Source organism: Pseudomonas sp. GM25, from assembly GCF_000282255.1.
In the GTDB taxonomy this organism is placed as follows: Bacteria; Pseudomonadota; Gammaproteobacteria; order Pseudomonadales; family Pseudomonadaceae; genus Aquipseudomonas; species Aquipseudomonas aphyarum.
In genome coordinates, this window is the sequence record NZ_AKJQ01000047.1 from 1 (window position 1) to 115,343 (window position 115,343).

Consider the following 115,343-nt stretch of genomic DNA (forward strand, 5'->3'; position numbering starts at 1 on the left):
TATTTCGGCTGCCGCACCAGCGACGGCCGTTTCGACCCGGAACGCTTCGCCGCCCAGGCGCAGACTCCGCAAGTGCGGATGATCGAAATCAAGATGAGCCAGGGCGCCAAACCCGGCCACGGCGGGATTCTGCCCAAGCACAAGGTCACCCAGGAAATCGCCGACACCCGCGGCATCCTGATGGGCGAAGACTGCATCTCGCCGTCGCGCCACAGCGCGTTTTCCACGCCGATCGAGATGATGCATTTCATCCAGCAACTGCGTGAACTGTCCGGCGGCAAACCGGTGGGCTTCAAGTTCTGCCTCGGCCATCCGTGGGAGTTCATGGGCATCGCCAAGGCCATGCTGGAAACCGGCATCCTGCCGGACTTCATCGTGGTCGACGGCAAGGAAGGCGGGACCGGCGCCGCGCCGGTGGAGTTCACCGACCACATCGGCGTGCCGATGCGCGAAGGCCTGCTGTTCGTGCACAACACGCTGGTGGGTCTGAATCTGCGGGACAAGATCAAGCTCGGCGCCAGCGGCAAGATCGTCAGCGCCTTCGATATCGCCAGCGTGCTGGCCATCGGCGCCGACTGGGCCAACTCGGCGCGCGGCTTCATGTTCGCCATCGGCTGCATCCAGTCGCAAAGCTGCCACACCAACAAATGCCCGACCGGCGTCGCCACCCAGGACACCCTGCGCCAGCGCGCACTGGTGGTGCCGGACAAGGCTCAGCGGGTCTACAACTTCCACCGCAATACGCTCAAGGCGCTGGCGGAAATGCTCGCCGCCGCCGGCCTCGATCATCCGTCGCAACTGTCGGCCAAGCATCTGGTGCGGCGCATGTCAGCGACCGAGATCAAACTGTTCTCGCAGTTGCACGTGTTCCTGAAGCCAGGGGAATTGCTCACCGGGGAAGTGAACGGCGAGTTCTATTCGCGGATGTGGCAGATGGCGAGGGCGGACAGTTTCGAGCCGCAGGAAATCGCGGCGGCCTAGACTCTGAACGGTCACCATTGCAATAACCGCCCGTGGGGCGGCTCTTTCATGACGATGAAGCCGTAGTCACCGATCAGATAGAGGCGGTAATAGAGGCTGTCCACCAAGGGTGGATAGCCCATCAGACCGACATGGGTCGCGTTGCGCCGTTCGCGCTCGGCGACCACGTTGGTGATGCCGGCCGAGGGCAGGTTTTCGGCGAGCATGAAGTAGTCGATGTTCAGCAGATAGTGCAGCACTGGCAACTGTTTGAACGTACCCACCGCCCCCGCCAGCCAGCGGTCGGAGTACGTCACCGAGATATAAATCCGTTTGGCTTCGCGCAGCTCGCGATGGGATGAGATGTCGTGGCTCAGGCTGTAGAGCGCACTGCTGGCGAAGGTTTTTTCCATCGTCAACACCCGGCCATAAGCGAAGGACAACGACAGTGTGGCCAGAAGCGGAATCGCCAACACCAGAGGCAACCATTGATGCAGCGGCATCAACCCCAGCCAGGCCAGATAGAACAGCAACATCAACAGCACGCCGAACCCCATCAGGGTGCGCGCGCCTTCGTTGAAATCGCGAAACAGCAACGTCATGCCCGGCACCAGCAGCACAATCAGCGGCAATGCCAGCAGGCAGCTGAAGCTCAGGAGCAAGCCCCTGGCGCGCGACATGTTGCGCTCGCCAATCTGCCGTCCCAACTGCACGGCGCCGAACACGGCGCACAGCACCAACACAATAAAAACCACCGTGTAGCCGCCGTGAAACAGCAGCGCAACCTTCTCCATCACCCGACCGATATTGATGTCGATCTGCAGCAACGGATCAGCGCTTGCCTTCAGCAATTGCGTGCGCCCGTGGTCAGTGAACGGATAGGCCGTGACGCTGTAAATCAACACCGCCAGCAGCAGTTGCGCCAGCCGCCAGCCCGACCGGCGCCAGAGTTCTACCCACGGTACTCGCCGATGAACATTACGCAGCAATTCCAGACAGCACAGCCCGAGAAACACATTGAGGCTGATCTGATACAGCCCGATCGCCAGCGCCAGCAACACCGACGGCACCAGCCATCGCTGAATGCGTGAAGCGCCGCAAAAAGTGATCGCGTAAATCACCGCGACCAGACTCAACGCCATACCGGCCCCGTCGTATTGATAGGACAGATTCTGCAACAAAAACGGGTTGTACCAGAGCGGCAACGCCACCAGACAACAGGCCAGCGTCGGTTCGGGAAAATAGTGGAAGGTCAGCCGGGTCAGAGCGAACGACATCGCTACAGTGGCGAGCAACAGCGGCAGAGGAAAAATATTCGGCGCAGCGCCGGTGAACGTCAGCGCCTGATACAACCAGTCCATGAACAACCGCCCCTGCCCGGCCCAGGCGTTGCCGGCGGCCAGCGTGCGCCAGTTGTCGTCGATGTAGGGGAAGTCGGCGAGGATCAGCGGCAGGATGTACAGCAGCGTGGCGAGCAGGAAGAACAGCACGACCTGACGGCGGCCGAGTTCTCTTACGAGAAAATCGCTCATCCTCATACCTGCGCCTCTGTTCACGGCTGCGCTGGAAACAACGTAGATAAACCTTCGAACATGACTCTGAATCAGAAGTCGTTTTTTGCGGCGCTTTCAGACCAGCGGCATCAACCTCGCACCCACGAAAAAGCCCCGGACTTTCGACCGGGGCTTTCGAGTTTCAGCAACAACGAATTACGAAGCCGAACGCACCGCGCCCTGGGACGCATCGTTCGGTTGCAGCTTGAACACGTAGAACAACACGGTCAGCAGCACCAGGAACGCCGGGCCTACATAAAGAGCCACGCGAGTGTCCGGGAAGTACGCCATCAGGCCGACCACCAGCACCAGGAACGCCAACGCCAGATACGAGCTGACCGGGAACAGCCACATCTTGTACTTCAGGCCGGCCCGTTCGCTGGCGCTCAGGCCTTTGCGGAATTTCAGCTGGGCCAGCAGGATCATCACCCAGGTCCAGATCGCGCCGAAGGTGGCAATCGAGGTCACCCAGACGAAGACTTTTTCCGGCACCAGATAGTTGAGCAGCACGCCCAGCAGCAGCGCGAAGATCGACAGCAGCAATGCGCGACGCGGTACGCCGTTGCTCGACGTGCGAGCGAAACCGGCCGGCGCCTGGCCGTTCTGCGCCAGGCTGTAAAGCATGCGCCCGGTGCTGAAGATGCCACCGTTGCACGACGACAGCGCCGCGGTGATCACCACGAAGTTGATGATGCCGGCGGCGGTCTTGATGCCCAGACGTTCAAAGGTCATCACGAACGGGCTGCCCTGGGTGCCGATTTCATTCCACGGGTAGATCGACAGGATCACGAACAGCGCGCCGACGTAGAACAGCAGGATCCGCCAGAACACCGAGCCGATCGCATTCGGGATGGTCTTCTGCGGGTTCTTCGCTTCACCGGCGGTCAGGCCGATCATTTCCACGCCGAGGTAGGCGAACATCACCATTTGCAGGGACATCAGCACGCCCGTCACGCCGTTGGGCATGAAGCCGCCGTGGGCCCACAGATTGGAAATCCCCAGCGCCACACCGTCGTTGCCGAAACCGAAGGCGATGATGCCGATGCCGCCGAGCACCATGGCGATGATGGTGACGATCTTGATCAGGGCGAACCAGAACTCGAATTCACCGAAGGCCTTCACCGCGATCAGGTTGATCGAGCCCATGCTGACCAGCGCCGCCAGCGCCCAGATCCAGCGCGGGACATCGGGGAACCAGATGCCCATGTACACCGCCACCGCGGTGATTTCGGCGACGCAGGTCACCAGCCACAGGAACCAGTAGTTCCAGCCGGTCAGAAAGCCCGCCAGCGGGCCGAGGTAATCCTGTGCGTAACGGCTGAAGGAGCCGGCAACCGGGTTGTGTACGGCCATTTCGCCGAGGGCGCGCATGATCACCAGGATCGCCAGACCGCCGATGATGTAAGACAGCATGATCGCCGGGCCGGCCATTTCGATGGCCTTGGCCGAACCGAGAAACAGACCGACACCGATGCAGGCGCCGAGCGCCATCAGGCGAATATGCCGTTCACCAAGTTCGCGTTTGAGCGGGCCGCCTTGAGCGGTTTCGCCATGGGGCGGGTGATTGCCGACTGGCATGGGGGACTTCCTCGTCTTGTTATTGGATGTGGCCACCGAGTGTTCAAGCGTCGGCCGATAAGCCTGCGCCTGGGTAAAACCGGCCCTGCTTCGTGGGCAGGATCGTCCCGCAGAAGTAACCTGCGGGATCAGCGGGGCATGCAGTATAAAAAGCTTGCGACAGGTTTTTTCACTCTATAAGACATCTGATTCAGACGTAAACCTCGCCAAATACAAGGTTTACGAGACAAACCATCCTGCATTTCGAGGATTATTCACCGCGCAAATGGGCGGCGAGTATTGCACAGCAATGGTGCAACGTCATGCCGCGACCAAAGTCACAGCAGCCTCATGACCTCTCTGTTCCGGCCCTTTCAGGCTTGCGATCACTAGTCGGAGGGTTACAGCCGGATTTGCAGATTTGTTCAGGGTCCCTCCTTCACAATTTTTTCACCCGCGCCAACCACCGACTAAGCTTCAGACAAGTCCGATCAATCTGCGTGAATGGATCAATCGACTATGGGCGCTTTGTGGCAAACCGATTCGAGTGAAAAAGTGGTTCCGACTGAACGTGTGGATGAAGCGCCTGTACCTGAAAAACCCCGTCGTAACCGGCATGGGTGGAAGGCTTTCTGGCTCCTGTTGGTGATCATTGCGATTGTCGTGGGCCTGGCTGCGATGAAGGAAATGCGCACCTCGCGTTTTCAGTCCCGCGAGGTCAGCCAGTACGCCGCCAAGCTCAAGTACGATTTGCAACCGGGGCCCAGCGAAGCGATCCGCTATCCGGGCAATGGGCCATTCGATCTGCGTCTGGGCTACAGCTCGCTGGACGAGTTCCTGCCACGGCTGATCAAGCGCAACTACGTGATCACCGAGCAGACGCGCTTCTCCCCGGCCCTGCTCAACTACACCGACAAGGGCCTGTTCGTGCCCTACTCCGAAAAGATCCAGGCCGGGCTGTCGATCACCGATTGCCGCGCCGCGCCGCTGTATCAGTACAACTATCCGCAGCAGCTGTACGCGAGTTTCGACTCGATCCCGCCGGTGGTGGTCAACAGCCTGCTGTTCATCGAAAACCGCTTTTTGCTCGACCCCAAGCAACCGATGGCCAACCCGGCGGTGGACTGGCCCCGCTTCGGCATGGCCGCGTGGTCGCAGGTCGCCAAGCTGCTGCACTTGCCGGGGCAGTCAGCCGGCGGCAGTACCCTGGCCACCCAGCTTGAGAAATACCGCCACTCGCCCGACGGGCTGACGGTGTCCGGCGCGGAGAAGATCCGCCAGATGATTTCCGCCAGCGTGCGCGCCTATCAGGGTGGCCCGGACACCTTGCCGGCGCGGCAGAACATCATTCGTGATTACCTCAACAGCGTGCCGCTGTCGGCCGTGCCGGGGCATGGCGAAGTGCACGGCATGGCCGAGGGTTTGCGGGTCTGGTATGGCGCCGACTTCAACGAAGCCAACCGTAAACTCGCGAGTACCGAAACCGATCCGAAGACCATGGCGGACAAGGGCCTGGCCCTGCGCGAAATGCTCTCGCTGATGATCGCCCAGCGCCGTCCTTCGCATTACCTGACCAAGGGCCGCGAAGAACTGGTCGAACTGACCAACAGTCACTTGCGCCTGCTCAAGCAGAACGGTGTGATCGACGCCGCCCTGGCCGATGCCGCGCTGGCCAGCACCATCAGCTATCGCGACTGGCAGACCCAGCCGACCATCCAGCCGATCGAAACCAACAAGGGCATCAGTGTCGCCCGCAGCCGGCTGGCATCGATGCTCAACCGTCCGCTGTATGACCTCGACCGCCTCGACCTGTCCGCCACCAGTACCCTGCAAGGCGAGCTGCAAACCCAGGCCACCGCCTACCTGAAAAAACTGGCCGACCCGGCCTATGCGACCGAAGTCGGCCTGATGGGCGAACGCCTGCTGACGCCCACCAGCACCACTCAGGTGCGCTACAGCTTCACCCTGTTCGAGCTGACCCCGGACGGTTCGCGCGTACGGGTGCAGACCGACAGCACCGACCAGCCATTCGACATCAACGAAGGCAGCAAGCTGGAACTGGGCTCCACGGCGAAGATGCGGGTGCTGACCACCTACCTGCAAATCATCGCGGAGCTGCATGACAAGTACGGCGCCATGACCGTGCCGGAACTTAAGAAAGTCGACGTGCCGGATCAGGATCGCCTGAGCCAGTGGGTGATCGATTACCTGATCCAGAACAAGGATCACGACCTGTCGAAAATGCTCTCCGCCGCTCTCGACCGCAAATACTCGGCCAGTCCTGGCGAGGCGTTTTTCACTGGTGGCGGCCTGCATGTGTTCCATAACTTCCGCAAGGAAGACAATGGCCGCCTGCCGACCCTGCGCGATGCCCTGCGTGAGTCGATCAACCTGCCGTTCATTCGCCTGATGCGCGATCTGGTGCGCTACACCACCTACTCAGGTCCCAACAACAGCGCCGAGTTGCTCAAGGACGATCGCGACCCGCGACGTCAGGAATACCTCGCCTCGTTCGCCGACCGCGAAGGTACTTCGTTCCTGCTCAAGTTCTGGAAAAAGTACCGGAACAAGGACACCCAGGCCCGGCTCGACACCTTCCTCGACAGCATGCGCCCGACCCCGATCCGTATGGCCGCCGTGCACCGTTACCTGCTGCCCAACGCCAGCCAGGAAGACTTCAACACCTTTGTGCGCTCACACCTCAAGGGCGTCAAAATCACCGAAAAACTCACCGACGAACGCCTGGAACGGCTCTACCTGGCCTACGGCCCCGGCACCTACGACCTGCCGGATCAGGGTTTCATCGCCAAGGTTCACCCGCTGGACCTGTGGATGATCGGCTACCTGCTCAACCACCCCGACGCGACCTTCAAGGACATCGTCAAGGCCAGCCAGTTCGAGCGTCAGGAAGTCTACAGCTGGCTGTTCAAGAGCAAGCACAAAGGCGCCCGCGACAGCCGGATCCGCACGATGCTGGAGATCGAGGCATTCCTCGAGATCCATCAGCGCTGGCAGAAAGTCGGCTATCCGTTCGATCACCTGGTGCCATCGCTGGCCACCGCCATCGGCAGTTCCGGCGACCGCCCTGCCGCGCTGGCCGAGTTGATCGGTACCATCCTCAACGACGGTGTGCGCATGCCGACCCTGCGTATCGACAGCCTGCACTTCGCCGCCGGCACGCCTTACGAAACCAAACTGGTCAATGACCCTCACGTCGGCAAACGGGTGATGCCGTCCGAAGTCGCCACGGCGATGCGCGAAGCGCTGTCGCAAGTGGTGGACTCGGGGACGGCCAAACGTGTTTCCGGCAGTTTCAAACTCAACGATGGAACACCGCTGACCATGGGCGGCAAGACCGGTACCGGCGACAACCGGATCGAGGCGATCGGCTCCGGCGGACGGATTCTCAGCTCGAAATCGATCAACCGTACGGCCACCTTCGTGTTCTATATCGGCGATCACCATTTCGGCACGCTCACCGCGTTCGTGCCGGGGCGCTCGGCGGAGAACTTCAAGTTCACTTCCGCCCTGCCGGTGCAGGTGCTCAAAGGCATGGCGCCGATTCTGATGCCGTACCTGCAACCGGGCAGTGATTCGCAGTGTCTGGCGCCACAAGTGGCGACGGTGGCATCCGCAGCGGACTGAATTGATCCGGGGTAGTAGTTATGTGTTTTATGCATTCCAATATTCAATAAATCAGGTATTAACCCGACACTTCGACAGCAGGCTTTTAAACTAATTAATCCGCTCATTGAACGTTAGGCTGAGAATTCTTTACTTATTCAAGGCCTGCACCATGACTGCAACATCCATATATAAAGGGCAACATTACGACTTAATTAAATCGCGTATCGATCCGGTGTTCAGCGATATGCAGTTACATCGGGCCCAGGCGCTGAGCAACACACCTCTGCAGCTTGAATCATGGATGACCGAGGCTTCGGCCAACGAGCTGGAACGAATGTCCGCCGATAACCGAAAGGCATGGGGCGCACAGAACCGTATCGATCGCCTGCTCCGACGACTTCAGGATGTGTACGCATTCGCCGAACCCTTGCTCAAGGCAAAGCTGCTCGAACAGTTCCAGATCGATATCGACGTCAAGAACACCTACCTGAGACTGTATGCCTCGGCTCAAACGCCCTGGTACGTCCACAACTTCAGCAAAGGCTCCAAGGCCAGAACCGTTTCGATGCTTGATGCGGCATTGCATAACTTCGCACGCGACGAACGCTATCAACACTATTCGACCTTCATTATCAAAACCGATGTCGCACGCGACTTGTTCGACCCCTCGCCGATCAACCAGAAAATAAGCGTGAGCCAGTTTCAGGCGTTGTGCCGGGAGCTGGACATTGGCGCGCTCTACAAGCGCCATCTCGAGACCATTCTGCTGGACAAGGAACCGGTGGCCGAAACATACCTGCGCACACGAGTCGAGCAAAGCCTGCAAGCGACGCTCAAGGCTGCCGCGCAAATGGCCCGGCTCAAAAGGGACATTGGTCACAGCGCCCATGGGCTGATCCGTGAAGTGCTGCTTGGCCGTCAGAATCTGCTGCTGGACGGCCAGGCGATGCGCGTCTGCGACCTGGGCATGATGGACCTGACTTTCACCGGCATCCTGATCATTCGGCCGGATCCGGAACAGCCGCAACACTCGCAAAAAATGATTGCCTATGTCCCCCATGACCCGGAGCACCCGCTCAAGGAATACGCCTCGACCCTGGACTTCATGCAAGAGCTGACCCGCCAGCTGCGGACCAACCAGACATCACCTTCCTCCGGACTCAGCTACCGGCAATTCTTCAGTCAGTTTGTCGATCATGAACAGCGCGGGCATTTTTTCGCCGGGCTCGAACAACGCCTGAGCTACGTGAAATGGTATCCGCGGGAACGGGGAGATTCGCGTCCCTCCTGGCGGGAAACACCGGTGGAGAAACCGCAACTGCAATTCAGCGCACCGCCGATCAGCTCGCCGCTATGGACGTACCTTTTTCAGCAACGACTCAACAAGATCCTCAATGACGCCCGCCAGATTGCGGTGCCGACCGCCGACGCCGACGACAATGCGCGCTGGGCGTGGTGGGAAAACGTTCTGAAGATTGCCGGCGACATTTTCAACGCCGCGTTGTTCGTCGTGATGCCGTTCGTACCGTATGTCGGTGTTGTGATGCTGGTCTACACGGCTTTTCAGTTGACCAATGAAGTCGTCGAAGGCGCAGTGGAGCTTGGTTATAAACACTGGACCGAGGCTGCGCAGCATGTCGTCGGTGTCGTCAACGATGTGGTGCAACTGGCGGCATTTGTCGTCGGTGGCCTGGCCGCCCAAAAAATCCTCAAACTGTCGCCACGGGTCGAAAGCATGAAACCGGTGACGGGACACGACGGAAAAATCCGCTTGTGGCACACCGACCTCACGCCCTACGCACAAACAGACATTGCCCCACCGCCCGCATCGAAACCGTCCGCATCCGGGCTGTACCGTCACGCGGGCAAAGTGCTGCTGCCCCTCGACGGTCGTTACTACGCGGTGAAATATGACCGCAGCAACGGTCGCCATCGTGTCCAGCATCCGACCCGCCCGCAAGCCTACTCGCCACAACTGCGCCACAACGAACAGGGTGCGTGGGTGCACGAGGGGGAAACACCGCAGGACTGGGAAGGCGCGATCCTGATGCGCCGGTTGGGCCCCGGCGTTGACGGCTACAACGATAGCGAACTGGAACACCTGCGCAGCATCAGCGGCACCGCGCCAGAATCACTGCGCCGGATGTACGTGGAAAACACGCCACCCCCGGCGCTCCTGTCCGATACCCTGACGCGTTTCCGGATCTGGGACGAAACCCGCAACGTCGGCCAGTTGATTCGTTCCGGACAACCGCTGGCCCCGACTGCCTACTGGTTCAGCCGGATGGTGCCGGACATGCCCGGCTGGCCTGCCGACAAGGCGCTGAAAGTATTTGAAACCGCTGATTCGAGCGACAACTTTCACCTGTACGGCAATCCACAAGCGACAGCCGAACAGACGATGAGCATCGGCATTCCTGACCTGTTGGCCGGCGAGCTGCCGGAACGGCTGGTGGACTTTCTCGACGATGCAGACATGCAGTCCCTGCTCGGCAATCAATACCCCAAAAGCCAGCGGGCACAGGTGCTGCGCAACCAGCTGGGGGATATCGTGGAAACCCGTACGCCCGACATTTTCGATTACCAGTATCGGGCCGCAGATCATAGTGGCGATGCCCAGGTGCAATTGCTGCAACAGCAATTTCCATCACTACCCTCGCGGGTCGCCGAGGCGCTGCTGAAAAAAGCGACGCCGGCCGAACAGACCATCATCCGCGAAGAACAGCGCATCCCCCTGCGCCTGAAAGATCAGGCCCGGGAAAGCGCCTTTGAAATCAGTGCGGCGCGAGCCATTGAAGGTTTGTATGAACCGGCATTGCGACTGCCCGATACCGAGCGCTTGATTCTCAACGTCCTGAGACAACGCACCGATACCTTCGCCGATCTGCGCATTGAAGTACGCGAGCACTTCTATGACGGCGCGCTTCGCTGCAGTGTGGGCGACGAGCAGGCCAGTATCGTGCGCGTACTGGTCCGGGATCAGCGTGGCCGCTATGAAGTGCGCGATGAACGCAACGACAGTCTGCATCCTGCCGCAGACTTGTATGAAGCCATCCTGCTGGCCATGCCCGCCGACAAGCGTACCGCGCTGGGTTACCGCGCCGGCCAGGGACAATTGTTCAGACAATGGGTGCTGGTCATGACCGAGCGCCCCGCCGAGCGCAGGACGCTGCTTGCGCGTCCACCGATTCGCGCGCAGGTTCCGTTGCAAACCGAACTGCTGCTGCGCGGGCCGGGGCAATCGAAAAAAGCGTTGAGCGTGGAAGAGAAAGTCCAGAACCTCTACCCGCATTTCGACCAGGCCGAGGCGTTGGCTTTCAGTCGATCCCTGCAAGCGAACGGTGCCCCTCACTCACAGATCAAGATGCTTGAGCAGGAGATTCAACAGCTCAAGCAGACCCTGGAAACCTGGCGTCAGCGCTACCTGACTGATTGGGATCCTGAAAACCCGGACAGCAACGTGCCACGTGCCTATTGGGACTACCAGCAAAAGGGCGGGCAGTTTCTCGCCGAACGTTTGCTGGCCTGTTTCGAACGCAAGTCCGAGGTGTTCGGCGAGCGCAGTCTCAGCGTGCAGGAAGGCTATCGGCTGGACCTGTCCAGCGAGTGGTTGCCCAAGGACATCGAGCGTTGGTGGCGGCAGTTGCCGGAAGAGCTGAAGCCCTGGATCGATCAGGTCACAACCCTGAACCTGGACGGATCGGTATTTTCTCAATCGCCGAACGGCCTGTTGAAAGACCTTCCCCACCTGCGCCATTTCAGCGCCCGCAATTGCGGGCTGACAGTTCTGCCGGAGCCTGTCGGCAAGATGCATTTGCTGGAAACCCTGCGCCTGAACGAGAACCAGATCCGCCTGACGCCGACCACTGTCGAGCAACTGCGCAACATGACGCGCATGGAAACTCTCAGGCTCGATCACAACCCGCTGAGCCTTGCGCCGAATGTCGAACGCATGCCACGGCTCAAGGTGCTGAGCCTGATCGGCACCGGCCTCGAGAGCTGGCCACCGGGATTGTTCGAAAAATCCCGGCCACGCGGCTTCTTTCTTGATCTGGGCGCGAATGCGCTCAAGCGCATCCCGGATGTGCCGCCGGGCTCCGATAACGCGCGGCTGATCGCCCGTACCCGGGTCTACGCCAACAGGCTCTCGGACCCGGTTCGGGTCAAGTACGAACATTACCGGACTTCGGTGGGGATCCATCCACGCCTGACGTACAACAGCGCGGCGGAAGATCTGCTCGAGCGCTGGCCCGCGTTCGTCGACACCTCGCTGCACAACGAAACGGCCGGGCTCGGCACCTATCGCCCCGAGGCCTGGCACGACCTTGCCGGGGAGCCAAACGCCGACGGTTTCTTCTCGGTGATCGAAGACTTGACCCATTCGGCCGATTACATCGCTGGCGGCAAAGCCAATGATCAACTGACCGACCGGGTCTGGCGGATGATTGGCGCCATGGACATCGACACGCCGCTGCGCCAAGAGCTGTTTTTGATGTCGACCGATCCTGAAGGTTGCGAGGATGCCGGCGCGCAACTGTTCAACAACATGGGGGTCAAGGTGCTGGCTTCCGAAGCCTACTCGTACTCGACCAACCAGGCCGAGCTTGAGCGCAAGCTGGTGACACTGGCCAAAGGATCGGCGCGTCTCGGTCAGGTCACTGAAATCGCCCGGGCCGATATCAGAAACCGCACGGGCAATCCCGATGAAGTCGAAGTGCACCTGGCCTACGAAACAGGCATGGCGGCCAGACTGGAGCTGCCATGGCAGTCCGAAGGCATGAGGTATCGCCGGGTTGCCGGCGTCGATGATCAGACCATTGCCAAGGCTGTCGAGACGTTGCTCAAGGCAGAAGAAGGCGATGGCCTGGTCAATCAGATGATCGAGCTACCGTTCTGGGAAAGCTATTTGCGCAACAACTGGCCAGGAGAAATGGAAACCAACAAACAGCTGCACATGGAAAAGCTCGACGTGCTGGAAGCGCTGAAAACTGCGCAACAGGCCTGGGCGCAATCCACCGACGCGCTACCCGCCGAGCGCGCATTGCGCAGGCGCACCCTCAGCGACCTGGCAAAGCGCTTGCCGATTGCCGAAGAGGAGGTTTTCACCGGCATGGAAATGAGCACCGAAACCTATGACCGCCTGCTTCGGGACATCGGTTATCAGGAGAAGGAACTACGCCGCCAGCTCACCCGTGAGGCCATGAGCAGGGCCGGAATCTGAATGTCGCCCGCATGACAATCACGCCCTGAAGCCTCGCTGCAAAAGTCTTCAGGGCCCAAGCGCTAAACCTCCGAATCCCAGATCACCGTGACGTTGCCGACATAGCGTTTGCCTTTTCCCGGCTGGAGCATCTGTTCGACATACACGCCCGGAATCTCGAAGTGCAGCGTCGCGGGTGCTCGCTGCATGAAACTGGAAGGTTGAAACGCAACGCCATCAGGATTGTTGCTCAAGGGGCGGCGCTTCACCGGTTGGCCTGCGATATCGGAAATGCTGTCGGGCAGGCTCACACTCAGAAAAACCTGCGCGTCGGTGGCGCCGCTGAGCGTATCGCGCAATGCGCAGGCGCCGACGGCGGCGTACTCGCATTCGAAGTGCATCTTGAAACGCGAGGACGCCGAAATATTGAAAGTCTGATCGCGAAACAGCCGGGTCGGTTTGCTGCCCTGCTGCAACCAGGCCTGCCAGCCGCCTTGCGGCACCAGCGCAATCTTGTTGCCGCCGGGCGGGATGTCGACCTTGAGCACATGCTGCACGTCGAGAAGAACCCTGAACGTCAGGCTGGAGGTGTCAGGCAACAGGTTGTTGCCCGTGTCGATGTCCTGACCGGAACCCACGCCATAGGTCAGTTCACCCGCATAGATTCCCGCCGACATGCCCAGCGGGTTGGGTGTACGCAGCTCATAGGCCACGTCCAGATAGTCGTAGGACATCCACGGAATGACGAATGCAGACTGTTTGCTGCACAGGTTTTCGGCGGGGGTAAACCAGAAAAAACGAAAGAAGTCCGGACCATAAGACGACATTGCACCGGGTTCGCACGGCCTGGGCGGTACGTGCCATCCCGACCTTGCCCAAAGCGCGTTATGCGCTTCGTATTCTCCGGAAACGCCAGTCAGATTGCTTGCCGTATCACTGAGCACATAACGTGTACCGAAACCACCGATACGCATTTCCACGGTTTGCGTCTCACCGGTAACGATATTGCGCACCGTCAGGCTGCGCCATTGCGCCGGCATCTTGAATGTCGCACCGTCGCGCTCAGCGCTTTCTGGCCGTATTGCCTGTACCGACGAGAAACGCATTGGCAACGAAACCCCCATAAGGTTGTAGCGTCGACAATCATTCGGGTACTGGCCGCAGTAACCGCTCTGCGGCGTCTGGTTGATGAACCCATTGTTCTGCGGGTTGGCGGGATCGGGGACGTAGGTCGCGCGAAGTTCCTGAGTGATGCCAGCCGCCGACGTTGAAAGCAGGCCACCGCAGAAGCAAAACACGCTGTTCTTCAAGCACTTGCGCACAGCTGAAACCATTGGCTATTTCCTTGCCTGTCAGGTCGTTTGTCCTTGTTCGGCATGCGCTGCTCATCCTGCCGGCGCCGCCACGTTGAACACGATATTGACCGTGCCGTTGTACTCGCCCGGCTTGTAGCCACCGGCCTGCTCGCGAGGCACGATCTCCAGTTGCACACGACGGCCGGCCGTCGCCTCCTCTGCGGACACCACTTGCCGGGGCGTCGGATCCTGGGCCAGTTCCTTGCCGTTGAAGCTGACGCGCAACACGATGTTGTCACGCGAATCGCCGCCGGCGGTCAGGTAAGGGAAACTCTCGAGACGCGCTTCAATGGCACTGCCGTCGGTTTTCACATCAAAGCTCTTGCGCAGCCCGAGCAACGTCGAGGTGTGGATATCCCACGGCAGGGTCTGCTCACGATGGATCCAGTCGGCTTCGCTGGGGAGCACGTAAAAACCCAGTGTCGGAATGTCCACCGAGACTTCGAAGGTGTGCTTTTCCTGGGCGGCAAACACCGCCGGATGGATCGATGTCGGGACGCTCAGACAGAGTACGATGGCGACTCGCTTGATCATGGCTGGGATCTCTGCGTGGGTGATGGTGACAATCAACTTCCCGGTGCCTTTGCGTTGAACAACAGCATGACCGTGCCGTCGTAATCCCCTGGCTTGAAACCGCCGAGCGGCTTGATCGGATCGATTTCCAGCAGCACACGCTTCCCGACGGCCGCTTCGGCCTGCGACAGGACTTCGCGCGGACGAACGTCTGCGCTCAGCACCACGCCGTTGAATTTCACATGCAGCAGGATCTCTTCACCGAGCTTGCCGTTGGAAAGGCGCGCGATGCTTTCCAGCCGCGCTTCGATTGCACTGCTGTCATGGCGCAGGTCAAACGACTTGCGCAAGCCGCGCAGGGTCGAGGTGTTGTAATCCCAGAGCAGGCGCTGCGGGCGGTGAATCCAGTCCGACTCTGCGGGGATGACGTAGAACGCCCGACCGGGAATGGTCAGGAACACTTCGAAGTTGAGCTCTTCGCGAACCGCCCAAGCGGGGATACTCATCAGGGCGGTGAAAGCCATCAGTGCCGCAGCGGCGCATTGCTTGTTCATGATCGATACCTGGCGCGTCGTGGATAGAGGCCTTAGCGGCGCGCGACCCTGAGGTCTTTCCTGTTGTCGCCTTCCACCAGTTTGAAGCGGTATTCGCGGCCGGCTTCCTTTTCAAAGGCGAAGCTTTTGCCAGCCATCACGTGGTGTTTGGTGGTCGCGCCACAATCGGCTTCATTGCTCACCGAACAGCTTTTGAATTCGTCGACCACCATCACCGTGTTGCCGTTGTTGCGGATCTCGTAGCGTTCGGGCGTGTCGCTGATCACTGTGTCGAAACGCGCATCTTTGGGGCGCACGAAAAACACGATGCCAAATCCGGTCATCACGTTGACCCCGGCCGACAGCGACTTTTTGTAGTCTTCGCGCTCCTCGTGGGAGACCACGAATTCGTCTTCCTTTTCCGGCACGACCGGCACGAAACGCACGCGGAAGTAGCGTTCGCGATCCCGCTCGCCCATGTACAGCAAGCGCGTGCCCTGCATGCCCTGCGCCGGCACGATCAGGCGCGCGGGGCTGGCCATGATGCCGTTGCGCGAAGCGCCGTCGGCCGCGTTGACCACGGGAATCTCCTGCGGTTTGCCGTCGGCGTCATAGACGATTTCCAGCACATTGATCTTGACGAACGCGGTGCTGTCACCGCTGTTGAAAACACGCTTCAGGTACGTACTTTTGTCGCCGTCGAGATAGTCGTACACGGTGCCGACATTGATCTGCGGCCCGGCATGGGCAGTCAGGCAACACAGGCCGGACAGCATCAGCAAAAACATTCGAGTCATGGAATTCAACCTCGTGAAAATGAAAATTGGCCAGCCCCGGAGGTTCATACTTCCGAGTCGAAAATGATGGTGACGTTGCCTCACAGCGTTCCGTTCATGCCGGGTTTGAGCAGCGATTCGATCCATCGTCGAGGGATCTGGAAACGCAAGGTGCCGGGTTTTCGATCAACGTAACGAGTAGGCTCGAACGGCCCCAGCCAGGTGTTGTGCGACAACGTGCCGGACCAGCCATCGCTGTTGCCGGGGCCTGTGATACCTCGGGGCAGGGTCAGCTTGACCTCGAACTTGGAAAAGCCCACTTCGTTGTTGCCGATGCCGCACTCAGTGCCGCCCAGCGAGTTGCAGATCATCATCACCTTGAAGGGTGACGAGGCCGACAGGTAAAACTGCTGGTCGCGATAGATCTCGGTCGGCATGCGCCCCGTGTCGATCCAGCGTTGCCATCCGCCAACCGGTTCCATCGTCACCTTGTCGCCGCCGGGTGGCAGATCGACTTTCAGGGCGTGATGAACGTCGAGCACGAAGTCCAGGGTCAGGCTGGAGTCATCCGCACGAAAAAAGGGCCCCATGTTGAAGTCCGCGCCACCCGCTCCGACGCTATAGGTCAATGCGCCGGTGTACGTACCGGTCGGCATGGTCAACGGATCGGGAGTGCGCAACTCGTAGGCGATATCGAGATACTCGAAATCCATATGCCCGACATCCATCGCGGCAGTCTTGATACAGCTGCCTTGCACGGGCGTCTTCCAGAAAAACTGATAAGTCGTCGGTGAAGGAAGACCCACTCCGCTATAGAGGCAGGGGGGCGCGGCGTAGACCCAGGAACTGCCCTCCCAGAGTTTGCGATGCGCCTCCCCCACATCAGACTCGCCTGTCAACTCGGTGACGGGCTTGCTCAAGCGAAAGCGCGAGCCGATTCCGCTGATTCGGACCTCCACCGCACGCGTCTGCTGGGTCTGCTGATTGGTTACGTTCAGGACTTGCCAGGCAGCGGGCACTTTCACCCAGACACCATTGGCCGAAAACAGCGGGGTAAACGTACTGAAGCGAATCGGCACCCGGATGCTGAACATGCCGTGGCTGGCGCACTCGCTCGGGAAATCCACGCAATAACCACTGTTTGGCGTCTTGTTGACGAACACATTCTTGTTCGGCTGCGAGGAGTCGGGTTGGAACAATGCCCTGATTTCCTGATTCGCCGCCTCGACCGAAGGCAGGCTCAGTGCCGCGATCAAGGCCATGAATACGGTTAGCTTTTTCACGCTCAACCCGCCTTCTGATCGGTAGAGGTCGCATCGGCCAGGGTGTCCGGCGTGCAACGCAGATCCCCGATCATCAACACATTGTTTTCGCTGCGGTGCTGATCCGCCTCGAGGCGGAACTGGCACAGCAGGCGGTTATCCTGGCGCACCTCGAGGGTCGGCGAGCCGGCGTTCATTTCCATCGAGAAGAACCCGTCGACCTCGGTCACCCCGCGACTGGCGTGGTTGATCACGTGATGCCCCTTGAGCGGCTGGCCCTGTTCGTTGACCAGTCGACCGAGCACGGTCAGGGTTTTCATCACACGGATCTTGCGGTAGTCGACCCCGCCCTTGTTCAGGTGATAACGGGTGCGCGCCGGTTCGATCGTCGCCGCCGGCACGTTGTTGCCTTCGAAGTCGAAGCTCACCGAGCTGTTCTGATACGCCGTGATAGGAATGAAATTGCGCCCCGGTTTCAGCGCTGCGCTGCCGCCGCTGAAGTCGTCGGCGCGCAAGGCAATGCCCTCGATGTCCGACTCGACGTCGACAATCATCCCGGCCCCGCGCATTTCGTATTCGCTGGTCATGAGCATCTGCTGGCCGCCGACCACCAGCGTGCTGTCGAGGTTGAGACCGCCGGTGAAATTGCCGTTGTAGGACGAGCGCTGGATGAAGCCGTCGCCATTGATCGTGTCGGTGCGAAAGTTGGCCAGGCCGGAAGCGCCGACGCCATAGGTGTCGGTCAACGCCGTCACCGAAACGTTCTGCAGGAGGTGCCCCTTGAGGTCCTTGCGCCAGCCGATCGAAGCGTTGTTGTCGCGCCCGCCGTCGCGATCGGTACGCGAACCGATGCTGCCGGTGATCTGCTCGCCGGGCGCGCCCAGCGCCATGTTCAGGCTCAAGTCGACCCCGCGATTACGCGCATCGCCACTGCTGTAGCTGCCCGGTCGATCGAACAGCGACAAGCGCCAATTGGCGTCATTGCCGAACAGTTCGCTGCGCCGGGTCCAGCCCAGATCCACGCCGACGCCTTCGACATTGCCTTCGCTGTGGGAGACCCGTGCGTTGAGCGAATTGCGGCTGTTGAGCCGGTGGTTGAGCGCCAGCGACGAGTTGCTGGTTTCGCCGATGAACACATTGCGCTGACGCACCCGGGTGCCGTCCGGCAGGGTTTCGTACTGGTCGCTGGTGTCGAGCCAGCTGCGGTTGTGGCTGATCACCAGACTGCCGGAACCGTAGTTATACAGGCTCTGCAAATCGAGGCCGGTGCCGTGATCCTCGGTCTTGTAGACGTTGGCATACAGGCTGATGTGATTGGCCAGGGTCCAGTCGATGGACGTGCCATATTGCAGCTTTTCGCGAATCTGCCGCGCCGACAGGCCGAGGATGACTCGCGGGTGCAGCAGGTAGTTGAGCGAGGCGCCCGCCGTAGGACTGCCGCTGGACTGTTGATCCCAGTTGCTCAGCAGTTTCTGTTCTTCGCCGGCAAACAGGTTGTAACGCCAGCGCTCGTCGAGGTTGCGCCAGTTGCTGGGCTTGTAAACCAGCTCCTGGGTACTGGAGGTGATCTGGCCGTCTTCGATCAGCCGCACTTCCACCTCGTAAATGCCACCGGGCAGTGGTCGGGTGTCGAGGGTCTGCAAACCGGCGGGTATCGATTGAGTGTTGATCAGCAGACCGTCGCGCCAGATCTCCACCGAGCCCTGACGATTGGCGGTGACGTAAATCGGGTAGACGCTGGGCGCTGCGTTGTTGATTGCCAGGCTGTCGGAGCTGCCGTACATCACGCCGACCGCCGTGTCAGGGCTGGTGCCGAACGTGCGCGGCTGGCGGGTCAGCCCTTCGGAGTTGGGGGTGAAATAGCCCAGGCGAAAGAAATTGCCTTGCAGTTCACGCTGGGTGTAGAGCTCGTGGACGGCGTGATAGAGCTTGTCGTCCGGGCCGCCGAGGCGAGCCATTTGCATGTTGAAGGTCTGGCTCCAGTTACCCAGGCTGCCGCTGGCTTCGAGGCCAAAACGTCCGCCCAGATCCTGATCCTGGCCACCATTGAGGTTGAGCTGGTTGCGCACCATCAGGCCGCTGCTGCCGTCTTCGGGTTGGTCATAGAAACGCTTGGTTTCCAGGTCGCGCTCGGCGTTCTCGGTGAGAACCGAGAGCAACGAATTTTCCAGGTTGTAATTCACCGCCAGCACCTGATCGGGGCAGGAGCCGGTGCACGCGCCCAGCGGCACGCCGGGTTTGAGATAGGCCGCCCACTTTTCGCGTTCAGCGGGGGTGTAGCGGTTTTCACTGGTGTCGGTGAATTCCAGCAACGTGACGCGATCATCGCGGGATAACACCACCATGGCCTCCCCCAGCGGTTGCTGGTCGAGTTCGACCCGCACCGCCAGCGGCACATCGAAAAAGTGCTCTTCGAAATCTGCCGGCAAACCTTTGGCCTGCGCCAACAGACTGCGCGGAGTCGTGCCGGCGGGTTCGGAGGCGGCCGCTGCGTTGGCACAAAACAACAGCGCAAGCGCAGCCGCGACGGGTGTCATCGGGAACATGAACTCGTACTCTGATTTACAAAAGTTGAAGTCCGGCGGAACAGACACTGCTGTTTATCCCGCCGGGGAACGCGACTCTGGCAAGCTGCGTTGAGTGCAGATCAACCGATTACTTGCCACCACCGATCGGCGGCACGGCATCGAAAGTCATGGCGACGACACCGGTGTAATCACCCGGCTGGAAATTGGTGCCTTTGGCACTGATCTTCAGCGGCGCGCGATAGTTGACGTCGGACTCGGACTCACCCACGACCATTTGCGGAGTCAGGGTAAGTTCCTTGTTGTTGAACAGCACTTGCAGATCGATGGCGGTGTTGCCGGCGATCAGTTTTGGCTGGCTTTCCAGGCTGGCATGCACAGAACCGTTGTTATTGCGCACATCGAAAAAGCCATTGACTTCACGCATCTTGCCGGTGCTTGGCTGGAAGCTCATGTCCTGGTCCTTGTTGACCAGGTCGGAGTCGGTCGGCACCACGTAGAAACCGTTGGTCGGTACGTGGGCGATCAGGCTGATGGAGTGACGGGCTTCACCGGCAGCGAAGGTCACGGACGAGCTCAGGGCCAGGGCAGCGAGAGAAGCGGTGATAGCGATTTTCTTGAACATCGGTCAGTACCTGTTTTCTTTTTAAGGAATCGGAACATTGAAGTTCATGTCACACCGGTCGATAAGTACCGAAACATGGAAGTTCAACGCCGGGGCATGATCGACGCTTGTCTCAAGAATGTAAGCAGGCAACTTCCCACGAGCTTGTAGTTCAACAACCTCGCGACACGAAAGAAAAAACATCAAAAAATCAAAATATATAAAAGTAGCTGTAAGGCATTGCCTACCTACAGTTATTCATAAAAAGCGTTACAGCAGTTTCGACAATACCAGTCAGCACTTTCTAATCTTTTTAGAATATAAGCTCAAGCATTAATAGAGTGATAGCTTTAACTTTTCGGTTATTCCTGTCTCGATCAACAAGGCATGGCGGTCGCTCCGTCAGCGCGCCTTTCTCGCCGTTGACCACTCGTCAGCTCTGCGGCAAAAAGCCCTTGCCCAGTCGTAAAGATATATCTTAAGTTGTATCTAAACACGACGAGAGAAGACTGAAATGAGAGACCATCATTCCCCCCACCGCGACCACGGCGACAGCCGTGACGGCTTCGAAAAACGCCACGGCCGCGAGCGCGGCGGTCGCGGCCCGCGGGTATTCGCCCCCGGCGATCTGAAATTGCTGCTGCTGGCGCTGATCGCCGAACAGCCATGCCACGGCTACGACCTGATCCGCCAGATCGAAACCATGTTCGACGGCGCGTACAGCCCCAGCCCCGGCGTGATCTACCCGACCCTGACGTTCCTCGAAGAGAGCGAAATGATCACCGGCGACGCCGAGGGCGGCAAAAAGCGCTACGCGGTAACCGATGTCGGCCGCCAATCCCTCAGCGAACAAGCGGTGGCACTGGACGGCGTGCGCATGCGCATCGACGTCAGCAAGCGCTCGCTGCGCGGCCACGACCGGCCGCCGGAAATCCATGAGGCGGTGCACAACCTGCGTCATGCCCTGCAGATGCACCACGGGCGCTGGAGCCCGGAAGAAATCCTGCGGGTGCGCGACCTGCTCAACGACACCGCCAAAGCCATCGTCGACGGCCCCGCCGTTCAATCTGCCCCGGAGAAAGCCGAATGACTGAAGTACAGACCCAAGGCATCCATCGTGTGATGCACGAAATCAAACGTCGCCGCCTGGAAGTGTTGCGGGTGGTCGACCTGACTCCGCGCATGCGCCGCATCACCCTCGGCGGACCGGAACTGGCCGGGTTCATCAGCCTCGGTACCGACGACCACGTCAAACTGCTGTTTCCGCAGAACGCCGAACAGGCCGCCGCACTGGAAACCCTGGTGCTCGGCGGCGGCAAGAGCGATGTACCAATGCCCGAGATGCGCGACTACACCCCGCGTCGTTATGACCTCGACAAGCTTGAACTGGACATCGATTTCGTCCTGCACGGCGACGGCCCTGCCTCGACCTGGGCCGAACAGGCCAAGCCCGGACAGTTCCTGCACATCGGCGGCCCGCGCGGCTCGATGATCGTGCCGGACATCTTCGACAGCTACCTGCTGATTGGCGACGAAACCGCCCTGCCTGCCATCGCCCGCCGACTTGAGGGCCTGGCGGCCAACCGCAAGGCGCTGGTGGTGATCGAAGTGGAAAACGGCAAGGAGCAGCAAACCCTCGAAAGTGCGGCACAGGTCAACGTGATCTGGGTATTGCGCGAAGGTGGCAAGGACAATCTGCTGACCACCGTCAAACAGTTGCAGGTGCCCAAGGGCAATCTGTATGCGTGGGTGGCGACGGAAACGAAAGTCTCGCGGCAGATCCGCCGGGTGCTGCTCGATGAGCACGGGCTGGATGAGCAGTTCGTCAAAGCCGTCGGCTACTGGCGCGCCGAGGGCTCCGAAGAAGAGTAATTACGGGCGGCGGCGCTGTTAACGGCGCCGCCCCTGCCAGCGATCAACCCCGATCACCAGCAACGCAATCAGCACAAACCCCAGCAAAATCCCCCCGGCATTGACGAACACCTGTGGATAACCCAGCAGTGCCACGTCAATGAACGGATACGCGTAAGCCCCCAGCAAATGCCCGCGCAACAGCGCATAGGCGAAGTACACCAGCGGATAGATCAGCCACAGCGGCAGGTGCTTCAGGCGCAAAGTGCCCTTCGGCACACACAGCCACCAATACGCCAGAAACAGCAGCGGCATCACGTCGTGGAGCAATTCGTCAGCGATAAATTGCCAGCCCTGCGGATGCCACAGATGTCTCAGCAGAATGCTGTAGGCCAGGCCGACCACGGCAATGCTGACGGCAATCCCGCTACTGACCCACGGCTGCAAAAACCAGCGCCGTGCCGCGGATTCGCGATCGGTCACCGCGCAGGTCAACACCACCGCCACCAACGTATTGGTGAGCACCGTGAAGTAACTGAAGAAGCTCACCAGCCCGCCCAGCAGACTGGCGCCTACGCTCAGGCGCGCAAAGAAAATCAGGTACAGCTGAATCCCCAGCCCGGCCCAGCCCAGCACCGCAGCCGAAGTGATCAGGCGTCGCCGCAGCTCGGCGTTCATCTCAGAGCGGACGCTTGGTGCGCATCAGTTTCACGTACAGACGCTCGACCTTTTCCCGCGCCCATGGGGTTTTGCGCAAAAAGGTCAGGCTCGACTTGATGGTCGGATCGCTCTTGAAGCAACGGATGTCGATGCGCTCGGCCAGGCCCGACCATTCGTAGTGGGTCACCAGTGCATTGAGGATCTGTTCGAGGGTCACGCCGTGCAGCGGATCGGGATTGTGGTCGTTCATGCCGGGCCTTTGGGCGAAGTGAAAATGCAGAAGCCGCGCACCTTAGCCGAGGGCATGGGCGGGTGGAAGGCCTTGGGTTAAATGTAGGCCAACCGGAGAAGATCGCAGCCTGCGCCAACGCCCGCAATGCGCTGTATTGCCGCACTGTTACCGAATCCGAAAGGGTTCATGTCTGCAAAAGCACTTTGTGTTTTTGTAACAGGACATTATCCTGCCGCCCTTCTGCTGAATCGCTTCACTGCCTGCGTCAAATCGTAGCGGCCAGCTTATCCCCCAAAAAGATCAAGAAAGACCCTATTCATGCCCGATTTTCCGTTCTTCCGAGACAGCGCTATCTCAACCCTGCGCCTGATCGGCGGCTGCACCGCCCTTGGCCTCGCCACCTGCACCCAGGCCGCCCCGGCCTTCGACAGTGAATCACCGTGGATGCTCGGTGACTGGAACGGCACTCGTAGCGAACTGGCGGCAAAAGGTATCGACTTCAAGCTCGACTACACCGGCGAAATGGGCAGCAACCTGCACGGCGGCTACGACCACGACCGCACTGCGCGCTACAGCGATCAATGGGGCCTCGGCACTCATCTGGACCTGCAAAAACTGCTGGGCTGGAACGACGCTGAATTCCAGCTGACCGTGACCAAGCGCAGCGGCAACAACATCAGCAACGACCGCATCAACGACCCGCGCGTCGGTGGCTTCACTTCCGCCCAGGAAGTCTGGGGCCGTGGCCAGACCACCCGCCTGACGCAGATGTGGTACCAGCAGAAATTCTTCGACCAGAAGCTCGACATCAAGGTCGGCCGTTTTGGCGAAGGCGAAGACTTCAACACATTCCCGTGCGACTTCCAGAACCTGGCGTTCTGCGGCTCGCAGGTCGGCAACTGGGTCGGCGGCATCTGGTACAACTGGCCGGTCAGCCAATGGGCGCTGCGCGTCAAATATCACCTGACGCCGGAGCTGTACGCGCAAATCGGCGCCTATGAGCAGAACCCGTCGAACCTCGATCGCGGCAACGGCTTCAAGCTCAGCGGCAGCGGCACCCAGGGCGCGATCCTGCCGATCGAACTGGTGTGGAAGCCGAAGCTCAACGGCCTGCCGGGCGAATACCGCGCCGGTTACTACTACAGCAACGCCAAGGCCACCGACGCCTATAAAGACAGCAACGGCCAGCCGGCTGCCCTGAGCGGCGAAGCCTATCGCAGCGCTTCGAGCAAACACGGCGTGTGGCTCGGCGTGCAGCAGCAGATCACCAGCGTCGCCAGCGACAACTCTCGTGGCTTGAGCGTGTTCGCCAACGGCACGATGCACGACAAGAAGACCAACGCCATCGACAACTACGTCCAGGCCGGCGTCGTCTACAAAGGCTTGTTCGACGCCCGCGCCAAGGACGACATCGGTTTCGCCCTGGCTCGCGTCCACGTCAACCCGGCCTACCGCAAGAACGCCGAGGCGACCAACCAGGCCCGCGCCGTCTACGACTACGACGACCCGTCGTTCCTGCCACCACAGGACACCGAATACAGCGCCGAGCTTTATTACGGCGTGCACGTCACCAACTGGCTGACCGTGCGCCCGAACCTGCAATACATCCGCCATCCGGGTGGTGTGGACAAGGTCGACGACGCGCTGATTGGCGGGATCAAGATCCAGTCGTCGTTCTAACCCGATGCAGGCCGCTCAGGCCTGCAGATGAAATTCGATAGCTAGACAAGTTTTTATCTGAACCATGCCCGCGCCCGATCGTCATCTACAGTGACTACAGCGCGGGACTACTTGAAACGTCACGGAGAACCACACTATGAGCACTGAAGGTGCTTCGAGTCGAAGCCGTCTTCTGCCGAACCTGCTCGGCATTCTGCTTCTGCTGATGGGCCTGGCCATGCTGGCCGGGGGAATCAAGCTGAGTACGCTCGGCGGCTCGCTGTATTACCTGCTGGCCGGTATCGGCATCACGCTGACCGGCATTCTGATGCTGATGCGCCGTCGCGCGGCATTGGGCCTGTACGCCATCGTGCTGTTCGCCAGCACCGTCTGGGCGCTGTGGGAAGTCGGCCTGGACTGGTGGCAACTGGTGCCGCGTCTGGCGCTGTGGTTTGTACTCGGTTTCGTGATGCTGCTGCCGTGGTTCCGTCGTCCGCTGCTGCTCGCAGGCCCTGCGCCGATGGGCACCGGCGGTCTGACCGTGGCCGTGATTCTGGCCGGTGTCACCGCCCTGGCCAGCCTGTTCACCCACCCGGGCGAAACCTTCGGCGAACTGGGTCGCGACACCGCCGACACCACCAGTACCGCCCCGCAAATGCCGGACGGCGACTGGCAGGCCTACGGCCGCACCGAATTCGGTGACCGTTACTCGCCTCTGAAGCAGATCACCCCGGCCAACGTCGGCAAACTGCAAGAAGCCTGGCGCATCCAGACCGGCGACCTGCCGACTGCCGATGACCCGGTCGAGCTGACCAACGAAAACACCCCGCTGAAAGCCAACGGCATGCTCTACGCCTGCACCGCGCACAGCAAAGTGCTGGCGCTGGACCCGGACACCGGCAAGGAACTGTGGCGCTTCGACCCACAGATCAAGAGCCCGGTCGGCTTCAAGGGCTTCGCCCACATGACCTGCCGTGGCGTGTCGTACTACGACGAAGCCGCTTACGCCAAGTCTGAAAACGCTGCGTCCGCCGTCATCTCCGAGGCCGGCAAAGCCGTCGCCCAGGCCTGCCCGCGTCGCCTGTACCTGCCGACCGCCGACGCTCGCCTGATCGCACTGAACGCCGACACCGGCAAGATCTGCGAAGGCTTCGGTACCAACGGTGTGGTTGACCTGACCCAAGGCATCGGCCCGTTCACCGCCGGTGGCTACTACTCCACTTCGCCAGCCGCGATCACTCGCGATCTGGTGATCATGGGCGGTCACGTCACCGACAACGAGTCGACCAACGAGCCGTCCGGCGTGATCCGCGCTTACGACGTGCGCGACGGTCATCTGGTATGGAACTGGGACAGCAACAACCCGGACGCCACCGAACCCTTGGCCCCGGGCCAGACCTACAGCCGCAACTCGGCGAACATGTGGTCGCTGGCCAGCGTCGATGAAAAACTGGGCATGGTCTACCTGCCACTGGGCAACCAGACTCCAGACCAATGGGGCGCCGATCGCACCCCGGGCGCCGAGAAATTCAGCGCCGGCGTCGTCGCCCTCGACCTGGGCACCGGTAAAGTGCGCTGGAACTACCAGTTCACCCACCACGACCTGTGGGACATGGACGTCGGCAGCCAGCCAACCCTGCTGGACATGAAAACCGCCGATGGCGTGAAACCTGCGCTGATCGCTCCGACCAAACAGGGCAGCCTGTACGTCCTCGACCGTCGTGACGGCACGCCGATCATCCCGATCCAGGAAATCCCGGTGCCGCAAGGCGCCGTGAAAGGCGACCACACCGCCCCGACCCAGGCCCGTTCGGACCTGAACCTGCTGGCCCCGGAACTGACCGAAAAAGCCATGTGGGGCGCCAGCCCGTTCGACCAGATGCTGTGCCGCATCCAGTTCAAGGAACTGCGCTACGAAGGCCAATACACGCCTCCGTCGGAACAGGGCAGCCTGATCTACCCGGGTAACGTCGGCGTGTTCAACTGGGGCGGCGTTTCTGTCGACCCGGTTCGCCAGATGCTATTCACCAGCCCGAACTACATGGCTTTCGTCTCGAAAATGGTGCCACGCGAAAAAGTCGCCGCCGGCAGCAAACGCGAGAGCGAAACCGCCGGCGTGCAACCGAACACCGGCGCGCCATACGCGGTGATCATGCACCCGTTCATGTCGCCACTGGGCGTACCGTGCCAGGCCCCGGCCTGGGGCTACGTCGCCGGTATCGACCTGACCACCGGCAAAGTCGTCTGGAAACGCAAAAACGGCACCAGCCGCGATAGCTCGCCAATCCCGATCGGCTTCACCCTGGGCGTACCAAGCATGGGCGGCTCGATCGTCACTGCCGGCGGCGTCGGCTTCCTCAGCGGCACGCTGGACCAGTACCTGCGCGCCTACGACGTGAACACTGGTAAAGAACTGTGGAAATCGCGCCTGCCTGCCGGCGGCCAAGCGACCCCGATGACCTACACCGGCAAGGACGGCAAGCAATACGTCCTGCTCGTGGTGGGTGGTCACGGTTCGCTGGGCACCAAGATGGGTGACTATGTGATTGCTTACAAACTGCCGGAATAAGCTGTAACGGCGGCAAAGAGAAAGGCGACGCCCTGTGAGGGGTGTCGCCTTTTTTGTGGGCTGCGGTTTTTAAACGGGGTGTTTATGTCCTACAGACGGGGTGTTTGCGGGGGATGTTTCTGACATGTCGCGTCGGTTGTGGCTCGGAAATGGGGTGGATAGGCTTTGGGGGTCGCTGCAAATTCAGCGAACGGGCGTCGCGGCCCGATAACTGATGCATAATCGCCAACCTCACGGCACCTCGGTGCCTGTTGTTTGTTTCATGGCGGCTGTGCGCGGGATACCTTCCTTGGAGGTATGCCGATTCCTCAGTTATCGGTCCGCGAACCCGCGTACAGCTGCCACCTCAGATTGCGTCGCGGCAATCGAAGGCAGCTCCAATTTCACCAACTGAGTATTCACCATGAAAAAACCGACACCCAATCCCCCCGAATCAAACGACACCTCGCCATACGAATCCCCTGATTCAAAGAAACTCCACGACGCCGCCGAACGCGCCCTCGACCATCACTTCAATCCCATTCCAAAAAAATGCCCTGGCCGCCGACCGAGCCAGATGTTTCAGATCTCCCCGGACATGGACGACGAAACCCTGCTGGCCCATGCCTGTGAGTCTTTGGCCACAGCAAGTGTCATGGCCAGTGATGTAGCGGCTTTTGTCGATACGCCGCAGTGGCACCGGATCCTGGGGATTCAGCAGGTGATCATGCTGGCGGAACTGGCGGTGAATCGAGTACTGGATAACGTCGAAGTACAGCGTTACCCGACACCCAGCTAAGCCGCCCTGACGAAATCGACTGCCAGCCACAGACCGCATTCGCTGGCAGATCGATTGGGACGCAGAGCGTCCCGGGCTGCATTCCCACGCGGAGCGTGGGAACGATCAAAGCCACCCTGACGAAATCGACTGCCAGCCACAAACCGCATTCGCTGGCAGTTCGATTGGGACGCAGAGCGTCCCGGGCTGCATTCCCACGCAGAGCGTGGGAACGATCAAGTTACAGCCATGCGCGGGAGGGCCTACGCCCTGCCAGGTTCCATTCCCCGGTCGACCAACCCGCGCATGGCTCCCCAAAAAACAGGATGAGCGTTAGCTCGACAAAGCTCTTGATCTTGATCCACCCGTCCCTTCGGAAGGCTGAGTGGAGGTGTTCATCCGGGGATTGGCGCGCAGCGCCGTTTGGCGAAGCCGAACTCATCGACGAAGTCGATGCCCCCGGAGGGACGCCGGAGCGAAGGAACCCGAGCCTGCGAGGGCCGAACGCCGGGACGAGCCTTTTTGGGTACTTTTTTGGCGTTTGAAAAAAGTGCCTCGCCGTAAGGGCGAAACCGCCAGCGGGAGCCCCCGAAGAAACGGATATTCACCCAAAACCCCAGAGCATGGCCGGCCCAAAGGCCGCCAAGCCCACCCCCAAAACCCTGTCAAAACCCTGAACACACAAGCAGAAACATCCCGCCCCATTGAAACCACCAAAAGCCTGCCCCATCTAACACCCATACCCAATTGCGCAGGTGCCCCATGAGCGACCAGCAAGAATTCCCCGAGAACCCCGACGACATCACCGAAACCGACGCCGAACACATCGAACACCATGTCCCAGGCAAAGGCCTCGCCCTGCCCGGCCAGAACCTGCCGGACAAGGTCTACATCATCCCGATCCACAACCGCCCGTTCTTCCCGGCCCAGGTCCTGCCGGTCATCGTCAACGAAGAACCCTGGGCCGAAACCCTCGAACTGGTCAGCAAATCCGACCACCACTCCCTGGCCCTGTTCTTCATGGACACACCCCAGGAAGACCCGCGCCACTTCGACACCAAGGCGTTGCCGCAATACGGCACCCTGGTCAAGGTGCACCACGCCAGCCGCGAAAACGGCAAACTGCAATTCGTCGCCCAGGGCCTCAGCCGCGTCCGCATCAAGACCTGGCTCAAACACCATCGCCCGCCCTATCTCGTTGAAGTCGAATACCCGCACCAGCCCACCGAGCCGACCGACGAGGTCAAGGCCTACGGCATGGCGCTGATCAACGCGATCAAGGAACTGCTGCCGCTCAACCCGCTGTACAGCGAAGAACTGAAGAACTACCTCAACCGCTTCAGCCCCAACGATCCGTCGCCGCTGACCGACTTCGCCGCCGCCCTGACCTCCGCCACCGGCCCCGAGCTGCAAGAAGTACTCGACTGCGTGCCGATGCTCAAGCGCATGGAAAAAGTCCTGCCGATGCTGCGCAAGGAAGTCGAAGTCGCGCGCCTGCAAAAAGAAATCTCCGCCGAAGTGAACCGCAAGATCGGCGAGCACCAACGCGAATTTTTCCTCAAAGAACAACTCAAGGTCATCCAGCAGGAACTCGGCCTGACCAAGGACGACCGCAGCGCCGACCTCGAACAGTTCGAGCAGCGTCTGGAAGGCAAAGTCCTGCCGACGCAGGTACAGAAGCGCCTCGAAGAAGAAATGAACAAGCTGTCGATCCTCGAAACCGGATCCCCGGAGTACGCGGTCACCCGCAACTACCTCGACTGGGCGACCTCGGTGCCGTGGGGCGTGTACGGCGAGGACAAGCTCGACCTCAAGCACGCGCGCAAAGTGCTCGATAAACACCACGCCGGCCTCGACGACATCAAGGACCGGATCCTCGAATTCCTCGCGGTCGGTGCCTACAAAGGCGAGATCAGCGGTTCCATCGTGCTGCTGGTCGGTCCGCCGGGCGTGGGTAAAACCAGCGTCGGCAAATCCATCGCCGAATCCCTCGGCCGGCCGTTCTACCGCTTCAGCCTCGGCGGCATGCGCGACGAAGCCGAGATCAAGGGCCATCGCCGCACCTACATCGGCGCGCAGCCGGGCAAACTCGTGCAGGCGTTGAAAGACGTCGAAGTGATGAACCCGGTGATCATGCTCGACGAAATCGACAAGATGGGTCAGAGCTACCAAGGCGACCCGGCCTCGGCGCTGCTGGAAACGCTGGATCCAGAACAGAACGTCGAATTCCTCGACCACTATCTGGACCTGCGGATGGACCTGTCGAAAGTCCTGTTCGTCTGCACCGCCAACACCCTGGATTCGATCCCCGGCCCGTTGCTGGACCGGATGGAAGTGATTCGCCTGTCGGGCTACATCACCGAAGAAAAAGTCGCCATCGCCAAGCGTCACCTGTGGCCGAAACTGCTGGAAAAGGCCGGTGTGTCCAAGGGCAGCCTGAGCATCAGCGACACCGCGCTCAAAGCCTTGATCGACGGTTACGCCCGTGAAGCCGGCGTGCGCCAGCTGGAAAAACAGATGGGCAAACTAGTGCGCAAAGCGGTGATGAAGCTGATCGACGATCCGAAAGCGGTGATCAAGATCGGCCCGAAAGACCTCGAAGCGTCCCTCGGCCATCCGGTGTTCCGCAACGAGCAAGTGTTGTCTGGAACCGGTGTGATTACTGGTCTGGCGTGGACCAGCATGGGTGGCGCGACTCTCCCGATCGAAGCCACGCGGATTCACACGTTCAATCGTGGTTTCAAACTCACCGGGCAACTGGGCGATGTGATGAAGGAGTCGGCGGAGATCGCCTACAGCTACGTCAGCTCGCACCTCAAATCCTTCGGTGGCGATCCGAAGTTCTTCGACGAAGCTTTCGTCCACCTGCACGTGCCGGAAGGCGCAACGCCGAAGGACGGCCCGAGCGCCGGCGTGACCATGGCCAGCGCCCTGCTCTCGCTCGCCCGTAATCAGGCGCCGAAAAAAGGCGTGGCGATGACCGGTGAATTGACGCTGACCGGCCATGTGCTGCCGATTGGCGGAGTGCGCGAGAAGGTGATCGCGGCGCGGCGGCAGAAGATTTTCGAGTTGATTCTGCCGGAGGCGAATCGCGGCAACTTCGAAGAACTGCCGGATTACCTGAAAGAAGGCATCAACGTGCATTTCGCCAAGAAGTTTGCGGATGTGGCGAAGGTGCTTTTCTAACGCTCCCCTGCTGATCGTTCCCACGCTCTGCGTGGGAATGCCGCCCGGGACGCTCTGCGTCCCTTCACAAGCGTGACGCGGAGCGTCACAGGATGCATTCCCACGCGGACGGTTCGACGCCTCGACGTGGGAACGATCACGCCAAGCCTGGCGTTGTCACACTTTGTCTCATCTTCAGTTATGCTCGCCGTTCGTCGCCAACGCCGGAGCCACTGAATCCATGTCCCCCCTTCGCCTGTTTGTACCCCTGTCCCTCGCCCTGCTGGCCGCCTGCGCCACGCAACCGAAAACCAACGTGACCGTGGAAAAACAGAGCGAATGCCCGGTGCGGATGACCAACGGGCAAAACCTGATCGTCATGCTCCCGAGCAACCCCACCACCGGCTACCGCTGGGCCATCCAGGATTCTGCCGGCGGCGTATTGCGCGCCCTCAGCCCCGAGGTCTACAGCAACCCGGAAGATGCCGGCGTGGTCGGCGCGGCCGGTCTCTCGACTTGGCGCTTCCAGGCTTTCTCCACCGGCACCGGTCGTCTGCGCCTGACTTCGCAACAACCGTGGGCGCCGGAAGTGTTGCCGGTGGAAACCTTTGACTGCGCCATTTCGGTGAACTGACCGTGGGCTGGCTGATCCTCGCGCTGATGGGCGCCGTGACCTTTCTCTATGGCGTCAGCACCCACGCGGCGCTGCTTTGCCTGCTGGTCAAACCGCTGCCGGTGCTGGCCCTGCTTGGCTGGTTGCACGATGCGCCGCCGAGCGACTATCGCCGCTGGATCAGCCTCGGTCTGATTTTCTCGTTGATCGGCGATGTGCTGCTGGCGTGGCCGGGGGATTTGTTCGTCTTCGGTCTAGGCGCGTTTCTGGTCGCGCATCTGGCGTATCTCAAGGCTTACCTCAGCGACTGCCGGCGCTTGGCCCTGCTGCCGCTGATCCTGGCCCTCAGCGTGGGCGCCGTGCTGTTGGGCATATTGATCAGCAGCGGACTCGGCCCGTTGACTGTGCCAGTGATCGTCTACGGCACAGCCATCAGCGCCATGCTCTGGCGCGCCCTCGCCCGACTCGGCAGCGGCGTACCACAACGTTCGGCGCTGCTGGCGGCGGGCGGCGCAGTGGCGTTCGTGTTCTCCGACAGCGTGATCGGCATCAACCGGTTTGTCTCACCGTTCAATGCGGCGCCCTACATCATCATTCTCAGCTACTGGCTGGGCCAGTGGGGGATCGCCGCCTCGGCGTTTCACGTAGAAAAAGCCGAAAAAACGCTATAACTGTTTCGAAATCGATTACCAAATCGAATCAACGACTGTCATTTCTGACAGTTAGATTGCTCCTCAGAAAAACATACAGTTGCTCGAAGCGGCAGACCATAACGGCTTGCCGCACTATCGAGAGACTTGACATGACTACTGAAAAATCTACACCTGCCGGCACTTTTACACTTGAAACCAATAACAATCCGTCCTTCTCCTTTGACACTGTCACTGCGTTCGATACCGCCGGCGAAATCAGCATTTCGGGTGAACGGGATGCCTGGGGCGAAGAAATTAAAAGTATGGAATGGGTGCTGGCAAACACGATTACCAGCGGCGCTTATAACGAGAGCTCGCCGGAAGTGAAACGCGTGTACGTCGTCTCAGACTTGGCTGGTCTGAAGTATAAAGTTGAAACGCTGAAATTGAACATCAATGCCGACCACAGCAGCCGCCACATTCTCGGGCTATACGAATTCGTCGCAAAGCAAACAGATTCCTCAGGACCGGATAAGGACCTGTTGGGTAAAGGACGATTCGAAATCAACTACACCTAAGCTCAGAGCGGGCGGTCTATCAGCAATACAAGCATCTGCGCGCCAGTTTGGCTAAAATGCCGGCCTTTTCATCGACACCGCCGGAACCGCCGTGAGCAAAGAACCCGATCGCATTTTCGCCCAGCCGATGGCCCAGGTGCCCGACTTCGCCTTCAACGAAGACGTGGTGCGGGTGTTCCCGGACATGATCAAGCGTTCGGTGCCGGGTTACCCGACCATCGTCGAGAACCTCGGCGTGCTTGCGGCGCAGTTCGCCCAGCCGAACAGCGTGCTCTACGACCTCGGAGCTTCGCTCGGTGCGGTGACACAGGCCCTGCGCCGTCACGTGCGTACCGACGGTTGCCGGGTGATCGCGGTGGATAATTCGGCGGCGATGGTCGAGCGCTGCCGCGAGTACCTCAACGGTCAGGATTCGATGTTCCAGGAGTTGCTGCCAGTCGAGGTGATCGAAGGCGATATCCTCGCCCTCGATTTCAAACCGGCTTCGGTGGTGGCGCTGAACTTCACCCTGCAATTCATCGCCCCGGACCAGCGCACGGCGTTGCTGTCGCGTATTCGCCAATCGTTGCTGCCGGGCGGCGCGCTGATTCTGTCGGAGAAGCTGCGTTTCAACGATGCCGAAGAACACGCGCTGCTGACCGATCTGCACGTCGCGTTCAAACGCGCCAACGGCTACAGCGAACTGGAAATCGCCCAGAAGCGCAGCGCCATCGAAAACGTCATGAAGCCCGACAGCCTCGAAGAACACCGCGAGCGCCTGCTGGCCGCCGGGTTCTCGAAAGTCGTGCCGTGGTTCCAGTGTCTTAACTTTGCCTCGTTGATTGCCTTGCCATGATTGATCTGTCCCCCCTCGCCCGCCGTCTGGCCGGCACGCCGCTGGCCGAATGGGCCAACACCCTGCAAGTGCAGCTCGACAAGAAAATGGAGAAAGGCCACGGCGATCTGGAGCGCTGGCAAAGTGCGCTGGACGCCCTGCCGAAGATCCAGCCGACCGAAGTCGACCTGCTCGACGGCCTGAAACTCGATACCGATTGCGACGACGAAACCCGCGCACAAATGCGTACTGCCCTGATGGGCCTGTCGCCGTGGCGCAAGGGGCCGTTCGATCTGTTCGGGGTGCACGTCGACACCGAATGGCGCTCGGACTGGAAGTGGTCGCGGGTCGCCCCGCATCTGGATCTGAAGGGCAAACGCATCCTCGATGTCGGTTGCGGCAACGGCTACTACATGTGGCGCATGCTCGGCGCCGGTGCCGACAGTGTGATCGGCGTCGATCCGAACTGGCTGTTCTTCTGCCAGTTCCAGGCGGTGCAGCGTTATCTGTCAGAGCCGAATGCCTGGCACCTGCCGTTCCCGTTCGAAGACCTGCCGCCGAATCTGGAAGGCTTCGACACCGTGTTTTCCATGGGTGTGTTCTATCACCGTCGCTCGCCGATCGAGCATTTGCTGGCGCTGAAGGATTGCCTGGTGAAGGGGGGCGAACTGGTGCTGGAGACGCTGGTGGTCGAAGGTGACAAGCATCAGGTGCTGGTGCCGGAAGACCGTTATGCGCAGATGCGTAATGTGTGGTTCTTGCCGTCGGTGCCGGCGCTGGAGTTGTGGCTGCGTCGTGCGGGTTTCACGGATGTGAAGTGCGTGGACGTGAGCACTACCACTGTTGAAGAGCAGCGCGGGACTGAGTGGATGAAGTATCAGTCGTTGAGCGATTTCCTTGATCCTGAAGATCACAGCAAGACGATCGAAGGGTTGCCGGCGCCGATGCGGGCGGTGATTGTCGCGAAGAAGTAAATCTTCCAAACACCAAAAAACCTGTGGGAGCGAGCCTGCTCGCGATTGGATCTGCCAGCCAACGAAGTATTGAATGTCAGACCGCTATCGCTAGCAGGCTCGCTCCCACATTGGTTTTGTGTTCAGTCTGCGGGTTTCGCGCGCCGCGCCCTGAAGAACTCAGTCAACACCGCCCCGCACTCCTCCGCCAACACCCCACCTTCATACAACACTCGATGGTTGAGAAAGCCCTGAGTGAAGAACTGCCCCTGACTCTGCACAATCCCGGCCTTGGGCTCCAGCGCACCGTACACCACACGGGTGATCCGCGAGTGCACGATCAGCCCGGCGCACATGCTGCACGGTTCCAGCGTCACGTAGAGCGTGCTGCCCGGCAGTCGATAGTTGCTCACAGCCTGAGCGGCGGCGCGGATCGCGACCATTTCCGCATGAGCACTCGGGTCACTGGCGCTGATCGGGCAGTTGAAGCCACGACCGATAATCTCGCCATCCTGCACCAGCACCGCGCCTACCGGCACTTCACCGAGTGCTGCACCTTGCGCCGCCAGCTCCAGCGCCTCGCGCATGAAGTCGCGATCACGGCTGCGGTCGATGATCGCCGCGGGGCGAATCTGGCGCATCACTTCACCTCGATGGCGGCCATCAGGCCGGTTTCCATGTGGTCGATCACGTGGCAGTGGAACATCCACACCCCCGGGTTATCCGCCACCAGCGCCACTTGCGCGCGCTCGTTCTTGCCCAGCAGGTAGGTGTCGGTGAAGTACGGCACGATCTTGTGCCGGTTCGACGCAATCACCTTGAAGCTCATGCCGTGCAGGTGGATCGGGTGCTGATACTGGGTCATGTTCTTCAGTTCGAAGATATAACTCTGGCCCAGTTTCAGGCTGGCGATCGGCCGATCAGCGCAGGTCTTGTCGGTAATGTCCCAGGCCTTGCCGTTGATCTGCCACAGACTCGGCGGCTTGCCGTTGTCGACATTCACCGACACCGAACCGACCCATTCGAAATTGAAGTTGAGTTTCTCGGCATTGGCCAGGTCCGGCTCGGCCACCGGGTTGGCCGGCAGTGCTTTCGGCCAGTCGGTCGGCACGTCATTGTTGGCCACTGAGCGCAGGGTGCCGAGGCGAACCGGGCCGTTGCGCAGCGACAGTTCCTCACCGGCCGGCGGCGCCTTGATCGCCAGGCAGATGCGCATGCCCGGGCCGAGCCAGTATTCCTTGCCCAAGGGGCGCGGCTCGACCGGGTTGCCGTCCAGCGCATAGATCTGCGCTTCGACGCCGGGAATGTTGATGCGATAGGTCAGGGTGTTGTCGAGGTTGAGCAGGCGTACGCGGGTGATCTGCCCCGCCGGCAACTCGATCACCGGCGCAGGTACGCCGTTGATGGTCGACAGCCGCCCCGCCGTACCGCCACGGGCCGCTTCGCGCGGAATGCTGAACTCGACGAAGTTGCCCTCGTCGTCGATGTGCCAGTTCTTCAGGCTCAGGGTCTTCTCGTACTTGAACCCGGTCGGCTCGCGCTCCTCGACAATCAATGGCCCGACCAGCCCGCGACCAAGTTCTTCGCTGCTGCTGACGTGCGGGTGATACCAGTAGCTGCCCGCGTCCGGCACACGGAATTTGTAATCGAAATATTCACCCGGCAGCACCGGCAATTGCGACACGTACGGCACGCCGTCCATCTCCAGCGGCAGGCGAATGCCGTGCCAGTGAATGGTCGTCGCGACCGGCAGATGGTTGATGAACCGCACCCGCAGCCATTCGCCCTGACGCACGCGCAATTCAGTGCCCGGCGCCGACGGGCCAAATGCCCAGGCCTCAGTTTTGTGCCCTGGCACCAACTCGACGTCCAGTGGCGCAGCGATCAGCTCGTAGTCATGCCCCGCATCGGCATCCGCCATCTTGCCCAGCCAGTAACGCGACGCGCCCCCCGCTCCTACGCCAACGACAACAAGACCGGCCAGGCCACCGAGGATTTGGCGACGGGTAAAGGACATGAACTCAACTACCTCACGTATCTGCGGCGGGCCCGCAGGCCCGTAAAGGGCGAATACGATACACCTGCAAATGAGAAAGAAACAGTAAAGCGGCCGTGACCACAGGCCGCAGGGGCATAAACCCGAGGAACGACATAAAAGCAAAAAGCCGTGTGAACTCACGTTCACACGGCTTTTTTATCCAGCATTCAAGCCATCACGGCTTGCGCGGGATCACTCCCACTCAATGGTCGCCGGCGGCTTGCTCGACACGTCGTAAGTGACGCGGGAGATGCCTTCGATTTCATTGATGATGCGGCCGGAGACGGTTTCCAGCAGTTCGTAAGGCAGGTGTGCCCAACGTGCGGTCATGAAGTCGATGGTTTCCACGGCACGCAGGGCCACGACCCAGGCGTAACGACGGCCATCGCCGACCACGCCAACCGATTTCACTGGCTGGAACACTACGAAGGCCTGGCTGACCTTGTGGTACCAGTCGGCCTTGCGCAGTTCTTCGATGAAGATGTGGTCGGCGCGACGCAGCAGGTCGGCGTATTCCTTCTTCACTTCGCCGAGGATCCGCACGCCCAGGCCCGGGCCCGGGAACGGGTGACGGTAGACCATGTCGTACGGCAGGCCCAGTTCCAGGCCCAGACGACGGACTTCGTCCTTGAACAGTTCGCGCAGTGGCTCGACCAGTTTCAGGTTCATCTCTTCCGGCAGGCCGCCCACGTTGTGGTGCGACTTGATCACGTGGGCCTTGCCGCTTTTCGCGCCAGCCGACTCGATCACGTCCGGGTAGATGGTGCCCTGAGCCAGGTACTTGATGTTTTCCAGTTTGTTCGACTGGGCATCGAATACGTCGATGAAGGTGCGACCGATGATCTTGCGCTTCTTCTCTGGGTCGGCTTCGCCGGCCAGGTTGTTCAGGAACTGGTCTTCAGCGTTGGCGCGGATCACCTTGACGCCCATGTTCTCGGCGAACATGGCCATAACCTGCTCGCCTTCGTGCAGACGCAGCAGGCCGTTGTCGACGAAGACGCAGGTCAGCTGATCACCGATGGCCTTGTGCAGCAGTGCCGCAACCACCGAGGAGTCCACACCGCCGGACAGACCCAGCAGCACGTTGTCGGTACCGACCTGTGCGCGGATGTTGGCGATGGCGTCTTCGGCGATCTTGGACGGAGTCCACAGGGCTTCACAGCCGCAGATGTCGAGAACGAAACGCGACAGGATGCGACCGCCCTGCTTGGTGTGGGTCACTTCCGGGTGGAACTGCACGCCGTAGTAAGCGCGCTCGTCGTTGAACATGCCGGCGATCGGGCAGCTCGGGGTGCTGGCCAGGATGTGGAAGTCTTCCGGCATTTTGGTGACCTTGTCACCGTGGCTCATCCACACGTCGAGGCCGAACAGGCCGTCGGCGTCGATGTGGTCTTCGATGCCGTCGAGCAGACGGCTCTTGCCGACCACGTCAACGCGGGCATAACCGAACTCACGCAGTTCGGAGCCTTCAACCTTGCCGCCCAGTTGCTCGGCCATGGTCTGCATGCCGTAGCAGATACCGAAGACCGGTACGCCCAGGTCGAACACCGCTTGCGGGCAGCGCGGGCTGTTGGCTTCGTGCACGGACTCGGGACCGCCGGCGAGGATCACGCCTTTTGGCGCAAATTCGCGGATCGCATCCTCGTCCATGTCGAACGGGTGCAGTTCGCAGTACACACCGATCTCGCGCACGCGGCGGGCGATCAGTTGGGTGTATTGCGAACCGAAGTCGAGGATCAGGATGCGGTGAGCGTGAATGTCGAGGGCCATGATTCAGTCTCGTCTAAGTAATTCAGAAACAGTCTTGATTCAGAAACGACTCGGGGCTGAATAAAACAGCCCCGGTCATTTAACGTTTTGCTTGAAGCCTCAACCTACGCGGTAGTTTGGCGCTTCCTTGGTGATCTGCACGTCGTGAACGTGGGATTCGGCCATGCCGGCACCGGTGATCCGCACGAACTCAGGCTTGGTGCGCATTTCTTCGATGTTGGCGCTGCCTGTATAACCCATCGAGGAACGCAGACCGCCCATCAACTGGTGAATGATCGCGCTCAGGGTGCCCTTGTAAGGAACACGGCCTTCGATGCCTTCCGGAACCAGTTTCTCGGCGCCTGCCGAGGAGTCCTGGAAGTAACGGTCGGAGGAACCTTGAGCCTGGGACATGGCGCCCAGCGAACCCATGCCGCGATAAGCCTTGTACGAACGGCCCTGGAACAGTTCGATCTCGCCCGGCGCTTCTTCGGTACCGGCGAACATCGAGCCCATCATCACGCAGGAAGCACCGGCCACGATGGCCTTGGACAGGTCACCGGAGAAACGGATGCCGCCGTCGGCGATCAACGGAACGCCAGTGCCTTCGAGGGCAGCGGCAACGTTGGCGATGGCACTGATTTGCGGAACGCCGACACCGGCGACGATACGGGTGGTGCAGATCGAGCCAGGGCCGATACCGACCTTGACCGCGTCGGCGCCAGCTTCGGCCAGGGCCTTGGCGGCTGCGCCGGTGGCGATGTTGCCGCCGATCACCTGCACTTCAGGGAAGTTCTCTTTGACCCAGCGAACGCGGTCGATCACGCCTTTGGAGTGACCGTGAGCGGTGTCGACCACCACCACGTCCACACCGGCATTGACCAGGGCTGCAACGCGGTCACCGGTGTCTTTACCGGTACCGACCGCAGCGCCGACGCGCAGACGACCTTGGTCGTCCTTGCTGGCCAGCGGGTAGGCCTTGGCTTTTTCGATGTCTTTGACGGTCATCATGCCTTTGAGGGCAAACTTGTCGTCGACGATCAGGACTTTTTCCAGGCGGTGCTTGTGCAGCAGCTCGCGGACTTCGTTCTTGTTGGCGCCTTCGCGAACCGTGACCAGACGCTCTTTCGGCGTCATCACTTCACGAACGGTGGCGTCCAGACGGGTTTCGAAACGCACGTCACGGGAAGTGACAATGCCGACCAGGTCGCCATCGTGCAGGACCGGAACGCCGGAAATATTGTGCATGCGGGTCAGTTCGAACAGATCACGAACCGTGGCGTCAGCCTCGATGGTGATTGGGTCCTTGACCACACCGGCTTCGAACTTCTTGACCTTGCGAACTTCGGCAGCTTGCTGCTCGATGGTCATGTTCTTGTGGATAATGCCGATGCCACCTTCCTGAGCCATGGCAATTGCCAGACGGGCTTCGGTGACGGTGTCCATGGCGGCAGAAACCAGAGGAATGTTCAGCTCGATGCCACGGGTAAGGCGGGTCTTCAGACTGACTTCGTTAGGAAGCACCTCGGAATAACCAGGCACTAAAAGAATGTCGTCGAAGGTCAGAGCTTCTTGGCTGATACGCAGCATCGCGGGGGCTCCCGAGCGGGAAAATGGAAGCGCGCCATTATACTCAGACACCCTACCGGGCTCAATGTAAAACTTGTCTTATATCAATGTTGCTGATGTACGGGAAAAACGCCCCTTACAACTCGACCTTGACCCAGCTCACCGGCTGATCCAGCCAGTCGGCGAATTCGTCGATGAAACTCTGTTTGAAGCCCGCCTCCAGCCAGTTGTTGAAGATGAAACCGAGGTTGGAAAAACCGCATTCCTGCAAATACAGAAAACCGTTGATGTCGTCTTCGTGTCCGCATTCAGGACAGGTGAAGTTGTCGGTGCGGCCCGGCATCCAGTCTTCCAGGCTTTCGAACAGCGCTTCGCCGATCTCCTGGCGGCACTCGGCGCACCCGGCTTCTTCGAGAAAACCTTTGGCCGGGGTGTAGATGCAGCGCTTGGTGATGACTTCCAGCCCATTGATCGGCTCACCGAACGGCAGCGCCTCGGGGTGCAACACCACGGTGCGAGCACCATCGGCGATGGCGTAGGCCATGCGATTGCCGGTACGTCCGCAGGTGCTCAGCTCTTCCTTGACGATGTTCTTGCGCACCAGCCAGCGCAGGATCGCCCGGGCCCGGGGCTCGTGCACCGGCAGGTTGGAGATTTTCGGGACGATGATGCTTTGGGAATTCATGGTGCAAGCCTGCTGCGTCAAAGGATGTTCTGCGACGAACGCGGCCGGCAGCTTAATCCCTGACAAAATCCGGTCAAGTGCTTAAATAGCGGCCGATCAGCGCAATCCCGCTCGCCAGCACCAGCCAGGTCACCAGCCGCACGAAGGCCTCGCGGGACAGGCGCATGGTCAAGCGCCGTCCGACCCACAAGCCCAGCGCCATCGCCGGCAACAGGCACAGTGCAAGCATCAACAAGGGTAGCTCGGCATACACCCCGGCGATGGCGAACAGGCTCAAACGCACCACCGTGCTGCAACTGATCAGCGCACTTTGCGTGGCCCGGGCTGCGTCTTTGGGCAATCGGCTGTTGAGGTAGATCGCATAAAGGAAGCCGCCACTGCCGAACAGCGCGCCGAACAGCCCGCCCACCGTGCCCATCGGCAAAGCCCACCCGGCAGACAACTGCGCCGGCCGCGCCTTGATCCACAAGCTGTAGATCGCATAGGCACTGATGAACAACCCCATCAACAACAGCAAAAGATCGGACTTGAGATTAAGCAGGAAAATCACCCCCAGCGTGCAGCCCACCGCCATGCACGGCAGCAGCCGCAGCAACTCCGGTTTCGCCACGTCGCGCCGCGACGGCAGAAAGTTGCCGAACGCCGCGACGAAATCCAGCAGCACCAGCAACGGCACGATCTTCGACAGCGGCATGAACAGAATCAGAATCGGCCCGGCCACCAGCGCCGTACCGAAACCGGCAATCCCGAACACGATGTAGGCCAGCGCGATGGCCAGTCCGATCACCACCCAGCCCTGCGCGCCCCACGACCATTCGCTCAACAACCCCGCCACGCTCATTCGCTCGCTTCCTTTATAAGTCTGCGATGACTTTAGCCAGCGTCGAGGGTTGCGACTAATATCTTCGAAACCGCCAAGTCATCTCGAAAAGGCATACCTCGTGCTTTCAACCCGTCAATTGCGCTACTTTGTGGAAATCGCCGAGAGCGGCAGCTTCAGTGCCGCGGCTGAACGGCTGTTCATTGCCCAGTCGGCGCTGAGCCGGCAGATCAAGGACATGGAAACCCGCCTGCAAACGCCGCTGTTCGAACGCACCGCGCGCCAGCCCCGGCTCACCGCCGCTGGCGAAGCGTTCCTGCCCCGGGCGAGAAACCTGCTCAACGAATTGAACAAGGCCAGCACCCTGGCCACGGAAATCGGCCAGGGCCAGCGCGGCACCTTGCGCCTGTGTCACTCCAGCACCGTGCCGATCAGCGGCCGACTGTTGCGCGACATAAGCGCATATCTGGAGCAACAACCCGGCGTTTCGCTGGACATCGGCACGCTCTCCTCGGAGGCGCAACTTGAAGAACTGGCCGAGGGCCGGCTCGACATCGGTTTGCTGCGTCTGCCGGTGCTGCGCCAGCGCGAAGGTGTTCAAGTTGTACCGCTGTACACCGAACGCTTGCTGCTTGCCGTGCCGGCGGATCATCGACTGGCGTCGGCGGAGGCCGTCGATCTGGCGCAATTGAAGGACGAAGCCTTCATCTCCATCCCGCACCCACAGCGCGGCGGGCTGAGTTATTTGTGCGCGGACCTGTGCATGCGGCACGGTTTCTTCCCCCGGGCTGCACGAGTGATGTCGCGCAAGACCACGCAATTGCAGTTGATCCAGGCCGGATTCGGCATCGCTCTGCTGCCGGAATCAATGCAGGACATCGCGCCCGCCGGTGTGAGATTTCTGCCGCTGACCGGCGATTGCCAGAGCACTGTCGCCCTCGCATCTCGGCAAAATCCCACACCTCTGGTGCAACACTTCCTCCAGACATTCACCGGCGAATGCCTTTAAACTGCGCCCCATGATTAAAGATCCCTTTGCAAGACTCGGCCTCGACCGCGAAGTCCTGACCGTCAGCCAGCTCAACGGCCGCGCGCGGGTGTTGCTCGAAGACGTGTTCAGCAACATCTGGGTCGAAGGCGAAATCTCCAACCTCGCCCGCCCGGCGTCCGGCCACGTGTATTTCACGCTCAAGGACAGCGGCGCGCAGGTGCGTTGCGCACTGTTTCGCCAGAACGCCGCGCGGGTGCGTCAGGCGCTGAAGGATGGTCTGGCGGTCAAAGTGCGCGGCAAGGTCTCGCTGTTCGAAGGGCGTGGCGACTATCAGCTGATCCTCGACACCGTGGAGCCGGCCGGTGACGGTGCGCTGCGTCTGGCCTTCGATGCGTTAAAGGAAAAGCTCAGCGCCGAAGGCCTGTTCAGTGCCGAGCGCAAGGTGCCGCTGCCGGCACACCCGCAGCGCATCGGCATCATCAGTTCGCCGACCGGCGCGGTGATCCGCGACATCATCAGCGTGTTCCGCCGCCGCGCGCCGCAGGTGCAACTGACGTTGATCCCGACCGCCGTTCAGGGCCGCGAAGCCACCGCACAGATCGTCCGCGCCCTGAAACTGGCGGATGCCCGCGGTTTCGACGCGCTGATCCTGGCTCGCGGCGGCGGCTCGCTGGAAGACCTCTGGTGCTTCAACGAAGAGGCAGTGGCCCGGGCGGTGGATGCCTGCGTCACGCCGATCGTCAGCGCAGTCGGCCATGAAACCGATGTGTCGATCAGCGACTTCGTGGCGGACGTGCGCGCACCGACGCCGTCCGCTGCTGCCGAACTGCTTGCCCCGGATTCCAGCCACCTGATCCGGCAAGTCGAAAGCCTGCATCGCCGACTGGTGATGCGCATGCGTGACCGCCTGATGCGCGATCGCCTGCGCCTTGAAGGCATGACCCGCCGGTTGCGCCACCCCGGCGAACGTCTGCGCCAGCAGGCACAGCGTCTGGATGATCTGGACATGCGCATGCGCCGCGCCTTCGAGCGCCAGCTCAATACCCGTCGCGAACGCCTGATTCGTCTGGAAACCCGCCTCGCCGGGCAACATCCGGGACGCCAGCTGGCCTTGTTGCGCCAGCGCCTCGACAGTCTCGCTGAACGCCTGCCACGCGCCATGAACGAAGGCCTGAAACGACGCCGTTTACAGCTGCAAAGCCAGATGCAGACCCTGCACGTGGTCAGCCCGCTGGCGACTCTCGGTCGTGGCTACAGCATTCTGCTGGATGAGCGCGGCAACGCGATCCGCAACGCCGCGCAGACCCACACCGGCCAGCGCCTCAAGGCCAGACTCGGCGAAGGCGAACTGCAAGTGCGCGTCGAGGACAATCACCTGACGCCCGTCACCCTTTCTTTACTGGACTGATCCATGCCGCGTTTTCTTGCTCCGCTGCTGTTGCTGTGCCTGACCTTCAACGCCCACGCCGAAAGTTACATCACCCGCCTGCTGAACAAACCGGTGCCGGGCGGCGTGGCTGTCGTCGATCTTGGGACCGCTGCGCAAGCGCCGAAAGCCACGTATCAGGGCAAACCGGTGCTGGTGGTCAAGGAACAGAACAACTGGCTGGCGATTGTCGGCGTTCCGTTGACCGTCAAACCCGGCGTTCAGCAGATCAGCAGTGGCGGCCGTAACCTCAACTTCAATATCGGCAACAAGAAATACCCGGAACAGCACATCACCCTGAAGAACACCCAGCAGGTCAATCCGAACCCGGCGAATCTGAAGCGCATCGAGGGCGAACTGGCCGAGCAGATCAAGGCCTACCGCAGTTTCAGCCCGAATACCCCGAGCAACCTGCTGCTGGACAAACCGGTCAACGGGCCGCTGTCGAGCAAGTTCGGCGTGCGCCGCTTCTTCAACGGTGAAGAGCGCAATCCGCACGCAGGTCTGGACTTCGCGGTGCCGGCCGGCACGCCGATCAAGATCCCGGCGGCGGGCAAGGTGATCCTGATCGGCAACTACTTCTTCAATGGCAACACGGTGTTCGTCGACCACGGCCAGGGCTTCATCAGCATGTTCTGCCATATGTCGAAGATTGATGTGCAGAACGGCCAGCAACTGGCGCGCGGTGCGGTGGTGGGCAAGGTGGGCGCTACAGGTCGGGCGACCGGGCCGCACATGCACTGGAACGTCAGCCTGAACGATGCGCGGGTCGATCCGGCGATTTTCATCGGGGCTTTCCAGCCTTGATTTGCGGGTGAGGCGACTGGCCTCATCGCGAGCAGGCTCGCTCCCACAGGGATTGCGCACGACGAACGGACTGCGCAATCTCTGCAAACATTCACTTTGATTCAGAGAATAAAATCTCGGAAAAAACCGCTTTCCGGGTATTCCTCTCAATTTTTTTCGACTGCTTGCCATCCTCTCCCCCCGCGGTTAGGGTTGAAGGCATGAAAACCTCTCACACCCTCATTCAGCTTCGCCAGCACCGCAGCCTGTGCCTCGTCAGCGCACGACTGCCGGGCTGAATCGCTGCGCCTCGTCCCACGCTTTTCCAAGAACGTTCGTTCCACCGGCAGGCCGCCTCTTTTCGGCCCAGACAATAAGGAATTTCCCGATGAGCATGCTCAAAGACCCGTCTTCGAAATACCGCGCGTTTCCTGTGATCAACCTGCCGGATCGCACCTGGCCGTCGAAAACCATCGATGCCGCGCCGATCTGGTGCAGCTCCGACCTGCGTGACGGCAACCAGTCGTTGATCGAGCCAATGGACGCGGTGAAAAAGCTGCGCTTCTGGAAGACCCTGGTGCAAGTGGGCGTGAAGGAAATCGAAGCCTCGTTCCCGGCCGCTTCGCAAACCGACTTCGACTTCGTACGCACCCTGATCGAAGACGGCCACATCCCGGACGACACCACTATTCAAGTGCTGACCCAGGGCCGTGAAGACCTGATCGAGCGCACCTTCGAATCCCTGCGCGGAGCAAAGAAAGCGATTGTTCACCTGTACAACGCCACCTCCCCTTCTTTCCGCCGCATCGTCTTCAACCAGGACAAGGACGGGATCAAGGCCATCGCCGTGAACGCCGCCAAGCTGTTCGTCAAATACGCAGCCATGCAGCCGGACACCGAGTGGACCTTCGAGTACTCGCCGGAAACCTTTAGCGCCACCGAGCTGGAATTCGCCAAGGAAGTCTGTGACGCGGTGATCGAGGTCTGGAACCCGACGCCTGAGCACAAGATCATCCTCAACCTCCCGGCCACCGTCGAATGCGCGACCCCGAACGTCTACGCCGACCAGATCGAGTGGTTCCACCGCAACATCAACCGTCGTGACAGCGTGATCATCAGCCTGCACACCCACAACGACCGTGGCACCGGCGTGGCCGCCACCGAGCTGGGCCTGATGGCCGGCGCCGACCGCGTCGAAGGCTGCCTGTTCGGCAACGGCGAGCGTACCGGCAACGTCGACCTCGTGACCGTGGCACTGAACATGTACACCCAGGGCCTCGACCCGCAACTGGACTTCTCCGACATCGACGGCGTGCGCAAAGTCGTTGAAGAGTGCAACCAGATCCAGGTTCACCCACGTCACCCTTACGTCGGCGACCTGGTGCACACCGCGTTCTCCGGCTCCCACCAGGATGCAATCCGCAAGGGCTTCGCCCAGCAGAAATCCGATGCACTGTGGGAAGTACCGTACCTGCCGATCGACCCGGCCGACATCGGCCGCAGCTACGAGGCGGTGATCCGCGTCAACAGCCAGTCGGGCAAGGGCGGCATCGCCTACTTGCTGGAACAGGAATACGGCATCAGCCTGCCACGCCGCATGCAGATCGAATTCAGCCAGGTCGTGCAGCGTGAAACCGATCGCCTGGGCCTGGAGATGACTGCGCAGCAAATCCACGCGCTGCTGCACAGCGAGTACCTGCAAGCCAACACCCCGTACGCGCTGGTCAGCCATCGCCTGCAGGAAGAAAACGGCAACAGCGCCGTCGAAGTGGAAGTGGCGAGCAAGGGTCAGGGCGAAACCAACCTGCACTGGCGCGGCAAGGGCAACGGCGCGCTGGAAGCGCTGGTGGCCGGTCTGCCGATTCCGGTGGAGATCATGGACTACAACGAACACGCCATCGGCGCGGGCACCAACGCCAAGGCGGCGGCCTACATCGAACTGCGTGTGAACGGCGAACGTGCGGTGCATGGCGTGGGTATCGATGAAAACATCACCACCGCCAGCTTCAAGGCCCTGTTCAGCGCGCTGAACCGCTCGCTGAGCCAGCCGGAAGCGAAAGCGGCGTAACTGACCGCTGCAATGCAAAAGGCCCCGGGGTTTGCACCTCGGGGCCTTTTTCGTTCCGATCGCGATTATCAGGTGAACTCGAAGGTGTCCGCGTCCAGATTCGCCGGGAACCGCTCGCGGTAGGCCGCCAGCGAAGCCGCTTCCAGAACCACCTTGAACACTCCGTCAGCCTCCCCCGCCGCCAGCAAACTCTCGCCCTGGAAATCCAACACCTGACTGTCGCCGGTATACGCGAAACCCTTGCCATCGGTGCCGACCCGGTTGACCGCCGCCACATAGCACAGGTTTTCGATCGCCCGGGCCGGCAGCAACCGGTTCCAGTGCTGCCGTCGCGCACCCGGCCAGTTGGCGGTGTACAGCAGCAGGTCAGTGTCCTGCGCATCACGACTCCACACCGGGAAGCGCAAGTCGTAACAAATCAGCGGACGCACCCGCCAGCCCTTGAGTTCGAACTGCACCTGGCGTTCGCCGGGGGTGTAGTGATTGTGCTCACCGGCCATGCGGAACAGGTGGCGTTTGTCGTAATGCAGCACTTCACCGTCCGGCCGCGCCCACAGCAAGCGATTGCGGTGGCTGCCGTCGGCGGCCTGGATGATCACGCTGCCCGTGACGACAGCATTCAGCTTCGCCGCCTGGGCTCGCAGCCATTTACTGGTCGGGCCGTTTTCGGCTTCGGCCAGGGTTTCGGACTCCATGGAGAATCCGGTGGTGAACATTTCCGGCAGGATGATCAGATCCGCACCGCGCGCCTGCTCCAGCAAGGCGTCGAAATGCTCGAGATTGGCCTGACGATCATGCCAGGCCAGGCTGGTCTGGATCAGCGCCAGATTGAGATCGGGCAACGCACTCAGATCACGCATAGTTTGGCCGCCGCTTCCCGCAGCGTCTCCTCACGTTTGGCAAAGCACAGGCGCACCAGGCGCTGGCCTTCGGGTGGATTCTTGTAGAACACCGACACCGGAATACTCGCAACGCCATGCTCACGGGTCATCCACATCGCCATTTCGACGTCGTTCAAATCAGGGCGAATCTGCGAATAATCGACCAGCTGGAAATAGGTGCCGGTGACCCGGGTGAAACTGAATCGCGACGGCGCCAGCAGATCACAGAACAGATCGCGCTTGGCCTGATAGAAGCCCGGCAGTTCTTCGACGTGTTCCGGATGCTCGGCCATGTAATCGGCCAAAGCGAACTGCAACGGCGTCACACCGCAGAAACTGACGTACTGGTGCACCTTGCGCAGCTCCGCTGTCAGGGCCGGCGGCGCCACCACGTAGCCGGTTTTCCAGCCGGTGACGTGATAGGTCTTGCCGAACGAGCTGACCACGAAGGCGCGCTGATACAGCTCTTCATGGGCCAGTACGCTGACGTGCGGCACGCCGTCGAACACCAGGTGCTCGTAGACTTCGTCGCTGATCACATAGATGTCGCGATCACGGATCAACGCCGCCAACTGATCCAGCTCGGCGCGGCTGATCAAGGCACCGCTCGGGTTATGCGGGGTGTTGAGGATAATCATCCGCGTGCGCGGGCTCAGGGCTGCGCTGAGTTTGTCGAAGTCGATGGAGAAATCTTTCAGCCCAAGTTGCACGTGCACGCAGCGCCCGCCGGCCAGCTCTACTGCTGGCTCGTAGCTGTCGTAGGCCGGGTCGAACACGATGACTTCGTCGCCGCTGTGGATAACTGCCTGGATCGCACAGAAGATTGCCTGGGTCGCGCCCGGGGTCACGGTTACTTCGGTATCGGCATCGACGTTGGCGCCATAACTGCGGGCGATTTTTGCCGCGATCTGCTGACGCAGCGCCGGCAGGCCGGTCATGGGCGAATACTGGTTATGGCCGCTGGCGATGTGTCGACCGACCGCGTCGCGCAGTGCCTGCGGGCCGTCGAAATCGGGAAAACCCTGGGAAAGGTTGATCGCTCCGGTCTGCGCCGCGAGCTGAGACATCTGCGTGAAAATAGTGATGCCGACATTCGGCAGCTTGCTGGTGATCATCGGGGTTCCCTGCTCTGCCCCGGCTCTGACGACGGCGCGGGAGAGCCCGAGGATAGCCCATCCGGCGCCCATAAAAAAAGGGCGCCAAACGGCGCCCCTTCTCTCTGTTCGCAACGACCTTACTTCTTGTCGCGGCGCTTCTTGCTGGCCTTCTTGTTGTGCGACATCAAACGACGCTTCTTGTTGACCTGGCGGTCGGTCAGCGTGTTCTTGTTGCCTTCGTACGGGTTCTCGCCGCCCTTGAACTCGATACGGATCGGCGTACCGACCAGTTTGAGCACACGGCGGTAAGTATTTTCCAGATAGCGCACGTACGACTTCGGCACTTTCTCGATCTGGTTGCCGTGGATCACGATGATCGGCGGGTTCGCACCACCCAGGTGAGCGTAACGCAGCTTGATCCGGCGGCTGTTGACCATCGGCGGCTGGTGCTCGCTGACCGCGTCTTCGAGAATCTGCGTCAGGCGGCTGGTCGGCCAGCGGGTGACCGCGGACTTGAACGAGTTCTGCACCGAGGCGTAGAGGTTGCCCACGCCAGTACCGTGCAGTGCCGAGATGAAGTGGATATCGGCGAAGTCAACGAAGAACAACCGACGCTGCAACTCGACCTTCACGAAGTCGCGCTCGCTCGGGGTCATGCCGTCCCATTTGTTGATCGCGATCACCAGCGCACGACCTGCTTCAAGGGCGAAGCCCAGCAGGTTGAGGTCGTGATCGACCACGCCTTCGCGGGCGTCCATCACGAAGATCACCACGTTGGCGTCTTTGATCGCCTGCAGGGTTTTGACCACGGAGAACTTTTCGACTTCTTCGTGGATCTTGCCGCGCTTGCGCACACCGGCGGTGTCGATCAGCGTGTACTTCTCGTCGTTACGCTCGAACGGGATGTAGATACTGTCGCGGGTGGTGCCGGGCTGGTCGTAGACGATTACCCGGTCTTCACCGAGCATGCGGTTGACCAGGGTCGACTTGCCGACGTTCGGACGGCCGATAATGGCGATCTTGATCCCGTCTTTTTCGCTCGGGCCAGGAATGCGCTTGGCTTCCTCGCCTTCGGCGACCACTTCTTCCTCTTCACCTTCGGCCGGCTCATCATCATCGCGCGGGAAATCGCTCAGGGCGGCTTCCAGCAATTGCGTGATGCCGCGACCGTGGGCACCGGCGATCGGGATCGCGTGCCCCATGCCCAGCGGGGCGAATTCGGCGCGGGCCATTTCCGGGTCGATGTTGTCGACCTTGTTGGCCACTACGTGGGAACGCTTGTTACGCTTGCGCAAGTGTTCGGCGATCATCTGGTCGGCGGCGGTGAAACCGGCCTTGGCATCTACCAGGAACAGAACGACATCCGCTTCTTCGATGGCCAGCAGCGACTGCTCGGCCATTTTTTCGTCCATACCATGCTCGTCACCGGAGATACCGCCGGTGTCGATCAGAATGTAGGAACGCCCTTGCCACTTGGCCTCACCGTACTGGCGATCACGGGTCAGACCGGACAAGTCGCCGACGATGGCGTCGCGAGTCCTGGTCAGGCGGTTGAACAAGGTGGACTTGCCGACGTTCGGTCGGCCCACCAGGGCGATTACGGGAACCATGCGGCTCTCCACTTCGTTATTTCAGAAAATACAAAAGCCGCTGCTAGGCAGCGGCTGGTGCTCGGGGCAACGCCAGAAAGCGCTGCAAGCCCCGTGAATCCGGGGCCGCCTGGGGGTTTAACCCCAAGCATAGTTGTTACTTGATGGTCAGGGCTTCCAGTTTGCCGCTGTTGCCATACACATAAATCGTGTCACCCACCACCAGCGGACGGGCACGCAGGCCGTCGCTGTCGATGCGCTCGCGGCCGACGAAACGACCGTCCACCTGACTCAGCAGGTGCAGGTAACCTTCCAGGTCACCGACTGCAACGTAGCTGGAGAACACTTCCGGCGCCGACAGTTGACGACGGGCCAGCGAGTCGTTGCTCCACAGTGCTGTGGTGGAACGCTCGTCGACGCCTTCAACCGTGCCCGACGACAGGCTTACGTAGACGTTGCCGAAACCCTGGGCAACACCGGCGTAGCTCGACGCGTCGCGCTGCCAGAGTTGACGGCCGCTTTCCAGATCCAGTGCCGCAACGCGACCCTGATAGCTGGCAACGTACAGGGTACCGCCGGACAGCAGCAGACCGCCGTCGATGTCGACCACGCGCTCCAGTTCCGAACGACCTTGTGGAATCGCGATCCGCTGTTCCCAGACCGGCACGCCGTTGGAAATGTCGAGAGCGACCACTTTACCGGTCGACAGGCCAGCCACCGCGAGGCGGTTGGTGACGATCGGTGCGCTGGTGCCGCGCAGGGTCAGTACGGCCGGAGTGCTGTCATACACCCAACGCTGGTTGCCGGTGGACGCGTCCAGACCGATCAGACGATCGTCCTGGGTCTGTACCACCACCACGTCACCGTTGTTGGCCGGTGGCGCGAGGACCTCGCTGTTGACGCGCGAGCGCCACTTCTCTTCACCGTTGATGGCGTCGAGGGCAACGACTTCACCGCGCAGGGTGCCGACCATGACCAGACCGTAACCCACGCCAACGGCGCCGGACACAGGCAGTTCAAGGTCTTTCTTCCATTTCACGTCGCCGTTGCCGCGATCCAGGCCCATCACGATACCGGTCACATCGGCTGCGTAGATGGTGTCACCGTCGATCGCCGGTACCAGCATGTTGTACGTTTCGCCCTGACCGTCACCGATCGAGCGGCTCCACTGCTTGTGCAGGACCACTTCTTCTTTGAAATCGGTCAGCTCGGCCGGTGGCAGTTCTTTTTTGCTGTTGCTGCTGCAACCCGCGGCCAGAATGGCCAGAGCCAGCAATGCTGCATGCTTCCAACGGATCACGTCACGCATCCCCTTTGGCCAGGTCGTCCAGCTTGATTTGAAGGCCACCGACCGCCGCTTCATCCGACAGTGCCGCCTTGGCTTTTTGATACGCCGCGTTCGCTTCGTCGGTACGGCCCAGCTGTACCAGCAGGTCGCCCTTGAGTTCTTCGCGAGTGGCCAGGAACGACTTGTCGGCATCGCCTTCGAGCAGTTTCAGGGCTTCATCGGCCTTGTTCTGCGCGCCCAGTACCTGCGCCAGACGCTGACGGGCGATTTCGCCCAGCGCCGGGTTGGCCGGTTTGGCAACGATGGCCTTCAGTTCGGTCGCCGCGTCGTCCAGCTTGCCGCTGTCGACCGCTACCTTGGCCACGAACAGGCTGCCGTACTGCGCGTAGGCAGAACCGCCGAATTCGCTGTTGAGCTTGCCGGCCAGATCCGCAACGCGCGCGGCGTCAGGCTTGCCGTCCGGGGTCAGCGTGGTTTCCAGCAATTGCTGATAGAGCACCGAGGCGCCTTGCGACTGGTTGCTCTGATACTTGTGAAAAGCCTGCCAGCCGAACACGATGACCAGCGCCAACAGGCCGCCGGTGACCAGAGGTTTGCCGTTGCGTGTCCACCAGTCCTTCAAATCCGCCAACTGTTCGTCTTCGGTACTCGACACCCCAATACTCCTTAATCGCTAAATCGGCTGTTTAGACAGCTTCAACCCTGCACGACGCAGGTGGCCAGGTGTGCAGCGAGCGCATCCCAGGCAATGCTTTGTTGTTCGCCCTGGCCACGCAGGGGTTTGAAACCTACCACTTGCTGGGCCATTTCGTCGTCACCGAGGATCAGTGCGTACAGCGCACCGCTCTTGTCGGCTTTCTTGAACTGGCTCTTGAAGCTGCCGGCGCCGGCATTGACTTGCAGGCGCAGGTTGGGCAGTTGGTCGCGTACACGCTCGGCCAGGGCCAGACCGGCCAGCTCTGCTTCTTCGCCGAAGGCGCAGAGATAGACGTCGACCTGCCGGGAGATTTCTTCCGGGATCTGCTCCAGGGTTTCCAGCAGCAGCACCAGACGCTCGATGCCCATTGCGAAACCGACGCCCGAGGTCGGCTTGCCGCCCATCTGCTCGACCAGACCGTCATAGCGCCCACCCGCGCAGACGGTGCCCTGGGCGCCGAGCTTGTCGGTGACCCATTCGAATACGGTTTTGCTGTAGTAATCCAGACCACGCACCAGTTTCGGGTTCAGCACGTAAGGAATGCCGACGGCATCCAGACGGGCCTTCAGGCCTTCGAAGTGGGCACGGGATTCGTCATCCAGGTAATCCGCCATTTTCGGCGCATCGACCAGCACCGCTTGCGTGTCGGCATTTTTTGTGTCGAGCACGCGCAGCGGGTTGGTTTTCAGGCGACGCTGGCTGTCTTCGTCCAGTTTGTCGTGGTGCGCCGAGAGGTACTCGACCAGCGCTTCACGATAACGGCCGCGGGACTCGCTGGTACCGAGGCTGTTGAGTTCGAGCTTGACCGCATCGCGGATGCCCAGCTCGCCCCACAGGCGCCAGGTCAGCACGATCAGCTCGGCGTCGATGTCCGGACCGTCGAGGTTGAACACCTCCAGACCGATCTGGTGGAACTGGCGATAACGGCCTTTCTGTGGACGCTCGTGACGGAACATCGGGCCGATGTACCAGAGCTTCTGCACCTGGCCACCGCCGGTGATGCCGTGTTCGAGCACCGCACGCACGCACGCGGCCGTGCCTTCCGGACGCAGGGTCAGGGAGTCGCCGTTGCGGTCTTCGAAGGTGTACATCTCTTTTTCGACGATGTCGGTCACTTCACCGATCGAGCGCTTGAACAGCTCGGTGAACTCGACGATCGGCATGCGGATCTGCTTGTAACCGTAGTTATCCAGCAGACGCGAAACGGTGCCTTCGAAATAACGCCATACCGGCGTCTGTTCCGGCAGGATGTCGTTCATGCCACGAATGGCTTGCAGAGACTTGCTCACAGAAATTCCTTAATTCGTTCGATCAGCCGCGCGCGATAACCGCTGCGTCAGCTTCGACCTTCTCGGCCGCTTTCTCGCGGATCAGCTTTTCCAGCTCGTCCACCAGATTGTCATTCGTCAGTTTCTGCGACGGCTTGCCGTCGATGTAAATCAGGTTTGGCGTGCCGCCGGTCAAGCCGATATGGGCTTCCTTGGCTTCGCCGGGGCCGTTGACCACGCAACCGATCACCGCGACATCCAGCGGCACCAGCAGGTCTTCAAGGCGCCCTTCCAGCTCGTTCATGGTCTTGACCACATCGAAGTTCTGCCGCGAGCAGCTCGGGCAGGCGATGAAGTTGATGCCACGGGAACGCAGATGCAAAGACTTGAGAATGTCGTAACCGACCTTCACTTCCTCGACCGGGTCGGCCGCCAGCGAGATGCGGATAGTATCGCCAATCCCCTCGGCGAGCAGCATACCTAGGCCCACGGCGGATTTCACTGTACCGGAGCGCAATCCACCGGCTTCGGTGATGCCCAGGTGCAGCGGCTGGACGATTTCCTTGGCCAGCAGACGGTAGGCTTCAACGGCCATGAACACGTCGGAAGCCTTCACGCTGACCTTGAAGTCCTGGAAATTCAGGCGCTCAAGGTGCTCGACGTGACGCAGGGCGGACTCGACCAGCGCAGCTGGCGTCGGCTCGCCGTATTTCTTTTGCAGGTCTTTTTCCAGCGAGCCGGCGTTGACGCCGATGCGGATCGGGATCCCGCGGTCACGGGCGGCATCGACCACCGCACGCACGCGGTCTTCGCGACCGATGTTGCCCGGGTTGATGCGCAGGCAGTCCACACCCAGTTCGGCCACGCGCAAAGCGATCTTGTAGTCGAAATGGATGTCGGCAACCAACGGCACCTTGACCAGTTGCTTGATCTTGCCGAACGCCTCGGCGGCGTCCATGTCCGGCACCGAAACGCGGACGATGTCGACGCCGGCGGCTTCCAGACGGTTGATCTGCGCGACGGTTGCAGCGACGTCATTGGTGTCGCTGTTGGTCATGCTCTGCACAGCGATAGGGGCATCGCCGCCCACGGGCACGTTACCGACCCAGATCTTGCGCGATTCGCGACGTTTGATTGGAGATTCGCCGTGCATGACTTATTGACCCAACTTCAGGCGAGCGGTCTCGCCACTGGTGAACGGAGCGACATCGACCGGCTGGCCGTTGTAGCTGACCTGCGCGCCACGGGCAACGCCCAGACGCACGGCAAACGGAGGCTTGCCGACGACAGACAGGCTGTCGCCCTTACGCTTGAGGCCGCTGTACAGCACTTTGCCGCTGCCATCGGTCACTTGAGTCCAGCAATCGGCGATGAACTGCACCTGAACCTGGCCCTGACCTGCAGCCGGAGTAACTGGCGCTGTCGGCGCGGGTGCAGCGACGGCCGGGGCAGTGACGGTCGGTGCAGGTGTGGCCGGAGCGGCTGGCGCTGGATTCGCAGGAGCAGCAACCACTGGCGCTGGCGTATGAGCCGGTGCAGCCGGAGTAGCGACTGGCGCAGCAGGTGCTGGAGCAACCGGTGCGGTCGCAGGAGCTGCGGCCTCGGTCTCGGCACCGGTCGATTCAGCCGCGGTTTCCGATTGAGGCAGCGCCAGAGCGGTCGAGCCCTCGGCTTCGCCTTCCGCGACGGCCTGGTCTTCCGGCTCGTCCAGCGGATGAATCTGGGTGGTGCCGTCGGCGCCTTCGACTTCGACGTGCTCCGGTGCCAGGCCGATCAGGTCCTTGGTACGCAGCGAGGTCTGATCCTGCCACCAGACGAAACCGCCGCCGATGACCGCGATCAACAGCAACAGGCTGACGATACGCAAAATGGTGTGGGAAACCCGTACCGGTTCTTCGATGCGACCCAGGGCGTGAACGTTGCTGCCCTGGGAATCAGTGCCGGTGGACTGGTCGAATTGCTGGACCAGAACGGTCTGATCCATGCCGAGCAATTTGGCGTAGGCGCGAATGTAGCCGCGAGCGAAGGTATGCCCGGGCAACTTGTCGAATGCGCCGGCTTCAAGATTGCTCAGGGAAGTCACGGTGAGGTTGAGCTTGAGGGCCACTTCGGCCAGCGACCAGCCATTGCTTTCGCGGGCCTGGCGCAGGGTCTCACCGGGGTTAACGCGATTCGCTGCTACAACTTCGGGATGCGCCGCTTTCATCATTGCTCCGACAGGTATTGCTGATATTCCGGCGTACCGGGATAGAGTCGTTTTAATTGCAGGCCCGCACTGGCGGCCTTGTCGCGATCTTCAAATACTTTTGCCAACCGAACGGCGAGCAACAGACTACGTGCATTTTGCTCGGAGAGCTGGCTGAAACGGTCGTAATAGTCACGCGCGGGCACATAATGCCTGTCTTCGAATGACAACTCAGCCATTTCCAGCAATGCCCGCGGCTGCTGACGGTTCAAACGCAGCGCTTTTTCCAGCTGCTGCTGCGCCAGATCACGCTGCCCGAGCTTCGCCGCCGTCATGCCGAGGTTCTCGAACACCCGCGAACGCTCAGGATACAGGGTATCGGCGGCCGCCTGTTCAAAACGCTCGTAGGCTTCCTTGTAACGCTGTTCTTCGTAGAGAAAACTGCCGTAGTTGTTGAGGATGCGCGCATCGGCGGGACGGGAGGACAAGGCTTTGCGGAAGTGTTCGTCAGCAAGCGCAGGTTCCATTTCGGCCTGGAATACCAGCCCCAGCGCGGCATTGGCGTCGGGATCCGAACCGTCCAGTTCCAGGGCCTTCTTCAGTGGAACCTTGGCCCGCTCGGTCATGCCCTGCTGCAAGTATCCCAGCCCCAGCTGCACGTAGGCAGCCCGCGCTTCGTCACGGCCCTTGCTGGTCTTCATCGGGTTGTAATCACCCGACAGGACACAACCAGCACACAGGCTGGCCAACAGCAACAGCAGCGCAAAGCGCAGGGACATAGAGATCCTCTCTTAGTTAGTGTTCGCGGCGTTCTGTGCCAGATCGCTGTCGGCGCTCAACTCACGCACGGCGATGTAACGTTCGCTGCGACGGGTGCGATCCAGCACCTGCCCTACCAATTGACCACAAGCCGCGTCGATGTCTTCACCACGGGTGGTGCGCACAGTGACGTTGAAACCGGCCTGGTGAAGCTGATCCTGGAACCGGCGGATGGCGTTGTTGCTCGGCCGCTCGTACCCGGAATGCGGGAACGGGTTGAACGGGATCAGGTTGATCTTGCACGGAATGTTCTTCAGCAACTCGATCATTTCCACGGCGTGCTCAAGCTTGTCGTTGACGTCCTTGAGCAAGGTGTACTCGATGGTCAGCACGCGCTTCTCGCCCAGTTCGGACATGTAGCGCTGGCACGACTCGAGCAGCATCTTAAGCGGATATTTCTTGTTGATCGGCACCAATTGGTTACGCAATGCGTCATTCGGTGCGTGCAGGGACAACGCCAGGGATACGTCGATGTGCTTGGCCAGCTCATCGATCATCGGCACCACACCCGACGTGGACAGGGTCACGCGGCGCTTGGAGATCCCGTAGCCCAGGTCATCCATCATCAGATGCATGGCGGCCACGACGTTGTCGAAGTTCAGCAGCGGTTCGCCCATGCCCATCATCACCACGTTGGTGATGGCGCGGTCGATGGTAGCCGGAACACTGCCGAAGGATTTGTTGGCAATCCACACCTGGCCGATGACTTCAGCGGCGGTGAGGTTGCTATTGAAGCCTTGCTTGCCGGTGGAGCAGAAACTGCAGTCCAGGGCACAGCCTGCCTGGGACGAAACGCACAGAGTGCCGCGTTTGCCCTGGGGAATGTAAACGGTCTCGACGCAGCTGCCGGACGCCACGCGCACCACCCACTTGCGGGTGCCGTCGCTGGAGATGTCCTCGCTGACCACTTCGGGACCACGGACCTCAGCAACAGCCTTGAGCTTTTCGCGCAAGGCCTTGCTGACGTTCGTCATGGCGTCGAAATCATCGACGCCAAAGTGGTGAATCCATTTCATTACCTGACCGGCACGGAAACGCTTCTCCCCGATTGAGTCGAAGAATTTTTCCATTTCCGGCTGGGTCAGACCCAGCAGGTTGGTTTTAACAGTCGATGTAGTCATGGATTCACCTTCACTCTTAAGCCAATGCTTAGCGAGTGGTTACTTCAGTAGCTGCGAAGAAGTACGAGATTTCACGAGCAGCAGCGGCTTCGGAGTCCGAACCGTGTACAGCGTTGGCGTCGATGGAATCAGCGAAGTCAGCACGGATGGTGCCGGCAGCAGCTTCTTTAGGGTTGGTAGCGCCCATCAGCTCACGGTTCAGAGCGATAGCGTTTTCGCCTTCCAGAACCTGAACAACAACAGGACCGGAGATCATGAAGGCAACCAGGTCGCCGAAGAAGCCACGAGCGCTGTGCTCAGCGTAGAAGCCTTCGGCTTCGGCTTTGGACAGTTGCTTCAGTTTCGAAGCTACAACGCGCAGGCCGGCTTTTTCGAAACGAGTGGTGATCTCGCCGATCACGTTTTTAGCAACGGCGTCAGGCTTGATGATGGAGAAAGTACGTTGAACAGCCATGGTGTAACTCCAGAAACGGTAATTTGCGAAAAATTAAACCCGCGAATTATACGCGGGTTCTTGGGTATTGCCTAACCTGCGAGGACGATCAGTCTACTTCTTCGATCCAGAGAGCCTGAACCGCTTCCAACACCTTCTCGCCAACACGGCCAGAGGTGTTATCAAAGTCGGGAAGTTCCATGATCCATCGCTGCAAGTCGACGAAATTGACAGAAAGCGGATCGACTTCCGGCTTGGCTTCCGCCAGCTCTTCTGCAATACGTTGAACATCATTCCAACCGTAGCTCATGACAGTCTTACCAGTCAGTGCGGCGCTTCGGCCGCATGGTTAAGCGAATATTTCGGAATTTCGACGGTGATGTCTTCTTCACCGACGATCGCCTGACAAGCCAGGCGCGACTGGGCTTCCAGACCCCAGGCACGATCAAGGAAATCTTCCTCCAACTCGTCCGCTTCTTCCAGCGAGTCAAAACCCTCGCGGATGATGCAGTGACAAGTGGTGCAGGCGCAGACGCCGCCGCAGGCGCTTTCCATCTCGATGTGGTGTTCGTGAGCCAGTTCGAGGATCGACGTGCCAGGCGCAGCGTCAACGACCATGCCTTCAGGGCAGAACTTCTCGTGGGGCAGAAAAATGACCTGCGGCATCAGATATCCTCGATTTCATTCAGATTGCGCCCGGACAGAGCGGCTTTCACCGTCTGATCCATACGACGGGCTGCAAAAGCATCGGTCACTTGCGACAGACGCTTGGTCTGCTGCTCGATGGCATAACCATCAGTGCCTTTCATCAGTTCGGTCAGTTCCTGCACCTGCAGATCAATGACCATGCGCTCCTCGGCGTCGAGCAAGCGCTCGCCATCAGCCTCCAGAGCGCCCTGCACCGCTTCGATCAGGCGCTGGGCATCGACTTGCTGCTCGCGAAGAACGCGGGCGACCTTGTCGTCATTGGCGTGCTGGAACGAATCTTTCAGCATCTTGGCGATTTCGCCGTCGGTCAGGCCATAGGACGGCTTGACCTGAATGCTTGCCTCGACGCCCGAACCCAGTTCACGGGCAGAAACGCTGAGCAGACCGTCGGCATCGACCTGGAAGGTCACGCGAATTTTCGCCGCACCGGCCACCATCGCCGGGATGCCGCGCAATTCGAAGCGAGCCAGAGAGCGGCAATCGCTGATCAGCTCACGCTCGCCCTGCAACACGTGGATCGCCATGGCCGACTGGCCGTCTTTATAAGTGGTGAAGTCCTGGGCGCGAGCGACGGGGATGGTGGTGTTACGCGGAATCACCTTCTCCATCAGGCCGCCCATGGTTTCCAGCCCCAGTGACAGCGGGATCACGTCGAGCAGCAGCAGTTCGCCGCCATCGCGCTTGTTGCCGGCCAGCGTATCGGCCTGGATCGCGGCACCGATGGCCACCACTTGATCCGGGTCGATTTCGGTCAGCGGCTGACGACCGAAGGCTTCGGCGACGGCTTCGCGAACACGCGGAACGCGGGTCGAACCACCGACCATGACCACGGCGTGCACGTCTTCCAGCTCGACGCCGGAATCGCGAACGGCGCGGCGGCAGGCTTTCAGGCTGCGGGCGACCATTGGCTCGATCAGCGCATCGAAGGCTTCGCGAGTCAGCTGTGCTTTCCAGTCACCGTAGGCAACTTCAACACTGTCGGCATCTGTAAGGGCTTCTTTGGCTGCGCAGGCAGCTTGTAGCAGGCTGCGCTGTGCGCCCGGATCGAGGTCGGCGGACAAACCGGCGCTCTCGATGATCCAGCCGGCAATCGCGTGATCGAAGTCATCGCCGCCCAGCGCGCTGTCGCCGCCGGTTGCCAGAACTTCGAAGACGCCGCCAGTGAGGCGCAGAATCGAAATATCGAAGGTGCCGCCGCCCAGGTCGTAAATCGCGACCAGGCCTTCGGCATGTTGATCCAGACCGTATGCCACTGCCGCTGCCGTCGGCTCGTTGAGCAGACGCAACACGTTCAGACCGGCGAGTTTCGCCGCATCTTTGGTAGCCTGGCGCTGAGCATCGTCGAAATACGCCGGAACGGTGATCACCGCACCCACCAGCTCACCGCCAAGGGTGGCTTCAGCGCGCTGACGCAATACTTTCAGGATATCGGCGGAGACTTCGACCGGGCTTTTCGGGCCCTGCACGGTGTCGATGAACGGCATGTGCGATTCGCCGCCGACAAAGCGGTACGGCAGTTGATCGCCCAATTGCTTGACGTCGGACAGACCACGACCCATCAGGCGCTTGACCGACAGCACGGTGTTCAGGGGATCGGAGGACGCAGCCAGTTTGGCTGACTCGCCGACTTCGACGCGATCGGCGTGATAACGCACGGCGGAAGGCAGGATGACCCGCCCTTCGGCGTCGGCCAGCGGCTCGGAAAGACCACTGCGCAACGCAGCGACCAGCGAATTGGTAGTGCCCAAGTCGATCCCCACAGCCAGACGACGCTGGTGCGGTTGAGGACTTTGGCCGGGTTCGGCGATCTGCAGTAGGGCCATCGTGATCAGGACTTATCTGTATATCAGGCGTGCGACCGGAGCGGCACTGGGTTAATCGTCGAGGCGCTCTTCTAACTGGCGCACTTCGTAGGTGAGCTTGTCGAGGAACTGCATGCGCCGCATCAGGCGTTCGGCCTGCTCGCGTTGCGCTGCATCATCCCAACAGGCTGCGAAGCTTTCGTTGAGCTCTTCCTGGGCGGTTTTCAGGCGACGCTTGAACGCCGCGACACCGTCCAGATCGGCACTGTCCTGCAGATCTTCGAGCTCTTCGCGCCATTGCATCTGCTGCAGAAGAAACTCGGGATCGTGGACGGTGACTTCCATCGGCACTTCATGCCCGCTGATGGTCAGCAGGTAGCGTGCACGCTGGGCCGGACTCTTGAGCGTCTGGTAGGCATCGTTGAGCCGTGCAGACTGCTCGAGCGCCGACCGCTGCTCGCGCTCGGAAGCATCGGCAAAGCGGTCAGGATGAACACCGCGCGCCAGCTCGCGATAGCGCGTGGCCAACTGCTCGAGATCCAGACGAAAGCCCGGTTGCAGCTCGAATAAAGCGAAATGACAAGGAATACCCACGACAAGCCTCAGATGTTGAAGCTTTCGCCGCAGCCACATTCACCGCGTACGTTGGGGTTGTTGAACTTGAAGCCTTCGTTCAACCCTTCCTTGACGAAATCGAGCTCGGTGCCGTCGAGGTAGGCCAGGCTTTTCGGGTCGATGATCACTTTCTCGCCGTGACTCTCGAACACCTGATCTTCTGCAACCACCTCGTCGACAAACTCCAGCACGTAGGCAAGGCCGGAACAGCCCGTGGTGCGAACACCCAGACGAATCCCTTCACCCTTGCCGCGCCCGTCGAGGGAGCGTCGCACGTGTCGAGCAGCCGCTTCTGTCATGCTGATAGCCATCGTTGACTCCTTACTCGTCGCCCAATGCTTAGATCAAGCCTTTCTTCTGCTTGTAATCGCGAACGGCGGCCTTGATGGCGTCTTCAGCGAGAACCGAGCAGTGGATTTTCACTGGCGGCAGGGCCAGTTCTTCGGCCAGCTGAGTGTTCTTGATGGTTTCAGCTTCGTCCAGGGTCTTGCCCTTCATCCACTCGGTAGCGAGGGAGCTGGAGGCGATAGCCGAACCGCAGCCGTAGGTCTTGAACTTGGCGTCTTCGATAACGCCCTGATCGTTGACCTTGATTTGCAGACGCATCACGTCGCCGCACGCCGGAGCGCCGACCATGCCGGTGCCGACATCAGGATCTTCCGCGTTCATCTTGCCGACGTTGCGCGGGTTTTCGTAGTGGTCGATGACCTTTTCGCTGTAAGCCATGATTCTCAATCCTCACTCATCAGGGCCGCTCTTGAGACCCTGCAACTGCGCTGCGTAAACCGCCGCGTCGCTACAGGATCTGTATCCGGCGGCTTCTATATTTAGTGTGCCGCCCACTCGATCTTCGAGATATCGACGCCGTCTTTGTACATGTCCCACAGCGGCGACAGAGCGCGCAGCTTGGTAACGGCCTCGCAGACTTTCTGCGCGGCGTAGTCGATTTCTTCTTCGGTGGTGAAACGGCCGAAGGTGAAACGGATCGAGCTGTGTGCCAGTTCGTCGTTGCGGCCCAAGGCGCGCAGTACGTACGAAGGCTCAAGCGACGCCGAGGTGCAGGCCGAACCGGACGAAACCGCCAGATCCTTGAGCGCCATGATCAGCGACTCGCCTTCAACGTAGTTGAAGCTCAGGTTCAGGTTGTGCGGAACGCGGGCGGTCAGGCTGCCGTTGACGTACAGCTCTTCCAGGTGCTCGACCTGCTTGTAGAAACGGTCGCTCAACGCCTTGATGCGGACGTTTTCGGCAGCCATGTCTTCCTTGGCCACACGGAACGCTTCGCCCATGCCGACGATCTGGTGAGTCGCCAGGGTGCCGGAACGCATGCCGCGCTCGTGACCGCCGCCGTGCATGGTCGCTTCGATGCGCACACGCGGCTTGCGGCTGACGTACAGCGCGCCGATACCTTTAGGGCCGTAGGTCTTGTGGGCGGAGAACGACATCATGTCGACTTTCAGTTTCTGCAGGTCGATTTCGACCTTGCCGGTGGACTGAGCGGCGTCGACGTGGAACAGAATGCCCTTCGAACGAAGCAGCTCGCCGATGGCGGCGATGTCGTTGACGGTACCGATTTCGTTGTTCACGTGCATTACCGACACCAGGATGGTGTCTTCGCGCAGCGCGGCTTCGATCATGGCCGGGGTGATCAGGCCATCTTCGGTCGGATCGAGGTAGGTGACTTCGAAACCTTCACGCTCCAGCTGGCGCATGGTGTCGAGGACAGCCTTGTGTTCGATCTTGGAGGTGATCAGGTGCTTGCCCTTGGAGGCGTAGAAATGTGCCGCACCCTTGATTGCCAGGTTGTCGGACTCGGTGGCACCGGAGGTCCAGACGATTTCACGCGGGTCGGCGTTGACCAGATCGGCCACCTGACGACGGGCGTTTTCGACGGACTCTTCGGCTTTCCAGCCGAACACGTGGGAACGGGACGCCGGGTTACCGAAGTTTCCGTCGACCAGCAGGCATTCACTCATTTTTTGCGCAACGCGCGGATCGACCGGGGTGGTCGCAGAGTAATCAAGGTAAATCGGCAATTTCATGGACTATCTCCTAAATCAGGCTGGCTGGCGTGCCGCTAGCTCTCTGGCTGTCATTCGACGGCGGACGCTTCAATCTTGTCCAGGCGCGGCGCCTTGCCATTGCAACGACGCTGATCCTGACGCTGGGCCACTTCCTGCACCTCACGGCGAGTTACGAGGTCGGCCAAGCTGATACCGCTGAGAAATTCGTGAATCTGCAGGCTCAGGTCGCACCACAGGTGATGGGTCAGGCAGGTGTCACCGGAGTGGCAGTCGCCCTGGCCCTGGCATTTTGTTGCATCGACCGATTCGTTCACCGCATCGATCACCTGAGCCACCTGGATGCCCTGCATGTCGCGGGACAACTGGTAGCCACCGCCCGGACCGCGAACACTGGAAACCAGGTTACTGCGGCGCAGCTTGGCGAAAAGCTGTTCGAGATAGGACAGGGAGATGCCTTGGCGCTCGGAGATATCGGCCAGGGACACCGGCCCGTGTTGCGCGTGCAACGCCAGGTCAAGCATGGCGGTCACGGCGTATCGGCCTTTTGTAGTCAGTCGCATGGACAATTACCACGGAGTTCGGAATGGGCGGGAGTATGCAATTCCCGAGCATTTAAGTCAACTATAAGACCTAGTGCTTTAGTCGGGTTTACCCGCAAAAGAGCGCGCGAATGATAGCAGGGTCTGCGGCCTAATGGCACACCGGTCGGCAGCAGCCCTGCAAGTGCGTCAGTGGAGCTTGGATTCGTCCTTGCCCTTGACGCAAGCGAAGTCTTCTTCACGCAGCTCGGGCAGATCTTTCGCACAGTAATTGCTGCCCAGATCCTTCAGCGCACCGCACATCCCTTCCAGACGTCCGTCTACTGCCTGCAGGTGATCGAGCAACTGCCCGATGGCACGCGCCACCGGATCGGGCATGTCTTCACTGACGCCGTAGGCGTCGAAGCCGATCTTCTCGGCCATCGCCTTGCGCTTGGCGTCGGCCTCATCATCGGACTTGACGATGATCCGGCCCGGAATCCCAACCACGGTGGCACCCGGAGGCACTTCCTTGGTGACCACGGCATTGGAACCGACCTTGGCGCCGGCCCCCACAGTGAACGGACCGAGCACCTTCGCGCCCGCCCCCACCACAACGCCATCGCCGAGCGTCGGGTGACGCTTGCCCTTGTTCCAGCTGGTACCACCCAGGGTCACACCCTGATAGATCGTCACGTCGTCGCCGATTTCAGCGGTTTCGCCGATCACGATGCCCATACCGTGGTCGATGAAGAAGCGCCGACCGACCTTGGCGCCCGGATGGATCTCGATTCCGGTCAGCCAGCGACCGAAGTTCGACACCAGCCGCGCCAGCCATTTCAGATCATTGCGCCAGAGCATGCCGGCCAGTCGATGAATCCAGATTGCATGCATGCCGGGGTAGCAGGTCAGGACTTCAAAAGCGTTACGCGCCGCCGGGTCTCGGTGGAATACGCTCTGGATATCTTCACGCAAACGCTCGAACATCATTAATCCTTCCGCTTAAGGAGCTCGCCACGGGCCGCTTTCTGGGTTTCCGTGAGGATGCCACGCAAAATATTCATTTCCGCCCGGCTGACCGAGCTGCGTCCGTACAACCGGCGCAGGCGCGCCATCAAGTGCCGCGGCTTTTCAGGATCGAGGAATTCGATGGCCACCAGAGTCTGCTCCAGGTGTTCATAGAACCGCTCCAGCTCATCCATGGTCGCAAGCTCTGCGCTTTTCACGGAGGCCACTTCTTCCTTCTCGATCTTGGTCGGCTGGCCTTGTGCAGCCAGCCACGCCATGCGCACTTCATAACTCAACACCTGCACCGCCGCCCCGAGGTTCAGCGAGCTGAACTCAGGATCGGAGGGGATGTGCACGTGATAGTGACATCGCTGCAGCTCGTCATTGGTCAGGCCGGAATCTTCACGACCGAACACCAGCGCGATTTCCGCGCCCTGCCCGGCCTCCTCGACCACTTTGGTCCCGCACTCGCGCGGATCCAGCAATGGCCAGGGAATACGCCGGTCACGGGCACTGGTGCCGAGCACCAGATTGCAACCGACCAAGGCGTCTTCCAAGGTGGCGACGACTTGGGCGTTTTCAAGGATGTCACCGGCACCGGAAGCACGGGCATCGGCTTCGTGATGCGGAAAGACTCGCGGATCAACCAGCACCAGCCGCGACAGGCCCATGTTTTTCATGGCGCGCGCGGTCCCGCCGATGTTTCCCGGATGGCTGGTGTTGACCAGGACGACACGAATATTTTGCAGCACGGCGGGCGCTCTCGGACTCGGCAAAGGGGTGCAAATCTTACAGAACAGCCTACCGTTAAGCTATGAAAGCGAACAGCGACCTTCACCTGAAGAAAAGTTCTGATAGAATGCGCGGCTTTCTTTAACAACCTTAGGTGACACATCCATGCAGCCCATGCTGAATATCGCGCTGCGCGCCGCCCGCAGCGCCAGTGAACTGATCTTCCGCTCCATCGAGCGCCTGGATACCATCAAGGTCGACGAAAAAGACGCCAAGGATTACGTATCCGAGGTCGATCGTGCCGCCGAACAGAAAATCATCGACGCCCTGCGCAAGGCTTACCCGAATCACTCGATCATGGGTGAAGAGACCGGCCTGCACGCCGGCACCGGCATCGAAGGCGAAGAATACCTGTGGATCATCGATCCGCTGGACGGCACCACCAACTTCCTGCGCGGCATTCCTCACTTCGCTGTCAGCATTGCCTGCAAATACCGTGGTCGCCTGGAACACGCCGTTGTTCTGGATCCGGTTCGCCAGGAAGAATTCACCGCCAGCCGTGGTCGCGGCGCTCAACTGAACGGTCGTCGCCTGCGTGTCAGCGGTCGTACCAGCCTGGACGGCGCTCTGCTCGGTACCGGCTTCCCGTTCCGTGACGACCAGATGGACAACCTCGACAACTACCTGGGCATGTTCCGCGCCCTGGTTGGCCAGACTGCCGGCATCCGCCGCGCCGGTTCGGCGAGCCTGGACCTGGCTTACGTGGCCGCCGGCCGTTTCGACGCGTTTTGGGAGTCGGGCCTGTCCGAGTGGGACATGGCCGCTGGCGCCCTGCTGATTCAAGAAGCAGGCGGCCTGGTGAGCGACTTCACCGGCGGTCACGACTTCCTTGAAAAAGGCCACGTCGTTGCCGGCAACACCAAATGCTTCAAGGCAGTTCTGACGGCGATCCAGCCGCACCTGCCGGCCTCGCTGAAGCGCTAAGCGTTTCGCGAAACCAAAAAAACACCCTTCGGGGTGTTTTTTTATGGGCATGAAAAAGCACCCCGAAGGGTGCTTTTTTTATAAGCAGTCAACCAATCACTGGCCCGGCTCGTTCTGCGACAGGATCAGCTTGCCTTCCTTGTCGACCGGAATCTGGTTGCCCGGATCACGATCCATCCGCACCTTGCCTTCCTTGCCGTCCAGCGAATACCGGACGTCATAGCCCACGACCTTGTCGCTGATGTCATTCACGGTGTTACAGCGAGTCTGAGTCGTGGTGTAGGTATCACGCTCCTGCATACCCTCCTGAACCTTGTTACCGGCGTAACCACCACCGACCGCACCGGCCACCGTGGCAATCTTCTTGCCAGTGCCGCCGCCGATCTGGTTACCCAACAGACCACCTGCCAGCGCACCGACCACGGTACCGGCAATCTGGTGCTGATCTTTCACCGGCGCCTGCCGGGTCACTGTCACATCCTTGCACACTTCACGTGGAGTCTTGATCTGTGTTTTGACCGGTTCTACGGCCAGCACTTGCGCATACTCAGGGCCGCTTTTAACCAGGCTGTAGGTGGCAACAGCACCCCCGGCAGTCACACCGACAGCACCCAATACCGCACCAACCAGCAACGACTTGTTCACATGAACCTCCTGACCATCACATGCGGGACGCGCCCGCGCTTCTCCCAGCCTTGGAGCAAAAAAAAAGACGCGAGTTCAACTCGCGTCTTTTTTGACTGACATCCGGGAAAACGATAGCCGTTATGGACGGTCGTCGACTTCCTTCTCGGTGTTGACCGGCGGAATCAGGTCTTCAGTCGACAGGTTCAGCCAGATCAGCACCACGTTGGCGATGTAGATCGACGAGTAGGTACCCGCCAGAACACCCACCAGCAGCGCCAGGGAGAAGCCGTACAGGTTGTCACCGCCGAAGAACAGCAGAGCCGCGATCGCCAGCAAGGTCGAAACCGAAGTCGCGATGGTCCGCAGCAGGGTCTGGGTGGTCGAGATGTTGATGTTCTCGATCAGCGTGGCCTTGCGCAGAACACGGAAGTTCTCACGCACCCGGTCGAACACGACGATGGTGTCGTTGAGCGAGTAACCGATGATCGCCAGTACCGCCGCCAGCACCGTCAGGTCGAAGGTGATCTGGAAGAACGACAGGATACCCACGGTCACGATCACGTCGTGGATCAGCGACACGATGGCGCCGACCGCAAACTTCCACTGAAAGCGGAAAGCCAGGTAGATCAGGATGCCGCCGAGCGCCAGCAGCATGCCCATGCCGCCCTGGTCGCGCAGTTCTTCACCGACCTGCGGGCCGACGAACTCGACGCGCTTGACGGTCGCCGGGTTGTCGCCGCCGACCTTCTGCAGCGCTTCCGCCACCTGATGGCCCAGCTGCGGGTCTTCACCCGGCATGCGCACCAGCAGATCGGTGGTCGCGCCGAAGTTCTGCACCACGGCTTCGTGATAACCGGAAGAAACCAGCTGCTCGCGCACTTTGGTGACATCGGCCGGACGCTCGTAGGTCAGCTCGATGAGCGTACCGCCGGTGAAGTCCAGACCCCAGTTCATGCCCTTGTGGAACACACTGAAGATTGCCAGCAAGGTCAGAAATACGGTGACGCCGAACGCAAAGTTGCGGACGCCCATGAAGTTGATTGTACGTAACATGGCAGCCCCTTAAATCCACAACTTCTTGAAGTCACGACCGCCGAAGATCAGGTTGACCATCGCGCGGGTGACCATGATGGCCGTGAACATCGAAGTCAGAACCCCGAGGGACATGGTTACTGCGAAGCCCTTCACCGGGCCGGTGCCCATGGCGAACAGGATGCCGCCGACCAGCAAGGTGGTCAGGTTGGCGTCGAGAATCGCAGTGAATGCCCGACCGAAGCCTTCGTTGATTGCACGCTGCACGGTCATGCCGGCGGCGATCTCTTCACGAATCCGCGAGAAGATCAGCACGTTGGCGTCGACCGCCATACCCATGGTCAACACGATACCGGCGATACCCGGCAGGGTCAGCGTGGCACCCAGCAGCGACATCAGCGCCAGCAGCAGCACCATGTTCACCGCCAGTGCAACGGTGGCGATCAGGCCGAAGAAACGGTAGATGGCGATGATGAACAGCGAGACGAACAGCATGCCCCACAGCGATGCATCGATACCCTTGGTGATGTTGTCCGCACCCAGGCTCGGACCGATGGTGCGCTCTTCAGCGAAGTACATCGGAGCAGCCAGACCACCGGCACGCAGCAGCAGCGCCAGCTCGGACGACTCGCCCTGGCCGTTCAGGCCGGTGATACGGAACTGAGCACCCAGCGGCGACTGAATGGTCGCCAGGCTGATGATCTTCTTCTCTTCCTTGAAGGTCTGCACCGCGACGTCTTTCTCGACGCCGTCGACCACTTGCTTGGTGTAAGTGGTGACCGGGCGCTGCTCGATGAAGATCACTGCCATGCTGCGACCGACGTTACTGCGGGTCGCGCGGCTCATCAGCTCGCCACCGTGGCCATCCAGACGGATGTTCACTTCAGGCGTGCCGTGCTCGCCGAAACCGGCCTTGGCGTCAGTCACCTGGTCACCGGTGATGATCAGGCCACGTTCGATCTGGGCAGGAGGACGCTTGCCTTCGCGGAATTCGAAGGTCTCGGAAGTGGCTTTCGAAGCGCCCGGCTCTGCAGCCAGACGGAACTCGAGGTTGGCCGTCTTGCCGAGGATACGCTTGGCTTCGGCAGTGTCCTGCACGCCCGGCAGCTCAACCACGATACGGTTGGCGCCCTGACGCTGGACGATCGGTTCGGCAACACCCAGCTCGTTGACGCGGTTACGTACCGTGGTCAAGTTCTGCTTGATGGAGTATTCACGGATTTCCGCCAGCTTGGCCGGGGTCATCGCCAGACGCAGCACCGGTTGACCGTTGAGGTCGGCCGGAACAATGTCGAAATCGTTGAAATTCTTGCGGATCAGCGCACGGGCCTGTTCGCGGGAATCAGCATCGCTGAAGCCCAGCTGAATGGCGCCATTGAGTTGCGGCAGGCTGCGATAACGCAGTTTCTCTTTGCGCAACAGGCTCTTGACGTCGCCTTCGTAGACTTTCAGGCGGGCGTCGAGGGCTTTGTCCATGTCCACTTCCAGCAGGAAGTGCACACCACCGGACAAGTCCAGACCCAGCTTCATCGGGTGCGCGGCCACGCTGCGCAGCCATTGCGGGGTGGTTTGTGCCAGGTTCAGCGCGACGACGTAGTCATCACCCAATGCCTTGCGGACAACGTCCTTGGCCGGCAGCTGGTCTTCAGCCTTGGTCAGACGGATCAGACCGCCCTTGCCGTTCGCAGCCAGGCTCGAAGCCTTGACGTTGATCCCGGATTCCTTGAGCGCGGTGCTCACGCGATCCAGATCGGCCTGATTGACCTGCAGGGCCGTGCTGGCGCCGCTGATCTGAATGGCCGGGTCATCGGGGTATAGATTCGGAGCGGAATAAATCAGACCGATCGCCAGCACCGCCAGGATCAGAATGTATTTCCACAGAGGATATTTGTTCAGCATCACGCCGCCCGTTATGAACGCGGGGCGCCTTGCGCGCCCCGTCGATTGAGTAGAAGTTGGAACCTTAGATCGCTTTCAGCGTGCCTTTTGGCAGCGTGGCGGCGATGGCGCCCTTCTGGAACTTCATTTCCACGGTGTCGGAAACTTCCAGAACCACGAAGTCATCAGCCACTTTGGTGATCTTGCCGGCGATGCCGCCGGTGGTGACCACTTCGTCGCCCTTCTGCAGGCTGCTCAGCAGGTTCTTCTGCTCTTTGGCGCGCTTGGCCTGTGGACGCCAGATCATCAGGTAGAAGATGACCAGGAAGCCGACCAGGAAAATCCACTCGAAGCCGCCGCCCATAGGCGCTGCAGCCGGTGCAGCCGCGTCAGCCATGGCATTAGAGATAAAAAAGCTCATTTAGCACTCCAGTTGCAAATGTTGAATCTTGGGGTCAGAAAACTCAGTCCAAAGGCGGAACGGGAAGCCCGCGTTTGGCGTAGAAGGCATCGACAAAGGCGGCCAATGTACCCTGTTGAATAGCCTCGCGCAAACCAGCCATCAGCACCTGATAATGGCGCAAATTGTGGATGGTATTGAGCATGCTGCCGAGCATTTCGCCGCACTTGTCCAGATGATGCAGATAAGCGCGGGAGAAGTTCTGGCAGGTATAGCAATCGCAGGTCGGATCCAGAGGCGAATCATCATGGCGATGGAACGCGTTACGGATCTTCAGCACGCCTGTATCAATGAACAGATGCCCGTTGCGGGCATTACGGGTTGGCATCACGCAATCGAACATGTCCACACCGCGGCGCACACCCTCAACCAGATCTTCCGGTTTGCCAACGCCCATAAGGTAACGAGGTTTGTCAGCCGGCATCATGCCCGGCAGGTAGTCCAGCACCTTGATCATTTCGTGCTTGGGCTCGCCCACCGACAGACCGCCGATGGCCAGGCCGTCGAAACCGATCTTGTCCAGGCCTTCCAGCGAGCGCATGCGCAGGTCCTGGTGCATGCCGCCCTGGACGATGCCGAACAGCGCCGCCGTGTTGTCGCCATGGGCATTCTTCGAACGCTGGGCCCAGCGCAGCGACAGTTCCATGGACACACGGGCGACGTCTTCGTCAGCCGGGTACGGCGTGCATTCGTCGAAGATCATCACGATGTCCGAGCCCAGATCGCGCTGGACCTGCATCGACTCTTCCGGGCCCATGAACACTTTCGAGCCGTCGACCGGGGAGGCGAAGGTCACGCCCTCTTCCTTGATCTTGCGCATGGCGCCGAGGCTGAACACCTGGAAACCGCCGGAGTCGGTCAGGATCGGGCCTTTCCACTGCATGAAATCGTGCAGGTCGCCGTGTTCCTTGATCACTTCGGTGCCCGGGCGCAGCCACAGGTGGAAAGTGTTGCCCAGAATGATCTCCGCGCCCGTGGCGACGATGTCACGCGGCAACATGCCCTTGACCGTGCCGTAGGTGCCCACCGGCATGAAGGCCGGGGTCTCGACGGTGCCACGAGGGAAGGTCAGACGACCACGACGAGCCTTGCCATCGGTGGCAAGCAACTCGAAAGACATACGACAGGTGCGACTCATACGGATTCCTCTGGGCCGCGGGGGGCGGGATTACGGGTGATGAACATCGCATCACCGTAGCTGAAAAAGCGGTATCCGTTATCGACCGCGGCTTTGTAGGCAGCCATGGTTTCCGGATAACCGGCGAATGCCGAAACCAGCATCAACAGCGTGGATTCAGGCAAATGGAAATTGGTGACCAGGGCATCGACCACATGGAACGGCCGGCCCGGGAAAATAAAGATGTCGGTGTCGCCGCTGAACGGCTTGAGCACGCCATCGCGGGCGGCGCTTTCCAGCGAACGCACGCTGGTGGTGCCGACAGCGATGACTCGGCCGCCGCGCTCACGGCAAGCAGCGACTGCATCGACCACATCCTGACCGACTTCCAGCCACTCGCTGTGCATGTGGTGATCTTCGATCTTCTCGACGCGCACCGGCTGAAACGTGCCGGCGCCGACGTGCAGTGTGACGAACGCGGTCTCGACGCCCTTGGCGGCGATCGCTTCCATCAGCGTCTGATCGAAATGCAGCCCGGCGGTCGGTGCCGCCACCGCGCCGAGTTTCTCGGCATACACGGTCTGATAGCGCTCGCGATCCGAACCTTCGTCCGGGCGGTCTATATAAGGAGGCAACGGCATGTGGCCGACGCGATCGAGCAGCGGCAGCACTTCTTCGGCAAACCCCAGCTCGAACAGCGCATCGTGACGCGCCAGCATCTCGGCTTCGCCGCCGCCGTCGATCAGGATCTTCGAACCCGGCTTCGGCGACTTGCTGGAACGCACATGAGCCAGCACGCGGTGAGTATCGAGCACGCGTTCGATGAGGATTTCCAGCTTGCCGCCGGACTCCTTCTGCCCGAACAGGCGCGCCGGAATCACCCGGGTATTGTTGAACACCATCAGATCGCCGGGGCGCAAATGCTCCAGCAGATCAGTGAATTGACGGTGTGCCAGGGCGCCGCTGACCCCATCCAGGGTCAACAGGCGACTACCGCGACGCTCGGCCAAAGGATGGCGGGCAATCAGCGAATCAGGAAGCTCGAAGGTAAAGTCAGCAACGCGCATGATGGGGTTCGTCTAGCAGGGCCGGAAAGTCTAGCGGAAATATCGAAAATTGACCATGAAACGTGATTGACCAACGGTAGGCACCTCTCTATACTTCGCCGCCATTGAGCCCTGATGGCGGAATTGGTAGACGCGGCGGATTCAAAATCCGTTTTCGAAAGGAGTGGGAGTTCGAGTCTCCCTCGGGGCACCAAAATTAAGAAAGGTCTTGCTTAGCAAGGCCTTTTTTTTCGTCTGTCGGAAAGTGCCGCTGGCCCTCCGACGAGATCTCACACAGGTTCACCCCATGGAAACGTCACTGGAAACCGTCGCCCTGTTCTCCCTGAAACTCGCGTACGAGGAAGAAGGCCTGAGCCCGATCCTGCGCGATGACATGGTCATGGGCGACTACCAGAAAGACGTATTCGAACTGCTGGTGCGCCGGGGTGATGTCGAGACGATCCAGTTCAAGATGAACGAATGCCTGGCGCTGGCGATGGATGCGTTGGGTGGCGTCGAGAAACCGTTGGGGCGGGAACTGCACAAGTTGTCGACGGACTTCAGTCAGGCGCAGTCGCTGGAGCAGCTGGATCAGCCGCTCCTCGCGCTCAAGGGTTATTTGAAGGACATTCTTTAAGCTGCACAGATGAAGAAAGTGGCGCGCAGCTTCTATTTTGATATCTTGCCGTCCACTCGCTAGAGGCCGGTCAACCGCCTCATTTATCGCGCACTCGGGAATAAACCAAAATGGATGCTGTGTTGTGCTTGCTGGTGATGGCTGGAACCTGGCTGTGGGTGGTGAAGCAACGAGGTGAGTGGAACCTGTTGCTGGCCAACCTTGCCGGCGCCGGAAGCGGCGTGGTTACCGGCATTGTGTTCACGCTGATTTACGACGCAGTCATTGGTACGTCAATGGCGACACCCAATCTGCATCGCAGTCTGGTGGTGTTCATCACCAGCGCGGGCGTTCTGGCGGGGGTATGGCTGTGGATTGCCAATCGTCGCCAACCCGAACATCCGGTCGCACGTCAGTTGCTCGGCGCGGTGTGTGGCTTGGTCGCCGGCATGGCGACCCTGCTGTTTCTGGCGGTGAATTATTTCCCCCAGACGTGACTGGACGGCGTGACTGTTTTGCGGTCAGCGCCGAGCCTTCAACACCCGAATCTCAGTAGGAAACCCATCCGCCCCCACCAGTTTCTTCCAGCCCACATACTGAAACTCGCCCCGCTCATCGATGTAATCGCCCTTCTCCACCGACCTGCCGCCGACGATCGCCACGCGCTTTTCCTCGCCACACCCGCCATCCGACGGCCGCACGGTGTAGATCACATACGGCTTCACATATTGCGTGGCGCGAAAGTATTGGCCGCAGACTTCATCGACGGTAATCATCATGGTTTTCAGGCGTGCTTCGCCGTCCATGTCTTCGTGGAGTTTGAGGAAGGAGATTTCGCCGACATCGCTGTAGCCGAGTGAACGGGCACGTTGGTATTCGGGGGAGTTCTGGTGGGCGATCCGGCCTTGCTCGGCAGCCTGGTTCATTCTGTCGGCGAACTCGGCTTTGCCACGGGCAATCATCGCATCGGCCTCGGCCGCCACGTTTTCGCATTGAGCGAATTCCCCGGAGGCGAGATACTGGGGCGGCAGGTTCGGGCGGTGCTCATTCATGCTCCCCAGGCTGTTCTCCAGATCGCCCATCACCTCAAAGGCACCGGATACGCGACCGCTCTGGACGTCGGCCATTTTTTCCTGCATTCGCTGACAGTTGGCGAGGTAATACTTCCAGCTGTTTTCCGGGTGCTCTTTCCAGGCGGCGAATGCCGGAGTCAGCGTGGTAGCAAGGACGAACACACAAAACAGACGGCAGGTTTTGAGAGCAGGCATGAGTAGTCCATTACGGAGATGAAGTCAGTGGCGCGACGCTACTATTTTGCTATCTTGCCGTCCACTGTCGAGCAAGGTGCCAAGGGCCTGATCAACACCGATTCCGAAGGAAGAATGCGATGGAAATAGCCGTTATGTTTTTTGCCTGGGCGGCCATGTGGGTATGGGTCGTCAAGCAACGTGGTGCCTGGAATCTGATCCTCGCCAATGTGCTCGGTGCCGCCAGCGGCATGATGGTAGGCGTGGTGGTCTCGGAGTTTTACATTCGCCTGTTCGGGGCGGACCGGCCGCCCATACCCGGGCTAATGGGCACAGTGCTGCAGATGCTGACAACCGCGGCGGCACTGGTGGGTGTATGGATGCTGGTATCCCATCGATCGCAGGTCGAACATCCTGTTGCGCGTCAGCTACTGGCAGGTCTTTGCGGCACCGTGGCCGGCCTGACAACATTCATGTTTTTTGCACTCAAATAATTTTACCGGCGTTGAATGCGATGGTTGCTGTAGCAGCGGATGTCTATTTTGCTATCTTGCCGCCCATCTCAGCACTGCGAGCGCTGAATTCAGGTTTTGCAGGTTTAAGGAAAGGATCGAATGGAGTTTTTGCGTTTTCTGGCATTTGTCGCGGCCTGGGGTTTCATGTGGCGCTGGGTGGTGAAAAACCGCGGCAGCTGGAATCTGTTTTACGCCAACCTGGTCGGTGTCGCGGGCGGTTTCATTGTTTCGATGGTGGTGCTGGCGATCACTTTTTCACTGTTCCCGTCGGCGCATCGCTACGAAGCCGCGCAGACTGAAAACGTCGTGGCACAGCAGCAAGCCGAGCCGACCTCGTTGCTGCCGGAGGCCGAGGCGGTTGCGAGCCCTGCTGCGCTGAAAGATGCGCCGGTGTTTGCCGCTATCGAGCCGGACAACAAGCCCTCTCCAGCGGATTCCGCGTTGCTGCCGAACTACGCCAGTCGCGCGCCGAAGAAGATGTCGGTGCAAACCGTGATCGACCAGAGTGACGATGAGGGGCGCAAGGCCCTGACGGCGCTGAGCAAAAAACTGCGCGCCGACGCGCAAGGCGACAAGTCGATGCTCGCGTATGTCATGTGCAGCCCGTTCGTGACCAGCACCTTGCGCTTCCCCGCATCTGCCCGGTTTGCCGACAGCAAAAGCCTGACGCCGCAGCGCTTCAAGGATCAGGTTTACACCTTCAGCAACACCGTCACCGCGCGGAACATGAATGGCGACGACGTGACGTACCGCTTCGACTGCTCCGTACAGGAACAGCCAAGAGTCGACGCGACACCTGCCGAATGGCGCCTGTTGGCGCTGAAGCTGGAAAAAGCGGGCTCTTAAGCCTGGTTTAAGGGTTCGAGGCGCCGGCTGCGCTATCATCGCCGGCCTGTGCGCCTTGAGCTTTTCCCCCGATGCCTCCGACACTTGATGACCTGAGCCCGTTGCCTGCTGTTCTGGCCGGGCCACTGCTGCGCCGACTGGAACCGACGCGCTTAGTGTTTTGGCTGGTCGGCAGCCGCGAACTGTCGTTGACCTTGCGCCTGCAAGGGGTAGGAGACATTCCACTGGATGCCGGGAAATGCACGGTCATTCCGGTAGGCACCCGGGCGTTTGTTCACCTGATCGATGTCCCTCTCGAAACCGCCCTGCCCTGCGACACCCGCATCGACTACGACCTGTTGATCGATGGCCAGCAGCCGATCGCCGACTGGGCGCCACACCTGCTCTACGACAACGCCAGCGGCCCGAACTTCGTCCTGCGCTCGCGCATCGACCAGTTGCTCCACGGTTCCTGCCGCAAGCCCCATCACCCAGCCGCCGACGGCCTGCTCTGCGTTGACCGGTTACTGGCCGCCGAAACCGATCCGCAGCAACGTCCCGCCCTGTTGATGATGAGCGGCGATCAGGTTTACGCCGATGACGTGGCCGGCCCGATGTTGCGGGCGATTCATGCCTTGATCGAGCGCCTCGGCCTGTTCGGTGAGCACCTCGAAGGCGCCGTGGTCAGCGACAGCGCCAAGCTCTACGAACACCCGGCCAGTTACTACCACCGCGCAGATTTGCTGCCGGCACTCGAGAGCAACGAGACACTGCGTGAGCGTTTCTTCGGCGGTGCACGCAAGCCGATTTTCACCAGCAGCAGCGCCGACAATCACCTTGTGACGTTCGCCGAAGTCATGGCGATGTATTTGCTGGTGTGGTCGCCAACCCCTTGGACACTGGTCAATCCGCAGCCGCCAGCACTGACGCCTGAACGCCTCAAGCGCTATGCCCTCGAACAGACTCGCATCGACGGATTCAAGGCCGGCCTCGGCCAGGTGGCCCGGGCATTGGCGCACTTGCCGAGCCTGATGATCTTCGATGACCACGACATCACCGATGACTGGAACCTGTCCGCGCAATGGGAGGAAACGGCCTACGGCCACCCGTTCTCCAAACGCATCATCGGCAACGCGCTGATCGCCTACATGTTGTGTCAGGGCTGGGGCAACAATCCGAATGCATTCAGCGCTGTGCTGGAGAAAACCCGTGGCCTGAGCGCCAGCGGTGACGACCGCTATCTCGACGCTCCCGTGCAGGACAAACTGATTGATGAACTGTTGCGCTTTCAGCAGTGGCATTTCGTATTGCCGACCAGCCCGGCGCTGGTGGTGCTCGACACCCGCACCCGACGCTGGCGCAGCGAGATGGCGCTCAAGCAACCGTCGGGTTTGCTGGACTGGGAAGCCTTGAGCGAACTGCAGCAGGAACTGCTCGACCATCCCTCGGCGATCATCGTTTCGCCAGCACCGATCTTCGGCGTGAAGCTCATCGAAACCGTGCAGCGAGTATTCAGCTGGTGCGGTTATCCACTGCTGGTGGACGCGGAAAACTGGATGGCCCATCGCGGCGCGGCCCAGGTGATCCTGAACATTTTCCGACACTCGCGTACACCGGGCAGTTACGTGGTGCTGTCAGGCGACGTGCATTATTCCTTCGTATACGAAGTCCTGATCCGACACCGCAAGGCCGGCCCGCGCATCTGGCAGATCACCAGCAGCGGCATCAAGAACGAGTTCCCACCCACCCTGCTGGAATGGTTCGACCGCCTCAACCGCTGGCTCTACTCACCACGCTCGCCGCTCAACTGGCTGACCAAACGCCGCCGCATGCGCATCGTCCCGTACGTACCGGAACACGCCGAAGCGGGTGAACGGCTGTGGAACTCGGCGGGGATTGGTCAGGTGTTTTTCAATCAACAGGGGCAGCCGAAAGACATCATCCAGCACAACTCGAATGGCGCACCGAAGACCCGGATGCTGGCACCGGATTTGTCGGACTACCCTGATTAGAAAAATCTCACGTAGAGAGTGAGAGGGATGGCAGGCTCGTCAGAATCAGCTTACAGAAGGCACAGAAACGTCTCGATGAGACTTCGGTGATACTCAGCACACCGCAGGCAGCCCGTCTGTGGCACAACCACTGATAGGTATCGCCTTGTCATCCTGTACTCATTTCTGTACGTTCTTTGCATCAAGCGAGGACTACAACATGGACACTATCAACTACACGAAAGCTCGTGCGCACTTGGCTGAAACCATGGATCGCGTGAATGAAGACTGCGCCCCACTTCTGGTAACCCGCCAAAAAGGCGAGCCTGTAGTGATGATGTCTCTGGCCGAATACAACGCGCTGGAAGAAACGGCCTATCTGCTGCGTTCTCCGGCAAATGCCGAGCGCTTGATCAAATCGATTGGCGAAATGCGCGCTGGAAAAGCCAAAGTCAGGCAACTGATTGAAGAATGAAAATCCAGTTCACGCCAACGGGCTGGGAAGACTACTTATGGTTTCAGCAAAACGATAAGGCCGGTCTCAAACGAATCAATCTTTTGATCAAAGCGATCCAGCGCCACCCCTTTGAAGGCTTGGGTAAACCGGAGCCGCTCAAGCACAACATGAGCGGCTTCTGGTCACGGCGGATAACTGCCGAGCATCGCCTAGTCTATGCAATCGTAGACGGCGAAATCTGCGTCATAACTTGCAGATTTCACTACTGACCGAGGGACGAGACATGGCTCAGAGAACGGCCAACCCCTCTGACAATCATCCCCACCTCCCGCTCATCAATCGTCAGCGGCGGCAGCAGCCGGATCGTCTTGCCGCGAGTGACGTTGATCAGCAGTCCATGATCCCGCGCGGCAATCAGTGTCAGGTCGCGGATCGGCTGTTTCAGTTCGATGCCGATCATCAGCCCTTGCCCGCGAATCGCCAGCACATTCGGATTGTCCGCCAGCTCTGCACGCAAGCGAGTCAGCAGGCGCTCGCCTTGAACCCTGGCATTTTCCAGCAGACCTTGTTCCTCGATAATCTCGAGCACGGTGCAACCCACCCGGCACGCCAGTGGATTGCCGCCGAAGGTGCTGCCGTGGCTGCCGGGGGTGAACAGATCCGCCGCCCTGCCCCGTGCCAGGCAGGCGCCGATTGGCACTCCGTTGCCCAGGCCTTTGGCGAGGGTCATGACGTCGGGAACGATGCCTTCGTGCTGAAACGCGAACCAGCGGCCGGTGCGGCCGATGCCCGTCTGGATTTCGTCGAGCATCAGCAGCCAGGCGTGGCGATTGCACAACTCGCGCAGGGCCTTGAGGTAGCCGGGCGGTGCCAGTTGCACGCCGCTTTCACCCTGAATCGGCTCGACCAGAATCGCCACGATCCGCTGACCATGTTTGCGCTGCACTTGCTCCAGCGCCTGAAGATCGCCGAATGGCACTTTGATGAAATCCCCGGGCAAGTCATTGAAACCCAGGCGCACCGCCGGGCCATCGCTGGCGGACAAGGTGCCGAGAGTACGGCCATGAAACGCGTTGGCCATCACCACCACCAGCGGCTGTTCGATGCCTTTGCGCCAGCCGTACAGGCGCGCCAGTTTCAGCGCGGTTTCGTTGGCCTCGGCACCGGAATTGTTGAAGAACGCCCGCTCCATCCCCGCCAGCCGTGTCAGCTTCTGCGCCAGCGATTGTTGCCAGTCGATGCTGTAGAGATTGGAGGTGTGCAGCAGCAATCCCGCCTGCTCACTGATCGCCGACACGATGCGCGGGTGCGAATGGCCGACATTGGTCACCGCCACACCCGCCACCGCGTCCAGATATTCGCGCCCCGCCTGATCCCAGAGTCGAGTGCCCAGGCCTTTGATGAAGCTCAAGTCCAGCGGTTGATAGGTGTTCATCAGGGCGGTGGTCATGTCGGCAAACTCCAGCGAGGTGAGGTGCTGGCAGTATGGTTATCCACCTGAACTGGATAAACTCGGCAAAACTTCAATCATTTAAAAGCCGGGCTTGATAATGGATCTGTTCCAGTCGATGAGCGTGTACGTCAAGGTTGTGGAGTCCGGCAGCATGACGGCGGCCGCGCTGCAGTGCGAAATGTCCACGACCATGGTGGGCAATCACCTGCGGGCATTGGAGCAACGGCTCGGTGTGCAATTGCTGCAACGCACCACCCGCCGCCAGCGACTGACCGAGTTCGGCAGCGTTTATTACCAGCGCTGCCTGGAAGTGCTTGGCCTGGTCGCCGACTCCGAACGCCTCGCCGAGCAGACGCTGGATGAACCGCGCGGCATTCTGCGGGTTACTGCGCCGCTGACCTTTGGCGTTGAACGTCTGGCCCCGGCGCTCAGTGAGTTTTCCCTGCAATGTCCGCAGGTCAAACTCGACGTGATCCTGACCAACCGCCGTCCGGATCTGCTGGAAAGCGGTCTCGACGTGGCCTTCCGACTGGGCCACTTCGACCAGTCCAACCTGATCGCCCGCCCGCTGATCGACTACACCCTGACCGTCTGCGCCTCCCCGGAATATGTGGCCCGACGCGGTATGCCGCTCACGCCTGAGGAACTGCGCCAGCACGACTGTCTGTCTTTCGCCTACCCCGCCGGCGATGACTGGCAATCGGTGGAAAAACAGTGGCGCCTTAGCGGCCCGGACGGAGAAATCATGGTCGACGTCAAAGGCCCGATGCTGATCAACAGCTCCGCCGGCCTGCATCAGGCCGCGCGCACCGGCATGGGCATCGTGATGCTGCCGGACGCACTGGTGGAACAGGATCTGCGCGACGGCAGACTGGTGGTGGTGATGCCGGACTACCAGCCGCCGAACCGCCCGATGCATCTGCTCTACGCGCCGGATCGCTATCGGCTGCCGAAACTGCGTCGCTTCGTCGAGTTCGCCATGCAGATGTGGGGCAGACCGTAAGCAACGCGGCTACTGTTGGAAATACACCAGGGACGGAATCAACGAATGAACAAAGGCATTTCAATACGCGACCTTCTGCTCACGGAAGTGGAGGCAGCAAGGCAGTTTCTAGAACGGCACGGCTGGGGCCATCGCACCGGCACCGCCGAACATTTCGCACAGCTTGTTCAGAACTCTCAGCGCACTGCCGTTGCATTGAGCGGCCAGCAGATTATCGGTTTCGCCCGTGGCATCACCGATGGCTTGTCCAACGGCTACCTGTCGATGGTCGTGGTCGACGGGCAACACCGGCGCGCGGGCATCGGGCGGGCGCTGGTCGAACATGTGATGGGCGATAACAGCGACATTACCTGGGTTCTGCGTGCCGGGCGCGAAGGTGCGGAAGCGTTTTTTGCCAGCCTGGGGTTTGAACCGTCGGTGATCGCGATGGAGCGTTTACGGCTGAAATAGCCGACGGTTACTGTGACCCCGGCTATGCTCCACCCTCCTCCTTTTCCAGCATGGATGCTGCGCAATGCTCACGATTCTGCAAAACACTCCGATACGGGTTTACCTGATTTTTCTGCTGCTGGTTTATTTCGGCATCAAGGCTTTCTCTCCCCGCCGCGAAAGCCGTGCCTCGATGCTGATAACGCCCCCGGCGTTTTTGGCGTGGTCGCTGTATTCCCTGAATTTGACGATCAACCCGGCGCTGTTTTTGAGCACATGGTTCGCCGCGCTGTTGCTGGGCGGTCTCTCGGCCTGGCTGGTGTTCTCTCGGCGGGGCGTGGTGCTCGACGACTCTGCGAAAGGGCTGATCATGCCGGGCACGGTAAAAATCCTGATCATGTACCTGATGTTCTTTTCCGCGAACTTCTACTTCGGTTACCAGAATGATGTGAATCCGGAGCTTTCCGCGTCGCCGGACATGCTGCTGCTCAAGGCCGGCATTTCGGGGTTCATGTGCGGCCTGATCAGCACTCGTTCGCTGAAGCTCTACTGGACGCTGCGTGGCCTGACGTCCCGGCGGCTACCGGAGAACGCTGTCGCCAATGAATGAGCCAAGGCACGCGCGGTGTCTGGTTGCCCCTCACAAATCATCCGGATAAATAATCGGCACCGCCGGCCCCTTGCTCCGTGACAACGCCGCCGCGCTCCCCTAAATTAGTCGGCCTGAAAAAGCCCCCAGCGCTTTCTCGTCTCATCTCAAGTTAAAAAAGTAGTGAAATTTCAATGTCCGATTTCAACACCGCTGAATCCGTAGTCACTCTGTCGTCCAAAGCGGAATACGAAAACTCCATCAATCTTTCACAACACATCCCACAGGCTAAGATCATCAGCGAGATGGTGCTGGACGCGTTCCAGTCGAGCCGCGAGAGCGATCAGATCCGCGAACTGCGCGCCGCGATCCGTCAGGCCCACGACCGCTTCGATGACGACCAGGCCTATGAGCTGATGGGCGAACTCAAGCGCCTGAAGGACGCCGAAGCCGCCGACATCGCCGCCCTCGAAGACCTCAGCAGCAAGTTCCCGATCAGCCGCATCCTGTCGAGCTTCAAGGACGATCCGGCGTTCCAGGAAATCGTCTACGGTCTGGCCCTCAAGGTTCTGAACCAGACTCACCAAGCGATCAGCAGCCCGAGCGGCGGCAAGAGCAAGGCCGCACGCGCCAAGAAAGACGTCGAAGTGTTCAGCATCAGCAAGGACGGCCTCAGCGTGACCCTGCCAATGCGCACACCGCGTTCGCGCCTGAGCGTGGATCGCGAGGCGCTGGAGTTCCTCGGTTTCACCTTCGTCGGTGAAGGCGACGAAGCAGAAATCGAAGGCGAAACCTTCGTCGACAACGCCGGCACCGAGCACGCAATCAACCGCAAGAACATCATCACCGCGCTGCAACAGCAGACCGCGTTTGATGGCTACAGCATCGCCGCCCAGTAATACCGGCGCCGACGAAAAAGCCCCGCTCTGACATTCAGGCGGGGCTTTTTGTTGTGCGGCTTTCAGCGATTACGCCGAAGGATGCACTGCGGCGATCATATCGACTTCGATGGCTGCGTTTTTCGGCAACTGATAGACGCCGACGGTGGTGCGGGTATGGCGCCCGACATCGCCCAACACATAACTGAATACATCCGACGCGCCGTTGGCGACTTCGCTGAGGTCAACGAAATCCGGCGTGGACTTCACGTACACCGTGACCCGCAACAACGACCTGACCTTGTCCAGCGAACCGACTGCATCGACGATAAAGGCCAGACAACGCATCGCGCTGATACTCGCCGCGGCCTGCGCATCCTTGAGCGTCAGCTCCTGCCCCACCCGCCCCGGATACTGAATCTTGCCCTCGGTGCGCGGCACCATGCCGCTGATGTAAATCTCATCGTGATGACGGATCAACGGCGCGTAATTGCCACCCACCGTGTTCTCACCGTTGATGTCGTAATTCAGCTCTTTTGCCAGGGCAATGAAGCGCTCGTCGCAGGTCATCCTCTCAGTCATTTCGCCCAGCCTCTTGATCGATGCATGAAAACCGCAGATTACGACAGTCGAGCGCCAAACAGTGCATGGCGCCATAACTGACAGGGTTGGATCCAAATCTAGGTCTTTTGCCAGTACACCGCAACCCGTGGCTGCTACAACGAAAAAGCCCCGCACGAGATAAACCGTGCGGGGCTTTATTTAGACTTGGAAATGACTTTAAACAGCGCTCAATCGCTCGACCATGTCAGGGAATTTTTCCACCAAACGGATCAGCAAGGCAGCCTGAGCGTTGGGCTTTGATTTCTCCTGCTCCCAGTTTCTCAGGGTGCTCGGACTTGTCCTGATTCGCCTGGCAAAAACCGCCTGTGACATGTGCAGTTTTTCCCGTAGCGCTACGATTTCCTGGGCACCGACTTCCGGGGCGGGTTTGTCCTCGAGTGTCGTATTACGTAGCGTGATTTTTCCTTCGCGTTGAGCCGCCATCTCATCAACGCCCTGCATCAATTCTGCAAACAGGTCGCGCTTTTTCATGGGGTACCTCGTGTTTTCTTGTTCTCATTCAAAAACTATAAGCAAATTGCCTATAGCAGAACAATAAACACCTTTCGTTGCGAGCAACAAAAAACCCCGCTCATCTCTCGATGAACGGGGTTTCTCGTACAACGTTCGAACCTTACGGCGCGTACGTCAGCAGCAGCTCGGTCGGCACCTTGAAGTCCAGGGACATCATGACGCTCAACGCGGTGATGGTGAAGATCGAGAACACGAACAGCTTGCGTGCCCAGACCGTGTCATCCACCGCCTTGTAGCCGGTCCAGGCCATGTACAGCCAGTACATGCCCATGGCCGCGGCGACGGCGAGGTAGCTCATGCCGGCGTAACCGCTGAAGGTCAGCATCAAGGTCGCCACGAGGAAGGCCAGGATGTAGATCAGGATGTGCTTCTTGGCCACCTGGATTCCGCGCTTCACTGGCAACACCGGAATCGATGCGGCCAGGTAATCGTTGAAGCGGAAGATCGCGATGGCGTAGGAATGCGGCATCTGCCACAGGCTGAACATCACCAGCAGGGTCAGCGCGGCCATGTCGAAGCTGTTGGTCACGGCCACGTAACCGATCACCGGCGGCATGGCGCCCGACAGACTGCCCACCAGCGTGCCGTGAACCGACTTGCGCTTGAGGTACAGGCTGTAGAAGCCGACGTAGATGATGAAGCCGATCACGGCGAACAGGGCAGCCAACGGGTTGGCCACCTTGTACAGCAACGCAACGCCGGCGACACCCAGGACGGTCGCATAGACCAGGGCCAGTTTCAGGGAGATCAAGCCCTGGACCAGCACCCGGTTCTTGGTGCGTTCCATCTTCAGGTCGATGTCGCGGTCGATGCAGTTGTTGAACACGCAACCGGAGGCCACAACCAGGGAAGTGCCGATCATGGCTGCCAGAAACACGGCCAGATCGACATGCCCTTTCGAGGCCAGGAAGAACCCGCCTGCCACAGAAAGCACGTTACCGAAAATGATCCCCGGTTTGGTGATTTGGATAAAGTGCTTGAGCGACATCGGGTTTACCTCACTTCGCCATCATGTAGGTGTGGATGCTGAACATGATCCACAGCGACAGACCGACCAGCAGCACGATCACGATGGCCGTAAAAACGAACGCAATCACGTTGTTACGTTGAGCGATGGAACGGTCCAGGTGCAGGAAGTAATACAGGTGAACGATCACCTGGATCACGGCGAACAACAGGACGATTGCCAGCGTCGTCGACTTCGGCAGGGTCGGGAACATCACCAGGCCGAACGGGATGACGGTCAGGATTACCGACAGGATGAAGCCAATGGCGTACGACTTTACGCTGCCGTGGCCAGCATCATGGCTGTCATGGGAGTGTGCATTAGCCATTACAGGGTCCCCATCAGGTAAACAACGGTGAATACGCAGATCCACACCACGTCCAGGAAGTGCCAGAACAGGCTCAGGCAGCTCAGACGGGTCTTGTTGGTCGCCGTCAGGCCGTGCTTGTTGACCTGGTACATCATGATGCCCATCCAGATCAGACCGGCGGACACGTGCAGACCGTGGGTACCGACCAGCGTGAAGAACGCCGACAGGAAGCCCGAACGGCTAGGACCGAAGCCCTCGGAGATCAGCAGGTGGAACTCGTTGATCTCCATGGCGATGAAGCCTGCGCCGAGCAGGAAGGTCATGAACAACCAGCCCAGAACCTGCTGCTTTTTACCTTTGTACAACGCCAGCATGGCGAAGCCGTAGGTGATCGAACTGAACAACAGCAGAGCGGTTTCGCCCAGCACGTATGGCAGTTCGAAGATGTCGTGGCCCGACGGGCCACCGGCGACGTTGTTTACCAGTACCGCGTACACCGCGAAGATCGACGCAAACAGAATGCAGTCGGTCATCAGGTAGAGCCAGAAACCGTATACGGTCATCTCGCCCGAGTCGTGGTGATGGTCATCGTGCCCATGGTCATGACCATGGGCGTGTCCAGCATTGGTCACTAAGTTCGACATTGTTTAAGCCTGTTCCAACTTGGTTTCAACACGGGTTGCGGAAGCAGGGATCTTCCCGGCCGCTACCAGACGCTTGTGCTGCTCGGCTTCGATGCGCTCGATTGTTTCAACCGGCACCATGTAGCCCTGATCGTCACGTGCTGCGTGGATCACGAAGTAGATGACAGTGCCGGCCAGGCTGGCGATCGCCAACCACCAGATGTGCCAGATCATCGCGAAACCGAACACGGTCAGCAGTGCGCCCATCACCACGCCAGTGGCGGTGTTGTTCGGCATGTGGATCGGTTCGTACTTGGCTGGTGCCTTGTACGCGGTACCGTTTTCCTTGGCCTCGGTGAACGGATCGATGCAGTCTGCTTTTGGCAGTACAGCGAAGTTGTAGAACGGAGGTGGCGACGAGGTCGACCATTCCAGGGTATGGGCATTCCACGGGTCACCGTGTTCGCACATGTTTTCCGGCTTGTTGCGGTCACGCACCGACACGTACAGCTGGATCAGCTGGCAGGCGATACCCACAGCGATCATCACCGCACCGAACATGGCAACGTACAGGTACGGTACCCACTCAGGGTTGGTGGTGGCGTTCAGACGACGGGTCATGCCCATGAAGCCCAGAGCGTAGAGCGGCATGAACGCGACGAAGAAGCCCGAGATCCAGAACCAGAACGCTGCTTTACCCCAGCCTTCGTGCAGCTTGAAGCCGAACGCTTTCGGGAAGTAGAAGCCGAAGCCTGCGATGTAGCCGAATACCGCGCCGCCGATGATCACGTTGTGGAAGTGAGCGATCACGAACAGGCTGTTGTGCAGAACGAAGTCAGCACCCGGGATGGCCAGCAGTACGCCGGTCATGCCGCCGATGGCGAAGGTCACCATGAAGCCCAGGGTCCACAGAACCTGGCTGGTGAAGCGCAGACGGCCCTGGTAGATGGTGAACAGCCAGTTGAACAGTTTCACACCCGTCGGGATGGAAATCAGCATCGTCGCCAGACCGAAGAAGGCGTTGACGCTGGCACCCGAACCCATGGTGAAGAAGTGGTGCAGCCAAACCATGAAGCCCAGTACCGAGATCGCGCCGGAGGCGTAGATCATCGAGTGGTGGCCGAACAGTTTCTTGCCGGTGAAGGCCGAGATGACTTCCGAGAAAATGCCGAACGCCGGCAGGATCAGGATGTAAACCTCAGGGTGGCCCCATGCCCAGAACAGGTTGACGTACATCATTGGATTGCCACCAAGTTCATTGGTGAAAATGTGGAAATCCATGTAACGGTCAAGGGTCAGCAGTGCCAGGGTAGCGGTCAGGATCGGGAACGAAGCCACGATCAGAACGTTTGCCCAGGTGCAGGTCCAGGTGAAGATCGGCATGTCCATCAGTTTCATGCCAGGGGTACGCATTTTCAGCACGGTCGCGAGGAAGTTAACCCCGGTTAACGTTGTACCCAGACCCGATAGCTGTAGCGCCCAGATGTAGTAGTCCATCCCCACGCCAGGGCTGTATTGCAGACCCGACAGCGGTGGATAGGCAACCCAGCCGGTCTTGGCGAATTCGCCGACGCCCAGGGACAGGTTGATCAGCACGACGCCGGACACCAGCAGCCAGAAGCTCAGGGAGTTCAGGAACGGGAACGCAACGTCACGCGCGCCGATCTGCAGCGGCACTGCAAGGTTCATCAGGCCGGTGAAGAATGGCATCGCCATGAAGATGATCATGATCACACCGTGAGCGGTGAAGATCTGGTCATAGTGTTCAGGTGGCAGGTAGCCAGGCGAACCCTCGGTGGCCATGGCCAGCTGGGTACGCATCATGATGGCGTCGGCAAAACCGCGCAGCAGCATGACCATGGCGACGATGATGTACATCACGCCGATTTTCTTGTGGTCGACCGACGTCAGCCACTCGGTCCACAGGTAAGTCCACTTCTTGAAGTAGGTGATTGCAGCGAACAACGCCAGACCACCGAGCGCGATCATCGAGATGGTGACCATCACGATCGGCTCGTGGAAAGGGATCGCTTCCCAACTTAATTTACCAAACATCGTTTACTCCTCTGCCCCGGCAGCTGAATGCGAATTCGAGTCCATATCCGTTGCCGCCACTTCTTTCTCTTTCTTCTCGTGCCTCAGCGGCTTGCCCGGTTTCATGCCTTCGTACTTGTCGACGATGGTCTGGAACAGGTTCGGCGTGACCGAGGAGTAGAGCTCGACTGGATTGTTCTGGCTTGGCTTGGCAAGGGCTGCGTATTCAGCTGGTTCAAGCTGTTTAGGTGCCTTTTTGACTTCACTTACCCAGGCGTCGAAATCTTCCTGAGAAGTTGCGATCGCTTTGAATTTCATACCGGTGAAACCAGCGCCGCTGTAGTTGGCGGAGATACCGTCCATTTCAGCGTTGCGGTCAGCGATCAGGTGCAGCTTGGTGGTCATGCCCGCCATCGCGTAGATCTGGCCGCCCAGGCCCGGGATGAAGAACGAGTTCATCACCGCGTCCGAAGTGATCCGGAAGTTAACTGGCGTGTGCGCCGGGAATACGATCTTGTTGACCGTGGCGATGCCTTGTTCCGGGTAGATGAACAGCCACTTCCAGTCCAGCGCGACCACTTCGATGGTCACAGGCTTGACGTCGGATTCGATCGGACGATACGGATCCAGCGAGTGGGTCGACTTGTAGGTGATGTAACCCAGGGCAATGATGATCAGGACCGGAATGGTCCAGACTGCCACTTCGATCTTGGTCGAGTGCGACCATTTCGGGGTGTAGACGGCGTTCTTGTTGGAGGCGCGGTACTTCCAGGCGAACAGGAAGGTCATGACGATGACCGGCACAACGACCAACAGCATCAGCAGCGTGGCGGTGATGATCAGGTTGCGCTGTTCCAGGCCGACCTGGCCCGTTGGATTGAGCAAGGTCATGTTGCAGCCTCCCAGCAACAACGTGCCGAGCAGCGGCACTAGGCCTAGTAATCTGGGGTACCTGTTTTTACTCATCTCACGACCTCTAAAGCAGCTTGCGCAATGCAGTTGGGTTTTGATCGCCAACACTTCACCCTGCCAAGGGTTGGCATTTTCTTTGGATTGAATAAGGGCCGCCCGTCGCGCGTCAGACGCTCGACAAAACCTGGGACAGCGGTCAGTTCTTATTCGAATTCGTGGTCAAAGGCCTTGTTACAGACCAATTCCATTTGGTGCGGAAAGTTGGAAGGCACCGACACCTGGGTGTCTCGCAAGCCTCTCGGCTGCTCGACACCCGACTTCCTGCTCGCCTCCTTAATAAAGGCTGAACAGTGCCGGGAATTCAGTGCGGGCGATTGTAGATAGGTAGCGCCCTATACACCATGTCTTATCCCGAAATAATTTTTATCGCTCTGAGCAACAATCCATCACCGTTTTTGCAAAAGTTCCGCATGTTATCGAAATCGATTCTCAACAAAAACACCAAAAAATGTAGGTCTATCGGCCTCAGTTCAGACAGCTCCGAGGGCTTTTTCCCACGGCGCGATCCGCGCAAAGCCCGATATGCCAAGGCTTTTGGCCATCTGCCAGAGTCTGTTAAAACTGCCTGATCCGGTACACGCGTGCAAAAACCGAAAAACGCTGAAACAGACCAATCCTTTTTTGTAACAGCACTCCAATCCGGACCTGTGAAACGCGCTGCGACAGGGCGTGTGTGACAACATGTCGCACACCTGTCGCACCCTTCCTTGCCGTTCGTCACGGTGTTTTCACACAGACCCTGAAATGCAAAACGCCTCGATTTGCGTCACCACAAATCGAGGCGTTTGTTTTATCGGCGCACGCGCCGAAAAGTTGATTCAGCGCAACGCTTTTCGGTTACGCGAGGTCAGCAGCGGCACCAGGATCACCACCAGCACGAAGGCCACGAGTGCCCATTGCGCCAGCGACAGGCCGAGGATCGGCGGGTACGGCGTCGAGCAGAAACCGTCGACCTGGAAGCCCAGCGGGAAGATCTTCGCCAGCGGCAGGTCATCGACGATCGGCTGCAACACATCGATGCCGCAGCTCACCGCCGGATAGAACTGGGTGTACACGTGATGCCCGGCGACACCGGCCCCGGCGATGGCACAAATCACCACCAGCACCTCGAACACCGTGATGCTGCGCCGGGTGCGCATGGCCGCGCCGATGAACGCGAACAGCGCGATCAACAGCAACGCATAACGCTGCAGGATGCACAGCGGGCATGGCGCCTCGCCCAGCACGATCTGCATGTACAGCGCGCCGCCGATCAGCGCCAGGCAGATGATGCCCAGCAACACCAGATAGCGCCGCTCACGTCCCAATCGAATCGTTTCCTCGCTCATCGCGTTTCCCTTTCATGTCCATGGTTCAGCTGGCCGGCGGCTGCGCTTGCAGTTGCGCCATCAGGCTGATGTTGTCTTCGATATGCCAATTGGCCGCGATGCGACCGTTGTCGATCTGATAGATATCGGTTGCCCGGAAGTCTACACGCTGGCCCTGCCCTTTGAGAGCCTTGAACGTGCCGGTGAAATGCCCGCGAAAGCGCAGATGCACCACCACGCGATCCCCGGCGACGATCATTTGCTCGATCTCGCAACTCAAGTCCGGCACCGCCGTGCGAAAGAACTTCGACGCCAGCAGCGGCCCGGTCGGCCCTTGCACCCGGCCTTCCGGTGGGGTCTTGTCGACGAACTGCGGCGACAGGGCGGCGGTGGCCAACGCCTCTTCGCCCGAGTTCCAGAAACTGCCGTAACGCCGCGCCGCCAGTTCCATCGCATCTCGCTGGGCCTTGGGCAGGCTCTGATCGACGATCAGGGTCTGGGGTTCGATCAAGGTGGATTCGGCGAACGCGAACGGACTGGACAGCAAGGCAACCGACAGGCCCAACGTGGCCAGGCTGAAACGACGGGAAGAGGCAAAGTGCGACATGGGGGCGATCCTGATCATGTAAACGAACGAGCGCCTATCATCAGCATCGAGGAATAAACGATAAACCGGTTAAGAAACGATTAACCTTTAAACAGAATTTAAGAATCAGGGCCGAGTAATGGCCTTCGCGAGCAAGCTCGCTCCCACAAGAATCGACGTCGTATACACATTCTGTGAACGACGCCGGACCTGTGGGAGCGAGCTTGCTCGCGATTGAAGGCGACTCGGTTCCGGATTATTCCAGAGCAGCAGCCGGCCCGAAGAACTCGTAACGGCTCTGCTTCTCCGGCACACCCAGTGCCTTCAGGTGACGCTTGATCGCCCCCATGAAACCTTTCGGCCCAAGGAAGTAAGCGTCCACATCACGCTCCGCCGGCAGCCACTCGCCCAGTTGCTCCTCGCTCAACAACCCGACCTTGTCCGCCGCCGGGCTCACGCCGTCATCTTCGGCGTAGCAATAGAAGCGTTTGAGTTGCGGATGACGCGCGGCCAGACCATCGATCCAGTCACGGAACGCATGCACGCTGCCGTTGCGCGCACTGTGGATGAAGTACACCGGACGCTCGGTTTCCAGCGCCGCTTCCAGCATCGCCAGCGTCGGAGTGATGCCGACGCCGCCGCTGATCAGCACCAGCGGTTTGTCGCTGGCAGTCAGGGTGAACTCGCCCGATGGCGGGAACAGCTGAATGCTGGCGCCGACATGCAGTTGATCGTGCAGGTAATTGGAGGCACGGCCGCCCGGTTCGCGTTTGACGCTGATGCGGTACTGGCCTTTGTTGGCCAGGGCCGACAGCGAGTAGTTGCGGCGAATTTCTTCGCCGTCGAGGATCAACTTCATGCCGATGTATTGGCCTGGTTCGGCTGCGAGGATCGGGCCCTTGTCCGCCGGCTCGAAGTAGAACGAAATGATTTCCGCGCTCTCCTCGACCTTGGCCGCGACGATGAACTCCCGCGCCCCGCGCCAGCCGCCGACGGCTTGCTCTTTCTGGTCATAAATGGCGGTTTCGGCGCCGATCAGGATCTCGGCCAGTTGACCGTAGGCAGCGCCCCATGCGCTCATCACTTCTGGCGTGGCGATTTCTTCGCCGAGCACTTCGGAGATCGCGCGCAGCAGGCAGGTGCCAACGATCGGGTAATGTTCCGGCAGGATCTGCAATGCCACGTGCTTGTTGATGATCTTCGCCACCAGATCGCCCAACTGGTCGAGTTGATCGATGTGACGGGCGTACATCAACACGCCGTTTGCCAGGGCGCGGGGCTGATCACCGCTGGCCTGGTGGGCCTGGTTGAACAGCGGGCGGACTTCCGGGTACTCGGAAAGCATCATGCGGTAGAAATGGGTGATCAGCGCTTCACCGCCGCTTTCCAGCAGAGGCACAGTGGATTTGACGATGGCACGATCCTGGACGCTAAGCATAAGGGTGACTCCTGAGCTTTCTCTAAAAGTGCCTTATCCATTCCAGTATTCGTGCCAACTATTTTTTCTATACAAATCAATAGCTTGAAAATTATGTAGTCAGATCGACACAAGCACCTCTATAGTCGCTTCGACTACAACATGTCTCTTTGACTACAAGCCTATGTCCGCCAAATCATTGCTCACCGCCCTGCTCCCACTGGTCTCCGACCTGTCCCGCGAACTGCCCGAAGGCGAGCGCTACCGACGGCTGCTCGAAGCCATGCGCGCCCTGCTGCCCTGCGATGCCGCCGCACTGCTGCGCCTCGACGGTGAATGGCTGGTGCCGCTCGCTGTCGACGGCTTGAGTACCGACACCCTCGGCCGCCGCTTCAAGGTCAGCGAACACCCGCGCTTTGAAGTGCTGCTGGCCGGCGAAGGGCCGACCCGTTTCGCCGCCGACAGCGACTTGCCCGATCCGTATGACGGACTGGTCGACGGCCTCGACGATCACCTCGAAGTTCACGACTGCCTCGGGTGTCCGTTGTTCGTCGATGAAAAGCTTTGGGGCCTGATTACCCTCGACGCGCTCGATCCGGAGCGTTTCGAACCGATCGAACTCGATGCCCTGCAAGCCTTTGCCAGCCTCGCCTCGGCGACGGTCAACGCCGCCGAACGCATCGAGCGTCTGGCGACCCGTGCCGAGGACGAACACCAGCGCGCCGAGGTCTATCGCCAGGCCAGCGGTCAGCAGAACCGCGAAATGATCGGCCAGAGCAAGGCCCACAAACGGCTGGTGGAAGAAATCAATCTGGTGGGCGGCAGCGACCTGACCGTGCTGATCACCGGGGAAACCGGGGTCGGCAAGGAACTGGTGGCCCAGGCCATTCACGCTGCCTCCAAGCGCGCCGACAAGCCGATCATCAGCCTCAACTGCGCGGCCCTGCCGGACACGCTGGTGGAAAGCGAACTGTTCGGCCACGTGCGCGGCGCCTTCACCGGCGCCACCAGCGACCGACGCGGCAAGTTCGAACTGGCCAACGGCGGCACGCTGTTTCTCGATGAAGTCGGCGAGTTGTCGCTGACCGTCCAGGCCAAGCTGTTGCGGGTTTTGCAGAGCGGCCAGTTGCAGCGTCTGGGTTCGGACAAGGAGCATCAGGTCGACGTGCGCCTGATCGCCGCGACCAACCGCGACCTGGCCGAAGAAGTGCGCAGCGGCTGCTACCGCGCCGACTTTTACCATCGCCTAAGCGTGTACCCGTTGCGGGTGCCGGCGCTGCGTGACCGGGGGCGCGATGTGTTGTTGCTCAGCGGTTATTTCTTGGAACAGAACCGCTCGCGCATGGGCCTCAACAGCCTGCGCCTGAACAGCGACGCCCAGGAGGCGTTGCTGGCCTACACCTGGCCGGGCAACGTGCGGGAGCTGGAACACTTGATCGGACGCAGCGCGCTCAAGGCGCTGGGCAACTGCAAGGTGCGGCCGAAGATTCTCAGCCTGAGCGCGATAGACCTCGATCTGCCCCGCGAGGTTGTGGATAACTCGCCGATGCCGTCCGAAGTGACTGCCGCCCCGCCATTGATCAGCGGTGACCTGCGTGCAGCCACCGAGCAGTATCAGCGGCAGTTGATCAGTGCAGCGCTTGAGCGCAATCAGGACAACTGGGCCAGTGCCGCGCGTGAACTGGGGCTGGACCGGGCGAACCTGGGGCGGATGGCGAAGCGGTTGGGGATGAAATAGAAGTCCCGCCGTCGGATTGGCGCCAGAATCCCTAAAGCCTGCGGGTTACAAGTCGATAACCCGGCATCGATACCTGCTGGCGATCCGTGCGATCGCCGCTCACCTTTTTCCACAGAAGGTTTTTATGTCTTCCAACAAAGCCCGCGCAGATTCACTTTCGCTTCTGCTGTTTACCTTGCGCAGCGGCAAGCTGATGGCGATCAACCTGCTGAAGGTCAGTGAAATCATCCCCTGCCCGCCGCTGACCAAGCTGCCGGAGTCGCACCCGCACGTCAAAGGCATCGCCACCCTGCGCGGTGCTTCGCTGTCGGTGATCGACCTGAGCCGCGCCATCGGCGAGCGGCCGCTGGAAGACCCGAACGGCGGCTGCCTGATCGTCACCGACGTCAGCCGTTCGAAACAGGGCCTGCACGTGCAGGCGGTGAGCAAGATCGTGCATTGCCTGACCACCGACATCAAACCGCCGCCGTTCGGTTCCGGCGGTTCGCGCGCCTACATCACTGGCGTGACCTCGGTGGACGGCACGCTGGTGCAGGTGCTGGACATCGAAAAAGTCATCCACGGCATCGCCCCGGCGCAGATCGAAATGGCCCCGACCGAGCTGAGCATGGAAGACGCCGAAGTCTTGGGCAACGCGCGGATTCTGGTGGTCGACGACAGCCAGGTGGCGCTGCAGCAATCGGTGCACACCCTGCGCAACCTCGGCCTGCAATGCCACACCGCGCGCAGCGCCAAGGAAGCCATCGACTGCCTGCTGGATCTGCAAGGCACGGCGCAGCAAATCAACCTGATCGTCTCCGACATCGAAATGTCCGAGATGGACGGCTACGCCTTCACCCGCACCCTGCGCGAGACGCCGGACTTCGCCCACCTCTACGTGCTGCTGCACACCTCGCTGGACAGCGCGATGAACAGCGAAAAAGCCCGCCTTGCCGGCGCCAACGGTGTGCTGACCAAGTTCTCCTCACCCGAGCTGACCCACTGCCTGATCGAAGCGGCCAAATTCGTCGCGGCTCAGGGCCACTGAGTCTTGAGCGAGACGTTCTGCTTCCTGATGCGGCGCGACCTGAGCCAGGACGTGCCAGCCATCGAATGGCCGAACGGTATCGAACTCACAACCTACAGCGCCGAACGCGCATCCGCCGTGCATGAACTGATGCAAATCGGCTACCGCGAAGGCGGTGGTCGAGTGCCGGCGCTGGACGTCTGGCAACAGCAGTTCGAGAGCGATCCGGAATACGATCCGGCACTGTGTTTCATCGCCAGCGATGCCGACGGCGTCATCGGCGTGGCGCAATGCTGGACCAGTTCCTACATCAAGAATCTGGTGGTGCATCCTCGCGCCCAGGGCCGTGGACTGGGTCGGGCGTTGTTGCTTCATGCGTTCAAAGCGTTTCAGGATCGACGCGAAGGATATGTCGACCTGAAGGTGCTGGAAGACAACCGGCGAGCGCAGCGCTTGTACGAAATGTCTGGAATGTATGTGGTTCGCCGGGAATTGGTGCCGGACTGACAAACTAAAATCCTGCGGCATACTCCAACCTTGGCGATCAACTTCCAAGGATGCCCGAACCATGAAACGCCTCGCCCTCTCCGTGCTTTGCCTCATCGCCCCGTTGGCCCACGCCTCCAGCCCCGATGCCTGGGCGGCCTACGACAAAACCGTGCTCGCCAGCTGCACCAAGGCCAGCGGCCTGAAAAACGCCAAACCGGTCGGCAACGCCGCGCAATTCGATGACCGCGTCGGCTACACCGCCCTGTTGCTGCAAGGCCAGTACCCGCAAAAACACATGAAGGGCCAGCAAGGCACCGAGCTGTGCCTGTACAACAAAAAGTCGAAAACCGCGTTCGTCACCGAATGGGACTCGATCCGCCCGACCGCCAAACCCTGAGCGAATGGCGCACAACTTGCTTCACTCCGGGCCTGTACGGCGGCTTTATGTCGCCGATTCACACCCTGATTGAAGAATGCCCGCTCAATGAATACGACCTTTTCCTGCGTAGGTTGCGGCAAATGCTGCACCGATCACCATGTGCCCCTGACCCTGGCCGAAGCCCGCATGTGGGCGGCCGACGGCGGTCAGGTGATCGTGCTGGTGGAGGCGTTTCTCGCCAACGGCCTGGGCCTGCCGGAACAGCAGCGCGAGCATGCGCAACGGCGTTCGGCGGTGGTGCGCAGCGGAATGTCCGACGCCCATGTGGCAATCACTTTCGCCGCCTACAACGTCGGGCCCTGCCGGAATCTTGACGAAGACAAGCTGTGCCGCATCTACGAGCGCCGGCCGCTGGTGTGCCGCATCTATCCCGCCGAAATCAATCCGCACATCCCGCTCAACCCTGCCGCCAAGGACTGCCCGCCGGAGTCGTGGGAGCAAGGGCCGGACCTGATCGTCGGCGGTGAACTGGTGGATCAGGAACTGGTGACGCTGATCCAGCGCTCGCGTCAAGCGGATCGCGATGACATCCGGATCAAGGATGCGATCTGCGGCTTGCTCGGCATTCGCACCACCGCGCTCAAGGGCGACGGCTTTACCGCTTACCTGCCGGACATGGGCGCGTTTGCCTCGGTGATCGATCAGGTCACGGCACAACCGTTGAATGCTGGTCACAGCGAATGGCTGTTCCATGTTTCCGGCGACGACATCGCCGGGCAAGTACGGGCGGCCGGCGCACACGTGGTGTCCGAACCGCCGCAGACCTACGCGTTCATTTCACTGCGAGCAGCCTAAGCGCCCTGCCGCCGCCCCCAGAATTCCCGCGCGAGCGAACGCAAATCCCCCGCCAGCCCCGCCACATCCTGTGAGTTGAGCTGGCTCTGGCGCCCCTCATCCACCGTCAATTCACAGGCCGTGCGAATACTGACGATGTTACGGTTGATGTCCTCACTCACCGCGCTCTGCTCTTCAACCGCCGCCGCAATCTGCAGACTCATCTCGGTAATCTGCTCGACCCGCCCGCTGATCCCGTCCAAGGCCTGTGCCGCACGCTGCGCCTGCTCGACACTGTTATCCACATGCTCGCTGCTCTGCTGCATGACCAGCACCGCATCCCGCGCGCCGTTTTGCAGGGTGCTGATCATCCGTTGAATTTCGTTGGTCGATTGCTGAGTGCGCTGAGCCAGCCCCCGCACCTCATCGGCCACCACCGCAAACCCGCGCCCGGCATCCCCGGCCCGCGCCGCTTCAATTGCTGCGTTGAGCGCCAGCAGATTGGTCTGTTCGGCGATGCTGCGAATCACCTCCAGCACCCCGGAAATCTCGCTGCTGTGGCCTTCGAGCTGATGAATCACCTCGGTCGCCCGCCCCAACTCCTCGGCCAGCCGCAACACCGCACTGCGGCTCTCGCCGACCAGCAGATGCCCTTCACGGGTTTCCGTCCCAGCCATATCCGCCGCCACCGACGCCTGCTGCGCATGGCTGGCGACCTCGGCCACACTGGCCGCCATCTGATGAATCGCCGCCGCCACCTGATCGGTTTCCGCCTGCTGCGCTAGCGTGCTGGTGTGACTGCTGTGCAGATGATCCACCAACTGCGCCGCATGCCCGGCCAGCCGCTGCGACGCATCACCGATCCGCCCGACCACCGCGCCGACCTGCGCTTCCAGCATCTGCAACGCAAACTCGATCTGCCCGAACTGATCCCGCCGCCCGGTATAAATGCCCTGACTCAACGGGTTGTCGGCAATCACCCGCGCACGCTCGGTCAGACGTTCCAGCGGACGCAATAACCAACCCACGCCCAGCGCACATGCGCCACTGCCGGCCACCAGCGCTGCGGCTTCGATGCCCAGAGACTCCGGCCGCAGCCAGGCTTCAATCCCCAGCACCACCGCCAACACCGAACTGGTCAACGCCATGATCTTCGCCCGCAAACTCAGGCTCGGCAGCCGCTGCCAACGCGCCACCCGCCCCTCGCGCAACTGCGCATACGCCCGCTCCGCCGCCGCAATCTGCCGCGCATCCGGCCGCGTGCGCACCGACTGATACTCCACCGCCGCACCGTTCTGCGTGACCGGCGTGACATAGGCACTGACCCAGTAGTGATCACCGTTCTTGCAGCGATTCTTCACCAGCCCCATCCACGACCGCCCGCGCTTGAGCGTCTGCCACATATGGGCAAACGCCTGCGCGGGCATGTCCGGATGACGCAGCAAATTGTGCGGCGCACCCAGCAGCTCGTCGCGGCTGTAACCGCTGATCTTGATGAAATCGTCGTTGGCGTAGGTGATCGCGCTGGTCAGATCGGTGGTCGAGAGAATGTTCGCATCCGGCGCAACATCGACATTGCGCCCGGTCACCGGGAGATTGATCTTCATGGAAAGCGCGCTCGTTTTATTGGAAAGAGTCGGCAGGGCTGCTGACTCTAAGCGCACTAACTGGTTAAACGTTGATCTGGCTCAGGAACTGAGCAATTAGCCATCACTGTGACCGAAAATCACAGCGACGGCCGAGGCGGGAATGAATCAGCGCTTGCCCATCGAACGGCGAGTGCCCGAAGGCGCTACACCCGGAATCTTGGCATGACGATCACCGTCCTTGCCCTTGAACTGCGGCTGCTTGGCCGCTTTGGCAGCCGCCAGCTCACCTGGCTTGAACGGAAACTTGAACGCAGGAATGGCCGGCTTGGATTCACCGGCCTCGGCCAGCTCTGCCGGGACATCGCTCACAGCGTTGTCGATTGGGGAAGTCATGAAAGCTCCGCAAAGCAAAAAGTCCGGCCCGGTGGACGAGCCGCGAAAGCGCGCAGTATACCTGCGTGTGCGGAGTTTAAAGAGTCCCAAAAAGGATACGACCAGTGCCTTTTTGGGACAGGTCGACTAACGGATCACGTCTCCCACAACCCAAAAGCACTACAGCAACAAACGGTACACCCAACACATTTCCAAACATCCGAAAATGGAACGCGGAGCGTCCCGGGCTGCATTCCCACGCGGAGCGTGGGAACGATCAAAGCAAAAGCAGTCCGTTTTCTGCTTCTGTCTTCAGCTTTCCGCTCTCCGCTCTTCACCACTCAACACAATGAGCGTTAGCTCGAGTACCGCTCTTGACGTGCCGGCCCCATCGGAAGGCTGAGTGGAGGGATTTATCCGGGGGTGGGAGCGCAGCGACCGTGCGGCGAAGCCGCATGCATCGAGAGGAGGTGCAGCGAAGCAAACCGTAGGCGATGCCCCCGGATGAATCCCGGAACGAAGGAACGCCGAGCCACAGCGAGGCGCCGAACGCAGGGGCCAAGCCTTTTGCTTACTTTTCGGCGTTTGGAAAAGTGAGCCGCTGTAAGAGCGGAACCGCCAGCCGCAACACCCGAAAAAACGGATATACACACAACCCAAAACCAGCATGGTCGGCCCAAAGGCCGCCAAGTCAAAAGCCGAAACTGACAGCGCCGTCAGTTAGCCGTCACCCTCCTGACCCCCAAACAAGTTTATAAAGAACCAACCTGCCCAAACCCCGTCCCCCTGGCGCCCCACAAGCATGCAAACCCAGAAGAAAAAGGCCCTGCTCGCCACCCTGCTGATCGCCCTCGCAGCCACCGGCCTGTGGTATGCGATAAAACCCGCACCGGCCAAACTCGCAGCCCCCACCGCCATCCCGGTGCGGGTCGTCGCCGTCAGCGAAAAAGACGTCCCCCGCTACACCAGCGGCATCGGCTCGGTCCTCTCGCTGCACAGCGTCGTGGTGCGCCCACAAATCGACGGCATCCTCACCAAGCTCCTGGTCAAGGAGGGCCAACTGGTGAAACAGGGCGACCTGCTCGCCACCATCGACGACCGCTCGATCCGCGCCAGCCTCGACCAGGCCCGAGCACAACTGGGCGAAAGCCAGGCGCAACTGCAAGTCGCCCTGGTCAACCTCAAGCGCTACAAACTGCTCAGCGTCGACGACGGCGTCTCCAAGCAGACCTACGACCAGCAACAGGCACTGGTCAACCAGCTCAAGGCCACCGCCCAAGGCAACCAGGCTTCGATTGACGCAGCACAGGTACAACTTTCCTACACCCAGATTCGCTCCCCGGTCACAGGCCGCGTCGGGATTCGCACGGTCGACGAAGGCAACTTCCTGCGCATGACCGACACCCAGGGTCTGTTCACCGTAACCCAGATCGACCCGATCGCCGTCGAATTCTCCCTGCCCCAGCAAATGCTGCCGACCCTGCAAGGCCTGATCAGCGACCCGCAGCGCGCGCAGGTCAAGGCTTACATCGGCGCCGATACCGACGGCGAAACCGGCAATCTGCTGGGCGAAGGTCACCTGACCCTGATCGATAACCAGATCAACGCCAACACCGGCACCATCCGCGCCAAGGCCGAATTCGACAACCCCAACCAGAAACTCTGGCCCGGCCTGCTGGTGACGGTAAAGATTCAGACAGCGCTGGATAAAGATGCGCTGGTGGTTCCGCCCACCGTCGTACAACGCGGCCTCGATCAACACTTCGTGTACCGGGTCAACGGCGACAAGGTTGAAGCCGTGCAGGTGCAGATGGTTTACCAGGGCAGCGGCCAGGACATCATCAAGGGCGTGAAGCCCGGCGACGTATTGGTCAGTGACGGCCAGTCACGGCTCAAGCCCGGTTCGACCGTGCAGGTCATGAGCGAGCCGCCGCAGGTGGTGCAAGCGGAGCCCAAGCCATGAAGCAGCACAAAGGCGTTTCGACCTGGTGCATCGATCACCCGGTGGCGACGATTCTGCTGACCATCGCGCTGGTACTGGTCGGGGTGATTGCCTTCCCGCGCCTGCCGATTGCCCCGTTGCCGGAAGCGGAATTTCCGACGATTCAAGTCTCCGCACAATTGCCAGGCGCCAGCCCGGACACCATGGCTTCGTCCGTGGCCACGCCGCTGGAGGTGCAATTCAGCGCCATCCCCGGCATGACCCAGATGACCTCCAGCAGTGCGCTTGGCTCCAGCCTGCTGACCCTGCAATTCACCCTCGACAAGAGCATCGACACCGCCGCCCAGGAAGTGCAGGCCGCGATCAACACCGCCGCCGGCAAATTGCCGAAAGACATGCCGACCCTGCCGACCTGGAAGAAGGTCAACCCGGCCGACAGCCCGGTTCTGATCCTCAGCGTCAGCTCCACGCAAATGCCCGGCACCGAACTCAGCGACCTTGTGGAAACCCTGCTCGCGCGTCAGATCAGTCAGATCGACGGCGTAGGCCAGATCAACATCACCGGTCAGCAACGTCCGGCGATTCGTGTTCAAGCTTCGGCGGACAAACTGGCGGCCATCGGCCTGACCCTCGCCGACATTCGTGTGGCGATCCAGCAGACCAGCCTCAACCTCGCCAAAGGCGCGCTGTATGGCGAGTCGAGCATTTCCACGCTGTCGACCAACGACCAGTTGTTCCACCCCGAGGAATACAGCCAGCTCATCGTTTCCTACAAGAATGGCGCCCCGGTTCACCTCAAGGATGTCGCGAAAGTCGTCAACGGCTCGGAAGATGCCTACGTGCAGGCCTGGGCCGGCGATCGGCCGGGCGTGAACCTGGTGATCTCCCGCCAGCCCGGCGCCAACATCGTCGAAACCGTTGACCGGATTCAAGCCGCCCTGCCCGGCCTCGAAGCCATGCTGCCGGCCTCGGTGCAAGTCAAAACCCTGATCGATCGCACCCAGACCATTCGCGCCTCGCTGCATGAAGTGGAAATCACTTTGCTGATCGCGATCCTGCTGGTGGTGGCGGTGATGGCGCTGTTCCTGCGCCAGCTGTCGGCAACGATGATTGTCTCGGCGGTGCTCGGCGTATCGCTGACCGCCAGTTTCGCGTTGATGTATTTACTCGGCTTCAGTCTGAACAACCTGACGCTGGTGGCCATCGTGGTGGCGGTGGGATTCGTGGTCGACGATGCGATCGTGGTGGTGGAAAACATTCACCGACATCTCGAGGCCGGCGACAGCATGCGCGACGCTGCGATCAAGGGCGCCGGCGAGATCGGCTTCACCGTGGTCTCGATCAGTTTCTCGCTGGTGGCGGCGTTCATTCCGCTGCTGTTCATGGGCGGCGTGGTCGGGCGTTTGTTCAAGGAATTCGCCCTGACGGCCACCTCGACCATCATGATTTCCGTGGTGGTGTCGCTGACGTTGGCGCCGACACTGGCGGCGCTGTTCATGCGCAAACCGGTGCATCACGCCCATGACAAACCGGGCTTCAGCGAACGCCTGCTCGGCTGGTACGAAAAAGGCCTGCGCCGCGCTCTCGCCCACCAGAAACTGATGATCGGCGTGTTCGGCATTTCCGTCGCGCTGGCGATTGGCGGCTACGTGTTTATCCCCAAGGGTTTCTTCCCGGTGCAGGACACCGGTTTCGTCCTCGGCACTACCGAAGCCGCCGCCGATATCTCCTACAACGACATGGTGAAAAAACACCTGGCAATGGCCGAAATCGTCGCCGCCGACCCGGCCGTCCAGGCGTTTTCCCACTCGGTCGGCGTGTCCGGCAGCAACCAGACCATCGCCAACGGCCGCTTCTGGATCGCCCTGAAAAAGCGCGGTGACCGCGATGTCTCGGCCAGTCAGTTCATCGACCGCATTCGTCCGCAACTGATGAAAGTCCCCGGCATCGTGCTTTACCTGCGCGCCGGCCAGGACATCAACCTCAGTTCCGGCCCGAGCCGTGCGCAGTATCAATATGTGCTCAAGAGCAACGACGGGCCGACCCTCGCCACCTGGACCCAGAAACTCACCGAGAAACTGCGCAGCATTCCGGCGTTCCGTGACATTTCCAACGACCTGCAACTGGGCGGCAGCATCACCCACATCAGCATCGACCGCAGCGCTGCTGCGCGTTTCGGCCTGACGGCGAGTGATGTCGACGAGGCGCTGTACGACGCCTTCGGCCAGCGGCAGATCAACGAGTTCCAGACCCAGGTCAACCAGTACAACGTGATTCTGGAACTGGATACCAAACAGCGCGGCAAGGCCGAAAGCCTCAACTACTTCTACCTGCGCTCACCGCTCAGTGGGGAAATGGTGCCGCTGTCGGCGCTGGCCCGATTCGATGCGCCGACCATCGGCCCATTGTCGATTGCCCACGACGGCATGTTCCCGGCCGCCAACCTGTCGTTCAACCTTGCGCCCGGCGTGGCGCTGGGCGACGCGGTGATTCTGCTCAATCAGGCCAAGGCCGAAATCGGCATGCCGACCGCCATCAGCGGCAACTTCCAGGGCGCGGCCCAAGCGTTCCAGAGCTCGCTGAAAAGTCAGCCGTGGCTGATTCTCGCGGCGCTGGTGGCGGTGTACATCATTCTTGGCGTGCTCTACGAGAGCTTCGTCCATCCGCTGACGATCATCTCGACCTTGCCGGCAGCAGGCCTCGGCGCAGTGATCATGCTGTGGATCTGCGGCCAGGACTTTTCGATCATGGCGCTGATCGGGCTGGTGCTGCTGATCGGTATCGTCAAGAAAAACGGCATCCTGATGATCGACTTCGCCCTGGAAGCACAGCGCCATCGCGGGCTATCGCCGCAGGATGCGATTTTCGAAGCGTGTATCACGCGGTTCCGGCCGATCATCATGACCACCCTCGCCGCGCTGCTCGGCGCCCTTCCGCTGATGCTCGGTTACGGCACCGGCGCCGAACTGCGCCAACCATTGGGGATCGCAGTCGTGGGCGGCCTGCTGGTCAGCCAGATGCTGACGCTGTTCACCACGCCGGTCATATACTTGTGGCTTGAGCGGCTGTTCCACAAGCCCAAACCTGCGCCCATCGCGGCGCTGGCAACGACAGACTGAGGCGGGTCATGCGCGTTCTGATTATCGAAGACGAAGAGAAAACCGCGGACTACCTGCACCGCGGCCTGACGGAACAGGGTTACACCGTGGATCTGGCCCGCGACGGCGTCGAGGGCCTGCACCTGGCGCTGGAAAGCGACTACGCGGTGATCGTCCTCGACGTGATGCTGCCGGGCCTCGACGGCTTCGGCGTATTGCGCGCGCTGCGTGCGCGCAAGCAGACGCCGGTGATCATGCTCACCGCCCGCGAGCGGGTCGAAGACCGGATCCGAGGCCTGCGCGATGGCGCCGACGATTACCTCGGCAAACCGTTTTCCTTTCTCGAACTGGTGGCGCGACTGCAAGCGCTGACCCGGCGTAGTGGCGGCCATGAACCGGTGCAAGTGAGCATCGCCGACCTGTGGATCGACCTGATCAGCCGCAAGGCCACCCGCGCCGGCACCCGGCTGGATCTGACGGCGAAAGAGTTTTCGTTGCTCAGCGTGCTGGCTCGGCGTCAGGGCGAAATTCTCTCGAAAACCGCGATTGCCGAAATGGTCTGGGACATCAATTTCGACAGCGACGCCAACGTGGTCGAAGTCGCGATCAAGCGCCTGCGAGCCAAGCTCGACGGGCCGTTCGACGAAAAACTGCTGCACACCATCCGTGGCATGGGTTATGTGCTGGAGAGCCGTGGTGTCCAGTAATTCCATCGCCCTGCGCCTGAGCGGAATGTTCACGCTGGTGGCGCTGCTGGTGTTCCTGTTGATCGGCGGCGCGCTGTATCAACAAGTGGACAAAGGCCTGGGTCTGCTGCCGGAAGCGGAACTCGATGCGCGTTACAGTGTGCTGGAATCGGCGCTCAACCGCTATGGCACCCCCGAGCATTGGGTGAAGATCAACGCCAAGCTCAAGCTGCTCGGCGAAGAGGACAAGCGCATCCGTTTCTGGGTGGTCAGCGGCAATCCGGGCTACGAGTTCGGCGAGCCGGATGCCTTGATCCGCGCGTTTGCCCAAGGTCCGCTGGGCATGCGCGATCTGCAACTGCCCGACCATCCTTATCCGCTGAAAGTGCTGCTCACCGAACTGCCGGCCAAGGATCAGCGCCCGCCGCTGCGCTTCATGATTGGCATCGACACCGAGACCTTTCACCAGACCCAGCATCAGTTGCTGATCGCGCTGGTCAGTCTGGCGGTGATCGGCGTGCTGCTGGCCTCGGCTTTGGGTTATTGGGTGGCGCGGATCGGCCTGAAGCCGCTGATCAAACTGTCCCACGAAGCCCAGCGTCTGGCGCCGCCGTTGCGGGCCGGACGCCTGCGTCTGTCGCCGTTGCCGCCGGAACTGGAGCAGTTCGTCGATTCGTTCAACTCGACGCTGGAGCGGGTTGAACAAGCCTATTCACGGCTGGAATCCTTCAACGCCGACGTCGCCCATGAGCTGCGCTCGCCGCTGACCAACCTGATCGGCCAGACCCAGGTCGCCCTCACTCGCGGACGCTCTGCCGAGCATTATTTCGAAGTGCTGCAATCCAACCTCGAAGAACTGGAACGCCTGCGTTCGATCATCAACGACATGCTGTTCCTGGCCAGCGCCGATCAGGGCAGCAAGGCCACCAAACTGACCTCGACCTCGCTGGCCGATGAAGTGGCAACCACCCTCGAATACCTCGATTTCATCCTCGAAGATGCGCAAGTCCAGGTTCGGGTAAGCGGCGACGCGCAGGTGCAGATCGAGATCGCTCATCTGCGCCGGGCACTGATCAATCTGCTGAGCAACGCGGTGCAGCACACGGCGCCGGGACAGGTGATCGAAGTGCAGATCGCGGTCGAGGACCATCAGGTCAGCATCGGCGTGGCCAACCCCGGTTCACCGATTGCCAGTGAGCATTTGCCGCGCTTGTTCGAGCGCTTCTACCGGGTGGATGCTTCGCGTAGCAACAGCGGCAACAACCACGGCCTGGGGCTGGCGATCGTCAAGGCGATTGCGCTGATGCATGGGGGGGATGTGTTTGTGCGCAGTGATCGCGGGATGAACACTTTCGGGATTCATTTGCCGGTCTGAGGGCCGAGATCATTGCCATTCCCGCAACAGTCATTTATGAAAATCACGCTGTTTCCCAACGCCCGGCAACCTTATCTTTGCCCGCACCAAACAGCACTTGCCAAGCAAGAAGGTTTTCAAGATGTCCAACAGTATGGGTATTGCCAGCGCTTTCGTTTTGTCCTCATTGATCCTGTCGCCGATGGCGATGGCTGAAGAATCGCAGTCGTTCGTAGCGCAAAACGCCGCTCGCGCTCACGCATTCGAACAGCATCAGGCAGAAGTGATGACCAAGGCCCAAGACGCCACGCAAGCCCCTCAGGCCGCAACTTCCCAGACTCAGGCTGCAGAGAAAGACAGCTGAGTCGCGCACCGCGCAACGTTTCCCTCGACGCGGTTGTTTGGCTCTTCCCGTTCAACCGTCGTCCTTGCAGGCCGCTGATTTTCAGCGGCCTTTTTTCGTTGTGGTCTGTAAGCTGCCCGGTTCGTCTTTAACAATTAGAAACATCCCGCACCTCAAGACATTGAAGTGTCAGTTGACCCCAAGGAGCTTTACCGCACGTGCGTTACCCAGTTCGCTTCACCCCGCTGTTCATTGCAATTGCCGCAACGATTGCCCCCGCCGCCCACGCTGCCGAAGCCGAGCAACAAGATTTCGTCGAAGGCTCGAGCCTCAACCTCAACGCCCGCAACTACTACATGAACCGTAACCGTCTGCAGCAGACGGATGACAACATCGAGTGGGGCCAGGGTTTCCTCGGCAAATTCGAGTCGGGTTACACCGAAGGCACCCTCGGCTTCGGCATCGATGCCCACGCCATGCTCGGTCTGAAACTCGACGGCGGTGGCGGTACCGACAACTCCAGCATCCTGCCGGTCAGTGACGGCAGCGGCAAAGCGCCGGGCTCGTTCTCCACGGCGGGCGGCACCTTGAAGATGCGAGCGTTCGATACCGAGCTGAAGGCCGGTGACCTGTTCCTCGCCAACCCGGTGATCGCCGGTGGCGAGACGCGCATGCTGCCGCAGACCTTTCGCGGCCTCAGCCTGACCAATCACAGCTTCGACGGCTGGATGATCGAAGGCGGCCAGGCCAGTTTCACCAAGCCCTACAACCAGAGCGGCCACAAACGCATCGGCACCTCTTACGGCACCCTCGCCGACGGCGACAAGCGCCAGCACCTGAACTGGGCCGGCGTGGCCTGGAGCGGTGTCGAAGGCCTGACCAGCAGCCTGTATGCCTCCGAACTGAAGGACATCTGGAACCAGTACTACTACGACCTCGACTACACCTGGGCGCTGAACGATCTGGTAACCCTCAACCCGGGTTTGCACTTCTATCACACGCAGGACACCGGCGACGCGCTGCTGGGCAACATCGACAACAACACCTACAGCCTGCATTTCACCGTCGGCATCGGCAGCCACAGCGTCACCGCCGCGTATCAGCGGGTCAACGGCAACACGCCGTTCGATTACATCAGCCAGGGTGACAGCGTTTACCTCGACAACTCGCAGCAATACTCGGATTTCAACGGCCCGAACGAGCGCTCGTGGAAACTCAAGTACGCCTACGACTTCGCCGGCGTCGGCCTGCCGGGCCTGACCTCGTCGCTGTCCTACTCGCGCGGCACGCTGGACCTGACCAAGGCCGATCCGGACAGCAAGGGTTACGCCTCGTGGTACAGCGCCGAAGGCCGCAACGCCAAGCACTGGGAACGCGACATCGACCTCAAGTACGTGGTGCAGAGCGGCCAGGCCAAAGACCTCGCGGTGCGCCTGCAATGGGCAACCAACCGTGGCGGCAACGGTTACGGCGCGCTAGATACGGACACAGATGAATACCGTGTGATCATCGACTACCCGATCAACGTCTTCTAAGATCGGCGCTACAGTAAAAGGCCAGCCTGATGTGCTGGCCTTTTTCTTGCCTGTGGCAGCGAAGCGGGTACAACTACGCTTACAAGAATTCCTTACCGAAACCGAACCATGATCGCGAGCCGCACCCCTACCGTTCCCGGCACGACCGGACGCTCCGAGCTGCTGCTGATCCTCGGCAGCCTGCTGAGCGTGATCGCGATTGTGTGCATCGTGACGTTCCTGCTGATCCGAGAACACGCCAACGCTCAGGAATCGGCCACCCGTGGTGCCACCACCATCGCCCAGTTGATCGACGCCGACGTGCTGCGCACCGTCGAGCTGTATGACCTGACGCTGCAAGGGCTGATCGCCGCCGCCCAGCGTGACGACCTGAAAGACGTGTCGCCGCAGATCCGTCATCTGGCGCTGTTCGACCGCTCCACCACGGCGCGCTTCAAGGGCGACATCCTGTTGCTCGACAAGTATGGCGACGTGATTGCCGACTCCTCGCGGGTCGATCCGCTGCCGGGCAATTTCGCCGACCGCGACTACTTCCTCGCCCACGCCTTCAAGCGCGACACCGGCATGTTCATCAGCCGTCCGTTCAAACCCCGTTGCGATTGCGATGACGCGAACCAGTGGCGAATCAGTTTCAGTCGGCGCATCTCTTCGGACACCGGCGAGTTTCTGGGCGTGGCCGTGGCGTCGATGAAACTGGATTACTTCGATCAGCTGTTCAACAGCCTCGACATCGGCATCGACAGCACCCTCAACATCATCAACAACGACGGCATCCTGCTGGCACAAAAGCCTTATCTGCAAAGCGATTCGATTGGCAAAAGCTTTGCCGCCCGGCCCAATGTGGTGCGAATCCTGCGCGACAGCAACGGCAATGGCAGTTTCAACAGCACTTCGAGCATGGATTATCAGCAACGTCTGTACACCTATTCGCGGGTCGGCAATCTCCCACTGACGGTGATCGTTGCCCTGTCCAGCGAGGAGGTGTTTGGTGCATGGCGACGCACCGCGATCCTGATCAGCGGCGCCACCGGCGTGCTGTGTGCCGGGCTACTGTGGCTGACCTGGTTGTTGGCCCGGGAGCTGCGCCTGCGCCAGCGGGCCGAACGCGAACTGGCGCAGCTCGCGGCGACCGATGCCCTGACCGGGGTCGCCAACCGGCGGATGCTCGATCAGTCGCTGCGCCACGAGTGGTTCCGCGCCCAGCGTTCGGGCAAGCCGCTGTCACTGCTGATGATCGATGCCGACCACTTCAAGGCCTTCAACGATCGCCACGGCCATCAGGGCGGAGATCAGGCGTTGCGTGAGCTGGCGAGGGTGATTACCGCCAACGTGCGGCGTCCGGCGGATCTGGTGGCACGGTATGGCGGTGAGGAGTTTTCGGTGATCCTCGCGGAAACCGACAGCGTCGGGGCGCAGCAGATCGCCGAGCACATTCGCGCAGCGGTGGAACAACTGCCGAGCGTCAATGAAGACCAGTCACCGATGACCGTGAGCATCGGCATCAGCACCTGGGCGGCAACGAGCGAGATCAGCCTGGAGCAGCTGTTGTTCGCGGCGGACAAGGCGTTGTATCAGGCCAAGGAAGGTGGGCGAAACCGGGTCGTGGTGGCCTGAAAACAGGCATAAAAAAAGGCCACCCAAAGGTGGCCTTCAAAAAACTAGAGAGGTTTTTTACTTACACCGCCGCAACCGGGCGCATGTAAGAGATTGGTGCAGTGCTGGCGTCTTCGAACGTCACGACTTCCCAGGCATCTTTCTGCTCAATCAACTTGCGCAGCAGCTGGTTGTTCAGTGCGTGGCCGGACTTGAAGCCCTTGAACTCACCAATCAGGCTGTTGCCCAGCAGGTACAGGTCGCCAATTGCATCGAGGATCTTGTGCTTCACGAATTCGTCTTCATAGCGGAGGCCGTCTTCGTTCAGTACGCCATCGGCATCGACCACGATCGCGTTTTCCACGCTGCCGCCGAGTGCGAGGTTGTGCTTGCGCAGGTACTCGATGTCACTCATGAAACCGAAAGTACGGGCGCGGCTGACTTCTTTTACGAACGAAGTGCTGGAAAAATCCACGCTTGCACTTTGGGTGCGGTCCCGGAAAACCGGGTGATCGAAATCGATCTCGAAGCTCACCTTGAACCCTTCGAAAGGGACGAAAGTGGCGCGCTTGTCGCCGTCTTCCACTGTCACTTCACGCAGGATGCGGATGAATTTCTTGGCGGCGTCCTGTTCTTCCAGGCCAGCCGATTGAATCAGGAATACGAAAGGTCCTGCGCTGCCATCCATGATCGGGACTTCAGACGCGGAGAGCTCGACGTAGGCGTTATCGATGCCCAGGCCAGCCATGGCCGAGAGCAGGTGCTCCACCGTGTCTACCTTCACGTCACCGTTGACCAGCGTCGTCGACATGGTTGTCTCGCCGACGTTGGCCGCACGAGCCGGTATCTCGACAACCGGATCGAGATCGGCACGACGAAAGACGATCCCGGTGTCGACAGGTGCAGGCTTGAGGGTCAGGTAAACCTTCTCCCCGGAGTGCAGACCTACACCGGTGGCACGGATAATATTTTTCAGTGTGCGTTGTTTAATCATGGCATGGGCCGCTTCAGCGCAAATTGCGAACTGGTATCAACAAAGGCTGGCGATGATAGCAGACCGAGCCTTTGCTGAACACCAATCACCTGAATACCCCTGATACATTTCATCAATCGGCCTGACGACGCAGGAAAGCCGGGATGTCCAGGTAGTCCAGGTCATCTTGCGGATTCATCTTCGCGGCAGTCGCAGCACCGGCCTGAGCCTGATTGCGCATGACGGTCGGACGGTCCAGGTCACGGTAGTTCACCGCTGGCTGTTCCTGACGAGCGGGTGCCGGTTGCTGCACTTGAGCAGCCGCCATCGAAGTGTGAACGGTGTTGTCGATGACCTTCACAGGCTTCTCGATTTTCGCGCCCAGCCCCGTGGCAACCACGGTCACGTGCAGTTCGTCGCGCATGTCCGGATCGATAACGGTACCGACCTTGACCATCGCGTGCTCGGAAGCGAAGGCTTCGATGATCGAACCCACGTCGGAGTACTCACCCAGGGACAGGTCAGGACCGGCAGTGATGTTCACCAGGATGCCGCGTGCGCCTTGCAGGTTCACGTCTTCCAGCAGCGGGTTGCGGATGGCCGCTTCGGTCGCTTCACGTGCACGGTTCGGACCGCTGGCGCAGCCAGTGCCCATCATCGCCATGCCCATTTCGCTCATCACGGTGCGTACGTCGGCGAAGTCGACGTTGATCATGCCCGGACGCTTGATGATGTCGGAGATACCGCGAACGGCACCGGCCAGTACGTCGTCAGCCTTGGCGAAAGCCGACAGCAGGCTTGCGTCCTTGCCGAGGATGGTCAGCAGTTTTTCGTTCGGAATGGTGATCAGCGAGTCGACGCTTTCCGAGAGCATGCGGATGCCTTCGTCGGCGATCTGCATACGCTTGCGGCCTTCGAACGGGAACGGACGGGTCACGACCGCAACGGTCAGGATGCCCATTTCCTTGGCCACTTCGGCGATGATCGGCGCAGCACCGGTACCGGTACCGCCGCCCATGCCGGTGGTGATGAACACCATGTTGGTGCCGGCCAGCACTTCAGCGATGCGCTCGCGATCTTCCAGCGCAGCCTGACGGCCGACTTCCGGGTTGGCGCCGGCGCCCAGGCCTTTGGTCACGCCGGTGCCCAGTTGCAGAATGGTGCGCGCGCCGATGTTTTTCAGCGCTTGAGCATCGGTGTTGGCGCAGATGAATTCCACGCCTTCGATGTTGCTCTTGACCATGTGGTTGACAGCGTTGCCGCCGCCACCGCCAACACCGATAACTTTGATTACCGGGCTTGCGGGGATGTTGTCTACGAGTTCGAACATTTTCCCTCTCCTTACATTCTCTAGTTTTTTCGCCTACTGCTGTTTGTTGCGGTGCTGCGGTAAAGCGTTAGAAGTTGCCTTGAACCCACTTCTTCAAACGGTCCAGCAACGGCGCCTGCGGCTCATCGTTGCTGTAGCTGTCGCGGCTGCCGATGCCCGAGAACGAGATCCCGTCGGACTGCTTCTGCAGGCCGTACATCAACAAGCCAACGCCAGTGGAATAAATCGGGTTGCGTACCACGTCATCCAGCCCCTTCACGCCATGCGGCACGCCCAGGCGGACCGGCATGTGGAAGATTTCTTCGGCCAGCTCGGTGGCGCCTTCCATCTTCGAAGTACCACCGGTCAGCACGATGCCGGCCGGGATCAGGTCTTCGTAGCCGCTGCGACGCAGCTCGGCCTGGATCAGGGTGAACAGTTCGTCGTAACGCGGCTCGACCACTTCGGCCAGGGCCTGACGGGACAGTTCGCGCGGCGGACGGTCGCCGACGCTCGGCACCTTGATGGTCTCGCCGGCACCGGCCAGTTTGGCCAGGGCGCAGGCGTAGCGGATCTTGATCTCTTCGGCGTACTGGGTCGGGGTGCGCAACGCCATGGCGATGTCGTTGGTCACCTGGTCACCGGCAATCGGGATCACGGCCGTGTGGCGGATCGCGCCTTCGGTGAAGATCGCGATGTCGGTGGTGCCGCCGCCGATGTCGACCAGGCACACGCCCAGCTCTTTTTCGTCGTCGGTCAGTACCGAGTAGGCCGAGGCCAGTTGCTCGAGAATGATGTCGTCGATTTCCAGACCGCAGCGGCGCACGCATTTTTCAATGTTCTGTGCGGCGTTGACGGCGCAGGTGACCACGTGAACCTTGGCTTCCAGACGTACGCCGGACATGCCCAGCGGCTCGCGCACGCCTTCCTGGTTATCGATCACGTAATCCTGCGGCAGAGTGTGCAGCACACGCTGGTCGGCCGGGATCGCCACGGCCTGGGCGGCGTCGAGTACGCGCTCCAGGTCCGCCGAGCTGACTTCGCGATCACGGATCGCGACGATGCCGTGGGAGTTCAGGCTGCGAATGTGATTGCCCGCCACGCCGACGAATGCCGAGTGAATGCGGCAGCCCGCCATCAGTTGGGCTTCTTCGATCGCACGCTGGATCGATTGCACGGTGGACTCGATGTTGACCACCACGCCTTTCTTCAGGCCGCGGGACGGATGAGTGCCGATCCCGACGATTTCCAGCGAGCCGTCGTCCGCAACCTCGCCGACCAGCGCCACCACTTTGGAGGTGCCGATATCGAGACCGACGATCATTTTGCCGCTTTGCACGTTTGCCATGGGTCCTGCCTCTTCTTAATTCTTTGCGACAGCGGGTTGGGCTGTCGTCGGCGCTACTGGTTCCCGCCAGCCAACAGCGAGGCCGTTGGCGTAGCGCAGATCGATGCGCGCAATGTTCGTAATCTGTTCTTTGAGCGTCTTGTCATAGATGGCAATGAAGCGGCGCATCTTTTCCACCAGGTTGCCGCGTCCCAGCAGCAGCTCGATCCCGGGGCCGGAACTGCCGGCACCGGTGGTCAGGAACCAGCTGCCACGTTCACGCAGCTCAAGCCGCGCAATCGAGAAGCCCAATGGCCGGAGCATCTGGCTCAGCACCTGGTATTGCTGCATCACTTGCTGCTGGGCCCGCTGAGGACCGAACAGCTGCGGCAGGTGTTCGTAGTTCGCCAGTTCCTTGGGCGTGAACGCCTGGCCCTGGTTGTTGAGCAACGACTCGTCGCCCCAGCGGGCCACCGGCAGTTGCTCTTCGAGGCGGATCACCACCTGGTCCGGCCACACCCGACGTACTTCGGCGTGGGCGATCCATGGCATCTGCTCAAGCTCGGTGCGCATGCTCGCCAGGTCGATGGTGAAGAAGCTCGACGCCACGTACGGGGCGATCCGCTGCTGCACCGCTTGCTGGCTGATGTAACTCAGGTCGCCCTGCACCGCGATCTTGGTGATCGGCCGGTCGGCGTACGGCAGCAAACGCTGTGCGCCTTCGTAAGTGCCGAACCCCAGGGCCACCAACAGCACCGGCCAGAACAGACCTTTCAAAAAGCCGAAGTTGGCTTTTGGCAGGCGCGCGGACATCGGCTCTTTGGCCACCATTCGGCTGGCACCCCGCGGCACCGGCTTGCGGCCGGGTGCGGGTGGCTGATGTCTGAGCTGTGCGCCTTGCATGGTCTTAACCTCGCGCCTCTTTCTTGCCGTCGGCATCGACACTGGCGGCCAGAATGGCCAGGACCAGTTGCTGGAAATCCAGACCGGCCGCTTTCGCCGCCATCGGTACCAGGCTGTGATCGGTCATGCCGGGAGCGGTGTTGACTTCCAGGAACCAGAACTTGCCATCGGCGTCCTGCATCACGTCCGCCCTGCCCCAACCGGCAATACCCAGCGCCTCGCAGGCTTGCGCCGTGAGGTCCATGAGTTCTTTTTCCTTGGCGGCATCGAGCCCGCACGGAATCCGATACTGGGTATCGTTGGCGATGTACTTGGCGTCGTAGTCGTAGAACGTGTGTGGCGTGCCCAGGGCGATAGGAGGCAACACCTGGTCACGCAGGGTGGCGATGGTGAACTCCGGACCGTGGATCCATTGCTCGACCAACACTTGCGAATCGTAGGTACTGGCCGCTTTCCATGCGTCGATCAACTCGGACGCAGAACTCACTTTGGCCATCCCGATACTTGAACCTTCATGCGCCGGTTTGACGATCAAAGGGAAGCCCAGTTCCGTCGCTGCCGAAATACAATCGGCCTCGCTGCGCAGCACGGCGTGACGCGGCGTCGGAATCCCGAGCGTATGCCAGACCTGTTTGGTGCGCAGTTTGTCCATCGCCAGTGCCGAAGCCAGGATGCCGCTGCCGGTGTACGGAATGCCGGCCACTTCGAGCAGGCCCTGCATGCTGCCGTCTTCACCGCCGCGACCGTGGAGGATGATGAACGCGCGGTCGATCTTCTCGCTCAGCAGGCGCTGCAGAATGTCGGCGCCGACGTCGATGCCGAACGCGTCCACACCCGCGCTTTGCAGCGCAGTGAGCACGGCGTTGCCGGACTTCAGCGAGACTTCACGCTCGGCACTCAGGCCACCGAACAGCACGGCCACACGGCCGAAGTCTTTCGGGGCGATGGTGGAGAACAGATTGGCGTAGGCAGCAGTCATTTCAACTTCCCCTCGACCGATGCCGCCACGGCACCGGCGAACAACTCGCTTTTCAACAGTTTCGGTGCGAGACCGCCGATATCACCGGCGCCCTGGCACAGCAGAATGTCGCCGGCACGCAGCAGCGGCTTGACCACCGGCGCCAGGTCGACGCCGCGCTCGATGTAGATCGGGTCGAGCTGACCGCGCTGGCGAATGCTGTTGCACAGCTTGCGGCTGTCGGCACCCGGGATCGGCTCTTCGCCGGCCGGATAGACTTCCATCAGTAACAGCACGTTGGCGTCGGCCAGTACATTGACGAAATCGTCGTACAGGTCGCGGGTGCGGCTGTAGCGGTGCGGCTGGTAGACCATCACCAGACGGCGCTCAGGCCAGCCACCGCGCACGGCTTTGATCACGGCTGCGACTTCGGTCGGGTGGTGACCGTAGTCGTCGACCAGCATCACGCTGCCGCCGTCCACCGGCAGTTCGCCGTAGACCTGGAAGCGCC

General features: G+C 60.5%; 106 protein-coding genes, 1 tRNA gene and 1 pseudogene (1 of these 108 running past the window's edge). 43 read left to right on the forward strand and 65 right to left on the reverse strand.

The features are described from left to right. The coding region (locus PMI24_RS18720) for an FMN-binding glutamate synthase family protein (RefSeq protein ID WP_007956631.1) at positions 1-981 on the forward strand (981 nt) is incomplete at its 5' end. Positions 982-992: 11 nt separating this feature from the next. Here PMI24_RS18720 and PMI24_RS18725 read toward each other — a convergent pair. Continuing rightward, positions 993-2,498 carry a glucosyltransferase domain-containing protein gene (locus PMI24_RS18725; protein ID WP_007956633.1) on the reverse strand — a complete coding sequence of 502 codons (1,506 nt, stop codon included), beginning with the start codon at positions 2,496-2,498 and terminating at the stop codon, positions 993-995. A 171-nt stretch (positions 2,499-2,669) separates the two neighbouring features. Then, complete coding sequence (locus PMI24_RS18730) at positions 2,670-4,091, reverse strand: amino acid permease (RefSeq protein WP_007956635.1); 1,422 nt, start codon at positions 4,089-4,091, stop codon at positions 2,670-2,672. Positions 4,092-4,589: 498 nt separating this feature from the next. Between PMI24_RS18730 and PMI24_RS18735 the strand changes: the two genes are divergently transcribed. Both PMI24_RS18735 and PMI24_RS18740 read left to right on the forward strand, forming a co-directional pair. Then, positions 4,590-7,715 carry a transglycosylase domain-containing protein gene (locus PMI24_RS18735; RefSeq protein WP_007956637.1) on the forward strand — a complete coding sequence of 1,042 codons (3,126 nt, stop codon included), beginning with the start codon at positions 4,590-4,592 and terminating at the stop codon, positions 7,713-7,715. 226 nt (positions 7,716-7,941) lie between these two features. Further along, entirely contained in the window at positions 7,942-12,918 is a 4,977-nt protein-coding gene (locus tag PMI24_RS18740) for an NEL-type E3 ubiquitin ligase domain-containing protein (protein WP_157222949.1), read from the forward strand. Between the two features lie 62 nt (positions 12,919-12,980). Here the strand turns inward: PMI24_RS18740 and PMI24_RS18745 are convergent, their stop codons facing one another. The 7 genes from PMI24_RS18745 to PMI24_RS18775 all read right to left on the reverse strand — a co-directional run bounded on the left by PMI24_RS18745 (position 12,981) and on the right by PMI24_RS18775 (position 20,486). Then, complete coding sequence (locus PMI24_RS18745; protein WP_007956640.1) at positions 12,981-14,231, reverse strand: hypothetical protein; 1,251 nt, start codon at positions 14,229-14,231, stop codon at positions 12,981-12,983. Positions 14,232-14,282: 51 nt separating this feature from the next. Next, complete coding sequence (locus tag PMI24_RS18750) at positions 14,283-14,786, reverse strand: CS1 type fimbrial major subunit (protein ID WP_007956641.1); 504 nt, start codon at positions 14,784-14,786, stop codon at positions 14,283-14,285. 32 nt (positions 14,787-14,818) lie between these two features. Next, positions 14,819-15,319, reverse strand: a complete 501-nt coding sequence (locus PMI24_RS18755; protein ID WP_007956642.1) for a CS1 type fimbrial major subunit — start codon at positions 15,317-15,319, stop codon at positions 14,819-14,821. Positions 15,320-15,351: 32 nt separating this feature from the next. Beyond that, positions 15,352-16,095, reverse strand: a complete 744-nt coding sequence (locus PMI24_RS18760) for a hypothetical protein (RefSeq protein WP_007956643.1) — start codon at positions 16,093-16,095, stop codon at positions 15,352-15,354. 80 nt (positions 16,096-16,175) lie between these two features. Beyond that, positions 16,176-17,357: a hypothetical protein gene (locus tag PMI24_RS18765; protein WP_045121819.1), complete on the reverse strand. Its 1,182-nt coding sequence runs from the start codon at positions 17,355-17,357 to the stop codon at positions 16,176-16,178. Between the two features lie 2 nt (positions 17,358-17,359). Continuing rightward, positions 17,360-19,882 carry a CS1-pili formation C-terminal domain-containing protein gene (locus PMI24_RS18770; protein WP_007956645.1) on the reverse strand — a complete coding sequence of 841 codons (2,523 nt, stop codon included), beginning with the start codon at positions 19,880-19,882 and terminating at the stop codon, positions 17,360-17,362. A 109-nt stretch (positions 19,883-19,991) separates the two neighbouring features. Continuing rightward, complete coding sequence (locus PMI24_RS18775; protein WP_007956646.1) at positions 19,992-20,486, reverse strand: CS1 type fimbrial major subunit; 495 nt, start codon at positions 20,484-20,486, stop codon at positions 19,992-19,994. A 493-nt stretch (positions 20,487-20,979) separates the two neighbouring features. Between PMI24_RS18775 and PMI24_RS18780 the strand changes: the two genes are divergently transcribed. Beyond that, positions 20,980-21,555: a PadR family transcriptional regulator gene (locus PMI24_RS18780; RefSeq protein ID WP_007956647.1), complete on the forward strand. Its 576-nt coding sequence runs from the start codon at positions 20,980-20,982 to the stop codon at positions 21,553-21,555. After that, a complete protein-coding gene (locus PMI24_RS18785; protein WP_007956648.1) occupies positions 21,552-22,337 on the forward strand; it encodes a siderophore-interacting protein in 786 nt (261 codons plus the stop codon). The genes PMI24_RS18780 and PMI24_RS18785 overlap by 4 nt, the downstream gene beginning before the upstream one ends. Positions 22,338-22,355: 18 nt before the next feature. On the opposite strand, the gene PMI24_RS18790 is transcribed toward PMI24_RS18785, so the two are convergent. After that, positions 22,356-22,994 (reverse strand): Pr6Pr family membrane protein, encoded by a 639-nt coding sequence (locus PMI24_RS18790; RefSeq protein ID WP_007956649.1) that lies wholly within the window; start codon positions 22,992-22,994, stop codon positions 22,356-22,358. Position 22,995: 1 nt separating this feature from the next. Further along, the gene (locus tag PMI24_RS18795) at positions 22,996-23,226 is read right to left on the reverse strand and encodes a VF530 family DNA-binding protein (RefSeq protein ID WP_007956650.1); all 231 of its coding nucleotides are present in this window, start codon (positions 23,224-23,226) and stop codon (positions 22,996-22,998) included. A 300-nt stretch (positions 23,227-23,526) separates the two neighbouring features. Between PMI24_RS18795 and PMI24_RS18800 the strand changes: the two genes are divergently transcribed. The 9 genes from PMI24_RS18800 to cmoB all read left to right on the forward strand — a co-directional run bounded on the left by PMI24_RS18800 (position 23,527) and on the right by cmoB (position 34,969). Continuing rightward, on the forward strand, positions 23,527-24,888 hold the full coding sequence (locus PMI24_RS18800) for a carbohydrate porin (protein WP_007956651.1): 1,362 nt from the start codon (positions 23,527-23,529) through the stop codon (positions 24,886-24,888). Between the two features lie 136 nt (positions 24,889-25,024). Then, positions 25,025-27,436 carry a glucose/quinate/shikimate family membrane-bound PQQ-dependent dehydrogenase gene (locus PMI24_RS18805; protein WP_007956652.1) on the forward strand — a complete coding sequence of 804 codons (2,412 nt, stop codon included), beginning with the start codon at positions 25,025-25,027 and terminating at the stop codon, positions 27,434-27,436. Between the two features lie 403 nt (positions 27,437-27,839). Then, entirely contained in the window at positions 27,840-28,214 is a 375-nt protein-coding gene (locus PMI24_RS18810) for a DUF6124 family protein (RefSeq protein WP_007956653.1), read from the forward strand. Positions 28,215-28,955: 741 nt separating this feature from the next. After that, complete coding sequence (gene lon, locus PMI24_RS18815; RefSeq protein WP_007956654.1) at positions 28,956-31,379, forward strand: endopeptidase La; 2,424 nt, start codon at positions 28,956-28,958, stop codon at positions 31,377-31,379. A 220-nt stretch (positions 31,380-31,599) separates the two neighbouring features. Beyond that, a complete protein-coding gene (locus tag PMI24_RS18820) occupies positions 31,600-31,992 on the forward strand; it encodes a protease inhibitor I42 family protein (protein WP_007956655.1) in 393 nt (130 codons plus the stop codon). A gap of 2 nt (positions 31,993-31,994) precedes the next feature. Continuing rightward, entirely contained in the window at positions 31,995-32,642 is a 648-nt protein-coding gene (locus PMI24_RS18825; protein WP_007956656.1) for a lysoplasmalogenase, read from the forward strand. A gap of 131 nt (positions 32,643-32,773) precedes the next feature. After that, positions 32,774-33,181 carry a hypothetical protein gene (locus PMI24_RS18830; protein ID WP_007956657.1) on the forward strand — a complete coding sequence of 136 codons (408 nt, stop codon included), beginning with the start codon at positions 32,774-32,776 and terminating at the stop codon, positions 33,179-33,181. 127 nt (positions 33,182-33,308) lie between these two features. Beyond that, positions 33,309-34,016 (forward strand): carboxy-S-adenosyl-L-methionine synthase CmoA, encoded by a 708-nt coding sequence (gene cmoA, locus PMI24_RS18835; protein WP_218888027.1) that lies wholly within the window; start codon positions 33,309-33,311, stop codon positions 34,014-34,016. Then, on the forward strand, positions 34,013-34,969 hold the full coding sequence (gene cmoB / locus PMI24_RS18840) for a tRNA 5-methoxyuridine(34)/uridine 5-oxyacetic acid(34) synthase CmoB (protein ID WP_007956659.1): 957 nt from the start codon (positions 34,013-34,015) through the stop codon (positions 34,967-34,969). The genes cmoA and cmoB overlap by 4 nt, the downstream gene beginning before the upstream one ends. Before the next feature lie 122 nt (positions 34,970-35,091). Here the strand turns inward: cmoB and tadA are convergent, their stop codons facing one another. From tadA to PMI24_RS18870, 6 genes are all read right to left on the reverse strand, one after another. Next, positions 35,092-35,589 carry a tRNA adenosine(34) deaminase TadA gene (gene tadA, locus PMI24_RS18845; RefSeq protein ID WP_007956661.1) on the reverse strand — a complete coding sequence of 166 codons (498 nt, stop codon included), beginning with the start codon at positions 35,587-35,589 and terminating at the stop codon, positions 35,092-35,094. After that, positions 35,589-36,965 (reverse strand): multicopper oxidase family protein, encoded by a 1,377-nt coding sequence (locus tag PMI24_RS18850; RefSeq protein WP_007956662.1) that lies wholly within the window; start codon positions 36,963-36,965, stop codon positions 35,589-35,591. The genes tadA and PMI24_RS18850 overlap by 1 nt, the downstream gene beginning before the upstream one ends. Positions 36,966-37,178: 213 nt before the next feature. Then, positions 37,179-38,756 (reverse strand): glutamine-hydrolyzing GMP synthase, encoded by a 1,578-nt coding sequence (guaA, locus tag PMI24_RS18855; protein ID WP_007956663.1) that lies wholly within the window; start codon positions 38,754-38,756, stop codon positions 37,179-37,181. 99 nt (positions 38,757-38,855) lie between these two features. Continuing rightward, positions 38,856-40,325, reverse strand: coding sequence for an IMP dehydrogenase (guaB, locus tag PMI24_RS18860; protein ID WP_007956664.1), 1,470 nt, complete (start codon positions 40,323-40,325; stop codon positions 38,856-38,858). A 115-nt stretch (positions 40,326-40,440) separates the two neighbouring features. Further along, positions 40,441-40,989, reverse strand: coding sequence for a hypothetical protein (locus PMI24_RS18865; protein ID WP_007956665.1), 549 nt, complete (start codon positions 40,987-40,989; stop codon positions 40,441-40,443). Between the two features lie 73 nt (positions 40,990-41,062). Further along, positions 41,063-41,830, reverse strand: coding sequence for a sulfite exporter TauE/SafE family protein (locus PMI24_RS18870; protein WP_007956666.1), 768 nt, complete (start codon positions 41,828-41,830; stop codon positions 41,063-41,065). 100 nt (positions 41,831-41,930) lie between these two features. Here PMI24_RS18870 and PMI24_RS18875 point away from each other — a divergent pair, with 100 nt between their 5' ends. From PMI24_RS18875 to leuA, 4 genes are all read left to right on the forward strand, one after another. Continuing rightward, the gene (locus tag PMI24_RS18875; protein WP_007956667.1) at positions 41,931-42,818 is read left to right on the forward strand and encodes a LysR family transcriptional regulator; all 888 of its coding nucleotides are present in this window, start codon (positions 41,931-41,933) and stop codon (positions 42,816-42,818) included. Between the two features lie 10 nt (positions 42,819-42,828). Next, positions 42,829-44,208 carry an exodeoxyribonuclease VII large subunit gene (gene xseA, locus PMI24_RS18880; protein WP_007956669.1) on the forward strand — a complete coding sequence of 460 codons (1,380 nt, stop codon included), beginning with the start codon at positions 42,829-42,831 and terminating at the stop codon, positions 44,206-44,208. 3 nt (positions 44,209-44,211) lie between these two features. Beyond that, complete coding sequence (locus PMI24_RS18885) at positions 44,212-45,033, forward strand: peptidoglycan DD-metalloendopeptidase family protein (RefSeq protein WP_007956671.1); 822 nt, start codon at positions 44,212-44,214, stop codon at positions 45,031-45,033. Between the two features lie 367 nt (positions 45,034-45,400). Next, positions 45,401-47,080, forward strand: a complete 1,680-nt coding sequence (leuA, locus tag PMI24_RS18890) for a 2-isopropylmalate synthase (RefSeq protein WP_007956672.1) — start codon at positions 45,401-45,403, stop codon at positions 47,078-47,080. A gap of 68 nt (positions 47,081-47,148) precedes the next feature. On the opposite strand, the gene PMI24_RS18895 is transcribed toward leuA, so the two are convergent. The 21 genes from PMI24_RS18895 to trmJ form a co-directional block, all read right to left on the reverse strand. Further along, positions 47,149-47,940, reverse strand: a complete 792-nt coding sequence (locus PMI24_RS18895) for an amidohydrolase (protein ID WP_007956673.1) — start codon at positions 47,938-47,940, stop codon at positions 47,149-47,151. Then, the gene (locus tag PMI24_RS18900; RefSeq protein WP_007956674.1) at positions 47,928-49,076 is read right to left on the reverse strand and encodes a pyridoxal phosphate-dependent aminotransferase; all 1,149 of its coding nucleotides are present in this window, start codon (positions 49,074-49,076) and stop codon (positions 47,928-47,930) included. The genes PMI24_RS18895 and PMI24_RS18900 overlap by 13 nt, the downstream gene beginning before the upstream one ends. A gap of 119 nt (positions 49,077-49,195) precedes the next feature. Beyond that, a complete protein-coding gene (der, locus tag PMI24_RS18905; RefSeq protein ID WP_007956675.1) occupies positions 49,196-50,668 on the reverse strand; it encodes a ribosome biogenesis GTPase Der in 1,473 nt (490 codons plus the stop codon). A gap of 136 nt (positions 50,669-50,804) precedes the next feature. Next, positions 50,805-51,956, reverse strand: a complete 1,152-nt coding sequence (gene bamB, locus PMI24_RS18910) for an outer membrane protein assembly factor BamB (RefSeq protein ID WP_039765728.1) — start codon at positions 51,954-51,956, stop codon at positions 50,805-50,807. Then, a complete protein-coding gene (locus PMI24_RS18915) occupies positions 51,949-52,590 on the reverse strand; it encodes a tetratricopeptide repeat protein (RefSeq protein ID WP_007956678.1) in 642 nt (213 codons plus the stop codon). Before PMI24_RS18915 ends, bamB begins: the two co-directional genes overlap by 8 nt. 41 nt (positions 52,591-52,631) lie before the next feature. Next, entirely contained in the window at positions 52,632-53,921 is a 1,290-nt protein-coding gene (gene hisS / locus PMI24_RS18920; protein ID WP_007956679.1) for a histidine--tRNA ligase, read from the reverse strand. Positions 53,922-53,943: 22 nt separating this feature from the next. Continuing rightward, positions 53,944-55,053, reverse strand: coding sequence for a flavodoxin-dependent (E)-4-hydroxy-3-methylbut-2-enyl-diphosphate synthase (gene ispG, locus PMI24_RS18925; protein ID WP_007956680.1), 1,110 nt, complete (start codon positions 55,051-55,053; stop codon positions 53,944-53,946). A 3-nt stretch (positions 55,054-55,056) separates the two neighbouring features. Continuing rightward, positions 55,057-56,106, reverse strand: coding sequence for a RodZ domain-containing protein (locus PMI24_RS18930; protein WP_007956681.1), 1,050 nt, complete (start codon positions 56,104-56,106; stop codon positions 55,057-55,059). Further along, the gene (gene pilW, locus PMI24_RS18935) at positions 56,106-56,864 is read right to left on the reverse strand and encodes a type IV pilus biogenesis/stability protein PilW (protein WP_007956682.1); all 759 of its coding nucleotides are present in this window, start codon (positions 56,862-56,864) and stop codon (positions 56,106-56,108) included. Before pilW ends, PMI24_RS18930 begins: the two co-directional genes overlap by 1 nt. Before the next feature lie 12 nt (positions 56,865-56,876). After that, complete coding sequence (gene rlmN, locus PMI24_RS18940; RefSeq protein WP_007956683.1) at positions 56,877-58,025, reverse strand: 23S rRNA (adenine(2503)-C(2))-methyltransferase RlmN; 1,149 nt, start codon at positions 58,023-58,025, stop codon at positions 56,877-56,879. Positions 58,026-58,053: 28 nt separating this feature from the next. After that, on the reverse strand, positions 58,054-58,479 hold the full coding sequence (ndk, locus tag PMI24_RS18945) for a nucleoside-diphosphate kinase (protein ID WP_007916882.1): 426 nt from the start codon (positions 58,477-58,479) through the stop codon (positions 58,054-58,056). Between the two features lie 88 nt (positions 58,480-58,567). Continuing rightward, positions 58,568-58,768, reverse strand: a complete 201-nt coding sequence (gene iscX, locus PMI24_RS18950; protein ID WP_007956684.1) for a Fe-S cluster assembly protein IscX — start codon at positions 58,766-58,768, stop codon at positions 58,568-58,570. A gap of 14 nt (positions 58,769-58,782) precedes the next feature. Next, positions 58,783-59,124 (reverse strand): ISC system 2Fe-2S type ferredoxin, encoded by a 342-nt coding sequence (gene fdx / locus PMI24_RS18955; RefSeq protein ID WP_007956685.1) that lies wholly within the window; start codon positions 59,122-59,124, stop codon positions 58,783-58,785. Continuing rightward, complete coding sequence (gene hscA, locus PMI24_RS18960) at positions 59,124-60,989, reverse strand: Fe-S protein assembly chaperone HscA (protein ID WP_007956686.1); 1,866 nt, start codon at positions 60,987-60,989, stop codon at positions 59,124-59,126. The genes fdx and hscA overlap by 1 nt, the downstream gene beginning before the upstream one ends. Positions 60,990-61,040: 51 nt before the next feature. Continuing rightward, positions 61,041-61,562 (reverse strand): co-chaperone HscB, encoded by a 522-nt coding sequence (hscB, locus tag PMI24_RS18965; RefSeq protein WP_007956687.1) that lies wholly within the window; start codon positions 61,560-61,562, stop codon positions 61,041-61,043. A gap of 8 nt (positions 61,563-61,570) precedes the next feature. Continuing rightward, the gene (gene iscA / locus PMI24_RS18970; RefSeq protein WP_003227904.1) at positions 61,571-61,894 is read right to left on the reverse strand and encodes an iron-sulfur cluster assembly protein IscA; all 324 of its coding nucleotides are present in this window, start codon (positions 61,892-61,894) and stop codon (positions 61,571-61,573) included. A gap of 28 nt (positions 61,895-61,922) precedes the next feature. Continuing rightward, complete coding sequence (iscU, locus tag PMI24_RS18975) at positions 61,923-62,309, reverse strand: Fe-S cluster assembly scaffold IscU (RefSeq protein ID WP_003227907.1); 387 nt, start codon at positions 62,307-62,309, stop codon at positions 61,923-61,925. 101 nt (positions 62,310-62,410) lie between these two features. After that, on the reverse strand, positions 62,411-63,625 hold the full coding sequence (locus PMI24_RS18980) for an IscS subfamily cysteine desulfurase (protein ID WP_007956689.1): 1,215 nt from the start codon (positions 63,623-63,625) through the stop codon (positions 62,411-62,413). A gap of 50 nt (positions 63,626-63,675) precedes the next feature. Then, positions 63,676-64,167: a Fe-S cluster assembly transcriptional regulator IscR gene (iscR, locus tag PMI24_RS18985; protein ID WP_007956690.1), complete on the reverse strand. Its 492-nt coding sequence runs from the start codon at positions 64,165-64,167 to the stop codon at positions 63,676-63,678. Between the two features lie 168 nt (positions 64,168-64,335). Beyond that, positions 64,336-65,112 (reverse strand): serine O-acetyltransferase, encoded by a 777-nt coding sequence (gene cysE / locus PMI24_RS18990; protein ID WP_007956691.1) that lies wholly within the window; start codon positions 65,110-65,112, stop codon positions 64,336-64,338. Positions 65,113-65,114: 2 nt separating this feature from the next. Continuing rightward, positions 65,115-65,885, reverse strand: a complete 771-nt coding sequence (gene trmJ / locus PMI24_RS18995) for a tRNA (cytosine(32)/uridine(32)-2'-O)-methyltransferase TrmJ (protein ID WP_007956692.1) — start codon at positions 65,883-65,885, stop codon at positions 65,115-65,117. Between the two features lie 145 nt (positions 65,886-66,030). Here trmJ and suhB point away from each other — a divergent pair, with 145 nt between their 5' ends. Continuing rightward, positions 66,031-66,849, forward strand: coding sequence for a type III secretion system regulator SuhB (gene suhB, locus PMI24_RS19000; RefSeq protein WP_007941397.1), 819 nt, complete (start codon positions 66,031-66,033; stop codon positions 66,847-66,849). Positions 66,850-66,945: 96 nt separating this feature from the next. Here suhB and PMI24_RS19005 read toward each other — a convergent pair whose 3' ends face one another. From PMI24_RS19005 to queA, 6 genes are all read right to left on the reverse strand, one after another. Then, complete coding sequence (locus PMI24_RS19005) at positions 66,946-67,494, reverse strand: glycine zipper 2TM domain-containing protein (RefSeq protein WP_007956693.1); 549 nt, start codon at positions 67,492-67,494, stop codon at positions 66,946-66,948. A 120-nt stretch (positions 67,495-67,614) separates the two neighbouring features. After that, entirely contained in the window at positions 67,615-68,529 is a 915-nt protein-coding gene (gene secF / locus PMI24_RS19010) for a protein translocase subunit SecF (protein ID WP_007956694.1), read from the reverse strand. A 9-nt stretch (positions 68,530-68,538) separates the two neighbouring features. Beyond that, positions 68,539-70,407, reverse strand: coding sequence for a protein translocase subunit SecD (gene secD, locus PMI24_RS19015; protein ID WP_007956695.1), 1,869 nt, complete (start codon positions 70,405-70,407; stop codon positions 68,539-68,541). 64 nt (positions 70,408-70,471) lie between these two features. Further along, positions 70,472-70,807, reverse strand: a complete 336-nt coding sequence (yajC, locus tag PMI24_RS19020; RefSeq protein WP_007956696.1) for a preprotein translocase subunit YajC — start codon at positions 70,805-70,807, stop codon at positions 70,472-70,474. A 43-nt stretch (positions 70,808-70,850) separates the two neighbouring features. Further along, entirely contained in the window at positions 70,851-71,966 is a 1,116-nt protein-coding gene (tgt, locus tag PMI24_RS19025; protein ID WP_161794909.1) for a tRNA guanosine(34) transglycosylase Tgt, read from the reverse strand. Between the two features lie 14 nt (positions 71,967-71,980). Continuing rightward, positions 71,981-73,030, reverse strand: coding sequence for a tRNA preQ1(34) S-adenosylmethionine ribosyltransferase-isomerase QueA (gene queA, locus PMI24_RS19030; protein WP_007956699.1), 1,050 nt, complete (start codon positions 73,028-73,030; stop codon positions 71,981-71,983). Between the two features lie 108 nt (positions 73,031-73,138). On the opposite strand from queA, the gene PMI24_RS19035 reads away from it, so the two are divergent. The 3 genes from PMI24_RS19035 (at position 73,139) to PMI24_RS19045 (ending at position 74,122) form a co-directional block, all read left to right on the forward strand. Continuing rightward, positions 73,139-73,223 (forward strand) — tRNA-Leu (locus PMI24_RS19035). A 93-nt stretch (positions 73,224-73,316) separates the two neighbouring features. Next, positions 73,317-73,646, forward strand: coding sequence for a hypothetical protein (locus tag PMI24_RS19040; RefSeq protein ID WP_007956700.1), 330 nt, complete (start codon positions 73,317-73,319; stop codon positions 73,644-73,646). Between the two features lie 110 nt (positions 73,647-73,756). Next, entirely contained in the window at positions 73,757-74,122 is a 366-nt protein-coding gene (locus PMI24_RS19045; protein ID WP_007956701.1) for a hypothetical protein, read from the forward strand. 24 nt (positions 74,123-74,146) lie between these two features. Here the strand turns inward: PMI24_RS19045 and PMI24_RS19050 are convergent, their stop codons facing one another. After that, positions 74,147-74,893 (reverse strand): hypothetical protein, encoded by a 747-nt coding sequence (locus PMI24_RS19050; RefSeq protein ID WP_007956702.1) that lies wholly within the window; start codon positions 74,891-74,893, stop codon positions 74,147-74,149. Between the two features lie 119 nt (positions 74,894-75,012). Here PMI24_RS19050 and PMI24_RS19055 point away from each other — a divergent pair, with 119 nt between their 5' ends. The 5 genes from PMI24_RS19055 (at position 75,013) to PMI24_RS19075 (ending at position 78,929) form a co-directional block, all read left to right on the forward strand. Next, a complete protein-coding gene (locus tag PMI24_RS19055) occupies positions 75,013-75,366 on the forward strand; it encodes a hypothetical protein (RefSeq protein ID WP_007956703.1) in 354 nt (117 codons plus the stop codon). A gap of 120 nt (positions 75,367-75,486) precedes the next feature. Continuing rightward, positions 75,487-76,233, forward strand: a complete 747-nt coding sequence (locus PMI24_RS19060; RefSeq protein WP_007956705.1) for a hypothetical protein — start codon at positions 75,487-75,489, stop codon at positions 76,231-76,233. A 71-nt stretch (positions 76,234-76,304) separates the two neighbouring features. Next, positions 76,305-78,224, forward strand: a complete 1,920-nt coding sequence (locus PMI24_RS19065; protein ID WP_007956706.1) for an alkaline phosphatase D family protein — start codon at positions 76,305-76,307, stop codon at positions 78,222-78,224. Positions 78,225-78,423: 199 nt separating this feature from the next. Further along, positions 78,424-78,678 (forward strand): type II toxin-antitoxin system Phd/YefM family antitoxin, encoded by a 255-nt coding sequence (locus PMI24_RS19070; RefSeq protein WP_007956707.1) that lies wholly within the window; start codon positions 78,424-78,426, stop codon positions 78,676-78,678. Further along, positions 78,675-78,929 carry a Txe/YoeB family addiction module toxin gene (locus PMI24_RS19075; protein ID WP_007956708.1) on the forward strand — a complete coding sequence of 85 codons (255 nt, stop codon included), beginning with the start codon at positions 78,675-78,677 and terminating at the stop codon, positions 78,927-78,929. The genes PMI24_RS19070 and PMI24_RS19075 overlap by 4 nt, the downstream gene beginning before the upstream one ends. Here the strand turns inward: PMI24_RS19075 and PMI24_RS19080 are convergent. Next, the gene (locus tag PMI24_RS19080) at positions 78,923-80,110 is read right to left on the reverse strand and encodes an aspartate aminotransferase family protein (RefSeq protein ID WP_007956709.1); all 1,188 of its coding nucleotides are present in this window, start codon (positions 80,108-80,110) and stop codon (positions 78,923-78,925) included. The two genes, PMI24_RS19075 and PMI24_RS19080, sit on opposite strands and share 7 nt — an antisense overlap. Positions 80,111-80,210: 100 nt before the next feature. Between PMI24_RS19080 and PMI24_RS19085 the strand changes: the two genes are divergently transcribed. The 4 genes from PMI24_RS19085 to PMI24_RS19100 all read left to right on the forward strand — a co-directional run bounded on the left by PMI24_RS19085 (position 80,211) and on the right by PMI24_RS19100 (position 83,033). Next, positions 80,211-81,116: a LysR family transcriptional regulator gene (locus PMI24_RS19085; RefSeq protein WP_007956710.1), complete on the forward strand. Its 906-nt coding sequence runs from the start codon at positions 80,211-80,213 to the stop codon at positions 81,114-81,116. 45 nt (positions 81,117-81,161) lie between these two features. Continuing rightward, positions 81,162-81,566 (forward strand): GNAT family N-acetyltransferase, encoded by a 405-nt coding sequence (locus tag PMI24_RS19090; protein WP_007956711.1) that lies wholly within the window; start codon positions 81,162-81,164, stop codon positions 81,564-81,566. Between the two features lie 64 nt (positions 81,567-81,630). Next, complete coding sequence (locus PMI24_RS19095) at positions 81,631-82,155, forward strand: DUF6622 family protein (protein ID WP_007956712.1); 525 nt, start codon at positions 81,631-81,633, stop codon at positions 82,153-82,155. 173 nt (positions 82,156-82,328) lie between these two features. Next, positions 82,329-83,033: a hypothetical protein gene (locus PMI24_RS19100; RefSeq protein ID WP_007956713.1), complete on the forward strand. Its 705-nt coding sequence runs from the start codon at positions 82,329-82,331 to the stop codon at positions 83,031-83,033. Between the two features lie 69 nt (positions 83,034-83,102). Here PMI24_RS19100 and PMI24_RS19105 read toward each other — a convergent pair whose 3' ends face one another. The 10 genes from PMI24_RS19105 to hmpA form a co-directional block, all read right to left on the reverse strand. Continuing rightward, positions 83,103-83,594, reverse strand: coding sequence for a RidA family protein (locus tag PMI24_RS19105; RefSeq protein WP_007956714.1), 492 nt, complete (start codon positions 83,592-83,594; stop codon positions 83,103-83,105). Between the two features lie 198 nt (positions 83,595-83,792). Continuing rightward, complete coding sequence (locus tag PMI24_RS19110) at positions 83,793-84,107, reverse strand: helix-turn-helix domain-containing protein (RefSeq protein WP_007956715.1); 315 nt, start codon at positions 84,105-84,107, stop codon at positions 83,793-83,795. Between the two features lie 142 nt (positions 84,108-84,249). Then, positions 84,250-85,137: a heme o synthase gene (gene cyoE / locus PMI24_RS19115; RefSeq protein WP_007956716.1), complete on the reverse strand. Its 888-nt coding sequence runs from the start codon at positions 85,135-85,137 to the stop codon at positions 84,250-84,252. Between the two features lie 10 nt (positions 85,138-85,147). After that, positions 85,148-85,483, reverse strand: coding sequence for a cytochrome o ubiquinol oxidase subunit IV (cyoD, locus tag PMI24_RS19120; protein ID WP_007956718.1), 336 nt, complete (start codon positions 85,481-85,483; stop codon positions 85,148-85,150). Beyond that, positions 85,483-86,109 carry a cytochrome o ubiquinol oxidase subunit III gene (locus PMI24_RS19125; RefSeq protein ID WP_007956720.1) on the reverse strand — a complete coding sequence of 209 codons (627 nt, stop codon included), beginning with the start codon at positions 86,107-86,109 and terminating at the stop codon, positions 85,483-85,485. The genes cyoD and PMI24_RS19125 overlap by 1 nt, the downstream gene beginning before the upstream one ends. Positions 86,110-86,112: 3 nt before the next feature. Then, positions 86,113-88,143, reverse strand: coding sequence for a cytochrome o ubiquinol oxidase subunit I (cyoB, locus tag PMI24_RS19130; RefSeq protein ID WP_007956721.1), 2,031 nt, complete (start codon positions 88,141-88,143; stop codon positions 86,113-86,115). 3 nt (positions 88,144-88,146) lie between these two features. Beyond that, a complete protein-coding gene (gene cyoA, locus PMI24_RS19135; protein WP_007956722.1) occupies positions 88,147-89,088 on the reverse strand; it encodes a ubiquinol oxidase subunit II in 942 nt (313 codons plus the stop codon). Positions 89,089-89,912: 824 nt separating this feature from the next. After that, a complete protein-coding gene (locus PMI24_RS19140) occupies positions 89,913-90,422 on the reverse strand; it encodes a disulfide bond formation protein B (RefSeq protein ID WP_007956723.1) in 510 nt (169 codons plus the stop codon). Positions 90,423-90,447: 25 nt separating this feature from the next. Continuing rightward, positions 90,448-91,008 carry an ester cyclase gene (locus PMI24_RS19145; RefSeq protein WP_007956725.1) on the reverse strand — a complete coding sequence of 187 codons (561 nt, stop codon included), beginning with the start codon at positions 91,006-91,008 and terminating at the stop codon, positions 90,448-90,450. A 235-nt stretch (positions 91,009-91,243) separates the two neighbouring features. After that, complete coding sequence (gene hmpA / locus PMI24_RS19150; RefSeq protein WP_007956728.1) at positions 91,244-92,425, reverse strand: NO-inducible flavohemoprotein; 1,182 nt, start codon at positions 92,423-92,425, stop codon at positions 91,244-91,246. A 163-nt stretch (positions 92,426-92,588) separates the two neighbouring features. Here hmpA and norR point away from each other — a divergent pair, with 163 nt between their 5' ends. The 5 genes from norR to PMI24_RS19175 all read left to right on the forward strand — a co-directional run bounded on the left by norR (position 92,589) and on the right by PMI24_RS19175 (position 96,871). Beyond that, the gene (gene norR / locus PMI24_RS19155) at positions 92,589-94,142 is read left to right on the forward strand and encodes a nitric oxide reductase transcriptional regulator NorR (RefSeq protein ID WP_007956729.1); all 1,554 of its coding nucleotides are present in this window, start codon (positions 92,589-92,591) and stop codon (positions 94,140-94,142) included. A gap of 124 nt (positions 94,143-94,266) precedes the next feature. Next, entirely contained in the window at positions 94,267-95,169 is a 903-nt protein-coding gene (locus tag PMI24_RS19160; RefSeq protein ID WP_007956731.1) for a chemotaxis protein CheV, read from the forward strand. 27 nt (positions 95,170-95,196) lie between these two features. Continuing rightward, on the forward strand, positions 95,197-95,655 hold the full coding sequence (locus PMI24_RS19165; protein WP_045121815.1) for a GNAT family N-acetyltransferase: 459 nt from the start codon (positions 95,197-95,199) through the stop codon (positions 95,653-95,655). 61 nt (positions 95,656-95,716) lie between these two features. Then, the gene (locus tag PMI24_RS19170) at positions 95,717-96,034 is read left to right on the forward strand and encodes a hypothetical protein (RefSeq protein WP_007956738.1); all 318 of its coding nucleotides are present in this window, start codon (positions 95,717-95,719) and stop codon (positions 96,032-96,034) included. A gap of 87 nt (positions 96,035-96,121) precedes the next feature. Next, entirely contained in the window at positions 96,122-96,871 is a 750-nt protein-coding gene (locus PMI24_RS19175) for a YkgJ family cysteine cluster protein (protein ID WP_007956739.1), read from the forward strand. Here PMI24_RS19175 and PMI24_RS19180 read toward each other — a convergent pair. From PMI24_RS19180 to PMI24_RS19185, 3 genes and pseudogenes are all read right to left on the reverse strand, one after another. After that, positions 96,868-97,971 carry a methyl-accepting chemotaxis protein gene (locus tag PMI24_RS19180; RefSeq protein ID WP_443200800.1) on the reverse strand — a complete coding sequence of 368 codons (1,104 nt, stop codon included), beginning with the start codon at positions 97,969-97,971 and terminating at the stop codon, positions 96,868-96,870. The genes PMI24_RS19175 and PMI24_RS19180 overlap by 4 nt on opposite strands. Before the next feature lie 204 nt (positions 97,972-98,175). Continuing rightward, a pseudogene (locus PMI24_RS29810) lies at positions 98,176-98,457 on the reverse strand (PAS domain-containing protein); the annotation flags it as partial. 147 nt (positions 98,458-98,604) lie between these two features. Beyond that, on the reverse strand, positions 98,605-98,832 hold the full coding sequence (locus tag PMI24_RS19185) for a hypothetical protein (RefSeq protein WP_007956741.1): 228 nt from the start codon (positions 98,830-98,832) through the stop codon (positions 98,605-98,607). A 781-nt stretch (positions 98,833-99,613) separates the two neighbouring features. On the opposite strand from PMI24_RS19185, the gene PMI24_RS19190 reads away from it, so the two are divergent. From PMI24_RS19190 to PMI24_RS19220, 7 genes are all read left to right on the forward strand, one after another. Further along, positions 99,614-100,774, forward strand: coding sequence for an efflux RND transporter periplasmic adaptor subunit (locus PMI24_RS19190; protein ID WP_007956742.1), 1,161 nt, complete (start codon positions 99,614-99,616; stop codon positions 100,772-100,774). Beyond that, positions 100,771-103,872, forward strand: coding sequence for a multidrug efflux RND transporter permease subunit (locus tag PMI24_RS19195; RefSeq protein ID WP_007956743.1), 3,102 nt, complete (start codon positions 100,771-100,773; stop codon positions 103,870-103,872). Before PMI24_RS19190 ends, PMI24_RS19195 begins: the two co-directional genes overlap by 4 nt. An 8-nt stretch (positions 103,873-103,880) precedes the next feature. After that, positions 103,881-104,558, forward strand: a complete 678-nt coding sequence (locus PMI24_RS19200) for a heavy metal response regulator transcription factor (RefSeq protein WP_003228008.1) — start codon at positions 103,881-103,883, stop codon at positions 104,556-104,558. Beyond that, complete coding sequence (locus tag PMI24_RS19205) at positions 104,548-105,912, forward strand: heavy metal sensor histidine kinase (RefSeq protein WP_007956745.1); 1,365 nt, start codon at positions 104,548-104,550, stop codon at positions 105,910-105,912. The genes PMI24_RS19200 and PMI24_RS19205 overlap by 11 nt, the downstream gene beginning before the upstream one ends. A 121-nt stretch (positions 105,913-106,033) precedes the next feature. After that, positions 106,034-106,255 carry a hypothetical protein gene (locus tag PMI24_RS19210; protein WP_007956747.1) on the forward strand — a complete coding sequence of 74 codons (222 nt, stop codon included), beginning with the start codon at positions 106,034-106,036 and terminating at the stop codon, positions 106,253-106,255. Between the two features lie 197 nt (positions 106,256-106,452). Next, positions 106,453-107,769 (forward strand): OprD family porin, encoded by a 1,317-nt coding sequence (locus tag PMI24_RS19215; protein WP_007956748.1) that lies wholly within the window; start codon positions 106,453-106,455, stop codon positions 107,767-107,769. Between the two features lie 108 nt (positions 107,770-107,877). Beyond that, a complete protein-coding gene (locus PMI24_RS19220) occupies positions 107,878-109,383 on the forward strand; it encodes a sensor domain-containing diguanylate cyclase (RefSeq protein WP_007956750.1) in 1,506 nt (501 codons plus the stop codon). Positions 109,384-109,444: 61 nt separating this feature from the next. On the opposite strand, the gene lpxC is transcribed toward PMI24_RS19220, so the two are convergent. The 6 genes from lpxC to murC all read right to left on the reverse strand — a co-directional run. Continuing rightward, entirely contained in the window at positions 109,445-110,356 is a 912-nt protein-coding gene (lpxC, locus tag PMI24_RS19225; RefSeq protein WP_007956752.1) for a UDP-3-O-acyl-N-acetylglucosamine deacetylase, read from the reverse strand. 112 nt (positions 110,357-110,468) lie between these two features. After that, a complete protein-coding gene (ftsZ, locus tag PMI24_RS19230; RefSeq protein WP_007956754.1) occupies positions 110,469-111,665 on the reverse strand; it encodes a cell division protein FtsZ in 1,197 nt (398 codons plus the stop codon). A 67-nt stretch (positions 111,666-111,732) separates the two neighbouring features. Beyond that, positions 111,733-112,992: a cell division protein FtsA gene (ftsA, locus tag PMI24_RS19235; protein ID WP_007956755.1), complete on the reverse strand. Its 1,260-nt coding sequence runs from the start codon at positions 112,990-112,992 to the stop codon at positions 111,733-111,735. Positions 112,993-113,007: 15 nt separating this feature from the next. Next, a complete protein-coding gene (locus tag PMI24_RS19240) occupies positions 113,008-113,874 on the reverse strand; it encodes a cell division protein FtsQ/DivIB (RefSeq protein WP_007956757.1) in 867 nt (288 codons plus the stop codon). 4 nt (positions 113,875-113,878) lie between these two features. Beyond that, a complete protein-coding gene (locus PMI24_RS19245) occupies positions 113,879-114,853 on the reverse strand; it encodes a D-alanine--D-alanine ligase (protein WP_007956758.1) in 975 nt (324 codons plus the stop codon). Beyond that, a protein-coding gene (murC, locus tag PMI24_RS19250) for a UDP-N-acetylmuramate--L-alanine ligase (RefSeq protein WP_007956760.1) crosses the window boundary here: on the reverse strand, positions 114,850-115,343 show its 3' end. It continues 967 nt past the right edge of the window; the window shows 494 of its 1,461 coding nt (coding positions 968-1,461); its start codon lies off the right edge, out of view — the gene reads right to left on this strand; it ends in the stop codon at positions 114,850-114,852. Before murC ends, PMI24_RS19245 begins: the two co-directional genes overlap by 4 nt.

Excerpts from the sequence above, each read along its gene's own strand:
- PMI24_RS19245 (WP_007956758.1), bottom strand. The coding sequence starts at position 114,853 with ATGACTGCTGCCTACGCCAATCTGTTCTCCACCATCGCCCCGAAAGAC.
- lon (WP_007956654.1), top strand. The coding sequence starts at position 28,956 with ATGAGCGACCAGCAAGAATTCCCCGAGAACCCCGACGACATCACCGAA.
- PMI24_RS19070 (WP_007956707.1), top strand. The coding sequence starts at position 78,424 with ATGGACACTATCAACTACACGAAAGCTCGTGCGCACTTGGCTGAAACC.
- ispG (WP_007956680.1), bottom strand. The coding sequence starts at position 55,053 with ATGCACGGCGAATCTCCAATCAAACGTCGCGAATCGCGCAAGATCTGG.
- PMI24_RS18775 (WP_007956646.1), bottom strand. The coding sequence starts at position 20,486 with ATGTTCAAGAAAATCGCTATCACCGCTTCTCTCGCTGCCCTGGCCCTG.
- PMI24_RS19165 (WP_045121815.1), top strand. The coding sequence starts at position 95,197 with ATGCGGCGCGACCTGAGCCAGGACGTGCCAGCCATCGAATGGCCGAAC.
- PMI24_RS18930 (WP_007956681.1), bottom strand. The coding sequence starts at position 56,106 with ATGAAAGCGGCGCATCCCGAAGTTGTAGCAGCGAATCGCGTTAACCCC.
- rlmN (WP_007956683.1), bottom strand. The coding sequence starts at position 58,025 with ATGACTACATCGACTGTTAAAACCAACCTGCTGGGTCTGACCCAGCCG.
- der (WP_007956675.1), bottom strand. The coding sequence starts at position 50,668 with ATGGTTCCCGTAATCGCCCTGGTGGGCCGACCGAACGTCGGCAAGTCC.
- PMI24_RS18805 (WP_007956652.1), top strand. The coding sequence starts at position 25,025 with ATGAGCACTGAAGGTGCTTCGAGTCGAAGCCGTCTTCTGCCGAACCTG.
- PMI24_RS19050 (WP_007956702.1), bottom strand. The coding sequence starts at position 74,893 with ATGCCTGCTCTCAAAACCTGCCGTCTGTTTTGTGTGTTCGTCCTTGCT.
- PMI24_RS18770 (WP_007956645.1), bottom strand. The coding sequence starts at position 19,882 with ATGTTCCCGATGACACCCGTCGCGGCTGCGCTTGCGCTGTTGTTTTGT.
- PMI24_RS19090 (WP_007956711.1), top strand. The coding sequence starts at position 81,162 with ATGAACAAAGGCATTTCAATACGCGACCTTCTGCTCACGGAAGTGGAG.
- hscA (WP_007956686.1), bottom strand. The coding sequence starts at position 60,989 with ATGGCCCTACTGCAGATCGCCGAACCCGGCCAAAGTCCTCAACCGCAC.
- PMI24_RS18830 (WP_007956657.1), top strand. The coding sequence starts at position 32,774 with ATGACTACTGAAAAATCTACACCTGCCGGCACTTTTACACTTGAAACC.
- PMI24_RS18865 (WP_007956665.1), bottom strand. The coding sequence starts at position 40,989 with ATGAATTCCCAAAGCATCATCGTCCCGAAAATCTCCAACCTGCCGGTG.
- hmpA (WP_007956728.1), bottom strand. The coding sequence starts at position 92,425 with ATGCTTAGCGTCCAGGATCGTGCCATCGTCAAATCCACTGTGCCTCTG.
- norR (WP_007956729.1), top strand. The coding sequence starts at position 92,589 with ATGTCCGCCAAATCATTGCTCACCGCCCTGCTCCCACTGGTCTCCGAC.
- bamB (WP_039765728.1), bottom strand. The coding sequence starts at position 51,956 with ATGCGTGACGTGATCCGTTGGAAGCATGCAGCATTGCTGGCTCTGGCC.
- fdx (WP_007956685.1), bottom strand. The coding sequence starts at position 59,124 with ATGCCGCAGGTCATTTTTCTGCCCCACGAGAAGTTCTGCCCTGAAGGC.
- PMI24_RS18740 (WP_157222949.1), top strand. The coding sequence starts at position 7,942 with ATGCAGTTACATCGGGCCCAGGCGCTGAGCAACACACCTCTGCAGCTT.
- PMI24_RS19175 (WP_007956739.1), top strand. The coding sequence starts at position 96,122 with ATGAATACGACCTTTTCCTGCGTAGGTTGCGGCAAATGCTGCACCGAT.
- cyoB (WP_007956721.1), bottom strand. The coding sequence starts at position 88,143 with ATGTTTGGTAAATTAAGTTGGGAAGCGATCCCTTTCCACGAGCCGATC.
- iscA (WP_003227904.1), bottom strand. The coding sequence starts at position 61,894 with ATGGCTATCAGCATGACAGAAGCGGCTGCTCGACACGTGCGACGCTCC.
- cmoB (WP_007956659.1), top strand. The coding sequence starts at position 34,013 with ATGATTGATCTGTCCCCCCTCGCCCGCCGTCTGGCCGGCACGCCGCTG.
- tadA (WP_007956661.1), bottom strand. The coding sequence starts at position 35,589 with ATGCGCCAGATTCGCCCCGCGGCGATCATCGACCGCAGCCGTGATCGC.
- PMI24_RS19140 (WP_007956723.1), bottom strand. The coding sequence starts at position 90,422 with ATGAGCGAGGAAACGATTCGATTGGGACGTGAGCGGCGCTATCTGGTG.
- pilW (WP_007956682.1), bottom strand. The coding sequence starts at position 56,864 with ATGTCCCTGCGCTTTGCGCTGCTGTTGCTGTTGGCCAGCCTGTGTGCT.
- PMI24_RS19105 (WP_007956714.1), bottom strand. The coding sequence starts at position 83,594 with ATGACTGAGAGGATGACCTGCGACGAGCGCTTCATTGCCCTGGCAAAA.
- PMI24_RS18895 (WP_007956673.1), bottom strand. The coding sequence starts at position 47,940 with ATGCGTGATCTGAGTGCGTTGCCCGATCTCAATCTGGCGCTGATCCAG.
- cyoE (WP_007956716.1), bottom strand. The coding sequence starts at position 85,137 with ATGTCGCTCAAGCACTTTATCCAAATCACCAAACCGGGGATCATTTTC.
- iscR (WP_007956690.1), bottom strand. The coding sequence starts at position 64,167 with ATGCGACTGACTACAAAAGGCCGATACGCCGTGACCGCCATGCTTGAC.
- leuA (WP_007956672.1), top strand. The coding sequence starts at position 45,401 with ATGAGCATGCTCAAAGACCCGTCTTCGAAATACCGCGCGTTTCCTGTG.
- PMI24_RS18750 (WP_007956641.1), bottom strand. The coding sequence starts at position 14,786 with ATGATCAAGCGAGTCGCCATCGTACTCTGTCTGAGCGTCCCGACATCG.
- PMI24_RS18745 (WP_007956640.1), bottom strand. The coding sequence starts at position 14,231 with ATGGTTTCAGCTGTGCGCAAGTGCTTGAAGAACAGCGTGTTTTGCTTC.
- PMI24_RS18820 (WP_007956655.1), top strand. The coding sequence starts at position 31,600 with ATGTCCCCCCTTCGCCTGTTTGTACCCCTGTCCCTCGCCCTGCTGGCC.
- PMI24_RS18980 (WP_007956689.1), bottom strand. The coding sequence starts at position 63,625 with ATGAAATTGCCGATTTACCTTGATTACTCTGCGACCACCCCGGTCGAT.
- ftsZ (WP_007956754.1), bottom strand. The coding sequence starts at position 111,665 with ATGTTCGAACTCGTAGACAACATCCCCGCAAGCCCGGTAATCAAAGTT.
- PMI24_RS19040 (WP_007956700.1), top strand. The coding sequence starts at position 73,317 with ATGGAAACGTCACTGGAAACCGTCGCCCTGTTCTCCCTGAAACTCGCG.
- cmoA (WP_218888027.1), top strand. The coding sequence starts at position 33,309 with ATGGCCCAGGTGCCCGACTTCGCCTTCAACGAAGACGTGGTGCGGGTG.
- PMI24_RS18795 (WP_007956650.1), bottom strand. The coding sequence starts at position 23,226 with ATGAACGACCACAATCCCGATCCGCTGCACGGCGTGACCCTCGAACAG.
- PMI24_RS19220 (WP_007956750.1), top strand. The coding sequence starts at position 107,878 with ATGATCGCGAGCCGCACCCCTACCGTTCCCGGCACGACCGGACGCTCC.
- PMI24_RS19075 (WP_007956708.1), top strand. The coding sequence starts at position 78,675 with ATGAAAATCCAGTTCACGCCAACGGGCTGGGAAGACTACTTATGGTTT.
- secD (WP_007956695.1), bottom strand. The coding sequence starts at position 70,407 with ATGCTGAACAAATATCCTCTGTGGAAATACATTCTGATCCTGGCGGTG.
- PMI24_RS18800 (WP_007956651.1), top strand. The coding sequence starts at position 23,527 with ATGCCCGATTTTCCGTTCTTCCGAGACAGCGCTATCTCAACCCTGCGC.
- PMI24_RS19200 (WP_003228008.1), top strand. The coding sequence starts at position 103,881 with ATGCGCGTTCTGATTATCGAAGACGAAGAGAAAACCGCGGACTACCTG.
- PMI24_RS18735 (WP_007956637.1), top strand. The coding sequence starts at position 4,590 with ATGGGCGCTTTGTGGCAAACCGATTCGAGTGAAAAAGTGGTTCCGACT.
- PMI24_RS18790 (WP_007956649.1), bottom strand. The coding sequence starts at position 22,994 with ATGAACGCCGAGCTGCGGCGACGCCTGATCACTTCGGCTGCGGTGCTG.
- PMI24_RS18730 (WP_007956635.1), bottom strand. The coding sequence starts at position 4,091 with ATGCCAGTCGGCAATCACCCGCCCCATGGCGAAACCGCTCAAGGCGGC.
- PMI24_RS19170 (WP_007956738.1), top strand. The coding sequence starts at position 95,717 with ATGAAACGCCTCGCCCTCTCCGTGCTTTGCCTCATCGCCCCGTTGGCC.
- PMI24_RS18885 (WP_007956671.1), top strand. The coding sequence starts at position 44,212 with ATGCCGCGTTTTCTTGCTCCGCTGCTGTTGCTGTGCCTGACCTTCAAC.
- PMI24_RS19240 (WP_007956757.1), bottom strand. The coding sequence starts at position 113,874 with ATGCAAGGCGCACAGCTCAGACATCAGCCACCCGCACCCGGCCGCAAG.
- ndk (WP_007916882.1), bottom strand. The coding sequence starts at position 58,479 with ATGGCTGTTCAACGTACTTTCTCCATCATCAAGCCTGACGCCGTTGCT.
- ftsA (WP_007956755.1), bottom strand. The coding sequence starts at position 112,992 with ATGGCAAACGTGCAAAGCGGCAAAATGATCGTCGGTCTCGATATCGGC.
- PMI24_RS19095 (WP_007956712.1), top strand. The coding sequence starts at position 81,631 with ATGCTCACGATTCTGCAAAACACTCCGATACGGGTTTACCTGATTTTT.
- PMI24_RS18900 (WP_007956674.1), bottom strand. The coding sequence starts at position 49,076 with ATGATCACCAGCAAGCTGCCGAATGTCGGCATCACTATTTTCACGCAG.
- PMI24_RS18725 (WP_007956633.1), bottom strand. The coding sequence starts at position 2,498 with ATGAGGATGAGCGATTTTCTCGTAAGAGAACTCGGCCGCCGTCAGGTC.
- secF (WP_007956694.1), bottom strand. The coding sequence starts at position 68,529 with ATGTTACGTACAATCAACTTCATGGGCGTCCGCAACTTTGCGTTCGGC.
- PMI24_RS19160 (WP_007956731.1), top strand. The coding sequence starts at position 94,267 with ATGTCTTCCAACAAAGCCCGCGCAGATTCACTTTCGCTTCTGCTGTTT.
- guaB (WP_007956664.1), bottom strand. The coding sequence starts at position 40,325 with ATGCTGCGTATCAGCCAAGAAGCTCTGACCTTCGACGACATTCTTTTA.
- PMI24_RS19055 (WP_007956703.1), top strand. The coding sequence starts at position 75,013 with ATGGAAATAGCCGTTATGTTTTTTGCCTGGGCGGCCATGTGGGTATGG.
- PMI24_RS18785 (WP_007956648.1), top strand. The coding sequence starts at position 21,552 with ATGACTGAAGTACAGACCCAAGGCATCCATCGTGTGATGCACGAAATC.
- suhB (WP_007941397.1), top strand. The coding sequence starts at position 66,031 with ATGCAGCCCATGCTGAATATCGCGCTGCGCGCCGCCCGCAGCGCCAGT.
- PMI24_RS19065 (WP_007956706.1), top strand. The coding sequence starts at position 76,305 with ATGCCTCCGACACTTGATGACCTGAGCCCGTTGCCTGCTGTTCTGGCC.
- xseA (WP_007956669.1), top strand. The coding sequence starts at position 42,829 with ATGATTAAAGATCCCTTTGCAAGACTCGGCCTCGACCGCGAAGTCCTG.
- PMI24_RS19060 (WP_007956705.1), top strand. The coding sequence starts at position 75,487 with ATGGAGTTTTTGCGTTTTCTGGCATTTGTCGCGGCCTGGGGTTTCATG.
- queA (WP_007956699.1), bottom strand. The coding sequence starts at position 73,030 with ATGCGCGTTGCTGACTTTACCTTCGAGCTTCCTGATTCGCTGATTGCC.
- PMI24_RS19080 (WP_007956709.1), bottom strand. The coding sequence starts at position 80,110 with ATGACCACCGCCCTGATGAACACCTATCAACCGCTGGACTTGAGCTTC.
- yajC (WP_007956696.1), bottom strand. The coding sequence starts at position 70,807 with ATGAGCTTTTTTATCTCTAATGCCATGGCTGACGCGGCTGCACCGGCT.
- PMI24_RS19125 (WP_007956720.1), bottom strand. The coding sequence starts at position 86,109 with ATGTCGAACTTAGTGACCAATGCTGGACACGCCCATGGTCATGACCAT.
- PMI24_RS18760 (WP_007956643.1), bottom strand. The coding sequence starts at position 16,095 with ATGACTCGAATGTTTTTGCTGATGCTGTCCGGCCTGTGTTGCCTGACT.
- iscX (WP_007956684.1), bottom strand. The coding sequence starts at position 58,768 with ATGAGCTACGGTTGGAATGATGTTCAACGTATTGCAGAAGAGCTGGCG.
- lpxC (WP_007956752.1), bottom strand. The coding sequence starts at position 110,356 with ATGATTAAACAACGCACACTGAAAAATATTATCCGTGCCACCGGTGTA.
- PMI24_RS19190 (WP_007956742.1), top strand. The coding sequence starts at position 99,614 with ATGCAAACCCAGAAGAAAAAGGCCCTGCTCGCCACCCTGCTGATCGCC.
- PMI24_RS19045 (WP_007956701.1), top strand. The coding sequence starts at position 73,757 with ATGGATGCTGTGTTGTGCTTGCTGGTGATGGCTGGAACCTGGCTGTGG.
- PMI24_RS19100 (WP_007956713.1), top strand. The coding sequence starts at position 82,329 with ATGTCCGATTTCAACACCGCTGAATCCGTAGTCACTCTGTCGTCCAAA.
- PMI24_RS19110 (WP_007956715.1), bottom strand. The coding sequence starts at position 84,107 with ATGAAAAAGCGCGACCTGTTTGCAGAATTGATGCAGGGCGTTGATGAG.
- PMI24_RS19210 (WP_007956747.1), top strand. The coding sequence starts at position 106,034 with ATGTCCAACAGTATGGGTATTGCCAGCGCTTTCGTTTTGTCCTCATTG.
- PMI24_RS18780 (WP_007956647.1), top strand. The coding sequence starts at position 20,980 with ATGAGAGACCATCATTCCCCCCACCGCGACCACGGCGACAGCCGTGAC.
- guaA (WP_007956663.1), bottom strand. The coding sequence starts at position 38,756 with ATGGCCCTCGACATTCACGCTCACCGCATCCTGATCCTCGACTTCGGT.
- cyoA (WP_007956722.1), bottom strand. The coding sequence starts at position 89,088 with ATGAGTAAAAACAGGTACCCCAGATTACTAGGCCTAGTGCCGCTGCTC.
- cysE (WP_007956691.1), bottom strand. The coding sequence starts at position 65,112 with ATGTTCGAGCGTTTGCGTGAAGATATCCAGAGCGTATTCCACCGAGAC.
- PMI24_RS19085 (WP_007956710.1), top strand. The coding sequence starts at position 80,211 with ATGGATCTGTTCCAGTCGATGAGCGTGTACGTCAAGGTTGTGGAGTCC.
- PMI24_RS19145 (WP_007956725.1), bottom strand. The coding sequence starts at position 91,008 with ATGTCGCACTTTGCCTCTTCCCGTCGTTTCAGCCTGGCCACGTTGGGC.
- PMI24_RS18870 (WP_007956666.1), bottom strand. The coding sequence starts at position 41,830 with ATGAGCGTGGCGGGGTTGTTGAGCGAATGGTCGTGGGGCGCGCAGGGC.
- PMI24_RS18755 (WP_007956642.1), bottom strand. The coding sequence starts at position 15,319 with ATGAACAAGCAATGCGCCGCTGCGGCACTGATGGCTTTCACCGCCCTG.
- PMI24_RS19195 (WP_007956743.1), top strand. The coding sequence starts at position 100,771 with ATGAAGCAGCACAAAGGCGTTTCGACCTGGTGCATCGATCACCCGGTG.
- PMI24_RS18850 (WP_007956662.1), bottom strand. The coding sequence starts at position 36,965 with ATGTCCTTTACCCGTCGCCAAATCCTCGGTGGCCTGGCCGGTCTTGTT.
- tgt (WP_161794909.1), bottom strand. The coding sequence starts at position 71,966 with ATGTCTTTCGAGTTGCTTGCCACCGATGGCAAGGCTCGTCGTGGTCGT.
- PMI24_RS18810 (WP_007956653.1), top strand. The coding sequence starts at position 27,840 with ATGAAAAAACCGACACCCAATCCCCCCGAATCAAACGACACCTCGCCA.
- cyoD (WP_007956718.1), bottom strand. The coding sequence starts at position 85,483 with ATGGCTAATGCACACTCCCATGACAGCCATGATGCTGGCCACGGCAGC.
- PMI24_RS19185 (WP_007956741.1), bottom strand. The coding sequence starts at position 98,832 with ATGACTTCCCCAATCGACAACGCTGTGAGCGATGTCCCGGCAGAGCTG.
- iscU (WP_003227907.1), bottom strand. The coding sequence starts at position 62,309 with ATGGCTTACAGCGAAAAGGTCATCGACCACTACGAAAACCCGCGCAAC.